At 57.5% G+C, this 112,946-nt stretch carries 112 protein-coding genes, 1 tRNA gene, 3 pseudogenes and 1 riboswitch (1 of these 117 running past the window's edge); of the genes and pseudogenes, 53 read left to right on the top strand and 63 right to left on the bottom strand.

Features of this window, described 5'->3' with window-relative positions; genetic code table 11:
- Positions 1-811, top strand: partial view of a poly-beta-1,6-N-acetyl-D-glucosamine synthase gene (pgaC, locus tag ACVCAM_RS13410; protein WP_248244901.1) — the 3' portion only. The gene continues 518 nt to the left of window position 1, outside the view; the window shows 811 of its 1,329 coding nt (coding positions 519-1,329); the start codon falls outside the window, past its left edge; the stop codon is at positions 809-811.
- A complete protein-coding gene (pgaD, locus tag ACVCAM_RS13405) occupies positions 811-1,242 on the top strand; it encodes a poly-beta-1,6-N-acetyl-D-glucosamine biosynthesis protein PgaD (RefSeq protein WP_023294542.1) in 432 nt (143 codons plus the stop codon). The genes pgaC and pgaD overlap by 1 nt, the downstream gene beginning before the upstream one ends.
- 52 nt (positions 1,243-1,294) lie before the next feature.
- On the opposite strand, the gene gss is transcribed toward pgaD, so the two are convergent.
- The 6 genes from gss to ACVCAM_RS13375 all read right to left on the bottom strand — a co-directional run bounded on the left by gss (position 1,295) and on the right by ACVCAM_RS13375 (position 8,724).
- Entirely contained in the window at positions 1,295-3,157 is a 1,863-nt protein-coding gene (gene gss / locus ACVCAM_RS13400) for a bifunctional glutathionylspermidine amidase/synthase (protein ID WP_039024624.1), read from the bottom strand.
- Between the two features lie 183 nt (positions 3,158-3,340).
- Positions 3,341-4,318 (bottom strand): ABC transporter ATP-binding protein, encoded by a 978-nt coding sequence (locus ACVCAM_RS13395; RefSeq protein WP_047748087.1) that lies wholly within the window; start codon positions 4,316-4,318, stop codon positions 3,341-3,343.
- Entirely contained in the window at positions 4,315-5,292 is a 978-nt protein-coding gene (locus tag ACVCAM_RS13390; RefSeq protein WP_023344912.1) for an ABC transporter ATP-binding protein, read from the bottom strand. The genes ACVCAM_RS13395 and ACVCAM_RS13390 overlap by 4 nt, the downstream gene beginning before the upstream one ends.
- Positions 5,285-6,130, bottom strand: coding sequence for an ABC transporter permease (locus tag ACVCAM_RS13385; RefSeq protein WP_407223644.1), 846 nt, complete (start codon positions 6,128-6,130; stop codon positions 5,285-5,287). Before ACVCAM_RS13385 ends, ACVCAM_RS13390 begins: the two co-directional genes overlap by 8 nt.
- Positions 6,131-6,135: 5 nt before the next feature.
- Entirely contained in the window at positions 6,136-7,089 is a 954-nt protein-coding gene (locus tag ACVCAM_RS13380) for an ABC transporter permease (protein WP_032664406.1), read from the bottom strand.
- 45 nt (positions 7,090-7,134) lie between these two features.
- Positions 7,135-8,724: an ABC transporter substrate-binding protein gene (locus tag ACVCAM_RS13375; protein ID WP_407223645.1), complete on the bottom strand. Its 1,590-nt coding sequence runs from the start codon at positions 8,722-8,724 to the stop codon at positions 7,135-7,137.
- Between the two features lie 245 nt (positions 8,725-8,969).
- Between ACVCAM_RS13375 and yghU the strand changes: the two genes are divergently transcribed.
- From yghU to ACVCAM_RS13355, 4 genes are all read left to right on the top strand, one after another.
- Positions 8,970-9,836 carry a glutathione-dependent disulfide-bond oxidoreductase gene (gene yghU / locus ACVCAM_RS13370; RefSeq protein ID WP_008499796.1) on the top strand — a complete coding sequence of 289 codons (867 nt, stop codon included), beginning with the start codon at positions 8,970-8,972 and terminating at the stop codon, positions 9,834-9,836.
- Positions 9,837-9,994: 158 nt separating this feature from the next.
- The gene (locus ACVCAM_RS13365) at positions 9,995-10,327 is read left to right on the top strand and encodes a glycine zipper domain-containing protein (protein ID WP_008499797.1); all 333 of its coding nucleotides are present in this window, start codon (positions 9,995-9,997) and stop codon (positions 10,325-10,327) included.
- 192 nt (positions 10,328-10,519) lie between these two features.
- A complete protein-coding gene (locus ACVCAM_RS13360; protein WP_008499798.1) occupies positions 10,520-10,852 on the top strand; it encodes a type II toxin-antitoxin system RelE/ParE family toxin in 333 nt (110 codons plus the stop codon).
- Positions 10,853-10,864: 12 nt separating this feature from the next.
- Positions 10,865-11,191: a helix-turn-helix domain-containing transcriptional regulator gene (locus ACVCAM_RS13355; RefSeq protein ID WP_032664412.1), complete on the top strand. Its 327-nt coding sequence runs from the start codon at positions 10,865-10,867 to the stop codon at positions 11,189-11,191.
- Positions 11,192-11,235: 44 nt separating this feature from the next.
- Here ACVCAM_RS13355 and ACVCAM_RS13350 read toward each other — a convergent pair whose 3' ends face one another.
- From ACVCAM_RS13350 to ACVCAM_RS13340, 3 genes are all read right to left on the bottom strand, one after another.
- Positions 11,236-11,508 (bottom strand): hypothetical protein, encoded by a 273-nt coding sequence (locus ACVCAM_RS13350; protein ID WP_023344918.1) that lies wholly within the window; start codon positions 11,506-11,508, stop codon positions 11,236-11,238.
- Positions 11,509-11,710: 202 nt separating this feature from the next.
- The gene (locus ACVCAM_RS13345) at positions 11,711-11,965 is read right to left on the bottom strand and encodes a hypothetical protein (RefSeq protein WP_023344919.1); all 255 of its coding nucleotides are present in this window, start codon (positions 11,963-11,965) and stop codon (positions 11,711-11,713) included.
- Positions 11,966-12,091: 126 nt separating this feature from the next.
- A complete protein-coding gene (locus tag ACVCAM_RS13340; RefSeq protein WP_025912490.1) occupies positions 12,092-13,639 on the bottom strand; it encodes a methyl-accepting chemotaxis protein in 1,548 nt (515 codons plus the stop codon).
- A gap of 550 nt (positions 13,640-14,189) precedes the next feature.
- Between ACVCAM_RS13340 and ACVCAM_RS13335 the strand changes: the two genes are divergently transcribed.
- Together ACVCAM_RS13335 and ACVCAM_RS13330 are read left to right on the top strand one after the other, a co-directional pair.
- Entirely contained in the window at positions 14,190-16,736 is a 2,547-nt protein-coding gene (locus ACVCAM_RS13335) for an autotransporter family protein (RefSeq protein ID WP_223825737.1), read from the top strand.
- A 181-nt stretch (positions 16,737-16,917) separates the two neighbouring features.
- The gene (locus tag ACVCAM_RS13330) at positions 16,918-17,958 is read left to right on the top strand and encodes an aldo/keto reductase (protein WP_320750844.1); all 1,041 of its coding nucleotides are present in this window, start codon (positions 16,918-16,920) and stop codon (positions 17,956-17,958) included.
- A 64-nt stretch (positions 17,959-18,022) separates the two neighbouring features.
- Here the strand turns inward: ACVCAM_RS13330 and ACVCAM_RS13325 are convergent, their stop codons facing one another.
- A complete protein-coding gene (locus ACVCAM_RS13325; RefSeq protein ID WP_008499805.1) occupies positions 18,023-18,511 on the bottom strand; it encodes a TIGR00645 family protein in 489 nt (162 codons plus the stop codon).
- Between the two features lie 82 nt (positions 18,512-18,593).
- A complete protein-coding gene (locus ACVCAM_RS13320) occupies positions 18,594-19,097 on the bottom strand; it encodes an ESA_00282 family adhesion-associated protein (protein ID WP_008499806.1) in 504 nt (167 codons plus the stop codon).
- Between the two features lie 103 nt (positions 19,098-19,200).
- Here ACVCAM_RS13320 and ACVCAM_RS13315 point away from each other — a divergent pair, with 103 nt between their 5' ends.
- Both ACVCAM_RS13315 and ACVCAM_RS13310 read left to right on the top strand, forming a co-directional pair.
- Positions 19,201-19,605, top strand: coding sequence for a hypothetical protein (locus tag ACVCAM_RS13315; RefSeq protein WP_407223646.1), 405 nt, complete (start codon positions 19,201-19,203; stop codon positions 19,603-19,605).
- Between the two features lies 1 nt (position 19,606).
- Positions 19,607-20,056 carry a hypothetical protein gene (locus ACVCAM_RS13310; protein WP_023294557.1) on the top strand — a complete coding sequence of 150 codons (450 nt, stop codon included), beginning with the start codon at positions 19,607-19,609 and terminating at the stop codon, positions 20,054-20,056.
- A gap of 43 nt (positions 20,057-20,099) precedes the next feature.
- Here the strand turns inward: ACVCAM_RS13310 and exbD are convergent, their stop codons facing one another.
- Complete coding sequence (exbD, locus tag ACVCAM_RS13305; protein ID WP_008499809.1) at positions 20,100-20,525, bottom strand: TonB system transport protein ExbD; 426 nt, start codon at positions 20,523-20,525, stop codon at positions 20,100-20,102.
- Positions 20,526-20,529: 4 nt separating this feature from the next.
- Positions 20,530-21,261 (bottom strand): tol-pal system-associated acyl-CoA thioesterase, encoded by a 732-nt coding sequence (gene exbB / locus ACVCAM_RS13300; RefSeq protein ID WP_021242115.1) that lies wholly within the window; start codon positions 21,259-21,261, stop codon positions 20,530-20,532.
- 251 nt (positions 21,262-21,512) lie between these two features.
- Between exbB and metC the strand changes: the two genes are divergently transcribed.
- Together metC and yghB are read left to right on the top strand one after the other, a co-directional pair.
- Entirely contained in the window at positions 21,513-22,700 is a 1,188-nt protein-coding gene (metC, locus tag ACVCAM_RS13295) for a cystathionine beta-lyase (protein WP_008499811.1), read from the top strand.
- A gap of 143 nt (positions 22,701-22,843) precedes the next feature.
- Positions 22,844-23,503, top strand: a complete 660-nt coding sequence (gene yghB / locus ACVCAM_RS13290; protein WP_008499812.1) for a DedA family general envelope maintenance protein YghB — start codon at positions 22,844-22,846, stop codon at positions 23,501-23,503.
- Positions 23,504-23,551: 48 nt separating this feature from the next.
- Here yghB and ACVCAM_RS13285 read toward each other — a convergent pair whose 3' ends face one another.
- Positions 23,552-24,451, bottom strand: a complete 900-nt coding sequence (locus tag ACVCAM_RS13285) for an AraC family transcriptional regulator (protein WP_008502996.1) — start codon at positions 24,449-24,451, stop codon at positions 23,552-23,554.
- A 194-nt stretch (positions 24,452-24,645) separates the two neighbouring features.
- Here ACVCAM_RS13285 and yqhD point away from each other — a divergent pair, with 194 nt between their 5' ends.
- Together yqhD and dkgA are read left to right on the top strand one after the other, a co-directional pair.
- Positions 24,646-25,809, top strand: a complete 1,164-nt coding sequence (gene yqhD / locus ACVCAM_RS13280) for an alcohol dehydrogenase (protein ID WP_407223647.1) — start codon at positions 24,646-24,648, stop codon at positions 25,807-25,809.
- A gap of 105 nt (positions 25,810-25,914) precedes the next feature.
- Positions 25,915-26,742, top strand: a complete 828-nt coding sequence (dkgA, locus tag ACVCAM_RS13275; protein ID WP_021242117.1) for a 2,5-didehydrogluconate reductase DkgA — start codon at positions 25,915-25,917, stop codon at positions 26,740-26,742.
- A 41-nt stretch (positions 26,743-26,783) separates the two neighbouring features.
- On the opposite strand, the gene ACVCAM_RS13270 is transcribed toward dkgA, so the two are convergent.
- Complete coding sequence (locus ACVCAM_RS13270) at positions 26,784-27,185, bottom strand: carboxypeptidase-like regulatory domain-containing protein (RefSeq protein ID WP_025912494.1); 402 nt, start codon at positions 27,183-27,185, stop codon at positions 26,784-26,786.
- A 115-nt stretch (positions 27,186-27,300) separates the two neighbouring features.
- Positions 27,301-29,475: a YgiQ family radical SAM protein gene (locus ACVCAM_RS13265; protein ID WP_023344923.1), complete on the bottom strand. Its 2,175-nt coding sequence runs from the start codon at positions 29,473-29,475 to the stop codon at positions 27,301-27,303.
- 199 nt (positions 29,476-29,674) lie between these two features.
- Between ACVCAM_RS13265 and ACVCAM_RS13260 the strand changes: the two genes are divergently transcribed.
- On the top strand, positions 29,675-31,150 hold the full coding sequence (locus ACVCAM_RS13260) for a TrkH family potassium uptake protein (RefSeq protein WP_407223648.1): 1,476 nt from the start codon (positions 29,675-29,677) through the stop codon (positions 31,148-31,150).
- Between the two features lie 31 nt (positions 31,151-31,181).
- Here ACVCAM_RS13260 and ftsP read toward each other — a convergent pair whose 3' ends face one another.
- From ftsP to ACVCAM_RS13240, 4 genes are all read right to left on the bottom strand, one after another.
- Positions 31,182-32,594, bottom strand: coding sequence for a cell division protein FtsP (ftsP, locus tag ACVCAM_RS13255; protein ID WP_008502991.1), 1,413 nt, complete (start codon positions 32,592-32,594; stop codon positions 31,182-31,184).
- A 58-nt stretch (positions 32,595-32,652) separates the two neighbouring features.
- Positions 32,653-33,390, bottom strand: coding sequence for a 1-acylglycerol-3-phosphate O-acyltransferase (gene plsC / locus ACVCAM_RS13250; RefSeq protein ID WP_008502990.1), 738 nt, complete (start codon positions 33,388-33,390; stop codon positions 32,653-32,655).
- 163 nt (positions 33,391-33,553) lie between these two features.
- A complete protein-coding gene (parC, locus tag ACVCAM_RS13245; RefSeq protein ID WP_008502989.1) occupies positions 33,554-35,812 on the bottom strand; it encodes a DNA topoisomerase IV subunit A in 2,259 nt (752 codons plus the stop codon).
- 118 nt (positions 35,813-35,930) lie between these two features.
- Positions 35,931-36,332, bottom strand: a complete 402-nt coding sequence (locus ACVCAM_RS13240; RefSeq protein ID WP_025912495.1) for a YgiW/YdeI family stress tolerance OB fold protein — start codon at positions 36,330-36,332, stop codon at positions 35,931-35,933.
- A gap of 138 nt (positions 36,333-36,470) precedes the next feature.
- On the opposite strand from ACVCAM_RS13240, the gene qseB reads away from it, so the two are divergent.
- From qseB to ACVCAM_RS13220, 4 genes are all read left to right on the top strand, one after another.
- Positions 36,471-37,130 (top strand): quorum sensing response regulator transcription factor QseB, encoded by a 660-nt coding sequence (gene qseB, locus ACVCAM_RS13235; protein ID WP_025912496.1) that lies wholly within the window; start codon positions 36,471-36,473, stop codon positions 37,128-37,130.
- On the top strand, positions 37,127-38,476 hold the full coding sequence (gene qseC, locus ACVCAM_RS13230) for a quorum sensing histidine kinase QseC (RefSeq protein ID WP_025912497.1): 1,350 nt from the start codon (positions 37,127-37,129) through the stop codon (positions 38,474-38,476). The genes qseB and qseC overlap by 4 nt, the downstream gene beginning before the upstream one ends.
- 105 nt (positions 38,477-38,581) lie before the next feature.
- On the top strand, positions 38,582-39,163 hold the full coding sequence (locus tag ACVCAM_RS13225; RefSeq protein ID WP_025912498.1) for an NAD(P)H-dependent oxidoreductase: 582 nt from the start codon (positions 38,582-38,584) through the stop codon (positions 39,161-39,163).
- A 31-nt stretch (positions 39,164-39,194) separates the two neighbouring features.
- Entirely contained in the window at positions 39,195-39,509 is a 315-nt protein-coding gene (locus ACVCAM_RS13220; RefSeq protein ID WP_008502984.1) for a putative quinol monooxygenase, read from the top strand.
- Between the two features lie 96 nt (positions 39,510-39,605).
- Here the strand turns inward: ACVCAM_RS13220 and ACVCAM_RS13215 are convergent, their stop codons facing one another.
- Genes ACVCAM_RS13215 through ACVCAM_RS13195 form a run of 5 tightly spaced genes read right to left on the bottom strand, consistent with a single transcriptional unit; the run spans position 39,606 to position 44,279 of the window.
- Positions 39,606-40,493 carry a MurR/RpiR family transcriptional regulator gene (locus ACVCAM_RS13215; RefSeq protein ID WP_025912499.1) on the bottom strand — a complete coding sequence of 296 codons (888 nt, stop codon included), beginning with the start codon at positions 40,491-40,493 and terminating at the stop codon, positions 39,606-39,608.
- Positions 40,490-41,440, bottom strand: coding sequence for an iron-siderophore ABC transporter substrate-binding protein (locus ACVCAM_RS13210; RefSeq protein WP_407223814.1), 951 nt, complete (start codon positions 41,438-41,440; stop codon positions 40,490-40,492). Before ACVCAM_RS13210 ends, ACVCAM_RS13215 begins: the two co-directional genes overlap by 4 nt.
- 9 nt (positions 41,441-41,449) lie before the next feature.
- Complete coding sequence (locus ACVCAM_RS13205; RefSeq protein WP_025912501.1) at positions 41,450-42,490, bottom strand: FecCD family ABC transporter permease; 1,041 nt, start codon at positions 42,488-42,490, stop codon at positions 41,450-41,452.
- Positions 42,487-43,470 (bottom strand): FecCD family ABC transporter permease, encoded by a 984-nt coding sequence (locus ACVCAM_RS13200; RefSeq protein ID WP_407223649.1) that lies wholly within the window; start codon positions 43,468-43,470, stop codon positions 42,487-42,489. Before ACVCAM_RS13200 ends, ACVCAM_RS13205 begins: the two co-directional genes overlap by 4 nt.
- Positions 43,467-44,279: an ABC transporter ATP-binding protein gene (locus ACVCAM_RS13195; RefSeq protein ID WP_025912503.1), complete on the bottom strand. Its 813-nt coding sequence runs from the start codon at positions 44,277-44,279 to the stop codon at positions 43,467-43,469. Before ACVCAM_RS13195 ends, ACVCAM_RS13200 begins: the two co-directional genes overlap by 4 nt.
- Before the next feature lie 385 nt (positions 44,280-44,664).
- On the opposite strand from ACVCAM_RS13195, the gene ACVCAM_RS13190 reads away from it, so the two are divergent.
- On the top strand, positions 44,665-46,806 hold the full coding sequence (locus ACVCAM_RS13190) for a TonB-dependent siderophore receptor (protein ID WP_407223650.1): 2,142 nt from the start codon (positions 44,665-44,667) through the stop codon (positions 46,804-46,806).
- Positions 46,807-46,889: 83 nt separating this feature from the next.
- On the opposite strand, the gene parE is transcribed toward ACVCAM_RS13190, so the two are convergent.
- The 5 genes from parE to nudF are packed head-to-tail and all read right to left on the bottom strand — an operon-like array spanning position 46,890 to position 51,298.
- Positions 46,890-48,782 carry a DNA topoisomerase IV subunit B gene (gene parE, locus ACVCAM_RS13185; protein ID WP_008502977.1) on the bottom strand — a complete coding sequence of 631 codons (1,893 nt, stop codon included), beginning with the start codon at positions 48,780-48,782 and terminating at the stop codon, positions 46,890-46,892.
- Positions 48,783-48,810: 28 nt separating this feature from the next.
- A complete protein-coding gene (yqiA, locus tag ACVCAM_RS13180; protein WP_008502976.1) occupies positions 48,811-49,392 on the bottom strand; it encodes an esterase YqiA in 582 nt (193 codons plus the stop codon).
- Positions 49,392-50,219, bottom strand: a complete 828-nt coding sequence (cpdA, locus tag ACVCAM_RS13175; RefSeq protein WP_008502975.1) for a 3',5'-cyclic-AMP phosphodiesterase — start codon at positions 50,217-50,219, stop codon at positions 49,392-49,394. The genes yqiA and cpdA overlap by 1 nt, the downstream gene beginning before the upstream one ends.
- 27 nt (positions 50,220-50,246) lie before the next feature.
- Positions 50,247-50,669, bottom strand: coding sequence for a DUF1249 family protein (locus ACVCAM_RS13170; protein ID WP_003862516.1), 423 nt, complete (start codon positions 50,667-50,669; stop codon positions 50,247-50,249).
- Entirely contained in the window at positions 50,666-51,298 is a 633-nt protein-coding gene (gene nudF, locus ACVCAM_RS13165; protein WP_008502974.1) for an ADP-ribose diphosphatase, read from the bottom strand. Before nudF ends, ACVCAM_RS13170 begins: the two co-directional genes overlap by 4 nt.
- A gap of 204 nt (positions 51,299-51,502) precedes the next feature.
- Here nudF and tolC point away from each other — a divergent pair, with 204 nt between their 5' ends.
- The 3 genes from tolC to ACVCAM_RS13150 all read left to right on the top strand — a co-directional run bounded on the left by tolC (position 51,503) and on the right by ACVCAM_RS13150 (position 55,004).
- A complete protein-coding gene (tolC, locus tag ACVCAM_RS13160) occupies positions 51,503-52,981 on the top strand; it encodes an outer membrane channel protein TolC (RefSeq protein WP_045334477.1) in 1,479 nt (492 codons plus the stop codon).
- A gap of 194 nt (positions 52,982-53,175) precedes the next feature.
- Positions 53,176-53,841: a DUF1190 family protein gene (locus ACVCAM_RS13155; protein ID WP_008502972.1), complete on the top strand. Its 666-nt coding sequence runs from the start codon at positions 53,176-53,178 to the stop codon at positions 53,839-53,841.
- A 2-nt stretch (positions 53,842-53,843) separates the two neighbouring features.
- The gene (locus ACVCAM_RS13150; RefSeq protein ID WP_021242309.1) at positions 53,844-55,004 is read left to right on the top strand and encodes a glutathionylspermidine synthase family protein; all 1,161 of its coding nucleotides are present in this window, start codon (positions 53,844-53,846) and stop codon (positions 55,002-55,004) included.
- A gap of 79 nt (positions 55,005-55,083) precedes the next feature.
- Here the strand turns inward: ACVCAM_RS13150 and ygiD are convergent, their stop codons facing one another.
- Positions 55,084-55,872: a 4,5-DOPA-extradiol-dioxygenase gene (gene ygiD / locus ACVCAM_RS13145; protein WP_063616160.1), complete on the bottom strand. Its 789-nt coding sequence runs from the start codon at positions 55,870-55,872 to the stop codon at positions 55,084-55,086.
- 196 nt (positions 55,873-56,068) lie between these two features.
- Here ygiD and zupT point away from each other — a divergent pair, with 196 nt between their 5' ends.
- The 5 genes and pseudogenes from zupT to ACVCAM_RS13120 all read left to right on the top strand — a co-directional run bounded on the left by zupT (position 56,069) and on the right by ACVCAM_RS13120 (position 62,074).
- Positions 56,069-56,842 (top strand): zinc transporter ZupT, encoded by a 774-nt coding sequence (gene zupT / locus ACVCAM_RS13140; protein WP_025912508.1) that lies wholly within the window; start codon positions 56,069-56,071, stop codon positions 56,840-56,842.
- A 332-nt stretch (positions 56,843-57,174) separates the two neighbouring features.
- Positions 57,175-57,735: pseudogene (locus ACVCAM_RS13135) on the top strand (fimbrial protein).
- A gap of 78 nt (positions 57,736-57,813) precedes the next feature.
- Positions 57,814-60,258 carry a fimbria/pilus outer membrane usher protein gene (locus ACVCAM_RS13130; RefSeq protein WP_407223651.1) on the top strand — a complete coding sequence of 815 codons (2,445 nt, stop codon included), beginning with the start codon at positions 57,814-57,816 and terminating at the stop codon, positions 60,256-60,258.
- Positions 60,259-60,267: 9 nt separating this feature from the next.
- Positions 60,268-61,029: a fimbrial biogenesis chaperone gene (locus ACVCAM_RS13125; RefSeq protein ID WP_032635379.1), complete on the top strand. Its 762-nt coding sequence runs from the start codon at positions 60,268-60,270 to the stop codon at positions 61,027-61,029.
- Positions 61,013-62,074: a type 1 fimbrial protein gene (locus ACVCAM_RS13120; RefSeq protein WP_021242314.1), complete on the top strand. Its 1,062-nt coding sequence runs from the start codon at positions 61,013-61,015 to the stop codon at positions 62,072-62,074. Before ACVCAM_RS13125 ends, ACVCAM_RS13120 begins: the two co-directional genes overlap by 17 nt.
- A gap of 44 nt (positions 62,075-62,118) precedes the next feature.
- On the opposite strand, the gene ribB is transcribed toward ACVCAM_RS13120, so the two are convergent.
- Complete coding sequence (gene ribB, locus ACVCAM_RS13115) at positions 62,119-62,772, bottom strand: 3,4-dihydroxy-2-butanone-4-phosphate synthase (RefSeq protein WP_008502964.1); 654 nt, start codon at positions 62,770-62,772, stop codon at positions 62,119-62,121.
- Positions 62,773-62,878: 106 nt separating this feature from the next.
- Positions 62,879-63,029, bottom strand: a riboswitch (FMN riboswitch).
- 119 nt (positions 63,030-63,148) lie between these two features.
- On the opposite strand from ribB, the gene ubiK reads away from it, so the two are divergent.
- Entirely contained in the window at positions 63,149-63,445 is a 297-nt protein-coding gene (gene ubiK, locus ACVCAM_RS13110; RefSeq protein WP_008502963.1) for a ubiquinone biosynthesis accessory factor UbiK, read from the top strand.
- A gap of 115 nt (positions 63,446-63,560) precedes the next feature.
- On the opposite strand, the gene hldE is transcribed toward ubiK, so the two are convergent.
- Genes hldE through ACVCAM_RS13095 form a run of 3 tightly spaced genes read right to left on the bottom strand, consistent with a single transcriptional unit; the run spans position 63,561 to position 69,210 of the window.
- Positions 63,561-64,991: a bifunctional D-glycero-beta-D-manno-heptose-7-phosphate kinase/D-glycero-beta-D-manno-heptose 1-phosphate adenylyltransferase HldE gene (gene hldE, locus ACVCAM_RS13105; protein ID WP_008502962.1), complete on the bottom strand. Its 1,431-nt coding sequence runs from the start codon at positions 64,989-64,991 to the stop codon at positions 63,561-63,563.
- A 40-nt stretch (positions 64,992-65,031) separates the two neighbouring features.
- Positions 65,032-67,887 (bottom strand): bifunctional [glutamate--ammonia ligase]-adenylyl-L-tyrosine phosphorylase/[glutamate--ammonia-ligase] adenylyltransferase, encoded by a 2,856-nt coding sequence (gene glnE / locus ACVCAM_RS13100; RefSeq protein ID WP_407223652.1) that lies wholly within the window; start codon positions 67,885-67,887, stop codon positions 65,032-65,034.
- Positions 67,888-67,908: 21 nt separating this feature from the next.
- Entirely contained in the window at positions 67,909-69,210 is a 1,302-nt protein-coding gene (locus tag ACVCAM_RS13095; RefSeq protein ID WP_063435592.1) for a CYTH domain-containing protein, read from the bottom strand.
- Between the two features lie 229 nt (positions 69,211-69,439).
- Here ACVCAM_RS13095 and ACVCAM_RS13090 point away from each other — a divergent pair, with 229 nt between their 5' ends.
- Entirely contained in the window at positions 69,440-70,060 is a 621-nt protein-coding gene (locus ACVCAM_RS13090; RefSeq protein ID WP_025912514.1) for a TIGR04211 family SH3 domain-containing protein, read from the top strand.
- 60 nt (positions 70,061-70,120) lie between these two features.
- Positions 70,121-71,362, top strand: a complete 1,242-nt coding sequence (locus ACVCAM_RS13085; RefSeq protein WP_407223653.1) for a multifunctional CCA addition/repair protein — start codon at positions 70,121-70,123, stop codon at positions 71,360-71,362.
- Positions 71,363-71,372: 10 nt separating this feature from the next.
- Here ACVCAM_RS13085 and bacA read toward each other — a convergent pair whose 3' ends face one another.
- The gene (bacA, locus tag ACVCAM_RS13080) at positions 71,373-72,194 is read right to left on the bottom strand and encodes an undecaprenyl-diphosphate phosphatase (protein WP_008502957.1); all 822 of its coding nucleotides are present in this window, start codon (positions 72,192-72,194) and stop codon (positions 71,373-71,375) included.
- A 106-nt stretch (positions 72,195-72,300) separates the two neighbouring features.
- A complete protein-coding gene (gene folB, locus ACVCAM_RS13075; RefSeq protein ID WP_008502956.1) occupies positions 72,301-72,669 on the bottom strand; it encodes a bifunctional dihydroneopterin aldolase/7,8-dihydroneopterin epimerase in 369 nt (122 codons plus the stop codon).
- A 107-nt stretch (positions 72,670-72,776) separates the two neighbouring features.
- On the opposite strand from folB, the gene plsY reads away from it, so the two are divergent.
- The 10 genes from plsY (at position 72,777) to ureG (ending at position 80,637) form a co-directional block, all read left to right on the top strand.
- Entirely contained in the window at positions 72,777-73,391 is a 615-nt protein-coding gene (gene plsY, locus ACVCAM_RS13070; RefSeq protein ID WP_008502955.1) for a glycerol-3-phosphate 1-O-acyltransferase PlsY, read from the top strand.
- Positions 73,392-73,481: 90 nt separating this feature from the next.
- The gene (locus ACVCAM_RS13065; RefSeq protein ID WP_025912516.1) at positions 73,482-74,948 is read left to right on the top strand and encodes an MFS transporter; all 1,467 of its coding nucleotides are present in this window, start codon (positions 73,482-73,484) and stop codon (positions 74,946-74,948) included.
- A 209-nt stretch (positions 74,949-75,157) separates the two neighbouring features.
- A complete protein-coding gene (locus tag ACVCAM_RS13060; protein ID WP_025912517.1) occupies positions 75,158-75,985 on the top strand; it encodes an urease accessory protein UreD in 828 nt (275 codons plus the stop codon).
- Positions 75,986-75,995: 10 nt separating this feature from the next.
- Complete coding sequence (locus ACVCAM_RS13055; RefSeq protein WP_003862556.1) at positions 75,996-76,298, top strand: urease subunit gamma; 303 nt, start codon at positions 75,996-75,998, stop codon at positions 76,296-76,298.
- A gap of 10 nt (positions 76,299-76,308) precedes the next feature.
- The gene (locus ACVCAM_RS13050) at positions 76,309-76,623 is read left to right on the top strand and encodes an urease subunit beta (protein WP_023326093.1); all 315 of its coding nucleotides are present in this window, start codon (positions 76,309-76,311) and stop codon (positions 76,621-76,623) included.
- A complete protein-coding gene (gene ureC / locus ACVCAM_RS13045) occupies positions 76,616-78,319 on the top strand; it encodes an urease subunit alpha (protein ID WP_407223654.1) in 1,704 nt (567 codons plus the stop codon). The genes ACVCAM_RS13050 and ureC overlap by 8 nt, the downstream gene beginning before the upstream one ends.
- Before the next feature lie 9 nt (positions 78,320-78,328).
- Complete coding sequence (gene ureE, locus ACVCAM_RS13040) at positions 78,329-78,787, top strand: urease accessory protein UreE (RefSeq protein ID WP_032664478.1); 459 nt, start codon at positions 78,329-78,331, stop codon at positions 78,785-78,787.
- Between the two features lie 9 nt (positions 78,788-78,796).
- Positions 78,797-79,336, top strand: a complete 540-nt coding sequence (locus ACVCAM_RS13035) for a HupE/UreJ family protein (protein WP_021242324.1) — start codon at positions 78,797-78,799, stop codon at positions 79,334-79,336.
- Positions 79,336-80,010, top strand: coding sequence for an urease accessory protein UreF (locus tag ACVCAM_RS13030; protein ID WP_045371376.1), 675 nt, complete (start codon positions 79,336-79,338; stop codon positions 80,008-80,010). Before ACVCAM_RS13035 ends, ACVCAM_RS13030 begins: the two co-directional genes overlap by 1 nt.
- A 9-nt stretch (positions 80,011-80,019) precedes the next feature.
- On the top strand, positions 80,020-80,637 hold the full coding sequence (gene ureG / locus ACVCAM_RS13025; protein WP_008503187.1) for an urease accessory protein UreG: 618 nt from the start codon (positions 80,020-80,022) through the stop codon (positions 80,635-80,637).
- 87 nt (positions 80,638-80,724) lie between these two features.
- On the opposite strand, the gene tsaD is transcribed toward ureG, so the two are convergent.
- Positions 80,725-81,738, bottom strand: coding sequence for a tRNA (adenosine(37)-N6)-threonylcarbamoyltransferase complex transferase subunit TsaD (tsaD, locus tag ACVCAM_RS13020; RefSeq protein ID WP_008503186.1), 1,014 nt, complete (start codon positions 81,736-81,738; stop codon positions 80,725-80,727).
- A 236-nt stretch (positions 81,739-81,974) separates the two neighbouring features.
- On the opposite strand from tsaD, the gene rpsU reads away from it, so the two are divergent.
- The 3 genes from rpsU (at position 81,975) to rpoD (ending at position 86,052) form a co-directional block, all read left to right on the top strand.
- Positions 81,975-82,190 (top strand): 30S ribosomal protein S21, encoded by a 216-nt coding sequence (rpsU, locus tag ACVCAM_RS13015; protein ID WP_001144069.1) that lies wholly within the window; start codon positions 81,975-81,977, stop codon positions 82,188-82,190.
- Between the two features lie 114 nt (positions 82,191-82,304).
- Positions 82,305-84,050, top strand: a complete 1,746-nt coding sequence (gene dnaG, locus ACVCAM_RS13010; protein WP_023294585.1) for a DNA primase — start codon at positions 82,305-82,307, stop codon at positions 84,048-84,050.
- Between the two features lie 154 nt (positions 84,051-84,204).
- Entirely contained in the window at positions 84,205-86,052 is a 1,848-nt protein-coding gene (gene rpoD, locus ACVCAM_RS13005; RefSeq protein ID WP_008503184.1) for an RNA polymerase sigma factor RpoD, read from the top strand.
- A gap of 97 nt (positions 86,053-86,149) precedes the next feature.
- Here rpoD and mug read toward each other — a convergent pair whose 3' ends face one another.
- Complete coding sequence (gene mug, locus ACVCAM_RS13000) at positions 86,150-86,656, bottom strand: G/U mismatch-specific DNA glycosylase (protein WP_032675517.1); 507 nt, start codon at positions 86,654-86,656, stop codon at positions 86,150-86,152.
- A gap of 124 nt (positions 86,657-86,780) precedes the next feature.
- Here mug and ACVCAM_RS12995 point away from each other — a divergent pair.
- Positions 86,781-86,856: transfer RNA gene (locus ACVCAM_RS12995), tRNA-Ile, on the top strand.
- Between the two features lie 161 nt (positions 86,857-87,017).
- On the opposite strand, the gene ACVCAM_RS12990 is transcribed toward ACVCAM_RS12995, so the two are convergent.
- From ACVCAM_RS12990 to ACVCAM_RS12920, 15 genes and pseudogenes are all read right to left on the bottom strand, one after another.
- Complete coding sequence (locus ACVCAM_RS12990) at positions 87,018-87,359, bottom strand: TA system toxin CbtA family protein (protein WP_045268641.1); 342 nt, start codon at positions 87,357-87,359, stop codon at positions 87,018-87,020.
- 20 nt (positions 87,360-87,379) lie between these two features.
- A complete protein-coding gene (locus ACVCAM_RS12985; protein ID WP_045268640.1) occupies positions 87,380-87,697 on the bottom strand; it encodes a type IV toxin-antitoxin system YeeU family antitoxin in 318 nt (105 codons plus the stop codon).
- 19 nt (positions 87,698-87,716) lie between these two features.
- Complete coding sequence (locus ACVCAM_RS12980) at positions 87,717-87,938, bottom strand: DUF987 domain-containing protein (protein WP_106929599.1); 222 nt, start codon at positions 87,936-87,938, stop codon at positions 87,717-87,719.
- Between the two features lie 8 nt (positions 87,939-87,946).
- Positions 87,947-88,423: a JAB domain-containing protein gene (locus tag ACVCAM_RS12975; protein ID WP_023336794.1), complete on the bottom strand. Its 477-nt coding sequence runs from the start codon at positions 88,421-88,423 to the stop codon at positions 87,947-87,949.
- A gap of 15 nt (positions 88,424-88,438) precedes the next feature.
- Positions 88,439-88,897, bottom strand: coding sequence for an antirestriction protein (locus tag ACVCAM_RS12970; protein ID WP_000211838.1), 459 nt, complete (start codon positions 88,895-88,897; stop codon positions 88,439-88,441).
- A gap of 97 nt (positions 88,898-88,994) precedes the next feature.
- Complete coding sequence (locus ACVCAM_RS12965) at positions 88,995-89,234, bottom strand: DUF905 domain-containing protein (protein WP_000194654.1); 240 nt, start codon at positions 89,232-89,234, stop codon at positions 88,995-88,997.
- A 76-nt stretch (positions 89,235-89,310) separates the two neighbouring features.
- Entirely contained in the window at positions 89,311-89,778 is a 468-nt protein-coding gene (gene ykfB / locus ACVCAM_RS12960; protein WP_001581459.1) for a protein YkfB, read from the bottom strand.
- Between the two features lie 23 nt (positions 89,779-89,801).
- Positions 89,802-90,245 carry a YfjS/YafY family lipoprotein gene (locus ACVCAM_RS12955; RefSeq protein ID WP_000824223.1) on the bottom strand — a complete coding sequence of 148 codons (444 nt, stop codon included), beginning with the start codon at positions 90,243-90,245 and terminating at the stop codon, positions 89,802-89,804.
- Positions 90,245-90,481 carry a protein YpjK gene (gene ypjK, locus ACVCAM_RS12950; RefSeq protein WP_001144031.1) on the bottom strand — a complete coding sequence of 79 codons (237 nt, stop codon included), beginning with the start codon at positions 90,479-90,481 and terminating at the stop codon, positions 90,245-90,247. The genes ACVCAM_RS12955 and ypjK overlap by 1 nt, the downstream gene beginning before the upstream one ends.
- A 40-nt stretch (positions 90,482-90,521) precedes the next feature.
- Positions 90,522-91,223 carry a DeoR family transcriptional regulator gene (locus ACVCAM_RS12945; protein WP_006812588.1) on the bottom strand — a complete coding sequence of 234 codons (702 nt, stop codon included), beginning with the start codon at positions 91,221-91,223 and terminating at the stop codon, positions 90,522-90,524.
- 216 nt (positions 91,224-91,439) lie between these two features.
- Positions 91,440-92,261, bottom strand: coding sequence for a DUF932 domain-containing protein (locus tag ACVCAM_RS12940; protein ID WP_000197389.1), 822 nt, complete (start codon positions 92,259-92,261; stop codon positions 91,440-91,442).
- Between the two features lie 91 nt (positions 92,262-92,352).
- A complete protein-coding gene (locus ACVCAM_RS12935; protein ID WP_001065553.1) occupies positions 92,353-93,216 on the bottom strand; it encodes a GTPase family protein in 864 nt (287 codons plus the stop codon).
- Between the two features lie 154 nt (positions 93,217-93,370).
- Positions 93,371-93,952: pseudogene (locus ACVCAM_RS12930) on the bottom strand (IS3 family transposase); the annotation flags it as partial.
- Positions 93,910-94,338, bottom strand: coding sequence for a hypothetical protein (locus ACVCAM_RS12925; RefSeq protein WP_032638336.1), 429 nt, complete (start codon positions 94,336-94,338; stop codon positions 93,910-93,912). The gene ACVCAM_RS12925 and the pseudogene ACVCAM_RS12930, both read right to left, overlap by 43 nt.
- A gap of 48 nt (positions 94,339-94,386) precedes the next feature.
- A pseudogene (locus ACVCAM_RS12920) lies at positions 94,387-94,604 on the bottom strand (PadR family transcriptional regulator); the annotation flags it as partial.
- A gap of 239 nt (positions 94,605-94,843) precedes the next feature.
- On the opposite strand from ACVCAM_RS12920, the gene ACVCAM_RS12915 reads away from it, so the two are divergent.
- Positions 94,844-95,614: a siderophore-interacting protein gene (locus ACVCAM_RS12915; protein ID WP_007372176.1), complete on the top strand. Its 771-nt coding sequence runs from the start codon at positions 94,844-94,846 to the stop codon at positions 95,612-95,614.
- 103 nt (positions 95,615-95,717) lie between these two features.
- Here ACVCAM_RS12915 and ACVCAM_RS12910 read toward each other — a convergent pair whose 3' ends face one another.
- The 4 genes from ACVCAM_RS12910 to dhaK form a co-directional block, all read right to left on the bottom strand.
- Positions 95,718-97,367 carry a glycerone kinase gene (locus ACVCAM_RS12910; protein ID WP_111986677.1) on the bottom strand — a complete coding sequence of 550 codons (1,650 nt, stop codon included), beginning with the start codon at positions 97,365-97,367 and terminating at the stop codon, positions 95,718-95,720.
- A 74-nt stretch (positions 97,368-97,441) separates the two neighbouring features.
- The gene (dhaM, locus tag ACVCAM_RS12905) at positions 97,442-98,860 is read right to left on the bottom strand and encodes a dihydroxyacetone kinase phosphoryl donor subunit DhaM (RefSeq protein WP_023336797.1); all 1,419 of its coding nucleotides are present in this window, start codon (positions 98,858-98,860) and stop codon (positions 97,442-97,444) included.
- A gap of 10 nt (positions 98,861-98,870) precedes the next feature.
- A complete protein-coding gene (dhaL, locus tag ACVCAM_RS12900; protein WP_023336798.1) occupies positions 98,871-99,503 on the bottom strand; it encodes a dihydroxyacetone kinase subunit DhaL in 633 nt (210 codons plus the stop codon).
- 10 nt (positions 99,504-99,513) lie between these two features.
- The gene (gene dhaK / locus ACVCAM_RS12895) at positions 99,514-100,584 is read right to left on the bottom strand and encodes a dihydroxyacetone kinase subunit DhaK (RefSeq protein WP_020077889.1); all 1,071 of its coding nucleotides are present in this window, start codon (positions 100,582-100,584) and stop codon (positions 99,514-99,516) included.
- Between the two features lie 555 nt (positions 100,585-101,139).
- On the opposite strand from dhaK, the gene ACVCAM_RS12890 reads away from it, so the two are divergent.
- Both ACVCAM_RS12890 and dhaR read left to right on the top strand, forming a co-directional pair.
- On the top strand, positions 101,140-102,237 hold the full coding sequence (locus ACVCAM_RS12890; protein WP_023336799.1) for a glycerol dehydrogenase: 1,098 nt from the start codon (positions 101,140-101,142) through the stop codon (positions 102,235-102,237).
- 101 nt (positions 102,238-102,338) lie between these two features.
- On the top strand, positions 102,339-104,264 hold the full coding sequence (gene dhaR / locus ACVCAM_RS12885) for a dihydroxyacetone kinase operon transcriptional regulator DhaR (RefSeq protein ID WP_023336800.1): 1,926 nt from the start codon (positions 102,339-102,341) through the stop codon (positions 104,262-104,264).
- Here the strand turns inward: dhaR and ACVCAM_RS12880 are convergent.
- The 4 genes from ACVCAM_RS12880 to ACVCAM_RS12865 are packed head-to-tail and all read right to left on the bottom strand — an operon-like array spanning position 104,242 to position 106,760.
- Positions 104,242-104,772, bottom strand: a complete 531-nt coding sequence (locus ACVCAM_RS12880) for a cob(I)yrinic acid a,c-diamide adenosyltransferase (RefSeq protein WP_004210508.1) — start codon at positions 104,770-104,772, stop codon at positions 104,242-104,244. The two genes, dhaR and ACVCAM_RS12880, sit on opposite strands and share 23 nt — an antisense overlap.
- Positions 104,773-105,126 (bottom strand): glycerol dehydratase reactivase beta/small subunit family protein, encoded by a 354-nt coding sequence (locus tag ACVCAM_RS12875; protein WP_002917678.1) that lies wholly within the window; start codon positions 105,124-105,126, stop codon positions 104,773-104,775.
- A gap of 20 nt (positions 105,127-105,146) precedes the next feature.
- Complete coding sequence (gene dhaT, locus ACVCAM_RS12870) at positions 105,147-106,310, bottom strand: 1,3-propanediol dehydrogenase (RefSeq protein WP_023336801.1); 1,164 nt, start codon at positions 106,308-106,310, stop codon at positions 105,147-105,149.
- Positions 106,311-106,331: 21 nt separating this feature from the next.
- Positions 106,332-106,760, bottom strand: coding sequence for a GlcG/HbpS family heme-binding protein (locus ACVCAM_RS12865; protein WP_014599267.1), 429 nt, complete (start codon positions 106,758-106,760; stop codon positions 106,332-106,334).
- A 413-nt stretch (positions 106,761-107,173) separates the two neighbouring features.
- On the opposite strand from ACVCAM_RS12865, the gene ACVCAM_RS12860 reads away from it, so the two are divergent.
- From ACVCAM_RS12860 to ACVCAM_RS12840, 5 genes are read left to right on the top strand one after another with little or no spacing between them, the layout of a single operon-like run.
- The gene (locus tag ACVCAM_RS12860; RefSeq protein ID WP_002917676.1) at positions 107,174-108,841 is read left to right on the top strand and encodes a propanediol/glycerol family dehydratase large subunit; all 1,668 of its coding nucleotides are present in this window, start codon (positions 107,174-107,176) and stop codon (positions 108,839-108,841) included.
- A 12-nt stretch (positions 108,842-108,853) separates the two neighbouring features.
- The gene (locus ACVCAM_RS12855) at positions 108,854-109,438 is read left to right on the top strand and encodes a propanediol/glycerol family dehydratase medium subunit (RefSeq protein ID WP_407223656.1); all 585 of its coding nucleotides are present in this window, start codon (positions 108,854-108,856) and stop codon (positions 109,436-109,438) included.
- A gap of 2 nt (positions 109,439-109,440) precedes the next feature.
- The gene (locus tag ACVCAM_RS12850; RefSeq protein WP_002917670.1) at positions 109,441-109,866 is read left to right on the top strand and encodes a glycerol dehydratase small subunit DhaB3; all 426 of its coding nucleotides are present in this window, start codon (positions 109,441-109,443) and stop codon (positions 109,864-109,866) included.
- 12 nt (positions 109,867-109,878) lie between these two features.
- The gene (locus tag ACVCAM_RS12845) at positions 109,879-111,702 is read left to right on the top strand and encodes a diol dehydratase reactivase subunit alpha (protein ID WP_111986680.1); all 1,824 of its coding nucleotides are present in this window, start codon (positions 109,879-109,881) and stop codon (positions 111,700-111,702) included.
- A 53-nt stretch (positions 111,703-111,755) separates the two neighbouring features.
- A complete protein-coding gene (locus ACVCAM_RS12840) occupies positions 111,756-112,559 on the top strand; it encodes an MIP/aquaporin family protein (protein ID WP_032669189.1) in 804 nt (267 codons plus the stop codon).
- A 51-nt stretch (positions 112,560-112,610) separates the two neighbouring features.
- Here the strand turns inward: ACVCAM_RS12840 and hdeB are convergent, their stop codons facing one another.
- Entirely contained in the window at positions 112,611-112,940 is a 330-nt protein-coding gene (gene hdeB, locus ACVCAM_RS12835; protein WP_032642469.1) for an acid-activated periplasmic chaperone HdeB, read from the bottom strand.
- Positions 112,941-112,946: the final 6 nt, after the last annotated feature.

Here is a 112,946-nt window from a genome sequence, read left to right as displayed (position 1 = left end):
AGCGTATCTGGTGGCCCCGCTGATTCAGTATCCCCACGTCGGTGCGGTCACCGGGAATCCGCGTATCCGCACGCGCTCCACGCTGATTGGCCGCATTCAGGTGGGCGAGTTCTCATCGATTATCGGGCTCATCAAGCGGACGCAGCGGATCTATGGCCGGGTCTTTACCGTCTCGGGCGTCATCGCCGCCTTTCGCCGACAGGCGCTGGCGGACGTCGGGTACTGGAGCCCGGACATGATCACCGAAGACATCGACATCAGCTGGAAGCTCCAGCTGCGCCACTGGGATATCTTTTTCGAGCCGCGGGCGCTGTGCTGGATCCTGATGCCGGAGACGCTGAAGGGCCTGTGGAAACAGCGTCTGCGCTGGGCCCAGGGCGGTGCGGAGGTGTTTCTTGTCAACCTTCGCAGGATTGTGCGCTGGGAGCATCACCGCATGTGGCCCCTGTTTCTTGAGTATGCCCTGTCAACGCTGTGGGCCTTCGCCTACGCCATGACGGTGCTGTTATTTATCCTCAGCCATATCACGCCGATTCCCGCCAGGCTGACCGTGGAGAGCCTCTTTCCACCGGCGTTTACCGGGCTGCTGCTGGGCGTGATGTGCCTGCTGCAGTTCCTGGTCAGCCTGTTCATCGAGCGGCGCTATGAACGGCAGGTGGCCAGCTCGCTTTTCTGGGTGATCTGGTTCCCGATGGTGTACTGGATGATCGGCCTGTTCACCACCCTCGTCGCATTTCCAAAAGTCATGCTTAAACGCCAGCGCGCCCGCGCGCGCTGGATCAGTCCGGACCGGGGAAAAGGACGCATTTAATGAACGAAAATACCTTAATTCTGACCGAACATCGGCTGTTGCCACGTCTTTTCGATGCCGCGTTAACGCTGGTGGCGTGGGGAGGCTTTCTGTTTTTCCTGTATGCCCGGCTCTGGATGCAGCTCACCGAGGAGAGCGACCACCGCTGGAGCGTGATTATTGCGTCCTTTAATACGGTGTTGCTCTACCTGCTGTTCGCCGCGCTCAACGGCTGGCTGCTGATTTTGTGGTATCAGTACAATCGCCGTCGGGCCCACGCGAGGCGGCGTCAGCCGGGCTATATTCACCAGGAAGAGCTGGCCCGCAGCTTTAATGTTTCACCGCAGATCATCTCTGAGATGAGCCAGTACAACCTGCTGACGGTCTATCATGACCAAATTGGCCGCATCATCGATCTGAAGATCAACGGGCAGGAAGAGGAAGAACAGTAACGAAAAGCCCCCGCAGGATGTCCTGCGGGGGCGTTTTTATTGCAGGTAAGAGCTACTTATCTTTAACCACGATTAGCGGCTCAATATCGCTCTCTTTCTTCACCACCAGCGAGTCATCGCCGCGCAGGCAGGTCCCACCGTAGTTCCCGCCCACGGTAAAAGTACAGACCTGTATGTACTTGCCGTCGACCTTCGGCAGGCACCACAGCTGCTGGTAGATGTTTTTGCGGTCAACAAACTTGCCGCTGGATTTATCCAGCAGCTCGTCCTGGGCGCTGATCAGATCGATATTGCTGCCGCAGCGTCCGGCAATCGGCTTAACGGCGTATCCGGTCTGCTTCAGCAGATCGTTGACCTCAAAATCGGTGTCGAGCAGGTAGCGGTGGTTCGGGAACAGTTGCCACAGCACCGGGAGAATCGCCTTGTTGCCGGGAATAACGGTCCACAGGGGTTCAAAGACCAGCACCTCCGGGCGCAGCAGGACGTCAATCAGGCGCACTTCGCCTTCAGGATGTCCGGTGCGGATCGGCACCGCAGCGTATTCGGTTTCGCTGACCTCGCGGATCTGCTCAATCGCCGTCTCCCACGCCCAGGTTTTCCACACGCAGTTGACGTGGCGGCCTTCGTCGTCAATTAGCTGTCCGGCGGCATCCCAGCTGAGCGCCCCCAGCCCGTGGAGGATTTTGGTCTCGAACCCGGCCTGCAGCAGAGAACGCTGGATAAAGAGCGCGTGATAGTCCTCTTCGACATCGTTGTCCTGCATGATGTGGACGAACGGCCGGGCGTGGCTGTGCTTCCAGGCGCCGGTCAGCTCTTCCAGCAGGCCTTCTGCCGGGTTATGCCCGTTGCCGCGATAGCCATTTTTCACCCACTCTTCGAGAATCAGCCCGCCCTCGGTATGGCAGGAGGCGGAGTCGGCATTGTACTCGTAGACCTTGATGCCGCGCTCATCCATGCAGAAATCCATACGACCGGTGATCATATGGTGACGACGCCACTGCCAGGAGAGGCGCAGGCGCGGCCAGAGGATTTTTGGGATGTCGAAAAGCGCCAGCAGGCTGTCGTCTTTCAGCACCTTGTCCGTGGCGTGCAGGTACATCAGGTGCAGCTCGTTGGTGGCTTTGATCAGCTCCTGCTCGGCGCTTTCGGTAATGGTGAAGTACTGGCAGGGATCTTTGTTGATCACGTGACCGTTGGCGCGAATATACGCCTGCTGCAGCGCGTCATTTTCGTTGAGCCATTTCCCGTCGAACTGACGTGTGTTTTTCAGCCGCGCGCCGCTGATTTTCAGCAGTTCGCCGTCGATTTCCGGCTGCGGAATGCTGTGTTCTGTGTCGTCGGTCTGGATCATCCAGCCGAGAATTTCCGTGTCGCTGAAGGTGTCGTGGAGGGTATAACGCCCGTTCTCCACGCTCAGGCGCAGCTCGCGCGTCCACTGCTGCCCGAGCGGCAGCGGAGAGTGAATGACGTTCTGCTCGGCGATACGCACCTTATCGTCCAGAAGCTGGGTGATCACCGCCACGTGGCCGGTCTCGTGAAACTCGCCGCCCTTTTGCCAGATCAGCAGCGCCCCGGCGCGCGGCGCGCGTTTTGAGCCGTTGGCAAACGCCTGAAGGGGCAGAATGTTATCGTTCACCACCTGACGCAAAAAGCGCAGAGAGAAAATTTCCCACGCCATACCTACGTCGGTAAACACGAAGCCATAGTTGAGGAACAGGAAACGGCGGGCAAACTCAACGCATTGCCACTTGTGGCCCATGTATTCGTTGCCGATGTAGCTGCGGAAATCCGCATCTTCCGGATAGTTTCGCGGGTCCAGACTGCCGTAATTTGAAGAGTAAATCGCCACGCCACCGGGCGCATAGCCTAACAACGTCCCGAATGGCGCATCACTGCTTAACGTTCCTTTACGCATGTATCCAACCTAAAACAGGCAGGCGGCAATTTTTATGGGTTGTTGTCGTCTGCACGTTGTAATTAACCTGACAGAGGAGCGTTTATCATACACCTGCGTGGTAAATAATTCGCCTTACCCGGCCGACAAAACGCAAAACCCTGTAGGTCGGGTAAGCGAAGCGCCACCCGACACGTTTAAGGCTCACATCTTAAACAGCCAGCACGCCGCGAAATGCCCTGGCGCGATCTCCTGCATCGCTGGCTCCTGCGTCTGGCAAACCGGCACGGCGTGCGGGCAGCGGCTGCAGAACTTACAGCCCGGCAGCGCGGACGTAGGGCCGGGCATTTCGCCGCGCAGAGTGGCGTCTTCGAGGTTGCGAATGCGCGGGTCGGGCTGGGGAACCGCCGCCAGCAGCGCGCGGGTATAAGGGTGCGCCGGACGCTGATACAGCTCATTCGCCGGGGCCACCTCCACCAGTTTGCCGAGATACATCACCCCAATGCGGCTAGAGATATGACGCACCATCGAGAGATCGTGGGCGATGAACAGATAGGTCAGCCCCAGCTCCTGCTGCAGGTCCTGCAGAATATTCACCACCTGCGCCTGCACCGAGACGTCCAGCGCCGAGAGCGGCTCATCGCACAGCACAAATTCAGGACGCACGGACAACGCGCGGGCAATACTGATGCGCTGGCGCTGCCCGCCGCTGAACTCATGCGGGAACCGCTCAAGGTGCTCCTGCTTCAGCCCCACTTTGTAGAGCAGCGTTTCCGTCCGTTCGCGCTGTTCTTCACGGCTGTAGCCGTGGATCTGCATCGGCTCGGCCACCAGCTGTCGCACCGTCATGCCGGGGTTGAGCGAGGAGTAAGGATCCTGAAAAATCGCCTGCATCCGCTTACGCAGCGGCTTGAGCTCTTTTTCGCGGGCATGGGCAATCGCCTGTCCGGCAAAGTGGATCTCGCCCGCGGTGATATCGAAAAGGCGCAGGATGGCGCGCCCAAGGGTGGATTTCCCGCAGCCGGACTCGCCCACCAGGCCAAACGTCTCGCCGGGCTGGATATCAAAGCTCACGCCATCAACCGCCTTCACCGCCGCGCCTTTACGCAGCAAACCGCCGTTAAGCGGATAGTGTTTGCGCAGATCTCGCACGCTTACTAAAGGGGCCTGTTGTTCACTCATGCCTGAATCTCCTTATCGGCCCATAGCCAGCAGGCGGCGCGATGGCCTTCACCCATGGCGTAAAAAGCGGGCTGCCGTTCACACTGGGGCATGCGTTTCGGGCAGCGTTCGGCGAACGGACAGCCCGGCGGCGGGTTAAGCAGACCAGGCGGCGCGCCTTCAATGGGTGATAAACGTTGATTGACCTCATCCGGGCGCGGCAGCGAGGCCAGCAGCCCCTGGGTATAAGGATGCGCAGGGCGATAAAAAATGTCCTCCACGCTCCCCTCCTCCATCACCAGCCCGCCGTACATCACCACCACGCGGCTGCAGACCTGCGCCACCACGCCGAGATCGTGGGTGATCAGCAGAATCGCGGTTTGGGTCTGCTGTTGCAGGCTTTTCAGCAGACGCAGGATCTGCGCCTGAATGGTAACGTCCAGCGCGGTGGTCGGCTCATCGGCAATAAGCAGCTTCGGGTTGCAGGAGAGCGCAATGGCGATCATCACCCGCTGGCGCATCCCGCCGCTGAACTCGTGGGGATACTGGTCGTATCGGCGTTCCGCCTCGGCAATCCCCACCTGTTCCAGCATGGCGATCGCCGCCGCTTTGGCCGCTCTTTTGGTGAGCCCTTTATTGCGCATCAGGATCTCTGCCATCTGTTTGCCGATGGTCAGCACCGGGTTCAGGGCGGTCATCGGATCCTGGAAAATCATCGCGATCTCGTTGCCGCGAATGGCGCGCATCTGCGCAGGGGTTTTTTGCGCCAGATCGTCATTCTGGAAGCGAACGCTGCCGCCGGTTATCCGTCCGTTGCTCCCCAGAAGCTGAATGATCGACTTACAGGTGACGCTTTTCCCGCAGCCCGACTCGCCGACGATGCCGACAAGCTCCCCCGGCTGAACCTGAAAGCTCACGCCGCGCACCGCGTGAACCTCGCCCTCGCGGGTGCGGAAGGTGGTTTGCAGGTTCTCAAGCGCTAATAAGCTACTCATCGCGATTCGCTCCTGGCTCAAAGGCGGTACGGAACACATCGCCCAGCACGTTAAAGCTGAACACCGTCAGCAGGATAAGAATGCCGGGGAACATCGCCAGCCACGACGCTTCGCCAATATAAGACTGGGCGTTGTTGAGCATGCTTCCCCACGACGCCGCCGGTGCCTGCACGCCGAGCCCTAAGAAGCTGAGCGTCGACTCCATCAGAATGGCCGAGGCGATATTGAGCGTGGCGGCCACGATAATGGTCGGCAGCACGCCGGGAATAATGTGGCGCACGATAATGCGCAGCGGGTGCTCCCCCGATGCGCGGGCATAAAGCACATACTCGCGCTCTTTCACCGACAGGGTTTCTGCGCGCACCAGCCGCGACATGTTCATCCACGTCAGCAGGCTGATGATCAGAATGATGTTATCCACGCCCGGCTTGAGGTACGCATTCACCACCAGCAGCAGGAAGAAGGCCGGAATGGCCATCAGGATATCCACGGCGCGCATCATCAGGTTGTCCAGCCAGCCGCCAAAGTAGCCGCTCACCGTTCCCACCACCGTGCCGATAAGCGTGGAAAAGAGCATGGCGAGAAAACCGACCATCAGGGAGATCTGCCCGCCATACAGCGCGCGGGTGAAGTAGTCGCGCCCGTACTCGTCGGTGCCGAACCAGTGTGCGGCATCCGGCGGCAGCGTACGTGCGCCGAGCGCCATCCGATCCGGATCGTACGGACTCAAGCCCGCACAGAGCGCGGCAACAACGAAAATAAAAAGCACAAACAGGGAGAACTGCGCCGGACGGTTGCGGCGCAGCTGGTAACGAACCTGCTTCCAGCGTCTGCTCATGCGGGTTACCTCAGCGTACGAATGCGGGGATCGGCGAAGCGATAAAGCAGATCGGCGATCAGGTTACCGACTATCAGCATCATCGACGAGAGCATGATGATCGCCATGATCAGCGGGTAGTCCAGCGAAGCGATCGACTGGATCCCGAGCAGCCCCATCCCCGGCCAGGAGAAGACGCTTTCCGTCACGTAGGCCCCCACAATCAGCTCACCGAACGACAAACCGAACAGGGTGATCACCGGCAGCAGCACGTTTTTCAGCACGTGGCGGAACAGAATGCTGGAACGCGTGGCGCCGTAGGCCAGCTGGGTCTGCACATAGTCGGCAGAGAGCTGCGAGATGGTGTTGGAGCGGATGTAGCGCACGTAGCTGGAGAGGTTGTAGAACGTGAGGGCAATGCACGGCAGCACGCCGTGGCGCAGCACGTCCAGCACATTATCCTCCATGCCGATGGTGCGCATTCCCATGCTGGGGAACCAGTTAAGCTGCACGGCAAAGACCGTAATGAGCAAAATGCCGAACCAGAAAATCGGCACCGAGATGCCGATATAGGCGAACAGGTTCAGCAGGTGATCCAGCCAGCGGTGCTTAAATGCCCCCGCCAGCAGGCCCAGCGGGATCGCCAGCACGATCGCCAGCAGCAGCGACGCGCCCATCAGCCCCAGCGTGGCCGGAATGCGTTCGCCGATCATCTCCAGCACCGGGCGGTGGTAAATCAGCGAATAGCCGAGATCGCCCCGCAGGACGTTCTTCAGCCACAGAACGTACTGCGTGACCAGCGGCTTATCCAGCCCCAGGCTCTGGCGAATACGTTCGATATCTTCCGGAGCCATGCGCGGTGTGATGTACGCCGCCACCGGATCGCCGGGCGCGAGCTTGACCAGCAAAAACGCCACCAGCGAAATAAAGAACAGCATCGGCAGCAGCTGCAGCAGCCGACGCGTGAGAAGTGTGTTCACGACATGCCCTTACCAAGGCCCCGACCCGACGGCCGGGGCAATCGCTTATTTCTGATAGATTTTTGACAGATCCTGGAACAGATAGACCGGTTTCGGCTCCGCTTCCTGGGTGCCGCCGAAACGCTTGTCTACCGCGACGGTCGCATTGGTATAGGCGATCGGGTAGTACGTCATGTCGTTCGCCACGATCTGCTGAATTTGCTTGTAGATATCGGCACGTTTCGCGGCGTCGGTTTCCACGGCGCCTTTATCCCACAGGGCATCAAACTGCGGATTTTTGTAGTGCGCGTAGTTATAGGCTTCGTTGCTCATGAACAGCGATTTGTAGCCGTCCGGCTCTGAGCCCATGATGTAGCCGCCCAGGTTCAGCTCCCACGCGGTGTTGTTCATATCGAGGCTGCGCTGGGACATGGCGTTGGAGTCCAGCGGCATCAGCTCCACGTTCACCCCAATGCCCTTCAGCGCCTGCTGAATGTAGAGCGCCATGCTCTCCTGGGTTTTGTTGGTATTCACATACGCCAGGCGCAGCTTGAGGTTGTCCGGCGCGCCGGACGCTTTAAGCCGCTCTTTAGCTTTTTGCAGGTCGAAATTGTATTGCTCGACGTCATCCGTCTTGTAAAGCGTATCGGGCGTCAGGAAGGACGTCGCGGGTTTGGCGTAGTCCAGCGAGGTAAAGGCGGTCTGGGTCAGCTCGTCTTTGTTGATGGCGTAAGCAATGGCCTGACGCAATTCTTTGCTCTTCATTACCGGCACGTTCTGGTTGAACGTCATATAGGCCAGACGGCCTTCCGGATAGACCACGAAGTCAAACTTACCGGTATTTTTCAGGCGGTTCACATCCTGCGGGTCAACCATCTTGAGGTTGATTTCACCGTTTTGCAGCGCAAGGTTGGCGGCGTTACTGTCTTTGGCGAAACGGTAGGTCACCGAATCTAGCTTCGCTTTGCCGTTCCAGTAATCGTCAAAACGGGTCAGGGCATAATATTGTCCGGCGCGGTACTCTTTAAATTTGAACGGCCCGGAGCCGACCGGTGCATCGTTTTTGCTGCTCTTTTCCAGGTCGCCTTCGCTGGCGAACACGTGCTGCGGGATCGGGTAGATCTGTACCAGCGTGCCGGTAAAGGCCGCGCTGACCTGCGGTAAGGTGAACTTAACGGTGCGGTCGTCAACCTTGCTTACCTGTACCGGCTTATCGCCGTAGGTGAACATGCTGCGGAAGAAGCTGTGCTGTTTGGCATCCAGCAGCTTATTGAAGGTGAAGACCACGTCGTCCGCCGTCAGCGGTTGTCCATCCTGCCATTTCAGGTTCGGTTTTAACGTCAGGGTGTAGCTGAGGTTGTCGGCAGAGGGCGTCAGGCTTTCCGCCAGGCCCCATTCGATCTTACCGTTGTTGAAGCTATAGAGCGGGGCATAGAGCGCCTGCATGATCGTCAACGTGGTACGGTCGCTGGCGTAGAGCGGATTTACAGCTAACGGGTCGCCGGAGGTAATACCGATAATCAGCGAACCGCCCGCTTTTGGCGCATCGCTTTTTGCCGCTGAGGGCGTATTTGTCTCTTTATTTTTCGCATCATCACAGCCCGCCAGGCCTAACGCGAGCGAAACAACCACTGCCGATAACAGAAGCTTGCGCATCTCACTAACTCCTTGCCTTATAAAGTGTTTATGACTGCATCTTTTATTTATGTTGAAGCATCATATGCAGCTTTATCCGTTTACGCATTAATTATGAAAATGCGATTTTCGATTAAGCTTATGCCGGATTTGATATATATAAGCGCCGGAAGGAATAGCGGCAGATCGATTACGCTCAGTTCGTTAAACGCTTCACAAATCTCCTGCTACACTGCCTCAACACATCACTCAAAAGGCAGGCCAACATGTCAGACAACACGTATCAGCCACCCAAAGTGTGGGAATGGAAAAAGAACAACGGCGGCGCGTTCGCCAACATCAACCGCCCCATTTCGGGCGCGACCCATGAGAAAGATCTTCCTGTCGGTTCGCACCCGCTGCAGCTTTACTCGCTGGGCACACCGAACGGCCAGAAGGTGACGATCATGCTCGAAGAGCTGCTGGCGCTGGGCGTAACGGGCGCGGAGTACGACGCGTGGTTGATCCGCATCGGCGAGGGCGATCAGTTCTCCAGCGGCTTCGTGGAGGTGAACCCGAACTCGAAAATACCGGCGCTGCGTGACCACTCCACGAACCCGCCAACGCGCGTCTTTGAATCCGGCAATATCCTGCTCTATCTGGCGGAGAAATTCGGCCACTTCCTGCCGAAAGATCCGGCGGGACGCACCGAGACGCTGAACTGGCTGTTCTGGCTGCAGGGCGCGGCGCCGTTCCTCGGCGGCGGTTTTGGCCACTTCTATAACTATGCCCCGGTGAAAATTGAGTACGCGATTGACCGCTTTACCATGGAAGCCAAACGCCTGTTCGACGTGCTGGATAAACAGCTGGCGCGCGGTCGCTACGTGGCGGGTGAGGAGTACACCATTGCCGATATCGCCATCTGGCCATGGTTCGGCTGCGTGGCGCTGGGCAGCGTGTACAACGCCGCTGAGTTCCTCGACGCAGAAAAGTACACCAACGTGCAGCGCTGGGCGAAAGACGTGGCGAACCGCCATGCCGTTAAGCGCGGACGCATCGTTAACCGCACCAGCGGCGAGCTGAACGAGCAGCTTCACGAACGCCACGCGGCGAGCGACTTCGAGACCAATACGGAAGATAAGCGTCAGGCGTAATGTTCTGCCGGGCGGATCGCCGCCCGGCAACCGAGATCCTTTCGCAGGGCATGATTGGCCTAAAGGTTGAGCCGGTATTGCTGGCACTATCTGTGCGTTTTTCTCACCTCAGAGTGAGAAGCGACGTATCAACCGACAGCAGTCACAAAGGATCTGTTATGAAACTGATTAAAACAACGCTGGTTATCAGCGCCCTCATTTTTTCCACCTCGGGAATGGCCATCGATAAAACCGCCGCTGGCGCGGTAGCAGGCGCTGCCATTGGCGCGGCCACGGGCAAAGATCTGAAATCCACCGTTGGCGGTGCCGTTGTTGGCGCAGGCACGGGTGCCATGTTCAAAAACGGCGACAAAGGTAAAGCCGCGCGTAAAGGCGGCGCCGTAGGGGCTGCCGTGGGCGCAGGCGCCGCGGCGGTTACCGGCAAGAGCGTGCTGAAAGGTGCAGCCGTTGGCGCGGGAACGGGCGCGCTGATTGGTGAAGCGACGCACTGATAAACTTCGCCGGGCGTCGCAGCGCGTGCCCGGCCTCATGGCTGTTCAGTAATAACCCCGCACCCAATCTCACATTTTTGCGAGCCGCTTTCCGAAATAGCATTTCCCCTCTGTCGCAGCGATGTTAACAATTGCCAGTCGTAGCCTGAAGATTACAATGCATTTGCTTATCGTAAACTACAGGCTACAATAATGGCTAAGGTTAAACACTACATCACAGCTGACGGGTATGACCCTTTTGATGCATATCTAAGAAGTGTGAAAGATCCCATAGCAAAAGCCATGATTGCCACGCGTGTCGCCAGAATGTCAACGGGTAACTATGGTGATTGTAAACCATGCAGAGAGAGCGTTTCAGAGCTCAGAATTAACCAGGGGCCGGGTTACCGTGTCTATTTCAGCGAAGTCTCCGATCCGGCAGATGGCGCAGTGAGTCTGGTGCTACTGACTGGAACGAAAAAAAAGCAAAGTGCAGATATTGAAAGAGCCGTTGAGTACCTCAACGACTACAAGCGCAGGATATAAAAGGAAATCGCAATGGCTAAATCAGTACTCCATGATGACGCAATGGTACAACTCCTGAAAGATTCTCCGGATTTCGCGCCCGTATATCTTCATCAGGCTTTCATTGAAATTGACGAGCCCGGAGGCTATGAGGCATTCATGCTGGCTTTACGACATGTTATAGAAGCCTCCGGCGGGATGACTGTCATTGCAAAACGCGCAGGCATTTCTCGCGAATCACTCTACAAATCACTTTCACCAAACGGTAATCCCTCATTTAAGCGTATCGCCGAAGTGGCATCTGCAACGGGCTACCCAATATCCCGAATTGCAACAGCAGGATTAAACACACCAGCGTGAGAGCCACTCCAAAATAGGCCCGGATATGCGACCCGGGCAATACATCAATGGTGATCGTCATACTGATGCTCAATCACCATTCCTTCCGCCACGCTCGCCACATGGCGTGCACGCGGATGATAGACCGGTGCAGGGGCGGCATACGTTGTTTGTACAGGTGCAGGCGCAACGCTTACCGCCTCGGGAACCGTGGCTGACTGAGGAACAATCACGACCTTATACCCGGTGGGGACATCGACCGTGACGCTCTGGGCCATCGCTGTATTGACCACGGCAAAACCTGCCAGGGCTGCTAATAAAATAATACGGTTTTTCATAAATTGAATTATTTCCGGCTTCAAGAAGATAATTCATTATGTCGGCGAATTCTTAAGACAATATTAATTTTCATGTTCTGGAATGTGCAGAAAGTGCCAAATATATTGTCACAAGCGAATATTTTAATTTTTGAAATATATTGACTTACGCTTTTTAAAAAGGCGGCAAGAAACATGTTCGCATGCCGCCTCGCCTGTTATGTTAATACTTTATATCCCGCGCTTTTTGCCGCCCGGCCTGTTTCATCTGACGTTTATCCTGGCGGCAGTCGTGATTACTCTGGTTATTGTTCGCCACGCAGGTCTGTTTCACCTGCCGTGACGCGTCGCGGGTTTCCTGCCTGACATCACGCGCCACGCGCCGCGCCTGCGCCTGCTGGGTCGCGCTGGTGGAAACCGAGAAAAGCGTCAGAAAAATGAGAGAAAGGACAGGGATAAAAGATAACGATCTGTTCATAGCAACACCTCGTAGAAGAGAGTCCAGAACGTCAGGGGTTAGCAAAAGAATAGCAGTTTCAGAGCACGCGGAATGGGGAAGGCGTTAATAATGTAAGGCCGCTCAAGGCGGCCTTATCACGTTGCGTTATGCCGTCAGGCGGAACTTCTGCACCGAGCGCTGAAGATCTTCGGTCTGACGCTCCAGCGCCGAAGCCGCCGCGGAAACCTCCTCCACCAGCGAGGCGTTTTGCTGGGTGACGCCGTCCATCTGCGTAATGGCGATACCGACCTGCGAAATGCCTTTACTCTGCTCCTCAGAGGCAGAGGCGATTTGCTTCATAATGGTCGTCACTTCCGTCACGTCCCGCAAAATCGCATCCATGGTCGTACCCGTGTCGCTTACCAGCTTTGCACCCTGCTCGACGCGGGAAACGGAATCGGTAATCAGCCCCTCAATCTCTTTCGCCGCGTTGGCGCTGCGGCTTGCCAGGTTGCGGACTTCGCCCGCGACGACGGCGAAGCCGCGCCCCTGTTCGCCCGCGCGTGCTGCTTCAACCGCCGCGTTAAGTGCCAGAATATTGGTCTGGAAGGCAATGCTGTTAATGACGTTGGTGATTTCAGCAATTTTCTTCGAGCTTTCCGAAATACCGCTCATGGTGCTTACCACCTCTTCCACCAGCGAACCGCCGCGGCTGGCGGTGGTTGAGGCCACATCGGCCAGCTGGCTTGCCTGACGGGCGCTCTCCGCGTTCAGTTTCACCGTAGCGGTCAGCTGTTCCATGCTGGCTGCCGTCTCTTCCAGTGCCGCCGCCTGCTCTTCGGTACGGGAGGAGAGATCGTTGTTACCGCTGGAAATCTCCGTCGCCCCGCGCCAGATATTTTCACTGCCGGAGCGGATCGTGCTGACCGCCTCGCGCAGGCTGTCCTGCATGGCGCTCAGCAGCGGCACCAGCTGTCCCACGCAGTTGCGGCCGAACGGCTCAATGGGCTGGCTGAGATCGCCCTGAGCAATCTGGCGGAACTGCTGGCGAATGCGGTCCAGCGGTTTGACCAGCATCGCGACCAGGTAACGGTCGGTGAAGAGCAGGATCAGCAGACCGACGATCGTGGCGACGATAATCACCGTACGGGTCATGCTGGTCAGGCCGTCCACCACCACGCGGGTGCTGTCGAGCGACTTTGCGGCAGCACTGTTGAACTCTTCAGCCGCCGCGCCGAACGCGCGGCTCAGCGTTGGCGTTACGTTATTGGCCTGCTGACGATAGCCGTCCAGCGCGCCCAGTTTCGCCTGCTGCATTTGCGGCGTCACGCCCTGTTCGAGCAGCGCCTGCCAGGCACCGATCACCCGGGAAGAGACCTGGGGGTCCATTGGGCCTGGGGAGATCGCTTTCATCTCGGCCAGCTTCTTGCCCATGTTATCCAGCGCCTGCTGGGCAGACGCCAGATCCGGCGTGCCGCCTGCGGCTTTGACTTCCATTGCGCGGCTCAGACGGGTCACAAAGCGGAAATACTGATCGTTGCCCTGGCTGAGCACCGTCATCTGCTTGACCAGCTGGCGGTCCACCTCGTTGCCATCTGAAACGCGAGACAGAGACCAGGTGCTGTAGAGCCCAACACCCGCCCACATTAAACAAAAGATCCCGAGAATCGCCAGCATGACGAAACGGATCGTGAAATTACGGAGCATATTCATAAGTCTTCCTTGCCGTGAGGGTGAATTCGCCCAGAGGCGAGTCTTACCCTCGTTATCGGCAGAAACTGACGAAGTTATACTATTTCGCGCGTAATTTTATAAAAATCTTCGCTACCCTGACGTTCGCCGGAAAAGGATAATCACTGCGGGGAAAATCTTACTGCTCAATACATGTTTTCATATTTCAGCAGCCGTCGAAATGTAAAACAGACAAACAGTTAATTAACCTCACAACCCGAAAGGATGAATACCCTGATGAATGAGACGGTCAAAGAACCGCACGACCGGTCAAGAAACCCTTTAATTTGTATGCAAATCATTCCAAAGCATTTAGCTCATGAATTAAATTAAATTTATTAATCAGATTTAATTATTTAAACACTAATTATTGTGCAGGATATTTTTTTAGATTTCATTACATCCTTACCTGCTGAGGAAGTTCTTATTTTAAATAAATTCATTTAAAAAGAGCCGGACAATTTTCGACTCATCCAGAGAACTTCAAATGCGCAAATTAATGAATCGTACATTGCTTTCGCAATGTGTATTAGTGGCTTTAACGTCATTTGGCGCCCAGGCTAACGTAACACCCGCTACGCCCTGCCAGCCGGGCGTGACATCGCAGACCTGCGGCTTAACGAAATATGTAGATAATAGTTTCTATGAAGATCCCGGCGTGACTAATGCCATTATGGCCGACACCACCGCAAATAATATCTTTATGGATGGAAGCCGTGAATCAGGGGATACCCAGTCATTAACCGTTTCTGGTACCGACATGTCCGGCCATTATATTCAGGGCAGCAACGGGGGGACGGCTAATATTACGGTGAATAACGGCGCCACCGTCGATATGATCGAAGTGGGCAATACCGGTGCAACCACCAATACGACGGTGACCATCGATGACGCCACGCTGAATGGCGAAAATGACGCCGGAAGCTACGAGGGCAAGAAAGCCTATATGATGGGTTCCGCCATTTATCTCGACCCCATGGATAAAGGTTACCACACCGTCAACGTTGAGGACGGCAGCATGCTGCACGGCAGTATTCTCAGTGCGGGAGCCGGTGCACAAAATATTGCCATCAGCAACAGCACGATGGATAAAGGCGGTATTTACGCGGGTAGCGATAAATCTGATACCAATATTACGCTGACTAACGCTTCCGTGGATGCCTCGCAGAGCGAAATCGCGCAGAACATCGACACGCTGGCGGTAAAACTGAGCGGATACAAGCCCTTCAGCGACATCAACCTGGATGCCTTTGGCGATGTCGCTATCGCGATGTACGGAACGAAGGCTGATTCGCTGGCGCTGGATAACAGTACGGTCACCGGCGACATTGGGGCCTTTAACGAAAACGGCACCACGCTGATTTCATTGACCAATAACAGCGTGGTAAATGGCAATGTGACCGTCGATGGTAACGCCGCAAATTCCGTTCTGGTGGATAACAGCACCGTGAATGGCGAGATAAATACCAGCCAGAGTACGGGCAATAGCACAATTACGCTGCAGAACAACGCGACCGTCAACGGTGATATTACAACGGGTGCAGGTGATGATACGGTCGTGCTGACCAATGATTCACATGTCAATGGCAATGTTAACGGTGGTGACGGCAGCGATACTCTGTCAATGGATGCGGGCAGTTCTATATCCGGACAAATAAGCCAGTTTGAAACGGTAAATACCACCAGCGATAACAGCATTGCCATTGATAAAATTAACGATGCAACCAGCTGGAGTTTGCAAAACGGTTCAACCCTGATTGCCAACACCACCGGCAGCAATGCGCTGGTTACCATGAGCACCGACAGCTACGTGAATTTCGGTAATATTACCGGCGCCAATAACGCCGTGGTGGTGAACAGCATTACGCCGTCAGCGCAAAATCAGCAGGGAATAGTCCTGGGGACCTTCACCACGTCGGGCAGCAGTGCGCCGCAGAATTATGCAGCAGCCACGTTTACCAACGGCGACCAGACCGTGGAGAACCGTAGCGGCGCCTATAACTACAACAACAGTCTGAATATTGTTGCGGCCGACAGCGCGCCTCAGGCTCAGCTGACTGCAGATAATAGCCAGAGCTGGAATATTGAATTTAACAGCCAGAAGGGCAACCTTGCGAGCGACGTTCAGGGGCTGGTAGCCGGCCTGGATGCAGCGGAACAGGCCGGGCATCAGGTAGCGGATGACATCAGCAACCACATGAACCAGGTGCATCTGGCAAACCTGCTGGGAGAACAGCAGGACGGTGCGCAGGTCTGGGGCGATTTCCTTTATCAGAACGGTAATTTCAGCAACGACGTCGACTATAAAAGCATCACTCAGGGTGCGCAGGGCGGCGTAGACTGGACGGCGCATCTGGACAACGGCGACAGCGTCACCGGCGGTATCGCGCTGGCGTGGACGCGCAGCCGCGTGCAGGACACCAGCGACGGCGCGGATAGCTTCAAAGACAGCGTTTACGGTAACTACTACAGCCTGTATGGCGGCTGGCAGCAGGCGCTGAACGGCCGAACCTGGGGTCTGTTTGCTGACGGCAGCTTCAGCTACGGCGATATGCGTTACTCGCTGTCTGCCAACAACGTGACGGGCGATACCAGCGGCATGACGGAAGCGCTGCACGGCTCCACCGATGGCAGTCTGTATCTGGCGCAGGCCCGCACCGGGGTGAACGTGTTGCTGCCAGGCGAAACGCTGCTGCAACCCTACGCCACTCTTGGCTGGGATCAGACCAAAGCGAACGGCTTCTCTGACAGCGAAGTCACCTTTGCCGACAGCCAGGTCTCTTCCTGGAACGGCGGCGCGGGCGTGAGGCTCACCACCACCCTTCGCGATTTGAACAAAAACGTGAAGGTGATGCCGTGGATCGACGCGCGCTTCCAGAAAGAGTTCAGCGATGACACCGACATTCAGGCGGCGGATTATCACAATACCTCCGGTCACAACAACACCATGGGCATCTTTGGGGCAGGTATCAACGCCACCATCGCCCATAACTTCACCCTGACTACCGGCGTCTATGTCGGTACTGGCGATGTGGATAACGATGCCAGCGTACAGGCGGGGATGAGCTACAGCTTCTGATTGTCGTCTGATTGCCCGGTGACCTGCGTGTACCGGGCAGTGCGGGACTCAACGTCTGACGCATCCCGGGGAAAATTGCTGGCAGGGAGTTCTGCCATCGCTTCTCCCCGGGATTTGTGTTTTGATAAGGACAGAATGAAAACGCCGTTTCAAAAATTCATCGATAAGAAAAGGAGACATCATGTCCTGGTACCCTGCCCCTGACCGCTACGAGAACATGCAGTACCGCCACTGTGGCAAAAGCGGCCTTCGCCTGCCCGCGCTGTCGCTTGGCCTGTGGCATAGCTTCGGCCATATTCAGCCTCTTGATGCCCAGCGGGCGCTGCTGCGTAAAGCCTTTGACCTCGGCATTACCCATTTCGACCTTGCCAACAACTACGGCCCGCCAGCAGGCAGCGCGGAAGAGAATTTTGGCCGTCTGCTGCGGGAGGACTTTGCCGCGTATCGCGACGAGCTGGTTATCTCCACCAAGGCGGGTTACGACATGTGGCCCGGGCCATACGGCTCAGGCGGATCGCGCAAATATCTGCTCGCCAGCCTCGATCAGAGCCTGAAACGCCTGGGCGTCGACTACGTGGATATTTTCTATTCCCACCGCGTGGATGAAACCACGCCGATGGAAGAGACGGCCTCTGCACTTGCCCACGCCGTGCAGAGCGGCAAAGCGCTGTATGTAGGCATTTCCTCCTATTCAACCGAGCGCACGCAAAAAATGGCCGAGCTGCTGCGCGAGTGGAAGATCCCCCTGCTGATCCACCAGCCGTCCTATAACCTGCTCAACCGCTGGGTCGATAAGACCGGTTTGCTGGATGCGCTGGCGGCAAACGGTACCGGGTGCATCGCCTTTACCCCGCTGGCGCAGGGGCTGCTGACCGGAAAATACCTGAACGGTATTCCTGAAGATTCACGCATGCAGCGTGAAGGCAAGAAAGTCCGCGGTCTGAACGAAAAAATGCTGACCGAAGCCAACCTGAACAGCCTGCGTCTGCTGAGTGAAATGGCGCAGGCGCGCGGTCAGACCATGGCGCAGATGGCGTTGAGCTGGCTGCTGAAAGATGCGCGCGTGACGTCAGTGCTGATTGGCGCAAGCCGCCCGGAACAGATTGAGGAGAACGTTCGGGCGCTGGATAACCTGCGCTTTACTGAGGACGAACTCAAGCGGATTGACCAGCATGTTGCGGATGGGGAGTTGAACCTGTGGCAGGCGTCGTCTGATAAATAATACCGCACCGAGCAGTCCCCTCTCCCCTTTGGGGAGAGGGTTAGGGTGAGGGGTAAGGCGTACTTTACTTCTTACTGATCTTATCCAGATACCCCATCACAAACGCAGACAGCACAAACGTCAGATGGATAATGACGTACCACATCAGTTTGTTATCCGGCACGTTCTTCGCGTCCATAAACACGCGTAGCAGGTGGATAGAAGAGATCGCCACAATCGACGCGGCCACTTTATTCTTCAGCGACGAGGCATCCATTTTGCCCAACCAGCTGAGCTTCTCTTTGCGCTCGTCGATATCCAGCTGAGAGACGAAATTCTCGTAGCCGGAGAACATCACCATTACCAGCAGCCCGCCCACCAGGGTCATATCCACCAGCGACAGCAGAACCAGAATCAAATCCGCCTCGGCAATGGAAAAGATATTCGGCAGAACGTGCAGGATTTCCTGAAAGAACTTAATCGTCAGCGCGATAAGCGCCAGCGAAAGGCCAAAATAGACGGGAGCCAGTATCCAGCGAGAGGCGTACATGGCATTTTCAAAAAAGCGTTCCATAAAGTCCTGTTTGCAAGAGAAACCAGCGCCCAGTATATCCCAATGGCGCTGACTGTTTGCAATAGCTCACCAGTATGGTCACTCAGACGTTGTCGGGGTTAACCTCTGGACGGGCGTATTCCGGCCAGACCAGCACCACCAGCTCCGGGTAAGCTTCCAGGCTGAACTCACGAAAACACTGACGCAAATTTAATACGTCCAGATCGGAATAAGAGACCTTCTCGCCGTTAAGGCAGCGTTTTTTGATATTGTCATAATATTTATACACGGCTGAATTGAGATCGCTACAGCGACGCTGTGCTTCAAACAGTCCGGGCGTGTCATTAATTTCCGACATTTTCATGCGTTTAATTGTCGCGTGTAAAAAGTCGATATATTCATGGTTCACCCGCCAGTACCAGACAGGCGTAACGGAGTTCATCAATACAGAGAAATGGTCTTCCCCTTCCTCTTTTGTCATGAGTTCCGGTTGCGGCGGTTCACTGGTGTCTTTCGACACTTTCGTTTTATTGAACTCCTGCATCAATAAAAGCACACCAGCGGTCAGTAATAGTAATGTGATGACCGTAAAAAAGATGCTGTTCATGGGTAGGCTCCATTTTTTTTGATTTTAAATTTGCCTCATGATATTGTCAACGAATCTCACGCCTTTACCAACCCCACCCTGTTGAAATTAAAGGAAATTAAAAATGCTGCCCGACTATCTCGTCCCGGCTAAGTACCACATTACGCCTGTGGAACAGCAACCGACGGAAGCAGAAAAAGAGGTCAGTTTCACTCAGGGGAAAAGAAAGCTCTCTGATTTCGAGCCTGATATATTAATTGGTGTTTCCCGTACCGGCAAATCCCGTAATATGTTGCTGGAAGAGCACGATCGTCATATAAAAGACCGCTTATTTCGCGCTATAAAAATTGAAGCCTTTGTCCACCTGCTGAATGATCTGCAGGCCGAAGGTGAAACAGATGCCCAGAAACTAAGTCAAATATTGGCCGAAAAAACCAAAGAAATTAACGAAGCGGGCAATGAAATTTGGCTTAACTTAATTACGCGCGAAAAAAACAACCCAATTTTTTATAGCCTGGGGGAGGATTAACGTGAAGGAAGTTAAAAATAACGACGTTTATTTGACTTTGGATGATAAAAAAAGTGATGAATTTATCTTAAAGCAAAATCTCGACGCGCTGCGAAACACAAAAAATGACGAGATGACGCGCATTACACAGGACCTGGTATCGATCCCGGCGACGCTGGTGCGGCTGAAATGGCAGAATCGCCGTGAGATTTATCCGCTGCAGGTCAAAGAAGAAATTTACGGTGCCGTGATGAACGCCATCATGGAACAGCGGCCAGAGCTAAAAGAGAAGCTTCTGGGACGCCTTGAGGCCAACTACCAGTATCTGCTTGCCAGAGAGATCGCCACCCTGCGTCTGACGCGCAAACTGTCAGACGGCGAGTACCGTACCTCAAACGTCACCTGCGTTGCGCTTGATGAGGACGCGCTGGCAACCCCCTCTACCGCACCGACGGAAAATAAAAACGCATAAACCCAACAGGCATAAAAAAAGCCGGCTTTCGCCAGCTTCTTTATCACTTCGCGGCCGCTTTCTCTTCGCCGACCAGCCCAATCTTCAGATAACCCGCCTGATGCAGCGTGTCCATTACCTTCATCATGGTTTCATAATCCACGGTTTTATCCGCACGGAAGAAGACCGTGGTGTCTTTTTTACCGCCGGTAAGCTGATCCAGCGCCGGGATAACAGAGTCGGCCGTTACCGGGTCGTTACCGAGGAACATCGATTTATCGGCCTTCACGGACAGATAGACAGGCTTTTCCGGGCGCGGCTGCGGCTGGCTGGACGAGGCTGGCAGATTCACCTTCACGTCCACCGTCGCCAGCGGCGCGGCCACCATGAAGATGATCAGCAGAACCAGCATGACGTCGATAAACGGCGTCACGTTGATCTCATGCATTTCGCCGTTATCGTCCAGATTTTCGTTTAGACGCATCGCCATAATATCAACCCACGCGCAGTTTGGACGCCGCGTGCACCGGCTTAACGGCGCTGGCATTCAGGTCGAGATCGCGGCTCTGCAGCAGCAGAACCTGCGCGGCAACGTCACCGAGGGTGGCTTTGTAGCTGCCAATCATCCGCGCGAAGATGTTGTAGATAACCACCGCCGGAATCGCCGCGACCAGACCAATCGCCGTCGCCAGCAGCGCTTCTGCGATACCCGGCGCAACGACCGCCAGGTTGGTGGTTTGGGTCTGCGCGATACCGATAAAGCTGTTCATGATGCCCCAGACCGTACCGAAAAGACCGATGAACGGCGAAATCGCGCCGATGGTGGCCAGATAACCATTGCCGCGCCCCATGTGTCGGCCAACTGCCGCCACGCGACGTTCCAGACGGAAACCGGTACGCTCTTTTATGCCTTCGTTATCTTCACTGCCCGCGGAGAGTTCCAGCTCGTTCTGTGCTTCATTCACGAGCAGGGTAGTCAGGCTTTTCGCGTGGAAGGATGAGGTCATATCTGAAGCCTGATCCAGAGAGCGGGCTTCTGCCAGCTGTTGCTGTTCCCGCTTGAGGCGACGCTTCTGCGAAAGCAGCTCGGCGCTCTTGCTGAAGAAGATAGCCCAGGTGACAACGGACGCCAGAATCAGGCCGATCATCACAATCTTAACCACGATGTCAGCATGCTGATACATGCCCCAAACGGAGAGATCCGCCTGCATCAAATTATTACCCACTCTGTATCTCCAGGACGCAAATCACAAAATCTGAACGTAATAATATCAAAACATCGTCGAATTGATAGTAGTTCTCATTAGTATTTGCATAGTGCCGCAATTTTCGTTCACTTTCCTTGCGCTTACGCAGTAAAAATTTCTTATGCGCTTTTTTGCTAATATTTTCTGCTTATTCGATAAGCCTGCGGGTGCAGTTTTTTCCAATCGTGGTAGTCTGGACGTCCAGACGTATAAAAACAGGGTTAGCGAACATGACAACGAAGCATCTTGATACCACGCTGGTACAGGCAGGACGCAGCAAAAAATATACTCAGGGATCGGTCAACAGCGTGATTCAACGCGCCTCCTCGCTGGTGTTTGACACCGTTGAGGAGAAAAAAAACGCCACGCGCAACCGCGCAAAAGGCGGGCTGTTTTATGGCCGTCGCGGCACGCTAACCCACTTTTCTCTGCAGGAAGCGATGTGCGAACTGGAAGGCGGCGCAGGCTGCGCGCTGTTCCCGTGCGGCGCGGCGGCGGTCGCCAACACCATTCTGGCGTTTGTGGAACAGGGCGACCATATCCTGATGACCAACACCGCCTATGAACCCAGCCAGGACTTCTGTACCAAAATCCTCAGCAAGCTCGGCGTGACGACCGGCTGGTTCGACCCGCTGATTGGTGAAGGCATTGCCGAACTTATTCAGCCAAACACGCGCATTGTGTTCCTGGAATCGCCGGGGTCACTCACCATGGAAGTTCACGACGTGCCGGCTATCGTCAAGGCCGTGCGCAGCAAAGCGCCAGAGGCGATCATTATGATCGACAACACCTGGGCGGCAGGCGTGCTGTTCAAAGCGCTGGAATTCGACATTGATATTTCCATCCAGGCGGCGACGAAATACCTGATTGGCCACTCTGACGGCATGATTGGTACTGCGGTTTCCAACGCGCGCTGCTGGGATCAGCTGCGTGAAAACGCCTATCTGATGGGCCAGATGGTGGATGCCGACACGGCGTACATGACCAGCCGCGGACTCCGCACGCTGGGCGTTCGCCTGCGTCAGCACCACGAAAGCAGCCTGAAGGTGGCCGAATGGCTGGCGCAGCATCCGCAGGTTGAGCGCGTAAACCATCCGGCGCTGCCGGGCAGTAAGGGGCATGAATTCTGGCAACGTGACTTTACGGGCAGCAGCGGTTTGTTCTCGTTTGTGCTGAAAAAACGGCTGAATAATGACGAGCTGGCAAGCTATCTGGATAATTTTAGCCTCTTCAGCATGGCCTATTCTTGGGGCGGTTTTGAATCCCTGATCCTGGCTAACCAGCCGGAGCAGATCGCGGCCCTGCGCCCAGGTGGTGAAGTGGACTTCAGCGGTACCCTGATTCGACTGCATATCGGTTTAGAAAATGTTGACGATCTGATTGCGGATTTAGCAGCAGGGTTCGAGCGTATCGTGTAGAGTGCTGGCTGACAATGTACTCTCTGGACGCTTTTGTGGACACCGCAAGCAGAAAAGTCTGCATGAGTTGCGCCCGGAATCAAACCCGACGGGCGAATTAGGGAGTACAATAGCGCTATATCTGCTGTTCCACAGGAAAGTCCATGGCTGTTATTCAAGATATTATCGCGGCGCTCTGGCAACATGATTTTGCCGCCCTGGCGGATCCTCACGTCATAGGCGTCGTCTATTTCGTGATGTTCGCAACGCTGTTTCTGGAAAATGGATTACTGCCAGCTTCGTTTTTACCCGGTGACAGTCTGCTTTTGCTTGCCGGGGCGTTGATCGGCAAAGGCGTCATGGACTTTACGCCCACGATGGTTATCCTCACTTCCGCAGCCAGCCTGGGCTGCTGGCTGAGCTATCTGCAGGGCCGCTGGCTCGGCAACACGCGCGTGGTCAAAAGCTGGCTGGCGCAGTTACCCCATAAATACCATCAGCGTGCAACCTGCATGTTTGACCGACACGGCCTGCTTGCGCTGCTGGCCGGACGTTTTCTGGCGTTCGTTCGCACCCTTCTGCCGACGATGGCGGGCATTTCCGGTTTGTCGAACCGCCGCTTCCAGTTCTTCAACTGGCTGAGCGCCCTGCTTTGGGTTGGCGTGGTGACGACATTCGGCTATGCGCTGAATATGATCCCCTTCGTGAAACACCACGAAGATCAGGTGATGACCTTCCTGATGGTGCTGCCGATGTTCCTGCTGGTGGCGGGTCTGGTGGGTACCATCGCGGTAGTGATTAAGAAGAAGTACTGCAGCGCATAATTCAACAAAGCCGGGTGGCGCTATCGCTTACCCGGCCTACGTTTTTCGTCAGGCTCCCTGCATCGTTCTTATACGTGACGCATCCTCTCCCGGCGTGACGCCGAAATAGCGCTTAAACTCCCGACTGAACTGCGACGCACTTTCATAGCCCACCCGCATCGCCGCCGCGCTGGCCTTCATGCCGTCGTGGATCATCAGCATTCGCGCCTTATGCAGCCGGTAGGTTTTGAGGTACTGCAGCGGCGAGGTGCTGGTCACCGATTTAAAGTTATGGTGAAACGCCGAGACGCTCATATTGGCTTCTGCCGCCAACTGGTCGACGCTGAGGTTTTCGGTGTACTGGCTTTCGATACGCTTGAGCACGCGGCTTATCAGGCTGAAGTGGGTCTGTCGGCTCACCAGGGCAAGTAACGCGCCGCCGCCCGGGCCCAGCAGCACGTGGTACAGAATTTCTCGGATAATCTGCTTGCCCAGTATGCGCGCGTCCAGCGGCCTCTCCATGACGTCCAGCAAACGTTCAATGGCGCAAAGGATCTCTTCCGACAGCGTCGCCGAATTGATCCCGCTTGAGGCCATCGAAGGCTGGAAGAGTTCGTCTTCGCCAATCTCCATCAGCAGCTCCTGCAGCTGGAGGATATCAACATTGACGCGGATCCCTGCCAGCGGAACCGCCTCTGTCGCGAAGGTTTCACATTCGAAGGGTAAAGGTACTGTCAGCAGCAGATATTCATTGGTGTCGTAGCGGAACACGCGCTCGTTGATATAGCCAATTTTATGGCCTGAAAAGAGAAAAACGATGCCCGGCTGGTACATGACCGGCGTGCGCGTTCCGGGCTGCGTGCCGTAGAGCAGGCGAATGTCCGGCAGCAGATCGCTGGCACGATTTTCATTATCTATCAATCTCTTAATCTGCGCAGTGAGCTGCTGGCAGATAGCCTCACGGTTCATCTTGCGTCACTCCGGGTGCGGTTTTCGACGTTGACAGTGTGCGTTGTTTTCCGCGCTTTCTCCAGCGCTCTGTAGAAATGGGCAAGACATCGGCAGGAATGTGCATTGAGGGCGTAGCCCCGGACGGCCACAATGTGCAGCATCAGGTCGCCCTCTGCGCACCACGGTTTTTCACCCACTAAAGGGAACGAGCAATGAACAACTTTAATCTTCACACCCCAACCCGCATTCTGTTTGGTAAAGACGCTATCGCTGACCTCCGCGCACAGATCCCTGCTGACGCCCGCGTGCTGATCACCTACGGTGGCGGCAGCGTGAAAAAAACCGGCGTGCTGGATCAGGTTTACAGCGCGCTGGACGGTCTGGACGTGCGTGAGTTTGGCGGCATTGAGCCAAACCCGTCCTACGAAACGCTGATGAACGCGGTGAAAATCGCCCGCGAAGAAAACATCACCTTCCTGCTGGCGGTCGGCGGCGGCTCCGTGCTGGACGGCACCAAATTCATCGCGGCGGCAGCGCACTATGCTGACGGCATCGATCCGTGGCACATTCTGGAAACCCGCGGGAGCGACATCAAAAGCGCTATCCCGATGGGCTCCGTGCTGACCCTCCCGGCCACCGGTTCTGAATCCAACAAGGGCGCGGTCATCTCCCGTAAAACTACCGGTGATAAGCAGGCCTTCATGAACGAACACGTTCAGCCTGTCTTCGCCATTCTGGATCCGGTCTACACCTACACCCTGCCTGCGCGTCAGGTCGCGAACGGCGTGGTCGATGCCTTTGTTCATACCGTTGAGCAGTACGTCACGTATCCGGTGAATGCCAAAATCCAGGATCGTTTTGCGGAAGGCATTCTGCTGACGCTGATTGAAGAAGGTCCGAAAGCGCTGAAAGAGCCGGAAAACTATGACGTTCGCGCCAACGTGATGTGGGCCGCCACCCAGGCGCTGAATGGCCTGATCGGTGCTGGCGTGCCGCAGGACTGGGCGACCCACATGCTGGGCCACGAGCTGACGGCGATGCACGGTCTGGATCATGCGCAGACGCTGGCCGTTGTGCTGCCTGCGCTGTGGAATGAAAAACGTGATACCAAACGCGCCAAACTGCTGCAGTACGCTGAGCGCGTGTGGAACATCACCGAGGGTTCTGACAATGCGCGTATTGATGCCGCCATCGAAGCGACCCGCAGCTTCTTTGAAGGTCTGGGCGTGCCAACGCGTCTGTCTGGCTACGGTCTGGACGGCAGCTCCATCCCAGCCCTGCTGGCGAAACTCGAAGAGCATGGCATGACCCATCTGGGCGAGCACGGCGACATTACCCTGGACGTCAGCCGCCGTATTTACGAGGCGGCACGCTAAGCGTTTTTGTCCCCCCGACTTTCGTTTTTTGACATTTCGTCCAGACTTAATGCACACCCCATCGCCGGAGTCTCCCTCCGGCGATGCGCACCTGAAGGAGGAAAAATGGCAAACCAAACCGTAATCAAGCTGCAGGACGGCAACGTGATGCCCCAGCTGGGGCTAGGTGTATGGAAAGCCGGTAACGACGAGGTCGTCTCCGCCATTCATAAAGCCCTGGAAGTCGGCTACCGGTCGATTGACACCGCCGCCGCGTACAAAAACGAGGACGGCGTGGGGACCGCACTGGCCAGCGCCGGTGTCCCCCGCGATGAGTTATTCATCACCACGAAACTGTGGAATGACGATCAAAAACGTCCCCGCGAAGCCCTGCAGGAGAGTCTGGAGAAGCTCCAGCTCGATTTCGTCGACCTGTATCTCATGCACTGGCCGGTTCCGGCCATCGACCATTACGTTGATGCCTGGAAAGGGATGATTGAACTGCAAAAAGAGGGGCTGGTGAAAAGCATCGGCGTCTGTAACTTCCAGGTTCATCACCTGCAGCGGCTGATTGACGAGACGGGCGTCGCGCCTGTGATTAACCAGATCGAACTGCACCCGCTGTTGCAGCAGCGCCAGCTTCACGCCTGGAACGCCACGCATAAGATTCAGACCGAATCCTGGAGCCCGCTGGCTCAGGGCGGTGAAGGGGTATTCGATCAGAAAATTATCCGCGACCTGGCGGATAAATACGGCAAAACCCCGGCGCAGATCGTCATTCGCTGGCATCTGGACAACGGCCTGGTGGTGATCCCGAAATCGGTCACGCCATCGCGCATCGCCGAGAACTTCGACGTCTGGGATTTCCGTCTGGACAAAGATGAGCTGGGGGAAATTGCGAAGCTGGATAAGGGCAAGCGGCTTGGGCCAGACCCGGATCAGTTTGGCGGATAATACTTAAAACGAGCCCGGTCTTCCGCCGGGCTCGTTTTAATTTATAAACCGGACTGACATCTCGCTTCTCCGGGAAGATCAGGTAATGTGCAAATAACGTTGTACGCTTTCCCTTCCAGTTTATGTGGCCCACCGAGACCGCCGCCTACTTCTGCACCATATTCCTTTCCGTTGACGCTTATCTGGAGCGGGGTGTGATAAATCCAGTCCATCGGACCTATTGGCAGAAAAAAGATCCACTCATGCTGGCTCTGAAAAGCAAAACGACCGTTGTCGTCAGAAAGCGTTTGCTCCCTCTCTAATGTTATTTTAGCGCCCGGGACTGGCTTACCTGCGCTGTCGATTAGACGTCCTTCCACTTCTGGCTGTGTCTGGCGGTGCATTACACAACCGCATAACGTAAGGCCAATCAGCATCGCTCCTGTTAACTTCCTAATTTTCATTTTGGGCCTCCTACCCTTATGCAGAAAAAAGCCGGGTGGCGGCTGCGCCTTACCCGGCCTACGCGCTGGCCTGTAGGCCCGGTAAGCGCTAGCGCCACCGGGCTTTGTTACAGGTTTAACCGATCTTACGTTTTACGGTCTTCTTCGTTCCCGCTCCACCGTTCGAACGCTGATGCACAATCGGCGTGTGCTTCGTCAGCGCCGGGCGCGTATTGCGGTTCTGGCGACGCGCTTCGCGCATCTCCTCCAGCGTCGGGGCCGGTACCAGACAGTCGCGGCGCGAGCCGATCAGATGCTTTTTGCCCATCTCTTCCAGCGCCTGGCGGATCAGCGGCCAGTTGGCCGGATCGTGGTAGCGCAGCAGCGCTTTGTGCAGACGACGCTGTTTATCCCCTTTCGGCACCACCACGTCTTCACTCTTATAGCCAATCTTACTCAGCGGGTTCTTGCCGGTGTAGTACATGGTCGTCGAGTTGGCGAGCGGTGACGGATAGAAGTTCTGCACCTGATCCAGGCGGAAGCGGCGCTGCTTCAGCCACAGCGCCAGGTTCACCATGTCCTCATCACGCGTGCCCGGGTGGGCGGAGATGAAGTACGGGATCAGATACTGCTCTTTGCCCGCCTGCTTCGAGTAGGTGTCGAACAGCTGCTTAAAGCGATCGTAGCTGCCCATGCCCGGCTTCATCATCTTCGACAGCGGGCCTTCTTCGGTGTGCTCCGGCGCAATCTTCAGATAGCCACCCACGTGGTGCGTCGCCAGCTCTTTGATGTAGCGCGGATCTTCCACGGCGATGTCATAACGCACCCCGGACGCGATGAGGATCTTCTTGATGCCCTTCAGATCGCGCGCGCGGCGGTAGAGGTTGATCGTCGGCTCGTGGTTGGTGTCCATGTGCTCACAAATGCTCGGATAGACGCAGGAGAGGCGACGACAGGTTTGTTCCGCGCGCGGTGATTTGCAGCGCAGCATATACATGTTGGCGGTTGGGCCGCCAAGATCGGAAATCACGCCGGTAAAGCCCGGCACGGAGTCGCGAATGGCTTCGATCTCATTGATGATCGAATCTTCAGAGCGGCTCTGAATAATGCGCCCTTCGTGCTCGGTAATGGAGCAGAAGGAACAGCCACCGAAGCAGCCGCGCATGATGTTGATCGAGAAGCGGATCATCTCATACGCCGGGATGCGGGCGTTGCCGTACGCCGGGTGCGGCACGCGCTTGTACGGCAGCGCAAAGACGCTGTCCATCTCTTCGGTGGAGAGCGGGATCGCCGGCGGGTTGATCCAGATAAAGCGCTCGCCGTGCTTCTGCATCAGCGCGCGGGCGCAGCCCGGGTTGGTTTCATGGTGCAGAATACGGGACGCGTGCGCGTAGAGCACCTTGTCGGCTTTCACCTTCTCGTAGGACGGTAGCAGTACGTAGGTCTTTTCCCACGGCTTCGGGCGCGGCGGCTGCACGACGATCGCCTTCGCTTCCGCCTTCTTTGGCTCTACCGGTTTGTTATCGGCACACGGCAGATCGTCGCCGTACGGATGTGGGATCGGGTCGATTTTGCCCGGCATATCGATGATGCGGGAATCTACCCCGCGCCAGCCCGGCAGCGCCTCTTTCACCATAATGGCGGTATTGCGCACGTCGCGGATGCTGCTCACCGGCTCGCCCTGCGACAGGCGGTGCGCCACTTCCACCAGCGGACGCTCGCCGTTTCCGTAAATCAGCATGTCGGCCTTGGAATCCACCAGCACCGAGCGGCGCACGGTATCTGACCAGTAGTCGTAGTGTGCGGTACGGCGCAGGCTCGCCTCGATGCCGCCCAGGATCACCGGCACGTCTTTCCAGGCTTCTTTGCAGCGCTGGGTATAGACGAGGGTTGCGCGGTCCGGACGTTTGCCCGCCACGTTATCCGGCGTGTAGGCGTCGTCATGGCGCAGCTTACGGTCGGCGGTATAACGGTTGATCATCGAGTCCATGTTGCCCGCGGTCACGCCGAAGAACAGGTTCGGTTTACCCAGACGCATAAAGTCGTCTTTGCTGTTCCAGTCAGGCTGGGAGATGATCCCCACGCGGAAGCCCTGCGCCTCAAGCATACGGCCACAGATGGCCATGCCGAAGCTCGGGTGGTCAACGTAGGCATCGCCCGTGACCAGAATGATATCGCAGCTGTCCCAGCCCAGTTGGTCCATCTCTTCCCGGGACATCGGCAGGAACGGCGCCGGTCCAAAGCAGGCCGCCCAGTACTGGGGCCAGGAGAAGAGGTCACGATCCGGCTGGATCAGGGAAATTGCGCTCATAATGCTTCCGAAGAAAAAATAAACAAAAGGAGCGGGATTATACGCTGTTCATCTGCCAGATTTGAAGAAAAGGATGCAGGAAGCAGGCAGATATTCACGGAAGTCGTTAAAATACGCCGCCCTGATAATTTTGGATCATAATATTCACTCTATTTTCCGGTGATTTGCCCCGGAATGCGTGTTTGTGCGGAGCTCAGTTGTGAAGCCCAACGATTCGTTACATGTCTCCCAGCTGCGGGTTGTCCTGCACCTCTGCGGTTTCCTTGTGCTGCTGTACAGCCTTTCCATGCTTCCGCCGATGGTTATCGCCCTGCTGAACAAAGAGCGGACCTACTTTGCCTTCCTGACCACTTTTTTAACCTTTTTTAGTCTCGGAGGCTTAACCTGGCGGGCAACCCGCCACGCCGGCATCCAGCTGCGCACCCGCGACGGTTTCGTGATTATCGTGCTGTTCTGGCTGCTGTTTTCGTTGATTAGCGCCATGCCGCTCTGGATGGATGACGGGCTTCAGCTCTCCTTTGCTGACGCGCTCTTTGAGGGGGTTTCCGGGATCACCACTACCGGAGCGACGGTGATCGGGGACGTCAGCGCCCTGCCTAAGTCGTACCTGTATTACCGCGCTCAGCTGAATTTCATTGGCGGGTTAGGCGTCATCGTGCTGGCCGTCGCGGTCCTGCCGCTGCTGGGCATTGGCGGCATGAAGCTTTATCAGTCAGAGATGCCGGGGCCGTTCAAGGAGGAGCGTCTGACGCCCCGCCTTGCCGATACCGCGCGCACGCTGTGGGTGACCTACTTCGCGCTGGGCGTGGCCTGCACTCTGGCCTACTGGCTGGCGGGAATGTCCTTTTTTGACGCCGTCTGTCACGGGCTTTCGACCGTGTCACTGGGCGGCTTCTCCACCCGCAGCGAGAGCATTGGTTTTTATGACAGCCACGCAATCGAGCTGGTTGCCGGGGCGTTTTCGCTGCTCTCCGCGTTTAACTTCACCCTCTGGTACGTCGCCATTGTCCGACGCACCCTGAAGCCGATTCGTCGCAGCCCGGAGGTTAAATTCTTCCTGAGCGCCGCTGCGGCGATTATCCTCATCACCGCCTGGCAGGTCTGGCATGCAGGCATGTACAGCCCCACGGATAGCCTGGTGCACGCCTTCTTCCTTGCCAGTTCGATGATGACCGATAACGGCCTGTCGACCGCCGACTACGCCCAATGGCCCACGCACACCATCTTCCTGTTGTTGAGCGCCAGCTTTTTTGGCGGCTGCGTAGGCTCGACCTGCGGCGGGATCAAAGCCCTGCGTTTTTTGATTATGTTCAAGCAGAGTATTCAGGAGATGAACCAGCTGGCGCATCCGCGCGCGCTGCTGAGCATTAAGGTGGGCAAAAGCGTGGTGAATGAACGCGTCCTGCGCTCGGTCTGGAGCTTCTTCTTTCTCTACGTGATGATCACGGGCTTTTTTGTCTGGGCGCTTAATCTGATGGGCTACGATCTGTTTACGTCATTCGCGACGGTCGCCGCCTGTATCAACAACATGGGGCTGGGATTTGGCGAGACGGCGTCGACGTTCGGCACGTTAACAGAAGGGGCTAAGCTGTTGATGTGCTCGGCGATGATCTTAGGGCGTCTGGAAATTTACCCGGTGCTGATTCTGTTCTCGCGCTTTTTCTGGCGGGCATAAACCATTCCCGGCGGACCGGGAATGTCAGAGATTATGGCGCGGGGTTGATCAGCATTTGCCCTACCGAGCCCCTGTCCATCATCTCCAGCGTCTGGCTGTGGAACAGGAACGGGAAGTGCGGCCACGAAGGCTGGCCGTAGTAGACGAGCAGTTCAACCTGACCGTCCACCCAGACGGTATCTTTCCAGCCGCGATCTTCCGGGAACGGCATCGCGCCGTTAACGTTGCGGATCAGGAAGCTTACCCCTTCAATATGGAACGACTGCGGCATATCTGAACGCACCGTCCAGCGCTCCCAGGTGCCCTGCTGCGCGGTGATGTCGATACGGTTGACGTCCCACAGCGCACCGTTGATGCCCGGATCGTCGCCCAGGCTGATATCACGGCTGCGCACCGGCGAGCCGCTCATGATCTCCTGCGGCAGCAGGCGCATGGGCAGGCTATCGGTCACCAGCGGCAGCAGGCCGGTTGGACGCAGGGTCAGCACCAGGGTCGAGACAAGAATGCTCGACGGTTCAAAGAACCCGCGAATACGGTCAACAATGCTTGCCGCTTCGCCGCAGGTCACAGAGACTTCATCCCCGTTGGTCATATCAATGAGAATTTCGCGACGCTCACCCGGCGCGAGCGCCAGCTGTTTGACGGACACCGGTGCCGGTAAAAAACCCTGATCGCCGGAGATGACGTGCAGCGGACGGCCATCGCTCATTTGCAGCTGATAGCGGCGCGAGTTAGACGCGTTGAGCAGGCGCAGGCGCACCCAGCCACGGGACACTTCGACATACGGGCTCTGCGCGCCGTTAACCAGCAGCGTATCGCCAACGAAGCCACCGCTCCCCGGTTCGCTGTATTCCGGCGTACCGAAATTATCCAGACGTTTGTCCTGGATGATAATCGGGAAGTCATCCACGCCGTAGTGGTTCGGGATCGGCAGGGATTTGCTGACTTCATCTTCCACCAGCCACATGCCGGCCAGGCCGTTATAGACCTGCTGCGCCGTGCGGTTAGGGGTGTTGGCGTGATACCACAGGGTTGCCGCGCTCTGGCGAATCGGCAGAACGGGCGCCCAGTCGGCGCTGGGTGACATCATGCGCGCCGCGCCGCCAATCAGCGGGCCAGGCACCTGCAGGCCGCTGATGGTCATGGCGACATTTTCAGGGGTACGGTTACTGTAGATGAGCTTTACGTCATCGCCATTCCACACGCGTATGGTCGGCCCAAGGTAACGTCCGTTAATGCCCCAGACCGGCGCACGCGTCCCCTGGGTAAAGGACCAGTGGCTGCGCTGCAGCGTCAGGAAAAGCGGCTGGCCGCGACGGGATTCAATGAGTGGCGGAATAGGCAGCGGCTGTTGCTGCCCGGCGGCGCTGGCTGTCAGCGGCATCGCACCCGCACAAAGGGCGATCCCCGAAGCCTGAATAAACTGACGCCGACTGAGTGACATATAAGCTCCATCTGAAACGACTAACAACGCGGGAATTCGTTTTCCCTTCAACGCCGGGTTAGATCTTACCGGCGGCTTCTCTCTCTGCGACTTCTTTGTCGAGCAGCGCAATATGCTCAGCCATCAGATCACGGCAGTGCGCTGCCAGCTCGCGCACCTGATCTTTACCGTATTTGCTGGTATCGACGGGTGGCAGCATTTCGACAATCACCAGCCCGTTATTCAGGCGGTTAAGATTAATCTTATTCGAAGTATTGGAAACGCACACAGGAATAATTGGAACACCTGCCGCAATTGCGGCATGAAACGCACCGGTTTTAAACGGCAGCAGGCCGCGGCCGCGGCTGCGCGTCCCTTCCGGGAACATCCAGATTGAGATCCTGCGCTTTTTAAAATGATTCACCACTTCTGCAATGGTGCCGTGCGCTTTTGCACGGTTATTACGGTCAATCAGCAGGTTACCGGTAAGCCAGTACAGCTGACCAAAAAACGGGATCCACAGCAGGCTTTTTTTGCCCACCGTCACGGTCGGTGGAAGCACGATATTGGAGGCCGTCACCATATCGTAGTTGTTCTGATGGTTGGCGATATAGATGGCGTTACCGAAATTCTCCGCTCCTTCCGGCAGGCGTTTTTCCACTTTCAGACCAAACAGCGGCGCAAGACGACCGAACATATGGCCAAAAGTGGCGACATGCTTCGGATTACGCGGGCTGAACAGGCAATAAATAGAGCCGAAAATACAGACCAGAATGCAGTAGATAACGGTAAGAATAAGACGAACAATATATAGCATAGCGACCTCTGAAGCCCCAACAGCTGACAATTATACTTCACCTGTGGCCAGGTAAGGACTTTATTACGAGCGCGTATTGTTAATCGCAACGCACGAATTAACAACGATTTTACGGGAAATTTTATTGAAATTCCCCCTCCGGACAGAGGGGGATATCACGACATTACTCTTCGCTGTCACCCGCCGCGCTGCGTGCAGGAGAGTCAATCTCCACGCGGTCGATACGCTGCAGGCCGCGCATCAGCGAGCCGCGGCGACCGCGCTCGCCCACCACCTTCTGCAGCTCTTCCGGACGAAGCTTGATTTTGCGCTTGCCGACGTGAATGGTCAGCGTGCTCTGCGGCGGCAGCAGGAAGAGGTGCGCCAGGCCATCTTCGCCTTTCGCGGCCTCCGCCGACGGGATGTTGATGATCTTGTTGCCCTTGCCTTTTGACAGCTCCGGCAGATCGCTGACCGGGAACATCAGCATACGCCCGGCGGTGGTGATCGCCAGCAGCATGTCGCTTTCGTTCTCGATCACCAGCGGTGCCATTACGTGAGCGTTGTCCGGCAGGCTAATCAGCGCCTTACCGGCACGGTTGCGGGAAACCAGATCGTTGAAGGTACAGATAAAACCGTAGCCCGCGTCAGACGCCAGCAGCAGCTTCTGGTCATCGGCTTCCATCAGCATATGGTCAACCGTCGCGCCCGGCGGCAGCGTCAGCTTGCCGGTCAGCGGTTCACCCTGCCCGCGCGCGGAAGGCAGCGTGATCGGGTCAATGGCATAGCTGCGACCGGTGGAGTCGATAAACGCCACCGGCTGGTTGCTCTTGCCTTTCACCGCCGCTTTGAAGCTGTCGCCCGCTTTGTAGCTGAGCCCCGGCGCGTCGATATCGTGGCCTTTGGCGCTGCGCACCCAGCCGCTCTGCGACAGGACAATGGTCACCGGCTCGGACGGCTGCATGTCGTGCTCGTTCATCGCCTTCGCTTCTTCGCGCTCGTGCAGCGGAGAACGACGGTCGTCACCAAACGCGTCGGCATCAGCCTGCAGCTCTTTCTTTAGCAGGGTGTTCATCTTGCGTTCGGACGCGAGGATCGCCTGCAGCTGATCGCGCTCTTTTTCCAGCTCGTTCTGCTCGCCGCGGATCTTCATCTCTTCCAGTTTGGCGAGATGGCGCAGCTTCAGCTCGAGGATCGCTTCGGCCTGGGTTTCGCTGATGCCAAAGCGCGACATCAGGGCGGGCTTCGGCTCGTCCTCGGTACGGATGATCTCAATCACCTCGTCGATATTGAGGAACGCCACCAGCAAACCTTCGAGGATATGCAGGCGCTTAAGCACTTTCTCGAGACGATGGTTCAGACGACGGCGTACCGTATCGCGGCGGAACGTCAGCCATTCGGTGAGGATCTCCAGCAGGTTTTTCACCGCCGGGCGTCCGTCGAGGCCGATCATGTTCAGGTTAATGCGGTAGCTTTTTTCCAGATCGGTGGTGGCGAACAGGTGGTTCATCACCTGCTCCATGTCCACGCGGTTAGAACGCGGCACGATCACCAGACGGGTCGGGTTCTCGTGGTCAGATTCGTCACGCAGGTCGTCCACCATCGGCAGCTTTTTATTGCGCATCTGGGAGGCGATCTGCTCCAGCACTTTGGCACCGGATACCTGATGCGGCAGCGCGGTGATCACCACGGCGCCGTCTTCTTTATTCCACACCGCGCGCATGCGCACGGAGCCGCGACCGTTCTGGTAGATTTTGCGGATTTCCGCACGAGAAGTGATGATCTCAGCTTCGGTCGGGAAGTCCGGGCCCTGCACGATATCCAGCAGATCGTCGAGCGAGGTTTTCGGCTGCTCAATCAGGGTGATGGCGGCTTTCGCCACTTCACGCAGGTTGTGCGGCGGAATGTCCGTCGCCATACCGACCGCAATCCCGGTGGTGCCGTTCAGCAGGATGTTCGGCAGACGCGCGGGCAGCATCTTCGGCTCCTGCAGCGTACCGTCGAAGTTCGGTACCCAGTCAACGGTCCCCTGACCCAGCTCGCCCAGCAGCACTTCGGCATATTTAGAGAGGCGGGACTCGGTATAACGCATTGCCGCGAAGGATTTCGGGTCGTCCGGTGCCCCCCAGTTCCCCTGACCATCCACCAGCGGGTAACGGTAAGAGAACGGCTGCGCCATCAGCACCATCGCTTCATAACAGGCGCTGTCGCCGTGCGGATGGTATTTACCCAGCACGTCACCGACGGTACGGGCGGATTTCTTGAACTTGGCGGTGGCGTTCAGCCCCAGTTCGGACATCGCATACACGATGCGGCGCTGAACGGGCTTCAGGCCATCCCCGATAAACGGCAACGCCCTGTCCATGATGACGTACATGGAGTAGTTCAGGTAGGCGTTTTCCGTGAATTCATGTAGCGCGAGGCGCTCTGCCATATCGCTCATTACGTGTGATTCCTCAACTCAGAAACCGAAGGGTTTCAGGCAATATTGCCGCAGATACTACCCTATCTGACGAGTTGAGTCACAAAGAAAAAGGGCCGCTTATGCGGCCCTTTTCGGGTTATTTGTTCAGCTTAATGACCTGCTTCACGTCGATTTCAAAATCGTTCCACTCTTTATCGACCTTGCCCTGGATTTCCACTTTATCCTGCGGGGTGACGGTCACGCCGTTCCAGCGCTTGTGGTCAATTTCCACGTTCACCGTGCCGGTCTCATCGCGGAAGGTGTAGCGGTCATCGGACAGGCGCTGGGTGATGTTCCCGCGCAGCTTCACCCAGCTGTCGTCCTTCATCTCTTTTACCTTCACCGCGGTGGTGAGGTTGGCTTCGTTATCGACAAAACCGCCTGCCTGCGTCTGGGTCTGGGTTTGCGTGGCCGACGGACCGTTAAATCCGCCCTGCGCGGCAAAAACGGGGGCAGTGGCCATCATCATGATGGCGGCAATGGCAGCGAATTTTTTCATATTAACTCTCCCTTTAATCTGGTTTCGCAGTCCATTAAACAGGGTAATCCTTAACAACTTCTTAAGGGAAAAATTTATTTATTATTGCTGTACAGCAGGCGCTTACAGAGGGTTTACTGACGGCATCAAGGAGGGAATATGCGCATTTTACTGGTAGAAGACGACACGTTAATCGGCGACGGTATCAGGGCGGGTTTAAGCAAAATGGGCTTTAGCGTGGACTGGTTTACCGACGGTAAAACCGGTCAGGCCGCGCTCGCGTCTGCGCCCTATGATGCCGTGGTGCTGGATCTGACGCTGCCGGAAATCGACGGTCTGGACATCCTGCGCGCGTGGCGCGAAAGCGGGCGCAGCGAGCCGGTATTGATCCTGACCGCGCGGGATGCGCTTAACCAGCGCGTGGAAGGGCTGCGTCTTGGCGCGGATGATTATCTCTGCAAGCCGTTCGCGCTGATTGAAGTGGGTGCCCGCCTCGAGGCGCTGGTCCGCCGCAGCCACGGCCAGACGCATAGCGAGCTACGCCACGGCAAGGTCACGCTCGATCCGACCCGTCTCGTCGCCACGCAGGACGGTGAACCGCTGACGCTGAAGCCGAAAGAGTTCGCGCTGCTGGAACTGCTGATGCGCAATGCAGGCCGCGTGCTCCCTCGCAAGACGATTGAGGAAAAACTGTATACCTGGGACGACGACGTCTCCAGCAACGCGGTAGAAGTCCACGTTCATCATCTGCGCCGCAAGCTTGGCAGCGAGTTTATCCGCACCGTGCACGGCATCGGCTATACCCTGGGTGACGCATGAAGCTGACGCAACGCCTGAGCCTGAAGCTGCGCCTGACGCTCCTCTTTTTAGCGCTCTCCCTGACGGCATGGTTTGCCGCCAGCCTGGTGGCCTGGCAGCAGACCACCCACAAGCTGGATAAGCTCTTTGACACGCAGCAGATGCTGTTTGCCAAACGGCTGCTGACGATGGAGCTGGACGAGATCCGCGCCCCCGAGCGGATGCGCGAGATCCCGAAAAAAGTGAAGCATGGCCGTCTCGATGACGACGCGCTGGCTTTCGCCATTTACAGCGTCGAGGGCAAAATGCTCCTGAACGACGGCGAGAACGGGCGCGATATTCCGTACCACTATCGCCGCGACGGGTTTGCTAACGGACAGCTCCAGGACGACAACGACGAATGGCGTTTCCTGTGGCTGACCTCACCCGACGGGAAATACCGCGTGGTGGTCGGTCAGGAGTGGGAGTACCGCCAGGATATGGCGCTGGACGTGGTCAGCTCGCAGCTCACGCCCTGGCTGGTGGCGCTGCCGGTGATGCTGCTTTTGCTGGTTCTCCTCCTGAGCCGGGAGCTGAGGCCGCTCAAAAAGCTGGCGCAGACCCTGCGCTCCCGCTCGCCGGATGCGACCGATGCGCTTGTGCTTCAGGGTGTGCCCACGGAAGTGCGCCCCCTGCTCGACGCGCTGAATCACCTCTTCGCACGTACCCAGGAGATGATGACCCGCGAGCGCCGCTTTACGTCCGATGCCGCCCACGAGCTGCGCAGCCCGCTGGCGGCCCTGAAGGTGCAAACTGACGTGGCGCAGCTCTCGCAGGACGATCCGCAGGCGCGGGAAAAAGCGCTGGCACAGCTGCATGCGGGAATCGACCGCGCTTCGCGGCTGGTGGATCAGCTCCTCACCCTGTCGCGTCTGGACTCGCTGGATAACCTTGACGATGTCGAACCGATCACGCTTGCCGATTTACTGCAGTCGGCGGTGCTGGATATCTGGCATCCGGCGCAGCAGGCAGGGATTGATATTCGCCTCATCAACCATGCCCCGCAGGTCAAACGTCAGGGGCAGCCCCTGCTGCTCAGCCTGCTGGTGCGCAACCTGTTGGACAACGCCATCCGCTACAGCCCACGCGGCAGCGTGGTGGACGTGACGCTGGACGCGCGTAGCTTTAGCGTGCGCGACAACGGTCCCGGCGTTGACCCCGAGGTGCTGGCGCGCATCGGCGAGCGTTTTTATCGTCCACCGGGCCAGAACGCCACGGGCAGCGGGCTGGGGCTTTCTATCGTCAGGCGCATTGCCGCGCTGCACGGGATGCACGTCTCGCTGAGCAATGCGGCGGAAGGCGGCTTTGAGGTGAAGGTCAGCTGGTAGCGGATTATTGCATCTCCAGCAAAAGACTTTGCACATTTTGCTCATTTTTCCGCTCCGTCCTCGCGCGTAGAATACCCGGCATACTCTCATCGTCGAGGACAAAAAATGAGCAACATTCTGATTATTAACGGTGCAAAAGAATTTGCGCACTCTAAAGGCCAGCTGAATGACACCCTGACCGAGGTCGCGGACGGTTTCCTGCGCGACGCCGGGCATGATGTTAAGGTCGTGCGCGCGGACAGCGACTACGACGTGAAGGCCGAAGTACAGAACTTCCTGTGGGCTGACGTGGTGATCTGGCAGATGCCAGGCTGGTGGATGGGCGCGCCGTGGACCGTGAAAAAATACATGGACGACGTGTTCACGGAAGGTCATGGCTCGCTGTATGCCAGCGATGGCCGCACCCGCTCTGACGCGTCCAAAAAATACGGTTCAGGCGGCCTGATTCAGGGCAAAAAATATATGCTGTCACTGACCTGGAACGCCCCGCTGGAAGCCTTCACCGAGAAAGATCAGTTCTTCGAAGGCGTGGGCGTGGACGGCGCGTACCTGCCGTTCCACAAGGCTAATCAGTTCCTGGGCATGGATCCGCTGCCGACCTTTATCGTCAACGACGTGATTAAAATGCCTGATGTCCCGAGCTATATCGCAGAATATCGCAAGCATCTCGCGAAAATTTTTGCTTAACTGGTAGCCTGGAATTAAAGGAGTAGTAAACATGCTTACCGTTATCGCAGAAATCCGTACTCGTCCAGGTCAACATCACCGCCAGGCGGTGCTGGATCAGTTCGCTAAAATTATCCCGACCGTACTGAAAGAAGAAGGCTGCCACGGCTACGCGCCGATGGTGGATGCCGCCACTGATGCCAGCTTCCAGGCTACCGCGCCGGACTCGATCATCATGGTTGAGCAGTGGGAAACCGTCGCGCATCTTGAAGCGCATCTGCAGACCGCGCACATGAAAGCGTGGAGCGACGCGGTGAAGGGCGACGTGCTGGAAACCCACATCCGCATCCTGGAGCAAGGGGTTTAAGTTCGTGGAATTTGCCGGGTGGCACTGCGTTTACCCGGCCTACAAAACCTGAACCGTAGGCCCGGTAAGCGCTAGCGCCACCGGGCTTTGTTGTTTTTAGCTGCTTTTCTTCCCCGGCTTTAACCCGCGATGGAGTTCGTTGATGCGCTTCATTGACTTGATGGTGCGCTGCGGTTCGGTGGCGGCGACGGACAAAATGATCATCTCCAGACAGAGCAGCACCGTGCCGTGGAGCGGGATTTTACCCTTTTCACCGCCGCGCGGAACGTGGATCACCACGCTGGCCTCCTTACTGAAACGCGAATCAAGGGCGTTGGTCAGCAGGATGGTGGGAATGCCCAGACGTTTTGCTTCACGCAGGGTGGTTTGCCCTTCCCGGTGCGCGGATTTCTGCGCCATCATCACCAGCACGTCACCGCGCTGAAGCGCAATCAGCTGTTCGGCAAGCCCGATCCCGGTACGGTTGAGCGGCGTGGCGGGTAACCCCATACGGCTGAACAGCCTGGCAGTGTACTCGGCCAGAATGCCGGAGGCGCCAATGCCAAATATGGCAACCTGCCTTGCCTGCGCCAGCAGTGAGACCGCCTGCGCCATCGCGTAGCGGTTGTGGGGCTCGGATAACACCTCGCAGGTGTGCTGATGTCCCTCCAGCACGAAATCAATGCTCGCGTTGACGTCGCTGGCGAGCGTGTTCACCGTGGTGGACATCTTTTCGCTGGAGGTGACCACCGGGCCAAACCACTGCTCCAGCGTCTGCTTGAGATCGCGCAGCCCGGCGAACCCCAGCGCCTGTATGGCGCGGACCACCGTGGCATCCGAGGTTTTCACTACGGCGGCAATCTCCATGGCGGTCTGCTCCATCACCGCTTCGCGGTTGTCATGGATATAGCGTGCGACCTGCAGCAGACGCGGCGTCAGCTGATGCGCCCGCGCGCGAAAGCGGTCGCCATAGACATCCATGCGCCCCTTCTCTTTGCGGATCACCGTGAGGCCTCCGGCAGCGGACGCCCGGCAATCTGCGACTGCACCTGCGCGGCCATCAGCCCTAAAGACGCGAACGAATTCGAGATCGCCTCTTCACGCGAGATCAGCACATAATGCCCGGTTCGGCAGGCAGTCAGGAACTGACACCAGCCCGGCATCACCGCCTCCATCGCGGCCAGCTCGTCCTGCGGTTTACCGCCCGTATCCCCGCGCCAGGTAGCAAAGACGAAATCGGCATCCAGCTCCGGCAGGCGCTCGGCGCTGACGTCGATGCGCCCCCCTTCCGGGATGGACTCAATCAGCGGCGGGAATTTGAATCCGGCGTCGCGCAGAACGCGGCCCAGCGAGTGGTAGCTGTGCATGGCGTTGATTTTCCCCTGATTGGCCTGAATCACCGATACGGTGATTTTGCGCGTGTCGATGGTCGCCTTCAGCGCCTTGATTTGCTCCTGATATCGCCGCTCCAGAACCTTGAGCCGCGCCTGCGTTCCTGTCAGCTGAGCCAGCTTGCGGTAGATTTCCGGCGCGCCGCCGTCGAGATGCTCGATGCTCACCGTCGGGGCAATTTTCGCTAATTGTTCCACCGGCGTGTTGCGGGTCGGCTCGGTAACGATCAGGTCAGGTTTGGCGGCGGCGATGGCTTCGATGTCAATATCCGCCGTGCCGATAAATTTGATATCGGAATTATCGAAGTCGACGCCGGTTAACATGCCGCTGGAGCGCAGAAAATGGCTGCCGTCCGGCCGCGTGCGGCCATGGCTCGCCACCGGCGGCACGCCAAGCTCAATCAGCGGAATGGTGATGTCCAGATCGTGTAAGGAGACAATCCGTTTCGGGTGCACCGGCACCACCACCTTGCGGTTCAGATCGTCGGTAAAGACCTGCGTCGGCTCCGCCGCGCTCACCGCGAACCCCACCAGCAACAGCATCGAAAACAGTACGCGCATCATAATCCCCTAAAATCTGTCCCGGCGCTGCCAGAGCAGCAGCAGGAAAAACGGTCCGCCAATCAATGAAATGACAATTCCCGCCGGCAGCTGCAGCGGGAGGAATGCCAGACGTCCGACGTTATCCGCCAGCAGCACCAGCAGCGCGCCCAGCACGGCGCTTCCCGTCAGGAGCGCGGTCTGACCACCGCGCAGCAGCAGGCGCGCCATATGTGGGGCAATCAGCCCCACGAAGCCAATGCTGCCCACGCAGGAGACGCAGGCCGCCGTCAGCACTACCGGGGCGAGAACCCGCAGCAGTGCCAGCCGGGTTGTGCGCACGCCAAGGCCCGCGGCGGCCTGATTGCCGAGCAGCGCCACGTCCGCTGCCCGCGCGGTAAAGAGCAGCAGCGCAAACGCGGGGGCAGCCCAGAGCGCGGCCAGCCCCACCAGCGTCCAGTTTGCCGCGTGCAGGCTGCCCGCCAGCCACAGCATCGCCGTCTGCACGTCGCGCACGTCGGCGGTGGTGATAAAAACGCCCATCGCCGCGGCAAACGCCCACGACACGCCGATGCCGATCAGAATGAACCGCGGGCGCGAGATATCGCGCGCGAGGACGATCACCAGCAGCGCGGTGAGCAGCCCACCGGCCATGCCAACCAGCGGACGCCAGGCCAGGCTCAGCGCCGGGAACTGAAAAATCAGCAGCAGTACCGCCGCGCTACAGCCCTCCTTCACGCCGATAAGCCCCGGGTCAGCCAGACCGTTGCGGGTGATGGACTGCATCGCCGCCCCCGCCATCCCGAGCATCGCGCCGCACAGCACCGCCATCAGCAGGCGCGGCAGGCGGATATCCATCACGACGTAGCGCGTCTCCGCCGTCAAAGTTTCAGGCGAAAACAGCGCCCGCCCGATGGCAGAGGCGGGAATGGGTAGAGAACCGTGCGTCAGGCCAAAGCCCAGCAGGCCTAGCGCCATCAGCGCGAAAAGCGACAGGTACGCCAGCGCCTTCGGGCGAACCAGCGCCGACAGGCGACCAACACGGATCGCGCGGAGCCCGGCCCGGTTCATTTGAACATCCTCGAGGCCATAAGGATGAACACGGGCGCGCCGACCAGGGCCGTCATGATGCCGGTTGCCAGCTCCCAGGGGGTAAACAGCGTGCGGGCAGCGATATCCGCCAGCAGCAACACCAGCGCACCGCAGAGGGCCGACAGCGGCACCATCACGCGTAAATCGACCGACACCAGACGGCGAATGAGCTGCGGCACCACAAGGCCGATAAAGCCAATCGGTCCGGCGATGGAGACGGCCGCGCCGCAGAGCAGCGCAATGGCCAGCAGGGCAAGGAGGCGGGTTTTCAGCAGCGACACGCCAAGCCCCTGCGCCATTCTGTCGCCCAGCGCCAGCATGTTGAGCGAGGGCGACAGCCCGATAGCAAGAACAAAACCAGCGGCTGCAGCCCACAGGGCGCTCTGGAGCATCTGCGCGTTGATCCCGGCGATATCACCCGCCAGCCAGGTACGCAGAGAGAGTAGCGTCTGTTCATCCAGGATTAACACCGCGGCGGTAATCGACGAGGCAAACGCCGACATCGCCACGCCGCACAGGGTGACCTTCATCGGCGTGAGCCCGGTGCGACCGGTCGAGGAGAACATCAGCACCAGCAGAAACAGCGCGGCGGCACCGGCGGCGGCAATCAGCGGGCGACCAAACGGCAGCGAAAGCCCAAGCGCGCTGGCGATCACCACCGCGAGCGCTGCCCCGGCGTTGAGCCCCAGAATATGCGGCTCGCCGAGCGGGTTGCGGATCACGGACTGCAGCAGCACGCCCGCCACGCCGAGCGCGGCGCCTGTCACCATTGCGGCGCAGAGGCGCAGCAGCCGTAGTCTGATGATGATGTTATGGTCGAAATTGCGCGGTTCGAAGTGAAAGAATGCCTCCACTACCGTTCGGGGAGGGATAAACCGCGCCCCGATACCGAGATGCACAATCGCGCCCAGCGCCAGCAGCAATGTAAACATCAGGAAGGCGAGAGAAGCGCGCATCATGGCTGTTCAAGGCTCCGGCGAAACGGCATAAAGAACGGTTTGCCGGTCAAGGGGTTGATGGACATATGCACGTCCACATCAAACACCGTTTTGATCAGCTCCGGCGTGCAGGCGTCGCCTTCATGTAACACCCCCTCGACTTTTCCCTGGCGTAAAAAGACCAGGGAATCACCGTAGTTCACGGCAAAGTTAAGATCGTGCAGCACCACCACCACGGTACGCCCGTGCTGGCGGGTCAGGGCGTGCAGCAGTTCCAGGATCTCCACCTGGTAGCGAAGATCGAGGAACGTGGTGGGTTCATCCAGCAGGATATACGGCGTTTGCTGCGCCAGCGCCATGGCGATCCAGCAGCGCTGACGCTGGCCGCCGGATAAGCTTTCCACCGGCATATGGGCAAACGCTGCCGTGCCGGTCAGGCGCAGGGCCTCTTCCACCGCCAGTTCGTCCTCGTCGCTCCACTGGCGCATAACGTTTTGCCAGGGAAAGCGCCCGCGCGAGACCAGCTCAAAAACGGTTAACCCTTCCGGGAGCAGCGGGGACTGCGGGAGAATACCAAGCTGGCGGGCGACGGCTTTGGTCGGCTGCTCGTGGATCGCCTTGCCGTCGAGAACCGCCGCGCCGCCAAGCGGCTGGAGCAGCCGCGCAATGGTGCTCAACAGCGTGGATTTCCCGCAGCCGTTTGCGCCCACCAGAACGGTTATTTTCTGCTGGGGGATCGCAAGAGAGATATCATCAACGATGATTTTTTTCTGATAGCCCGCAGAGAGGTTCTCCAGAACCAGTCCCGGTTGTTTTGAGTTGTGAGCCACGTGAACGCCAACGTAATAAAAAAGCGCAACAAATATAAATAAAAATCATTCTCTTTTGAGAGTTTGACGCCACGCCATGTAGTAGTCAAGAGAAGAAACACCCTGAAAAAACCAGGGGTAACGGAGCGTTACCGTGCAGACCACAAAATTAACAAATCATTATTTTTCAATTAAATAATTCATTACCCTTGTACTTTCCCGTTGCGTTTCATGCATGTAGCCGATTTTTATCATTTTTCATTTACTACTACATTCCCGCATGATTGAATGATTCTCAATTACATGTTCGATGCCGGTTCTGGCTAACGAGCAGAGCATAAAAGGGCAATGACTCACACATTCTTCCGTGAAGGTGATTCACGGATATTTTGGGATAACAGATGTAATGGCTACGTTCACACCTTCACTCTCTGGGGTAAAAGGGCGCGCGCTCTTTTCACTGCTGTTTATGGCGCCGCTGGCCCAGGCGGCGGACACCACCGCGGCTAAAGACGGCGAAACGCTTACCGTCACTGCCGATCCAAATACGCCGGCGGAAGCCACCAACGGCTACCAGCCGCTGAACACCTCCACCGCAACGCTGACCAACATGCCGATGCTGGATATCCCGCAGGTGGTGAATACCGTCAGCGATAAAGTGCTGGAGGATCAGCACGCCACCACGCTGGATGAGGCGCTCTACAACGTTAGCAACGTGGTCCAGACGAATACCCTCGGCGGTACGCAGGATGCCTTCGTGCGCCGCGGGTTTGGCGCGAACCGGGACGGCTCGATCATGACCAACGGCCTGCGCACCGTCCTGCCGCGCAGCTTTAACGCCGCCACCGAGCGCGTGGAGGTGCTTAAAGGCCCGGCCTCAACGCTGTATGGCATTCTCGATCCGGGCGGCCTGATTAACGTCGTCACCAAACGCCCGGAGAGAACCTTCGGTGGTTCTCTGTCCGCCACCTCCTCCAGCTTTGGCGGCGGCACCGGACAGGTCGATGTGACCGGCCCGATCGACGGCACGCGTCTGGCGTATCGCCTCACGGGTGAGTATCAGGACGAGGATTACTGGCGTAATTTTGGCAACGAACGCAGCACCTTTATCGCCCCGTCGCTCACCTGGTTCGGCGATGATGCCACCGTGACCGTGCTCTATTCGCATCGCGACTATAAAACGCCGTTCGATCGCGGAACGATCTTCGATCTCAACACTAAAAAAGCCGTTGATGTCGATCGCAAAACCCGCTTTGACGAGCCGTTTAACGTGACCGATGGTCAGTCCGATCTGGCGCAGCTGAACGCGGAATACCGTCTTAACAGCCAGTGGACCGCGAAGTTCGACTACAGCTACAGCCAGGACAAATACAGCGATAACCAGGCCCGCGTGATGGCCTACGATGCAAAAACCGGCAACCTGACCCGCCGCGTGGATGCGACCCAGGGCTCGACCCAGCGCATGCACAGCACCCGCGCGGATCTGCAGGGGAATGTGGATATTGCAGGCTTTTACAATGAGATCCTAACCGGCGTGTCGTATGAGAATTACGATTTGCTGCGTACGGACATGATGCGCTGTAAGAACGTCAAAGGTTTCAACATCTACCATCCGGTTTACGGCAAACTCAACAAGTGTACAACCGTCTCCGCCGCAGACAGCGACCAGACGCTCAAACAGGAGAGTTATTCGGCCTACGCGCAGGATGCCCTGTACCTGACGGATAAGTGGATCGCCGTCGCCGGGATGCGCTATCAGTATTACACCCAGTACGCGGGTAAAGGTCGTCCGTTCAACGTCAACACCAACAGCCGCGACGAACAGTGGACGCCGAAGCTGGGGCTGGTCTATAAGCTCACGCCAGCGGTCTCGCTGTTTGCCAACTACTCGCAAACGTTTATTCCGCAGTCGTCCATTGCGAGCTACATCGGCGATCTGCCTCCGGAAACGTCGAATGCTTACGAAGTGGGCGCCAAGTTTGACCTGTTTAACGGCATTACCGCCAATATCGCGCTGTTTGATATTCACAAGCGCAACGTGCTGTACAACGAAAGCGTGGGAGGTGAAACCATCGCCAAAACGGCGGGCCGCGTGCGATCCCAGGGCGTGGAGGTGGATCTTGCCGGGTCACTGACCGAGAACACCAATATTATCGCCAGCTACGGCTATACCGACGCGAAGGTGCTGGAAGACCCGGACTACGCGGGCAAACCGCTGCCGAATGTGCCGCGCCACACCGGCTCCCTGTTCCTGACGTACGACATTCATAATGCGTTTGCCGGGAATACCCTGACGTTGGGCGGCGGCGGACACGGCGTGAGCCGTCGTTCAGCAACCAACGGCGCGGATTATTATCTGCCGGGCTATTTTGTGGCGGATGCCTTTGCGGCCTATAAGATGAAGCTGCAGTATCCGGTGACGCTGCAGGTCAACGTGAAGAACCTGTTTGATAAGACCTACTACACCTCGTCCATTGCGACCAACAACCTGGGCAACCAGATTGGCGACCCTCGCGAAGTGCAGTTTACGGTGAAGATGGAGTTTTGATGTAAAAAAGCCCGGTGGCGCTAGCGCTTACCGGGCCTACGATCCATTCCCTCTCCCTGTGGGAGAGGGTTAGGGTGAGGGCATCAAGCCTCAATATCCGCCATATCGCCTTTCTCCTGCAGCCAGTTACGACGGTCTTCCGAACGTTTTTTGGCAAGGAGCATATCCATCATGGCGTTGGTCTGCTGTTCGTCTTCATCGCTGATCGTCAGCTGCACCAGACGGCGCGTGTTCGGATCCAGCGTCGTTTCGCGCAGCTGCATCGGGTTCATCTCGCCCAGCCCTTTAAAGCGCTGCACGTTCGGCTTGCCCTTCTTGCGCTTCAGCTGTTCCAGCACGCCCGCTTTCTCTTCTTCCGTCAGGGCGTAGTAAACCTCTTTGCCGAGGTCGATACGGTACAGCGGCGGCAGCGCCACGTAGACGTGACCGTTTTTCACCAGCGTGCGGAAGTGCTTCACAAACAGCGCGCACAGCAGCGTGGCGATGTGCAGACCATCGGAGTCCGCATCCGCGAGAATGCAGATCTTGCCGTAGCGCAGCTGGCTCAGATCGTCGCTGTCCGGATCGATGCCGATCGCGACCGAGATATCGTGGACTTCCTGCGAGGCCAGCACTTCATCAGACGAGACTTCCCAGGTGTTCAGGATCTTACCCTTGAGCGGCATGATCGCCTGATATTCACGATCGCGCGCCTGCTTGGCCGACCCGCCCGCCGAGTCCCCTTCCACGAGGAACAGCTCGGTGCGGTTGAGATCCTGCGCGGTACAGTCTGCCAGCTTGCCCGGCAGCGCAGGGCCGCTGGTCAACTTTTTACGCACCACTTTTTTCGCCGCACGCAGACGACGCTGGGCGCTGGAGATGGCCATTTCAGCCAGCATTTCTGCCGCCTGAACGTTCTGGTTCAGCCACAGGGTAAACGCATCTTTCACCACGCCGGAAACGAACGCCGCACACTGGCGTGACGACAGACGTTCTTTGGTCTGACCGGCAAACTGCGGATCCTGCATCTTCACGGAGAGCACGTAGGCGCAGCGGTCCCAGATATCTTCCGCCGACAGCTTCACGCCGCGCGGCAGGATATTACGGTATTCGCAGAATTCGCGCATCGCGTCCAGCAGCCCCTGACGCAGGCCGTTGACGTGGGTCCCGCCGAGCATAGTGGGGATCAGGTTAACGTAGCTTTCGGTCAGCAGCTCGCCGCCTTCCGGCAGCCACAGCAGCGCCCAGTCCACCGCTTCGGTATCGCCGCTAAAGTTGCCGACGAACGGTTTTTCCGGCAGCGTTGGCAGGCCGTTTACCGCTTCGCACAGGTAGTCGTTCAGGCCATCGGCGTAGCACCAGGTCTGCTCGGTATTGTTAACGTGATCTTTAAAGGTGATTTCCACGCCCGGGCAAAGCACCGCTTTGGCTTTCAGCAGGTGCGTCAGGCGGGATACGGAAAAGCGCGGGCTGTCGAAGAAACTCTCGTCAGGCCAGAAGTGGACGCTTGTGCCGGTGTTGCGTTTGCCGCACGTGCCGACAACCTGCAGATCCTGCACCTTCTCGCCGTTTTCAAACGCGATGTTGTAGACCTGACCATCGCGACGGACGTTCACTTCCACGCGTTTGGACAGGGCGTTGACGACGGAAATCCCCACGCCGTGCAGGCCACCGGAGAACTGGTAGTTTTTGTTGGAGAACTTACCGCCCGCATGCAGACGACAGAGGATCAGCTCAACGGCCGGGACGCCCTCTTCCGGGTGGATATCCACCGGCATGCCGCGCCCGTCGTCAATGACTTCCAGCGACTGATCGGCATGCAGAATGACGTCAACGCGTTTGGCATGGCCCGCCAGCGCTTCGTCCACACTGTTATCAATAACTTCCTGGCCCAGATGGTTTGGGCGCGTCGTATCGGTGTACATCCCCGGGCGGCGGCGAACCGGCTCAAGCCCGGTGAGGACCTCAATGGCATCAGCGTTATAGGTTTGCGTCATGATTTAAACTAGCAATTCGCATTGATTGTCAGTGGCTGTGCAGTCCAAGAAAATCGACAATCTGGGTGAAATGATTCTCAAAGCCCGTGAAAGCATGGTTTCCGCCCTCTTCTATAGTCTGGCGGCAGGAGGCGTAATACGCCACTGCCTGGCGGTAATCCAGCACTTCATCACCCGTCTGCTGCAGCAGCCAGATGAGATCCGGCGCCTCGAGCGGGTCGACCTGCATAACTTTGAGATCGTAAATATGGCGTGACTCTAGCACATATTGCTGGCCGGTGTAGGGGTTCTCGTTTTCGCCAAGAAAGTCCCGCAGCAGCTCAAATGGCCGTACCGCCGGATTAACCACCACGGCGGGCAGCATAAAGCATTGCGAGAGCCAGGTAGCGTAATATCCCCCCAGCGATGAACCGACCACACCAAAGGTTTCGCCGCCGTGCGCAAGCACGATGGATTCCAGCATTTCCGCGGCTTCTGCCGGGTAAGGCGGCAGCTGTGGGATAATCATCTCAACGTCAGGGTGATGCTCGCTCAGCCACTGGCGAAACTGTGTCGCTTTTGCGGAGCGCGGCGAACTGTTGAATCCGTGCAGATAAAGGAGCGTAGACATCAATAGCCTTCTGAAGCGGTGTCCGGGCGGAACTGTGCGCCGGTCAAACGGCAGACTTCCGTGGTCAGCGTGCCGTCGGGATGCAGTTCCAGCCAGCGCCAGCCTGGCGCGATGGTATCCAGCGTAAAGTTGGCGCAGTGCGGCTTAAACTGAACGCAGGTCGACGGCGTCGCCAGCATGCGGCGTCCGTTCCAGTCGAGATCCTGCTCCTGGTGAATATGCCCACACAGCAGATTTTTCACCCGTGGGAACTTCGCCAGCACGCGATCCAGCGCCGCGGAGTTGCGCAGGCTGTGCTGATCGAGCCAGCTGCAGCCCGCCGGCAGAGGATGATGATGAAGCAACAGCAGCGTGTGACGTTCAGGTTCAGCGGCCAGTTTGGTCTCCAGCCAGTCGAGCTGAAACTCACTGAGTTCACCGTGCGGGACGCCGAACACCTGGCTGTCCAGCAGCAGGATCTGCCACTGTTCACCCGCAAAAACACATTTCGCCGGAGAAATCCCCGCATCCTGGAGAGAACTGTACATTGCGGGCTGAAAATCGTGGTTACCCGGCAGCCAGACGCAGGGCGCGCTAAAGCTCGCGATGCCTTCAGCAAAATGCTGGTAGGCCGCGGAAGATTGGTCCTGCGCCAGATCGCCCGTTGCGACAATCAGATCGCATGCACGGTTTTCAGCGTGAATGGCGCTCAGTACCGCCTGATAACTCTCCCAGGTATTCACCCCCAGCAGCGTTTCATGCTTTTCGGCAAAAAGGTGGGTATCGGTGATTTGTAATATCCTGACTGGCGCCCCACCAGCAACAGTCAGGTTCAACAGGCTTTCCAAATGGTGTCCTTAGGTAGGTTTATGACGCTAACAAACCGGAATCGCCATTGCTCCATGTGCTAAACAATACCTTAGCCAGTCGGCTAAAAACTGGTTAATTTGATGCTTTTCGTCGCGTTGATGCAACTTTTTATTCGGGTAATCATACCGCGCCTTGAAGCGAAAGATCTGCTGGCTTGAACACACTTCAGCGACCATCGCGTCGTGATAGAGGCGTACCGTCATCGACGGCAGGCTCCAGTAGCTAATGCTGGGTGCCGTTTGCTCAATCTCCACCAGCGTAGTGTAGCGCGTTGATTCTGTTATCGTTAATCGATACTGCGCGTTGCTCACCTGATAGCTTACCGTTTCGCCGGGTGCGTCGTTTCTCGGCAGCAGGCGGCGCAATTGTGCAAAATTGGTTTCGCACAGGCGCATCATTTCTGGGAAGTCAGGCGTATAGCGCTTCATTTTTTCCACTCGTTTCGTAATGTCTGATAATGCAGCTGCAGCCATTGCAGGGCGATGACAGACGCTGCGTTGTCGATTTTCCCCTCTTCTACCCACTGATAAGCCTGTTCCCGGCTCACCACATGAACCCGAATATCTTCGTTTTCATCAGCCAGACCGTGAATGCCTTCTGCGGTCGTGGCGTCCACTTCGCCCACCATAATGGATAAGCGTTCGCTGGTGCCACCCGGACTCGCCAGATAGCTCAACACCGGTTTGGTGCGGCCCACCACCAGCCCCGCCTCTTCCAGCGCCTCGCGCCGGGCGACGTCTTCAACCGTCTCGCCTTCTTCGATCATCCCGGCCACCATCTCCAGCAGCCACGGGCTCTCACTGACGTCATAAGCGGCGATGCGGATCTGCTCCACCAGCACGACTTCGTCACGCACTGGGTCAAAGGGTAGCAAGACTGCCGCATGCCCGCGCTCAAAAATTTCGCGTCTGATTTCGCCGCTCATTTCACCGTTAAACAGGCGATGCCTGAAACGGTAAAGATCCATTGAAAAAAAACCGCTATAAAGCGTTTCTCGTGCAATAATTTCTACATCGTTTTTGGCGAATGTCACGGGCAACTTTTCTGGTTTTTGCATGAGTCGAGTCCTGGTAGCAATGGTGATGAAATTGTGAATTTCAAGGCTGTTTGGCTGCCGTTTGTAAGGCTATATGATAGATTGGTGCAAATTACCGCCAGATGGCACGTAACGCCAACCTTTTGGTGTGGATGATTCTGTTAGAATCGGCAATTATTTTTTAATTAGATCAGCGCTAATACTGCTTCACAACAAGGAATGCAAATGAAGAAATTGCTCCCCATCCTTATCGGCCTGAGCCTGACGGGCTTCAGTGCAATGAGCCAGGCGGAAAACCTGTTACAGGTCTACCAGCAGGCACGTCTGGGCAACCCTGATTTACGTAAATCAGCGGCCGATCGTGATGCTGCGTTTGAAAAGATTAACGAAGCGCGTAGCCCCTTGCTGCCACAGTTAGGGTTAGGTGCAGATTATACCTACAGCAACGGTTTCCGCGACGCTAACGGCGTAAACTCCAATGCTACCAGTGCCTCACTGCAATTAACACAGACGCTGTTTGATATGTCCAAATGGCGTGCCCTGACCCTGCAGGAAAAGAGCGCGGGCATCCAGGATGTGACCTATCAGACCGACCAGCAGACGCTGATCCTGAATACAGCTACGGCGTACTTCAACGTGCTGAGCGCCATTGACGCGCTCTCCTACACCGAAGCGCAGAAACAGGCCATTTACCGTCAGTTAGATCAAACCACCCAGCGCTTCAACGTGGGTCTGGTGGCGATCACCGACGTGCAGAACGCCCGTTCACAGTACGACACCGTGCTGGCCAACGAAGTGACCGCGCGTAATAACCTCGACAACGCGCTGGAATCCCTGCGTCAGGTCACCGGGAACTACTATCCTGAGCTGGCCTCCCTGAACGTCGACAGCTTCAAAACGGATAAGCCGCAGGCCGTTAACGCCCTGCTGAAAGAGGCGGAAAACCGCAACCTGACGTTGCTGCAGGCGCGTCTGAGCCAGGACCTGGCCCGCGAGCAGATTCGTCAGGCGCAGGACGGCCATCTGCCAACCCTGAGCCTGAGCGCCTCTACCGGCGTTTCTGACACCACCTACAGTGGCTCTAAAACCAATTCTGCCCAGTATGACGACAGCAATATGGGTCAGAACAAAGTGGGCCTGAGCTTCTCCCTGCCGCTGTATCAGGGCGGTCAGGTTAACTCCCAGGTGAAACAGGCGCAGTACAACTTTGTTGGCGCGAGCGAGCAGCTGGAAAGCGCCCATCGTAACGTGGTGCAGACCGTACGTTCATCCTTCAACAACGTGAACGCCTCAATCAGCAGCATCAACGCCTATAAACAGGCCGTTGTGTCTGCACAGAGCTCCCTGGACGCGATGGAAGCGGGTTACTCCGTCGGTACACGTACTATCGTTGACGTGCTCGACGCCACCACCACGCTGTACAACGCGAAACAGCAGCTCTCCAGCGCGCGTTATCAGTACCTGATTAACCAGCTGAACATTAAGCAGGCTCTGGGTACGCTGAACGAGCAAGACCTGCAGATGCTGAACAGCGCACTGGGCAAACCGGTCTCTACCTCTCCGGACAGCGTTGCGCCGGAGAACCCGGAGCAGGTTGCCGCGGTTGATAACTTCAACGCTAACAACACTACCCCTGCTGCACAGCCTGCTGCCGCGCGCACCACAGCGCCTGCCAGCAAGGGCAACAATCCGTTCCGTAACTAAGCATTGCCCGATGGCGCTTCGCTTATCGGGCCTACTGAATCGTAGGCCGGGTAAGCGCAGCGCCACCCGGCGCAAAATCCCCCTCGAACGTAAGCCAACGTAAAGATCCCCCTGATTCCGCCCCTCTTCGCTTCATTTTCAACCACTCATCCTCTATCCTGAGCGTTATTACCACTGGGTCCTGGAAGACAAACATGAAACGGACAAAAACGATCAATCACGCGTCGTTCCGCAAGAGCTGGAATGCACGTCACCTCACCCCTGTTGCGCTGGCGGTTACCGCTGTCTTTATGCTGGCAGGCTGTGAGAAAAACGATGAAACGGTTTCGCTGTATCAAAACGCGGACGACTGCTCCGCCGCAACCGGCAAAGCGGCCGAATGTAAAACGGCCTACACCAACGCGCTGAAAGAAGCAGAACGCACCGCGCCGAAATATGCCTCACGCGAAGACTGCGTAGCGGAATTTGGTGAAGGTCAGTGCCAGCAGGCACCGGCTCAGGCAGGCACGGCACCTGAAAATCAGGCACAGGCGCAGTCCAGCGGCAGCTTCTGGATGCCGCTGATGGCAGGCTACATGATGGGCCGTCTGATGGGCGGCGGTGCGGGCTACCAGCAGCAGCCGCTGTTTAGCTCGAAAAACCCGGCCAGCCCGGCTTACGGTCAATATACCGATGCCAGCGGTAAAGGCTACGGCGCAGCGACTCCGGGCCGCACCGTAACCGTACCGAAAACCGCGATGGCGCCGAAGCCTGCGACCACCAGCACCATCACCCGCGGCGGGTTCGGTGAGTCTGTGGCGAAACAGACCAGCATGCAGCGCAGTGCATCAGGCACCTCTACTCGCTCAATGGGCGGCTAATCATGGAACGAGTCAGTATTACCGAGCGCCCAGACTGGCGCGAAAAAGCCACCGAGTACGGCTTTAACTTCCACACCATGTACGGCGAGCCGTACTGGTGTGAAGACGCTTACTACAAGCTCACCCTGGCCCAGGTTGAGAAGCTGGAAGAGGTCACGGCTGAGCTGCACCAGATGTGCCTCAAGGTGGTGGAAAAAGTCATCGACAGCGACGAGCTGATGGCCAAGTTCCGCATTCCAAAGCACACCTGGAGCTTTGTCCGCCAGTCGTGGAAAACGAATCAGCCTTCGCTTTACTCTCGCCTGGATCTGGCGTGGGACGGCGTGGGTGAACCGAAGCTTTTAGAAAACAACGCCGATACGCCAACCTCCCTCTATGAAGCGGCATTCTTCCAGTGGATCTGGCTGGAAGACCAGATGAACGCCGGAAACCTGCCGGAAGGCAGCGACCAGTTCAACAGCCTGCAGGAGAAGCTGATCGAGCGCTTTGCCGAGCTGCGCGAGCAGTTTGGCTTCAACCTGCTGCATCTCGCCTGCTGCCGCGACACGGAAGAAGATCGTGGCACGGTTCAGTATCTGCAGGATTGCGCCGCCGAAGCGGAAGTGGCGACCGAGTTCCTCTATATCGAGGATATCGGCCTGGGTGAAAAAGGTCAGTTTACGGACATGCAGGATCAGGTCATCAGCAACCTGTTCAAGCTCTACCCGTGGGAGTATATGCTGCGCGAGATGTTCTCCACCAAGCTGGAAGACGCGGGCGTGCGCTGGCTGGAACCGGCCTGGAAGAGCATTATCTCCAACAAGGCCCTGCTGCCGATGCTGTGGGAGATGTTCCCGAATCACCCTAACCTGCTGCCAGCGTACTTTGCGGAAGATGATTACCCGCAGATGGAGAAATACGTCGTTAAGCCGATCTTCTCCCGCGAAGGCGCTAACGTGTCGATCATCGAAAACGGTAAAACGCTGGAAGCGGTTGAAGGGCCTTACGGCGAGGAAGGGATGATCGTCCAGGCGTTCTATCAACTGCCGAAATTTGGCGACAGCTATACGCTAATTGGCAGCTGGCTCATTAACGATCAACCTGCCGGAATTGGCATTCGCGAAGATCGCGCGCTGATCACGCAGGATCTGTCGCGGTTCTACCCGCATATTTTTGTGGAGTAAGATCTGCCGGGTGGCGGCTTCGCCTGACCCGGCCTACGGTTTTGTAGGCCCGGTAAGCGTAGCGCCACCGGGCATATTTTCACCCTACCTGCACCGACAGCATACTCAGACTTCCCATCTCTATTCCATCGACCGGGATCGTAACCGGCTCCTGACCGTCCCACGCGCCAAGCACGTACAGCAGCGGCAGGAAGTGCTCTGGGGTCGGGTTAGAGAGCGAACCGCCTTCGTGATCCAGATAGTTCACCAGCGGATGCGCCTCAGCCGGGCCTTGCCAGGTCAGGTTCGCTTTGACGTAGTCGTTAAAAGCGGTCGCCCACGGGTATGGCGTGTTTTCGCCATGCCAGCGCGCCGTGCGCAGGTTGTGCACCACGTTGCCGCTTGCCACCAGCATGATGCCTTCATCACGAAGCGTCGCCAGCTTGCGCCCCATCTCCAGATGCCAGGCAGCCGGTTTGGTGCTGTCGATGCTCAGCTGCACCATCGGGATATCCGCATCAGGATACATTTTGATCAGCACGCCCCATGAGCCATGGTCAAAGCCCCAGGCTTCTTTATCCAGCGCAACCGGAACAGGCGCCAGCAGTTCCACCAGCCTTTGTGCCAGCTCAGGCGAGCCGGGGGCCGGATAATGCGTGTCATACAGCGCCTGCGGGAAGCCGCCAAAATCGTGAATGGTCTTTGGCGCTTCCATGGCGGTCACGCCCGTGCCGCGGGTGAACCAGTGCGCAGATACCACCACAATCGCTTTTGGACGCGGCAGCGTCTCGCCCAGATGACGCCATGCGCGGGTATAGACGTTATCTTCCAGAACGTTCATTGGGCTGCCGTGGCCTAAAAACAGGGCTGGCATACGGGAAGAAGTCATGATGATATCCTTACAGAAGGTGTCAATTTAATGGTGCTACATTACGCGCAATCGGACAAAGATGAACGCTGATAAGCGTGAAGATCATCATCAGGAATTTTGAATGTAAGGAATGTGTAAAGCCGGGGGTCGCCCCTCGCTTTGCCAGAAATGAATCATTTATATTAATGATAATCATTATCATAAGGAGCAATCCATGTCAGTCCCTCTGATCCTGACCATACTGGCGGGCGCCGCGACCTTTATCGGCGCAATCCTCGGCGTGCTTGGTCAGAAGCCGTCAAACCGCGTGCTGGCCTTCTCGCTGGGCTTTGCTGCCGGGATCATGCTGCTTATCTCCCTGATGGAGATGCTCCCTGCTGCGCTGGGCACCGACGGGATGTCTCCCCTGCTGGGCTACGGCATGTTTGTCGTTGGCCTGCTGGGTTACTTTGCCCTCGACCGGATGCTACCCCACGCGCATCCGCAGGATTTAATGCAGAAAAACGTAACGCCTGTGCCGCGGAATATTAAGCGAACGGCGGTTCTGCTCACGCTGGGGATTAGCCTGCATAACTTCCCGGAAGGGGTCGCGACCTACGTGACGGCCAGCAGCAATCTGGAAATGGGCTTTGGCATCGCGCTGGCGGTGGCCTTACACAATATTCCTGAAGGACTGGCGGTCGCCGGACCGGTGTATGCCGCCACGGGCTCGAAACGTACCGCGGTATTCTGGGCAGGAATTTCCGGGATGGCTGAAATCCTCGGCGGTGTCCTGGCCTGGTTGATTCTCGGAAGCCTGGTCTCCCCTGTCGTGATGGCCGCCATTATGGCCGCTGTTGCCGGGATTATGGTGGCGCTTTCCGTCGATGAATTAATGCCGCTGGCGAAAGAGATCGATCCCAATAACAACCCCAGCTATGGCGTGCTGTGTGGAATGTCGGTCATGGGCTTAAGCCTGGTGTTATTGCAATCTGCAGGTATCGGTTAGGATTAGTCTGCCTCCGTATAATACGGAGGCAGACTTTCGAAACGTTAAGATATAGATAGAAATGATACGTTATTTTGTTGCCAACAAAGCCCTTGCGAAATATATAGCTTATAGAAATAGAATGATGAAACTTTATCAGTCTATTATCTGAGTTACTGCATATATTATGAATGTTAGCCGATGCTTACAATCAACATTAATTATATATTAATATAATCTTAAAATAGCTTTAAGATGCAGTAATCGCATCTCCCCTTCGTCCTCCCATATACTCCATTTGCGTTTTGAAACTTATATTCAGAGTATGAATTCGTTTGAAAAATGATATTTTCATGTATATGGGTAAAAAAATTCTATTAGCTGTAACTATCGCTGCCGCAGTATCGGGTTCCGCCTTTGCTGCCGAGCAGGGGTCGGGAAAAATCAAATTCAAAGGCGTTGTTATTGATGCGCCTTGCAGCATTGCACCAGACAGCGTTGATAAAGAAGTCGATCTCGGCGAAGTGACCACAGCCGTGATCAATGCCAACAAGAAGTCTTCCGCAGTTCCGGTTGATATCAATCTGGAAAACTGCCAGCTTGACGATCCGGCCGACTAGACTGATACACCAGTGACCAAAGTCGATGTCACGTTTACCAGCTCAGCGACAGACGCGACCGACACCAGTCTGATGACCAATACCTATGCAAGTGGTGCACAGAACGTGGGCGTTCGTCTTCTGAATAACGCCGAAGCCAACATCACGCTGGGTGCTGCTAATGAGGTTGCTCTGCTGGCAGGCTCAACGACTCAAACGCTGCACTTCAAAGCATTAATGGAAGTGGTAACGGGTAAAACGGCGACTGCTGGCCAGGTGGAAGCTACAGCCAACTATATTCTGGCGTATAAATAACTACGCCATGTTTCAAATTAAACCGGCTGGCATTTAATGTCAGCCGGCGTTGAATGTATTTATTTGAGTAACAGGGCAATGACATATAAATTACAATGCATAATTATTATGACGTCCCTGTTTATGGCGGAACTTGCCTCCGCTACCGAATTTAACATCAATGCCATCGATAAAGATCAGCGTGGCAGCGTTGATTTATCTCTTTTTAAAGATCAAATATCGATCACACCAGGCGACTATTTTGTTACCGTTTCAATTGGTGATATCCCGCTGGCAAATGGCTGGCAGCTCCGCTGGCAGGAGATAGACAAGAGCGTACAAGTCTGTATTCCACCTGAACTGGCCGATACATTTGCTCTGCAGGACAATATCCGTAGCGCATTGGCGGAAAAAGACGGGTGCGTCGACTTTGCATCAAAACCGGATATTAAATTTAATTTTGAGCAATCCAGCCAGACGCTGAAGGTCACGATACCTCAGGCCTGGTTACAGTACCGTGCCGCAGACTGGATGCCCCCTTCAACCTGGGACAACGGCGTGCCGGGCGTACTACTGGATTACAATCTTTTTGCCAGTCATTACCAGCCGAACGATGGCAGCAGCACGGATAACGTCAACACTTATGGCACTGCCGGCGCGAATATGGGCGCGTGGCGACTGCGCGGTGATTATCAGTATACACAAACCCATACCGACGCAGGTTCAGAGAATGACGGGCGCTTTTCACGCCTCTATATGTTCCGTCCTCTCCCCTCGCTCGGAGCCAAACTCACACTGGGTGAAACGGATTTCCAGTCCGCTATTTTTGATGCCTTCACCTATACCGGTGCCTCCCTGATTAGCGATGAGCGCATGCTGCCATGGTCGCTGCGCGGCTACGCGCCACAAATTACCGGCATCGCGCAAACTAACGCCACGGTAACGGTTAGCCTGGCTGACCGTGTCATTTACCAAAGCAACGTTCCGCCAGGGCCGTTTGTTATTCAGGATCTAAACCAGTCTGTACAGGGTACGCTGGACGTCAAAGTGACAGAAGAAGATGGGCGCGTAAGCACCTTCCAGGTTTCTGCGGAATCGGTGCCTTTTTTAACCCGCAAAGGTCAGGTTCGCTATAAGCTGGCGGCAGGAAAAGCGCGCAAAGACGCCTCGCATGACGTTGAAGATAACGCGTTTATGAGCGGCGAATTCTCCTGGGGGATGCTGTCACAAACCTCCCTCTACGGCGGTACGCTCGCCGATGGCGATCGCTACCGGTCCGTTGCCGCCGGAATAGGTCAAAACATGGAGTACCTGGGCGCGCTCTCTTTTGACGTGACGCAGGCAACCAGCCAGTTGCCCAATCAGAATAGCCAGACAGGTTACAGCTACCGTTTCAACTACAGTAAGCGTTTCGATACCACCGGCAGCCAGCTTACGCTCGCCAGTTATCGCTATTCCGACCCGCAGTTTCTCAGCTACGCCCGTTTTCTGGATGATGACAATAACGATCGGCAGTCAGAAAAACAGACGCTCAGCGTGACGGCAAGCCAGTACATTTCGGCGCTATCGCTCAACCTCTATGTGAACATGCTGCGTCAAACCTGGTGGAACGATTCCTCCTCCACGACGGGCAGCGTGACCGCAGGCTATAACTTTGATATCGGTCGCTGGAAAAATCTGGGCGTCACCGTGTCGTGGAGTAAAACCCACTATGAAGACGAAGACGAAGACGACGATACGCAGTTCTATCTCTCACTGAGCGTACCGCTCGATCCCGATCATCGTCTGAATTACGACCTGCGCAACAGCGACAGTCTGAGTCAGAACGTATCGTGGTATGACACATCAGACCGCAACAACACCTGGGGCGTTTCGGCAGGTACCGAAAGCGAGAAGTCAGATGCCGGCGCGCAGGTGAGCGGCAACTATCAACATTATTCTCCTTATGGCGACCTGAATCTCTCCGGGAGCGTTAAGGCTAACGAATACAATTCCCTGAGTGCCAGTTGGACCGGTTCATTCACCTCTACGGCTAAAGGCGCTGCGCTGCACCGCCGCAGCTACGGTAACGAGCCGCGCGTGATGGTCAGTACCGATGGCGTAGGCAACATCCCGCTGAACATGTCGCGGGATGAAACCAATCGCTTCGGGATTGGCGTTTTACCGTCCATCTCCAGCTATTCGCCTTCCAGCGTGCAGGTCAATATGAACAACCTGCCCGATGGCGTAGACGTTGACACCCGCGTCGTCACCTCAACCTGGACGGAAGGTGCCATCGGGTACCGTCAGATCGCGACGCGTGCAGGCAATGATATCGCAGGCATCTTACGTACTTCATCTGGCACGCCGCCGCTGGGCGCCGTTGTTCGCCAGCGGGAAGACGATCGGCAGATTGCCATGGTCGCCGATGACGGCCACGTCTGGCTCGGCGCCGTAGAGCCACAACAACAGTTTCGCGTGACGTGGGGAGACAATCAGCAGTGTCGCTTCACGTTACCTTCACACCTTGAAAACAGTATGCAGTTGATACTGCCATGTCAGTAAGAAAACATGATGAAATTAACCTTACTCAAAAGCCTGTGCCTGATGCTGGTCGGCACAGCATTCACCACTCACGCGGCCGTAAACCTGGACCGCACGCGCATTGTCTTTCCGGAAAGCGACAAGGCCAGCAGCCTGAAGATTGAAAACCAGAGTAAAGCGCTGCCCTATCTGGCGCTCTCCTGGATTGAAGATGAGAAAGGCCGTAAAGAAGACAGGCATTTCATGGCGCTGCCTCCGATTCAACGCATTGAAGCGGGTTCCGCATCGCAGGTCAGGATCGTTAAGCAAGCGGCCACCAGTCAGTTACCGAAAGACAGAGAATCCCTGTTTTATTTCAACCTGCGCGAAGTGCCGCCGAAAAGCACCAGCGCCAGCGATGAACGCAGCGTCATGCAGGTGGCGATGCAGAGCAGGATCAAGCTGTTCTGGCGCCCTAAAGCGATTACCAAAAAACCCGGCGAGCAGGCGGAAATGCGGATGGAAATTTCAGCTACTGCGAAAGGGCTGACCATACATAACCCGACGCCGTACTACATCACGCTGGCGTGGCTCAGTAAGAATGCCAGAACCATGCTGCCGGGCTTCGACAGCCTGATGCTTGCGCCTTTCGCGACAGCAACAACCTCTACCGGTGACTACCACGGTAACTATTACAGCATCGGTTATATCGACGATTACGGCGCGCTGAAAAAGGTCGACGTACAGTGCGCGGGAACGGCACAGTGCTCGCTCACCGAACGGAAGATCGAAAAAGATGCGCAATCTCGCTAACGTATTGTTCATAGTGCTGCTCTCAGTGCTGCCTTTAAGAGAAGCGCTGGCGCTCGACTGCTACCTGGGCGGTTCGGGCGGCCCCGTAGAAGAAACTAAAACGATCTCGCCGTTTGCTATCCCCAGTAATGCACAGGCAGGTGAGAAAATTTGGGAATCGGATGACATCAAAATCCCGGTGACATGCAACCACAATGTCACAAGCAGCTTTCAACCGGAGGATATTTTTGGCTGGGTGAATCCTTATCCTTCAACCTCCGATCCCTATTATGAACTGGGCGTAACCTATGAAGGGATAGACTACGATGCAAAAGGCCAGCCTAACGGCGTCGATACCCGACAGTGTCTGGACAACCAAAACATCACGATTTATACCCCCGAGCAGATCCGACAAATGGGATGGGAAAATCGTATCTGTTCCGGTAACCCGGATGATATCCACACTTCACGAACCTTCATTGCTCGTCTGCGCTTATACGTAAAAATTAAAGCCATGCCGCCTCACGGCTACGTCAGCTCGCTGAGCGATTACATCGTTGTCCAGTTTGACGGAAAAGGCGGCGTGAACCAGATGTCGGATGCGAAAAACCTCAAATATCACATCAACGGGCTGCAAAATATTACCGTTCTGGACTGCGGGGCAACGTTCAGTATTTACCCTGAGAACCAGGAGATTGATTTCGGCACCTTTAGCGCACGCGATATTGTGAATCAACAGACGCGTAAACGGACCTTTTCGGTGAAGACGACGAAAGTGCAGGATGCCCAATGTTCAGATGGCTTCAAAATGGACTCGTCGTTCTATACAAATGAAGCGCTTACGGCCAACGATACCGCACTGCTGATAGGCAATGGCCTGAAGCTGAGGATCCTTAACGGAACCGAGCCCTACACCTTTAACCACTACAACGAATACGTGGATTTTACGGGCAGCACGCTTGAGCATGAGCAGCAATACACCGCAGAGCTGTCGCCGGTCGAAGGAAAAGCGATCCAGTCCGGCCCGTTCGAAACGGTGGTGCTGTTCAAAATTAACTACCACTAGAGACAAAAAAGCCGGGTTTCCCCGGCTTTTTCACATCAGCCATTTCAGCTGGCTTTGCGCTCGTGCGCCTGGCGATACTCGATCAGATCTTCAATCGTTACCACCGGCATGTTGTGCAGACGCGCGAAGGTGATGCACTCTGGCGCACGCGCCATGGTGCCGTCGTCGTTGGTCAGTTCACACAGCACGCCCGCAGGTTTGAAGCCTGCCAGCGTCACCAGGTCGATCGTCGCTTCGGTGTGACCGCCGCGGGTCAGCACGCCACCCGCCTGCGCGCGCAGTGGGAAGACGTGGCCTGGACGATGCAGATCGGATGGCTTCGCATCATCAGCAATCGCGGCACGTACGGTGGTCAGACGGTCAGCCGCAGACACACCGGTGGTCACGCCATGCGCCGCTTCAATGGTCACGGTAAATCCGGTACCAAAGGCGCTGGTGTTGTTTTCGACCATCATCGGCAGCTCGAGCTGCTTACGACGATCTTCGGTAATACACAGGCATACGATGCCGCTGCCGTGACGGATGGTCAGCGCCATCTGTTCAACGGTCATGTTTTCGGCGGCGAAAATCATGTCGCCTTCGTTTTCACGGTTTTCATCGTCAAGCACCATTACACCGCGGCCTTCGCGCAGTGCATCCAGTGCATGTTCAACACGTTGAGTTGAAGTGCCAAAAGAGGAAAGTAGCGTCTGATTCATGGTAAAAAAACCTCATTAACATTATGGTTACCAGAATCAGGGCAGTCTTAGGAGCGCCGTATAAGCGGCAAAAAGATAACGTGAGCGGGCCCATGCCCGACTGGATCGTTACTCTCTCCCATCCGGACTCTAACCGTCGGCCCCGGAATTACACCGGATCTGCTGACCTTTGAGAATTCACCCAAAGCGCTCGCGGGCTTTCAGCGTTAAGCTGATTTACCGCCGGTGGGGAATTTCGCCCCGCCCTGAGAATAAGCGAGATAACTATAACGCTATTGATTATCCTGGGCAATGCATAAGCATCAAACAATTTTGTTTACCCCGGGCATGACGCGCTACAATGGACACTAACACCTTTTCATCAAGGGAAACGACAATGATTGACCCGAAGAAAATTGAGCAAATTGCGCGTCAGGTTCACGAGTCTATGCCAAAAGGCATTCGTGAATTTGGTGATGACGTTGAGAAGAAAATCCGCCAGACGCTGCAGGCGCAGTTGGTTCGCCTTGATCTCGTCAGCCGCGAAGAGTTTGACGTGCAGACCCAGGTTCTTCTGCGCACCCGCGAGAAGCTGGCACTGCTGGAACAGCGTCTGACCGAGCTGGAAAACCGCAATGCGCCGGAAGAAGTGAAGCCAGCGCCAGCCATTCCGCCGGTGGATAACCAGGAGTAAGTGCGGCCTGTTGAGCCCGGTGGCGGCTACGCCTTACCGGGCCTGAATGAACGCGTAGGTCGGGTAAGGCGCAGCCGCCACCCGACATAAAAAAACGGGCCAATAGGCCCGTTTTTTACTGACTGTCTTTCTGGATCTTCTTGATGATGTTGGTGGTGGAACACCCATCCTCGAAGTTGAGCACCATCACCTCACCGCCGTTGGCCCAGACCTCTTCGCTACCCGCGATTTGCTCCGGCTTGTAATCCCCGCCCTTCACCAGCAGGTCCGGCAGAATACCGGCAATCAGGCGCTGCGGCGTGTCTTCTTCAAACGACACCACCCAGTCCACGGCTTCCAGCGCGCCGAGCACGATCATACGCTGCTCAAGCGGGTTCACCGGACGCGTTTCACCCTTCAGGCGCTTCGTGGACGCATCGCTGTTCACCGCCACAATCAGGCGATCGCCCAGCTTTCGCGCATTCGCCAGATAAGAGACATGGCCCGCGTGCAGGATGTCGAACACGCCGTTAGTCATCACCACTTTTTCACCGCGCTTGCGCGCGGCAGCAACGGCCACTTTCAGTTCCTCTTCGGTCATGACGCCAAAGCCGGTATCCGCACGGCCGCGCACCGCGTTTTCCAGCTCGATTGGGGACACGGTTGAGGTACCGAGTTTACCGACGACCACACCTGCCGCGGCGTTGGCGAAGTAGCACGCCTCTTCCAGGGAGTTCCCCGCCGCCAGCGTCGCTGCCAGCACGCCGATCACCGTATCACCGGCACCGGTCACGTCATACACTTCCTGCGCCTGGGTTGGCATATGCAGCGGCGCCTTGCCCGGCTGCAGCAGCGTCATCCCCTGCTCGGAGCGGGTCACCAGCAGCGCAGATAATTCGAAGTCAGCAATGATCTTCATGCCGCGCTCAACCAGCTCTTCCTCGGTTTTGCATTTGCCCGCCACCGCTTCAAACTCGGAGAGGTTTGGCGTCAGGAGAGTTGCGCCGCGATAGCGCTCAAAGTCGGTGCCCTTAGGGTCGATCAGCACCGGTACGCTGGCCTTACGCGCCAGCTGGATCATCGTCTGCACGCTGGCCAGCGCGCCTTTCGCGTAGTCGGACAGCACCAGCGCGCCGATATTGCCTAACGCCTGGTTAATGCGCTCGTGCAGCGGCTCGGGATCAACGCCTTCGAACCCTTCTTCAAAGTCAAGGCGGATCAGCTGCTGGTTACGTGACAGCACGCGCAGCTTGGTGATGGTCGGGTGGGTCGGAACAGAAACGAAGTCACACTTCACGTTCACGTCCGCCAGCGACTTGCTCAGCGCGCGCGCCGCATCGTCGATACCGGTCAGGCCAACCAGACGCGAGTGCGCGCCCAGAGAGGCTATGTTCATCGCCACGTTTGCCGCGCCGCCGGGACGCTCTTCAATGGTGTCGACCTTAACCACCGGTACCGGTGCTTCCGGAGAGATGCGGCTGGTCGGCCCATACCAGTAGCGATCCAGCATCACATCCCCAACAACCATTACTCCAGCACGTTCAAACTCTGGCAGTGTTACTTTCATTCCTGACTCCAGAAAGATTCACAATTTGCGCGCGATAATATCACACTTGATTTGTTACGCACGGTTCCACCAGCCACTTCTGCCAGCTGGCCGTTACCTGAGCGCGCTCTGCGACAAAACAGTCCAGCGCCACGTGCCCCGGCTGCTCCTGTAGCGCCAGGTGATGCAGCTCGTCGCGCAGCGTGGTGTAGGCGCGGGTTAAGGCCTGCGCCTCCTGCTCGTCCATAATGTCGTTTTGCGCCAGCAGCTCCAGAATGCGCACGTTATCCGACCAGCGGGTCAGCTTCGGCTTGTCGTGTGCGTGGAGCAGCACCAGATACTGGGTAATGAACTCAATATCGGTAATCCCGCCCTCGTCGGCTTTGATATCAAAGCGATCGCGGTGTTTATTACCCAGGTGCGCGCGCATTTTCTCGCGCATCTCGCGCACTTCCGTCTGCAGCGTACTGCCCTCGCGCGGGGTGGTCATCACATCCTTACGGACGGCATCGAACTGCGTTTTGAGCTGCGGATCGCCATACACCACGCGGGCGCGCACCAGCGCCTGATGCTCCCAGGTCCAGGCTTCATTCTTCTGATAATCGGCGAAGGACTCCGTTGAGGTGACCAGCATACCCGCCGCGCCGGACGGACGCAGGCGGGCATCCACTTCATACAAAATGCCCGACGAAGTGCGGGTGCTGAACAGGTGCATGATGCGCTGGGCCAGGCGCAGATAGAACTGACGCCCGTCAATCTCGCGCTCGCCGTCAGTCATCACGTCGACCGGGCAGTCATGCAGGAAAATTAAATCCAGATCGGAGCTGTATCCCAGCTCCCAGCCGCCGAGCTTGCCATAACCGACCACGGCAAAGCCCCGCCCCTCACGGTCAGCAAGGTGCTTCGGCTGGCCGTAGCGGGCCACCATCTGCACCCACGCCTGCTGCACGACCGCGTCGATGATCGCTTCCGCGAGCCATGTTAAGTGATCGCTCACTTTCATTACCGGCAGCGTTCCGGCGATATCCGCCGCCGCCACGCGCAGCATCTGGGCCTGCTTAAACTGACGCAGCGCCTCCAGCTGCTGCTCTTCGTCCTCTTCCGGCACGCGCAGCAGATACTGACGCAGCTCGTCACGGTAGGCATCCGTCGCCGTGGGTTGATACAGGGTGTTTGGGTCGAGCAGTTCATCCAGCAGCAGAGGGTAGCGCGCCAGCTTGTTGGCCACCATCGGGGAGGCGGCGCAGAGGGAAATCAGGTGCTTCAGCGCCCCCGGAAACTCGCTCAAAAGCTCAAGGTACGTGGTGCGCGTGATGATCCCGCTCAGCAGCGGCATCATGCGCGACAGCGGCACCGGCGCATCCGCCCGCGAGCAGACCTCGCTCAGCAGGTGCGGCATCAGGTGATCCAGCACCTGACGGCCGCGCGGGCCAATGGCGCGCTTGTTCAGCTCAAGACGGAAATCGGCAATCAGCGCCACCACGCGATGGCGCGCGTCGTCGGTTAGGTGCGACAGCACCGGCGTGGTGTCATCTTCCTGGAGCGCGTCCTGCCACAGCTCGCGCCAGTGCTCGGAAAGGGCATCGTCCTGCGATTCGCTTTCGTCATCACCGATTAGCTCGTTGAAGATGCGGCGCACGCCTGCCATATGGGCATCGAGCCGTTCGGTCAGCGTTGACCAGTCAGCCACGCGCATCCCCCAGGCCAGACGCGCCCGGTTAAGGTCATCCGCCGGCAGGGTCTGGGTCTGTTCGTCGTTGATGCTTTGCAGCAGGTTTTCCAGACGGCGCAGGAAAAGATAGGCCTCGCGCAGGGTTTGCGCGTCGCCGTCCGGCAGCAGGTGAAGCTGCTCAATGGCGCTCAGCGTCGGCAGCAGCGAGCGGGACTGTAGCGATGGCTCGCGCCCGCCGCGAATCAGCTGGAAGACCTGGACGATAAATTCGATTTCGCGAATGCCGCCCGCGCCGAGCTTGATGTTGTCCTTCAGACCGCGACGGCGCACCTCACGGGCGATCATCCCTTTCATATTGCGCAGGGACTGGATGACGCTGAAGTCGATGTAGCGACGGAACACGAACGGGCGCAGCATGGCGCGCAGCTCGTTGGCGTAGGCGTCATCGCTGTCGCCCATGATCCGTGCCTTGACCATCGCGTAACGCTCCCAGTCGCGCCCCTGCTCCTGGTAGTAGTCTTCCAGCGCGGCAAAGCTCAGCACCAGCGGCCCGCTATCGCCGAACGGACGCAGGCGCATGTCCACGCGGTAAACAAAGCCGTCCTGCGTCGGCTGATCCAGCGCCTTAATCAGACGCTGACCGAGGCGGGTAAAGAACTGGGCGTTGTCCAGCTCGCGACGGCCGCCGCGCGTGGAGCCGTTCTCAGGCCAGGCGAAAATCAGGTCGATATCGGAGGAAAAGTTCAGCTCGCAGCCGCCCAGCTTGCCCATCCCCAGAATCAACAGCGGCTGAGGAACCCCTTCCTCGCTGCACGGCGTGCCCCACTCTTTACAGCAGGCGGCGTAGAGCCAGTCGCGCGCGGCGACAATCAGCGTCTGCGCCAGCTCGCTTAACTGCTGCAACGTACTCTCTTCACTCACCAGTTCCAGCGCCTGCACCCAGGCAATGCGCACCATCACACGACGGCGGAACTGACGCAGGACGCGCATCAGCGTCGCCTCATCCGCGACGTCTTCAAGCGCGGCCTGCAGCCAGCCGGCATAGTGCCGCCACTCGTCCGCCTGCGGCGGTGCGTTCTCAAGCTCCGCCAGCCAGTCCGGGTAGACGGCGATGCTTTCCTGCACAAAATCACTGAAGACGAGCACGCTTTTCGCCTGTTCGCTTAACGATGACGCCGGTAATGACTCAGGCAGACGTTCGCAAACGGTCTGCCACTGCTGCTGTAACGGTGAAGAAAGCGGCATTCTAAGGGTTCCTTGCCAGAGTTAACGTTTTCCGCTGTGCAGCCAGTACGGCTCCTGCGAAATGGCCTCGTTACGGAAATGCTCTATCTCAATATGCTGACGGGTTTCGATGGCATGCTTCAGCCCCTGCCAGTTTTCCAGCCACGCCTGCGCCTGTGGCCCGTCGTAGGCACCGGAAAGGAGCAGCATGCTGTCGATGTTGCGCGAAAGACGGGGAAGCTGATCGCCATACTTATCGCCGAGCGGATACGCAAAGGTGCTCTTCAGTTCAGCGGCATGGCGGGAAAGATGAATGTCCGCGAAACGCTTAAAGTTTTCCGCGATTTTGGCCTCGGCTTTCGCATCAAGGAAGGCGCGCCAGCCGCGCGTCACCAGAAACTCGGTCAGCGCCAGTTTTGCCGAAGCGGCTTGCGGACTGTAGATCGCCGTTTGCGCAGATACGTCCGAGAGCATCAGCGTTTCGGTTTGCGTCAGCAGATCACGTAAGTGAGCGCTCGCTTTGCGAGGAACAATACCGCCGAAGAGCGTCAGGGTATGGCGCACCAGGGCAATGGCCGCCAGCACGTGGGATTTGGCGTTTTTCACATTTCGTACCCACAGCTCTTCATGGTACTGCCACTGAGAAAGCGCCAGCTCCAGCGCGGCTTCCAGCCCCTGCTCAACGCTGGCTTTCGGCGCAACGCGCAAAATGGTCGTCTCTTTCAGCACGCGCGGCACATTTCCGGCGGCCAGATGGTAACCCCGCGCGGCTTTGCTCAGGCTCCCCTGGCGCAATCCGGACTGGTTCACCAGCCTGCGCGCCAGCTTCAGCACGTCATTTGCATCCCCTTCCAGCAGCTCAAGCTCCAGTTCGCAGATCGGCTCCTGGTACTCACCCGCCTTCACCTCACCCAGATCGAGGGCGATTTCGATGCGGCTTTTACCTTCCGTCACCAGCCATTTCTCGCGCCAGAAATCGGTGCTGAACAGCGGCTGCACCTGCTCCGCCAGCGTGGCAGGCAGCTCGCCTTCCGGCCACACTTCCGCCGGAAAACGTTCCAGCTCAAGTTCTGGCTGACTGATGTCGATATTGTATTCCGGACGCTGATGTAACCCGCCGACCACGCGGCCGGCAATTTTCATCGTCATCTCGTAGCGCCCACTCGCGCCACGGATGCGCAGCCCCATATCGTGGCGGCGTAGCCAGTTATCCGGCGTTTCGTAATAGATATTAAGCAGTTGTACTGGTGCATGGTGTTCGCCGGAGAGCGTATGCAGATGCTGGCGGAGTGCGTCAACGCTGTCTTTTTCGACGATAAATTTTAATTCGATTTCCTGAGCCATAGCCTTGTACTTTTGCGGGCGTCACAGACGCGTCAATGAGGGCGAACTTCCTCGCCATTTGTTTGTCAGTACATAGTATTTTGCGCCAAATTGCCATGCAATGAGCAATTTGACGGGCGTAAATGTGTAGAGTCGTGACACAGATGATTCTGATTGCTGATGAATGCTTTGCGTAGAGACACTGTTGCCACTACTATCGTTCCACTATTTATGAAAATAACGACTAATGATGCTTAAATTACGCCTGATTGGACTTACTTTACTCGCTTTTAGCGCCGCAACCGCAGTGCACGCTGAAGAGAAGCGTTACGTTTCTGACGAACTGAACACCTGGGTACGCAGTGGCCCCGGAGATAATTATCGCCTCGTGGGTACGGTGAATGCCGGCGAGGAAGTCACCCTGTTACAGACCAACGCGGACACCAACTACGGTCAGGTTCGCGACAGTTCTGGCCGCACGTCCTGGATCCCACTGAAAGAGCTGAGCACCGTGCCAAGCCTGCGCACCCGCGTACCAGATCTGGAAAATCAGGTGAAAACCCTGACCGACAAGCTGAACAATATCGACGGAACCTGGAACCAGCGTACCGCCGAGATGCAGCAGAAAGTGGCGCAGAGCGACGGCGTGATTAACGGCCTGAAAGAAGAGAACCAGAAGCTGAAAAACGAGCTGATTGTCGCGCAGAAGAAAGTGAATGCCGCCAACCTGCAGCTCGATGACAAACAGCGCACCATCATCATGCAGTGGTTTATGTATGGCGGCGGCGTGCTGGGCGTCGGTCTGGTGCTGGGTCTGGTTCTGCCGCACCTGATCCCAAGCCGTAAACGTAAAGATCGCTGGATGAACTAATTCGTCTTCTCTGCCAGACTTACGTATCATTCTGGAAAAGAGAAAACGGGAGTGTCAGGCGTGAAGAGTTATCTGGTCGGTGGTGCGGTACGTGATGCGTTGTTAGGTCTGCCGGTCAAAGATAAAGACTGGGTGGTGGTTGGCGCCACCCCGGAAGAGATGCTCGACGCGGGCTACCAGCAGGTAGGCCGCGATTTTCCCGTCTTTTTACACCCGAAAAGCCGCGAAGAGTATGCCCTGGCGCGTACCGAGCGGAAGTCAGGTTCGGGCTATACGGGCTTCACCTGCTATGCCGCGCCGGACGTCACGCTGGAGGACGATCTCCTGCGTCGCGATCTGACCATTAACGCGCTGGCGCAGGACGAGCACGGCCAGATTTTTGACGCTTATGGCGGCCAGGACGATCTGCGCAACCGTCTCTTACGTCACGTCTCCCCGGCGTTTTCTGAAGATCCGCTCCGCGTGCTGCGCGTGGCGCGTTTTGCCGCGCGTTACGCCCATCTCAGCTTCCGAATTGCCGATGAGACCATGGCGCTGATGACCGCCATGACCGAGGCGGGCGAGCTTGAACACCTGACGCCAGAGCGCGTCTGGAAAGAGACCGAGAATGCGCTCACCACGCGTAACCCGCAGGTCTTTTTCCAGGTGCTGCGCGACTGCGGCGCCCTGAAGGTGCTGTTCCCGGAAATAGACGCGCTGTTTGGCGTACCGGCTCCGGCGAAATGGCATCCGGAGATTGACACCGGCGTGCACACGCTGATGACCCTGAGCATGGCGGCCATGCTCAGCCCTGACGTGGACGTGCGCTTTTCCACCCTGTGCCACGATCTCGGCAAAGGCTTAACGCCAAAAGAGCTCTGGCCTCGGCACCACGGGCACGGTCCGGCAGGGGTGAAGCTCGTCGAAGGGCTGTGCCAGCGCCTGCGAGTGCCGAACGAAATCCGCGATCTGGCGAAACTGGTGGCCGAATTCCACGACCTGATCCACACCTTCCCGATCCTGAAACCGGCCACCATCGTTAAGCTGTTCGATAACATCGACGCCTGGCGCAAACCCCAGCGCGTGGAGCAGATCGCGCTCACCAGCGAGGCTGACGTGCGCGGGCGTACCGGGTTTGAAGCCTGTGACTACCCGCAGGGACGTTTACTGCGTAAAGCCTGGGAGGTAGCCAAAGCGGTGCCGACGAAGGACGTTGTCGAGGCGGGATTCAAAGGCCCGGACATTCGCGAAGAGCTGACGAAACGGCGGATTCAGGCGGTATCAGAGTGGAAGGAAAAGCATTGCCCTCAGCCAAAAGACTGAGGGCAGTCGGTCAGAAGAAGACCACGTAAACCGCAGCGGCAACGATAAAGCGGTAGATCGCGAACGGAATGAACGAGATACGCTTAATCAGCTGCAGGAAGGTTTTGATGGCAATCAGCGCCACGATAAACGCGGTGATGAAGCCGACGGCGAACATCGGAATGTCGCCCGTGGTGAGGAAACCGATGCTTTTATAGAGGTCAAGCGCGGTGGCCCCCATCATCATCGGCACCGCCAGCAGGAACGAGAACTCTGACGCGGCGTAACGGCTTACGCCCATCAGCATCCCACCGGAGATGGTTGCGCCTGAACGGGAAAAGCCCGGCCACAGCGCCAGACACTGGAAGCAGCCAATGATAAACGCCTGACGATACGTCATATCGTCCAGCCCTTCCGCGCGCGGCGTTTTTGGCTTCAGCACTTCCGCGGCGATCAGCAGGAAGCCGCCCACCACCAGCGCGTACATCACGTTAATCGGGTTAAACAGCGATTTGATGGCGTCGTGGAAAACCAGCCCCAGCACCACCGCCGGGATCATCCCGAGCAGAATATGGATCAGCGACAGGCGGCCTTTACTCATCCCTTCGTGCTGCGGCGGACGGCCAAAATGGATACCGATCAGGCCAAACAGACGGCGCCAGAACATCACCACCACCGCCAGAATCGAACCCAGCTGGATCACCACTTCAAACGTTTTTGCAGTATCGCCTTCAAAGCCCAGCAGATGACCAACAATGATCATATGGCCGGTACTGGAAACCGGTAAAAACTCCGTCAATCCTTCGACCACACCCAGTATTGCCGCCACCAGCAGCGAGTGCATATCGCTCATCTATAAACCCCTAAAAAAATATAAAAAAAACGGTCGCCCCAACGGCTACCGTGAAAGATACAGCTTTAAGACCGGTATAACCTAAAATGGTTTAGCTATTATGACGTTAAATCTTCCCTTTCAGATTTGTGCCACGCTCGATAATGACGCCCACGTTGGCCGCGCGCGCCACCGCGCCCGGTTTGCTCAGCTTGATGCGCACCCACGGTGAGTTGAATTTTTTCAGCAGCAATTCTGCGACCTCTTCCGCCACCCGTTCGACCAGCGCAAAACGTTGCCCTTCCACGTGGCCGATGACCGTTTCACTGATGTCGGCGTAGCTAAGACAGTCGTTCACGTCATCGCTTTTTGCCGACTTGCGGTTATCCCAGCCCATTTCGATATCGAACACCAGCTTCTGCTCGATGGTCTGTTCCCAGTCGTAAACACCAATAGTGGTGATTACCGAAAGTTGCTCTATAAATACAATATCCATCACGACCTGCCTGCTTTTTGGCTAAACCGGATACCACTTCCGGCGAATTATGCGTATTATCCACAGATGCTGAGAATACAGATACATTTTCAAAACGGAACAGCGTTATGAGTGCAATCGCGCCTGGAATGATCCTCCTCGCCTATCTTTGCGGCTCAATCTCCAGCGCCATTCTGGTCTGCCGCATCGCCGGGTTACCTGACCCGCGTGAAAGTGGTTCCGGGAATCCGGGAGCGACCAACGTACTACGAATTGGCGGCAAGGGAGCAGCCGTAGCGGTTTTGATTTTTGATGTTCTGAAAGGGATGCTACCCGTATGGGGCGCGTATGCGCTGGGCGTCACGCCGTTCTGGCTGGGCCTCATTGCCATTGCTGCCTGTGTCGGCCACATCTGGCCCGTATTCTTCGGTTTTAAAGGCGGTAAAGGCGTGGCAACCGCCTTTGGTGCCATTGCGCCTATCGGCTGGGATTTAACCGGCGTGATGGCTGGCACCTGGCTGCTCACCATTCTGCTGAGCGGCTATTCGTCGCTGGGCGCGATCGTCAGCGCGCTGATTGCCCCGTTCTACGTCTGGTGGTTCAAACCTCAGTTCACCTTCCCGGTATCAATGCTCTCCTGCCTTATCCTGCTGCGTCATCACGACAATATTCAGCGCCTGTGGCGTCGTCAGGAGACCAAAATCTGGACGAAGCTCAAGAGGAAGAAAAAAGACGCTCCGTAAGGTTAGTTATGCCTTATAGCCAAATGTGATTTTGGTCACCTTCTGCCTGTGGTAACTGTTAATGACACAATACAACCATATAAGAAGAAAATGGCAGAAATCACAGAAACAACTCCCCTTTCAACGGCAGGAAAACGTTCCGATGGCGACATCCAGTGGGTGCGCAGCGCATCGGATGTTTCACGCCTCGTTAATGATGGTTCTCAGGGCCGGGCCAATGCTCGCATCGTGATCGGTATCGCGCTGGGCGGGATTTTCCTCGATGCCTACGATCTGGGCGCGCTGGCCTTCGGCATAAAAGATATCACCCGCGAATTTAACCTGACGCCCGCCGGTACCGGCATGGTGGCGTCCGCCATTACGTTTGGCGCGATTGTCGGGGCGCTGCTAGGGGGTTATCTCACGGATAAAATCGGGCGCTATCGCGTCTTTATGGCCGACATGCTCTTCTTCGTGGTGGCCGCCATCGCCTGTGCGCTGGCCCCGAACGAATATGTGCTGGCGGGTGCCCGCTTTGTCATGGGGCTTGGCGTCGGGATCGACCTTCCCGTAGCGATGGCATTTTTAAGCGAGTTCGCCAGGCTAAAAGGCCCCGGCAATAAGGCCTCCAGCGTCGCCATGTGGTGCCCCACCTGGTATGCCGCCATCAGTATCTCCTACCTGCTGGTGCTCTTCTTCTACGCCGTGCTGCCGGAAAGCCACAGCGACTGGCTGTGGCGCCTGATCCTTGGCTTCGGCGCGGTACCCGCGCTGGTGATTATCGCCATCCGCAGCCGCTATATGAGCGAATCGCCGGTCTGGGCGGCAAATCAGGGCAACCTGAAGGAGGCGGCGTCCATTTTACGTCAGTCGTATAACATCAATGCCCACGTGCCGCAGGATGCGCTCAGCCAGCCAGCTCCCGTCGTGAATAAAACGAAATGGTCCAACTATCTGAACCTGTTCCGCGGCGTCTACTTACGCCGCACGACGCTCGCCACGCTGCTGTCCGTCGTCTCTTCGTTCGCCTATAACGCGGTGGCGTTTGGTCTGCCGGTGATCATCTCCAGCTTCTTTGTCCAGTCGATGCTGACCACCATCCTGATTTCTCTGGTGCTTAACCTGCTGTTTGCCTTCGTCGGCGGACTGCTGGCGGTACGCTACGTGCCGCGCTTCGGCGCCTGGCGGATGTCGCTGGCGGGTTACGCCTGCCAGCTGGTCGCGCTGCTGGGCCTGGGGCTGATTGGTCGTCCGGAAGGCGCCACCGAAGGCGTGCTTGCCGTGGCGATGCTGGCGCTATTCCTGTTCGGCCAGGGCTTCGGCCCGGGCGCGCATACCATGACGTTTGCCTCGCTGAGCTACCCGACCTCGCTGCGCGGCGTTGGCGTCGGCCTTAACCAGACGCTGATGCGCAGCAGCTCGACGCTGTCGCTGTTCCTGTTCCCGCTGCTGGTCGCCTCGCTGGATACCGCCGTGTTCTGGGTGATTGCGCTGGCGCCATTTATCGGCCTGGCCTCGCTGCTGGCGATCCGCTGGGAGCCGTCGGGGTATGATGTGGATGCGGAGGATTACCGCTAGCCTTTCCTGCCGGGTGGCGCTGCGCTTACCCGGCCTACATTGCGCATTCTCTTGTAGGCCCGTGCAAGCGTAGCGCCGCCGGGCGATTATCAAAAGTTTGAAACCGGCTCATATGAGCCGTTTTTTTATCCATAAGCGACTCATATGACAGCCTTCAATTCTGCCAGGGCATACTGAAACGACCCCGATGATGAGCAGATGGATGCAGCATGTTAGCAGCTCAGGTCACTGATAATTCGTACAAAGGCTGGCAGGCGTCGCTTGCCCTGCAGTTTTGTCACACCCCTGAGAAAACCCTCCTGCACTCCGCTCATCACGTCGGGCCGCTTACCGTTCAGCGTCCGTTTTACCCTGAAGGCGTGACCTGCCACCTTTACCTGCTGCACCCGCCGGGCGGGGTTGTGGGCGGCGATACGCTGGACATTTCCGTTCGGCTGGACGCCAAAAGCCACACGCTTATCACCATGCCCGGCGCCAGCAAGTTCTATCGCAGCAGCGGCCCGCAGGCTCGCCTGCATCAGCACTTTTATCTCGATGAGGGATCCACGCTGGAGTGGCTACCGCAGGACACCATTATCTTCCCTGGGGCGAATGCCGCGCTGCGCTCCGTCTTCCACCTGAAGGCCTCCAGCACGCTGCTGGCGTGGGAGCTGTACTGCCTGGGACAACCGGTAATCAATGAGACCTTCAGCCACGGCACGCTGGAGAGCCGCCTTGAGGTGTGGGTGGATGACGAACCGCGCCTGATTGAGCGTCAGCACCTCGGCGACGGCGATCTCACGCCCGTTGCCGGACACCCGTGGATCGGCACGCTGCTGTTCTATCCGGCCAATGAAGAACATCTCGACGCGGTTCGCGCGCTGCTCGCGCCTCTGGGCCATTTTGCGGGGGCAACGCTCACCGACGAGCTGCTGTCGGTGCGTTTTCTCTCCCACGATAACCTGATTTGCCAGCGGGCGATGCGCGACATCTGGCAGTCGCTTCGCCCGCTCCTCACCACCAAAACCGCCTGTTCGCCGCGTATCTGGCAGACATAAGAGAAACGTTATGGAACTGACCCCCAGAGAAAAAGACAAGCTGTTGCTGTTTACCGCCGCGCTGGTTGCCGAACGCCGCCTTGCGCGCGGGGTAAAGCTCAATTATCCGGAATCGGTCGCGCTGATCAGCGCCTTCATCATGGAAGGCGCGCGCGATGGCGAAACCGTCGCCTCGCTGATGGAGGCGGGCCGCCACGTCCTGACGCGCGACCAGGTGATGGAGGGCGTGCCGGAGATGATCCCGGACATTCAGGTGGAAGCCACCTTCCCGGACGGATCCAAGCTCGTCACCGTCCACAACCCGATCGTCTAAGGAGCGCGTGATGATCCCAGGCGAATACCAGATCCTGCCCGGCACGATTGCGATCAACGTCGGGCGCGAAACCCAAACCGTGATTGTCGAAAACCACGGCGACAGACCGATCCAGGTCGGATCGCACTATCACTTTTACGAAGTCAACCCGGCGCTGAAGTTTGACCGTGAGGCGACCCGAGGCTACCGGTTAAACATCCCGGCAGGCACCGCCGTGCGCTTTGAGCCCGGCCAGAAGCGGGAAGTGACGCTGGTTCAGGTCTCGGGTGCGCAGCGCATTGTCGGCTTTCGCGGCGAGGTAATGGGCGAGGTGAAACATGGCTGAGATTTCGCGCCAGGCTTACGCCGATATGTTCGGCCCCACCACCGGGGATAAAGTGCGGCTGGCCGACAGCGAGCTGTGGATTGAAGTAGAAGACGATCTCACGATCTACGGCGAAGAGGTCAAGTTCGGCGGCGGGAAGGTGATCCGCGACGGCATGGGTCAGGGGCAGATGACCGCAGACGACTGCGTGGATCTGGTGCTGACCAACGCGCTGATCGTCGATCACTGGGGGATCGTGAAAGCCGATATCGGCGTCAAGAACGGGCGGATCTTTGCCGTCGGTAAAGCCGGGAACCCGGACATCCAGCCCGGTGTGACGATCCCGATTGGCGCGGCGACGGAAGTGATTGCCGCCGAAGGGAAGATCGTCACCGCAGGCGGGATCGACACCCACATCCACTGGATCTGCCCGCAGCAGGCGGAAGAGGCGCTGGTCTCCGGCGTCACCACCATGATCGGCGGCGGCACCGGTCCGGCGGCGGGCACCAACGCCACCACCTGTACGCCGGGGCCGTGGTATATCGCCCGCATGCTGCAGGCTGCCGATACGCTTCCGGTGAATATCGGCCTGCTCGGCAAGGGGAACGGCTCCAACCCGGCGGCCCTGCGCGAGCAGATTGCCGCGGGCGCCATCGGGCTGAAGATCCACGAAGACTGGGGCGCGACGCCTGCGGCGATCAACTGCTCGCTGGAGGTAGCCGAAGAGATGGATATTCAGGTGGCGCTGCACAGCGACACGCTGAACGAGTCCGGGTTTGTCGAAGACACGCTGGCGGCGATCGCCGGGCGCACCATCCACACCTTCCACACCGAAGGGGCGGGCGGTGGCCACGCGCCGGATATCATCACCGCCTGCGCGCACCCGAATATTCTGCCCTCCTCCACCAACCCGACGCTGCCCTACACGGTCAATACCATCGACGAGCATCTCGACATGCTGATGGTTTGTCATCATCTCGACCCGGATATCGCCGAGGACGTGGCGTTTGCCGAATCCCGCATTCGTCGGGAGACCATTGCCGCGGAAGACGTGCTGCACGACATCGGCGCGTTCTCGCTCACCTCGTCAGACTCCCAGGCCATGGGCCGCGTCGGGGAAGTGATTATCCGCACCTGGCAGGTCGCGCACCGCATGAAGGTCCAGCGCGGCGCGCTGCCGGAAGAGACCGGCGAAAACGACAACTTCCGCGTGAAGCGCTATGTCGCCAAGTACACCATTAACCCAGCGCTGACCCACGGTATCGCCCATGAAGTGGGTTCGATTGAGGCGGGCAAGCTGGCAGATCTGGTGGTCTGGTCCCCGGCGTTCTTCGGCGTCAAGCCCGCCACCATCGTCAAGGGCGGGATGATCGCCTGCGCGCCGATGGGCGACATCAACGCCTCGATCCCTACGCCGCAGCCGGTGCATTACCGTCCGATGTTTGGATCGCTGGGCGCCGCGCGCCACGCCACACGGCTGACGTTTATCTCGCAGGCCGCCAGTGCGAACGGCATCCCGCAGCAGCTCAACCTGCAGAGCGCCACCGCGGTGGTGAAAGGCTGCCGGACGGTGAAAAAGGCGGACATGATCCACAACGCCCTGCAGCCGAACATCACCGTCGACTCGCAAACCTACGAGGTGCGCGTCGACGGCGAACTGATTACCAGCGAACCGGCTGACGTTCTGCCGATGGCGCAACGCTATTTCCTGTTTTGAGGAGTGATGATGATTTATCTGACCCAACGCCTGGACCATGCACATCCGACTACCGCCAGCGTCACGCTGCCGATTGACGTACGGGTGAAAAGCCGCGCCCGCGTAGCGCTGAACGACGGGCGCGAAGCCGGGCTGATGCTGCCGCGCGGCCTGCTGCTGCGCGGGGGGGACCTGCTGACCACCGACGACGGCAGTGAGGTGATCGAAGTGATCGCAGCGGCTGAGTCCGTCTCCGTGGTGCGCTGCGCCGACCCGTTCCTGCTGGCCCGCGCCTGCTACCACCTGGGCAACCGCCACGTGCCGCTGCAGGTGATGCCCGGCGAGCTGCGCTATCACCACGATCACGTTCTCGACGATATGCTGCGCCAGTTTGGGCTGGAGGTGACCTACGCCAGCCTGCCGTTTGAACCGGAAGCGGGCGCGTATGCCAGCGATGCCCATAGCCATTCTCACGCCCATTCACATTAAGGACTCATCATGCGCAAGTTACTCCCCCTGTTACTGCTGGCTTTTTCCGTTCCCGCGCTCGCGCATCCCGGCCACGGTGCCGACAGCTTTCAGGCCGGTTTTTTCCATCCGCTGACCGGGCTCGATCACCTGCTGATGCTAGCGGGCGCAGGCGTGCTCTCGGCGCTGAGCGGCCGCAAGCTCCTGCTGCCGTTTGCCACCCTCGGGATGATGCTTGTCGGCGCCATCGCAGGCAGCCTGCTCGGCGGCTTTAGCGGCATGGAGATGCTGATTATCGCCTCGCTGGCGGTCAGCGGCGTGATGATGTTTAAGACTGAAAACCGTCTGCTGCTCGCGGTGCCTGCCCTGGCGATGTTCCACGGCTGGGCGCACGGCGTGGAGATGTCCGGCCATAGCTTCTGGCTGTTCACCAGCGGGTTTATGTTCGCCAGCGCCACGGTGCTGTGCGCCAGTTTCGCCGCAGGCTTGCTGCTGCGCCGTCACGACGGGCTGCGTAAAACCTTCGGCGGCGGGCTGATCGTCTCCGCCCTGCTGGCGCTGATGAGCTGATGGAGCACGCCCGCCAGTGGCTGCGCCTGATGCAGCTCTCCAGCAGCAGCCTGCCGGTCGGATCGTTTACCTGGTCGCAGGGGCTGGAGTGGGCCGTGGAGGCGGGCTGGGTCGCGAACGTCGACGCCTTTAAACGCTGGCAGATCCAGCAGATGGAGCAGAGTTTTTTCTGCGTCGATCTGCCGCTGTTTCACCGCCTCTGCCAGGCCTGCGATCGGCACGATCTGGCAACGGCCAAACGCTGGACGGCATACCTGCTCGCCTGTCGGGAAACGCGCGAACTGCGCGAAGAAGAACGCAACCGCGGAGCGGCCTTTACGCGTCTCATCAAAAGCTGGGAGCCGGACTGCCCGGCAGAATGGCTGGCGCTGTGCAGGCAAAGCCAGCTCTGCGGCATGGCGTGGCTCGGCGTGCGCTGGGGCATTGACGTGCGCGAGCTGGCGCTGAGCCTCGGCTACAGCTGGATTGAGAGCGCGGTCATGGCGGGCGTCAAGCTGGTGCCGTTTGGGCAGCAGGCGGCGCAGCAGCTGATTATCGAGCTGAGCGACCATTTTGCCGCCGGGCTTGAACAGGCCTTTTTACGTCGCGACGACGCGCTGGGGGCAGCAACGCCGCTGTCCGCCATCGCCTCCGCGCGCCACGAAACCCAATATTCACGACTATTCCGTTCCTGAGGAGTCAACATGGCTGATTACAAACATCCCCTGCGCGTGGGCGTGGGTGGCCCGGTAGGGTCGGGCAAAACCGCGCTGCTGGAAGCGCTCTGCAAGGCAATGCGCGACACATATCACCTGGCAGTGGTGACCAACGACATCTACACCAAAGAGGATCAGCGCATCCTGACCGAGGCGGGCGCGCTGGCGCCGGAGCGCATCGTGGGCGTGGAGACCGGCGGCTGCCCGCATACCGCGATCCGCGAGGACGCCTCGATGAACCTGGCGGCGGTGGAAGCGCTCAGCGAGAAGTTTGGCAATCTGGATCTGATCTTCGTGGAAAGCGGCGGGGACAACCTGAGCGCGACCTTCAGCCCGGAGCTGGCGGATCTGACCATTTACGTGATCGACGTGGCCGAAGGGGAAAAAATCCCGCGCAAGGGCGGGCCGGGGATCACCAAGTCCGATTTTTTGGTGATTAACAAAACCGATCTCGCGCCGTACGTGGGGGCGTCGCTGGAGGTGATGGAGCGCGACACCAACCGCATGCGTGGCGAGCGTCCATGGACCTTTACCAATCTGAAAGCGGGAGACGGTCTGGGGACGATTATTGCGTTTCTGGAAGAGAAAGGGATGCTGCGGGTGTAGTGCGGGTTATTGCCGGGTGGCGGCTTCGCCTGACCCGGCCTACGGTTTTGTAGGCCCGGTAAGCGCAGCGCCACCGGGCAAAAAAACTCACGCCTCAGGCAGTTCCGCCAGCGGCCAGCGCGGACGCACGGACACGCTCAGGTCAGACGTTGCGCCAGCGTTCAGGCGCACCATACCGGCGTAGGCAATCATCGCCCCGTTATCGGTACAGAATTCGGGACGGGCGTAGAACACTTCCCCACGACGCTTTTGCATCATCTCGGCGAGCTTCGCGCGCAGCGTGCGGTTGGCACTGACGCCGCCCGCCATCACCAGACGCTTGAAGCCGGTCTGATCCAGCGCGCGCTTGCACTTGATCATCAGCGTATCCACCACCGCATCTTCAAACGCGCGGGCGATATCGGCGCGGGTCTGCTCGCTGTCGTCGTTATTGCGGATCGTGTTGGCCGCGAAGGTTTTCAGCCCGGAGAAGCTGAAGTCCAGCCCCGGACGGTCGGTCATCGGACGCGGGAAGACAAAGCGCCCTTCCGTTCCCTGCGCCGCCATTTTGGACAGCATCGGGCCGCCTGGGTAATCCAGCCCCAGCAGCTTGGCGGTTTTGTCGAACGCTTCACCGGCAGCGTCGTCGATTGACTCGCCCAGCAGCTCGTACTTGCCAATGCCCGTGACGCTAATCAGCTGCGTATGGCCGCCGGAGACCAGCAGCGCCACAAACGGGAATTCAGGCGGATTCTCTTCCAGCATCGGTGCCAGAAGGTGCCCTTCCATATGGTGAACCGGGATGGCCGGCACATCCCACGCGAAGGCCAGCGAACGACCAACGGTCGCACCGACCAGCAGCGCGCCGACCAGACCCGGCCCCGCAGTGTAGGCTACGGCATCAATATCGGTTGAACTTAACCCGGCCTCTTTCAGCGCCGCCTGAATCAGGGGAACCGTTTTACGCACGTGGTCACGAGAGGCCAGTTCAGGCACGACGCCGCCGTAGTCAGCGTGCAATTTCACCTGACTATACAGTTGGTTGGCCAGAAGCCCTTTTTCGTCGTCGTAAATGGCGATGCCGGTTTCATCGCAGGATGTTTCAATACCCAGTACACGCATGACTTGTTTTACCTCGTTTCAATACCGCGCAGTGTAGAGCCTGGGCGGGTTGATGTAAAACTTTGTTCGCCCCAGGAAGAAGGCTCGTGTATACTCCTCACCCTTATTAAAGTCCCTTTCAAAATCGCATCGGTGCTTTACAAAGCAGCAGCATTTGCAGTAAAATTCCGCACCATTTTGAAATAAGCTGGCGTTGATGCCAGCGGCAAACCGAATTTATTAAAGGTGAGAGTTACATGCCGGTAATTAAAGTACGTGAAAACGAGCCGTTCGACGTAGCACTGCGTCGCTTCAAACGTTCATGCGAGAAAGCAGGTGTTCTGGCTGAAGTTCGTCGTCGTGAGTTTTATGAAAAACCAACGACCGAACGTAAGCGCGCTAAAGCTTCCGCTGTGAAACGTCACGCGAAGAAACTGGCTCGCGAAAACGCACGCCGTACTCGTCTGTACTAATTGGTTGAGGGCCTCAGCCCTCAATTGACAGACAGAGTAGTAGTCGTAAGGCCGTGCTTCCGGAAGGAATGCGCGGCTTGTTTTCGTTTATAAGTCGCTTAAATTTTGGGGCATATGGCCGGAAGAATCCCACGCGTTTTCATCAATGACCTGCTCGCCAGAACCGACATCGTCGATCTCATCGACGCGCGGGTAAAGCTGAAGAAGCAGGGCAAGAATTACCATGCGTGCTGTCCGTTCCATAACGAAAAAACCCCCTCCTTCACCGTAAACGGTGAAAAGCAGTTTTACCATTGCTTCGGCTGTGGTGCTCACGGTAATGCCGTCGATTTTTTAATGAACTACGACAAGCTCGAGTTCGTTGAAACCGTCGAAGAGCTGGCGGCAATGCATAACCTTGAAGTGCCGTATGAAGCTGGCAGTGGGCCAAGTCAGATCGAGCGCCATCAACGGCAAACGCTGTATCAACTGATGGATGGCCTGAATTCGTTTTACCAACAGTCTCTTAAGCACTCTGCGGCTGAACCTGCGCGTCAGTATCTGAACAAGCGCGGACTGAGCGACGATGTCATTGCGCGTTTCGCTATTGGCTACGCCCCGCCCGGCTGGGACAACGTGTTAAAACGTTTTGGCGGCAATAGCGAAGATCGTAAGTCTCTCATCGATGCAGGCATGCTGGTCACCAACGACCAGGGACGAAGCTACGACCGCTTCCGCGAACGGGTAATGTTCCCAATCCGCGACAAGCGAGGCCGGGTAATTGGTTTTGGTGGTCGCGTGCTGGGTGATGCCCTGCCGAAGTACCTCAACTCCCCGGAAACCGATATTTTCCATAAGGGCCGCCAGCTTTACGGCCTTTATGAGGCGCAGCAGGATAACGCGGAACCTCCGCGTCTTCTGGTCGTCGAAGGCTATATGGACGTCGTTGCGCTGGCGCAGTACGACATTAACTACGCGGTTGCGTCGTTAGGAACGTCCACGACGGCGGATCACATCCAGCTGCTGTTCCGCGTGACCAACAACGTGATTTGTTGTTACGACGGAGACCGCGCCGGACGCGATGCCGCCTGGCGCGCGCTGGAAACCGCGCTACCCTATATGACCGACGGGCGTCAGTTGCGCTTTATGTTCCTGCCCGACGGTGAAGACCCGGATACGCTGGTGCGTAAAGAGGGCAAAGCGGCGTTTGAAGCGCGGATGGAGCAGGCACAGCCGCTCTCCACGTTTTTGTTTAACAGCCTGATGCCGCAGGTCGATTTGAGTACTCCTGACGGGCGCGCGCAGCTCAGCACGCTGGCGCTGCCGTTAATCAGTCAGGTGCCCGGCGAAACGCTGCGCATCTACCTACGTCAGGAGTTAGGCAACAAGCTCGGCATTCTGGATGACAGCCAGCTTGAACGTTTAATGCCTAAACAGGCTGAAAACGGTGCGGTTCGCCCCGCGCCTCAGCTAAAACGCACAACCATGCGTATACTGATAGGGTTACTGGTACAAAACCCCGAGCTGGCGCCACAGGTGCCGTCGCTGGCGGGTTTGAACCACGAAAAATTGCCCGGGCTTGGCTTATTTTCAGAACTGGTCAACACCTGTTTGTCTCAGCCAGGTCTGACCACCGGACAACTTTTAGAGCATTATCGCGGCACAAAAGAGGCCGCTACCCTTGAAAAATTGTCGATGTGGGACGATATAGCAGATAAGGACATTGCAGAAAAAACGTTCACTGACTCACTCAACCATATGTTTGATTCGATGCTTGAGCTGCGCCAGGAAGAGTTGATAGCTCGCGAGCGCACACACGGTTTGAGCAGCGAAGAACGCCGGGAGCTCTGGATGATTAACCAGGAACTGGCGAAGAAATAAATAAATTTAACGGCTTAAGTGCCGAATATCGATCGGGAAGCCCCCGGCAGCCGCACTGAGAGGCAGCGGCAAAAATATAAGTACGCCCTCGCTTTAAAGGTTGGCAGCCCCATCGCCGACACCAATCAAACGAATTAAGTGTGGATACCGTCTTATGGAGCAAAACCCGCAGTCACAGCTGAAACTTCTTGTCCAACGTGGTAAGGAGCAAGGCTATCTGACCTATGCCGAGGTCAATGACCATCTGCCGGAAGATATCGTCGATTCAGATCAAATCGAAGACATCATCCAAATGATCAATGACATGGGCATTCAGGTGATGGAAGAAGCACCGGATGCCGATGATCTGTTGCTGGCTGAAACCTCCAACAACACTGACGAAGATGCGGAAGAAGCTGCTGCACAGGTACTGTCCAGCGTGGAATCTGAAATCGGGCGTACCACTGACCCGGTCCGCATGTACATGCGCGAAATGGGTACCGTTGAACTGTTGACCCGCGAAGGCGAAATTGACATCGCAAAACGCATCGAAGATGGGATCAACCAGGTTCAGTGCTCTGTTGCCGAGTACCCGGAAGCGATCACCTATCTGCTGGAGCAGTACGATCGCGTTGAAGCGGAAGAAGCGCGCCTGTCTGACCTGATCACCGGTTTTGTCGACCCGAACGCTGAAGAAGATATGGCACCTACCGCCACTCACGTCGGTTCTGAACTGTCTCAGGAAGAGATGGATGATGACGAAGACGAAGATGAGGAAGAGAGCGACGACGACAGCGCCGATGATGACAACAGCATCGACCCGGAACTGGCGCGCGAGAAGTTTGCCGAGCTGCGTACCCAGTACGAAGTGACGCGTGACACTATCAAAGCGAAAGGCCGCAGCCACGCAGCCGCTCAGGAAGAGATCCTGAAACTGTCTGAAGTGTTCAAACAGTTCCGCCTGGTGCCAAAACAGTTCGACTACCTGGTGAACAGCATGCGCGTGATGATGGATCGCGTACGTACCCAGGAACGCATCATCATGAAGCTGTGCGTTGAGCAGTGCAAAATGCCGAAGAAGAACTTCATCACCCTCTTCACCGGCAACGAAACCAGCGAAACCTGGTTCAACGCGGCTATCGCGATGAACAAGCCGTGGTCTGAAAAACTGCACGACGTGAAAGAAGACGTGTATCGCGGCCTGCAGAAGCTGCAGCAGATTGAAGAAGAGACCGGCCTGACCATCGAGCAGGTTAAAGATATCAACCGTCGCATGTCCATCGGTGAAGCGAAAGCCCGCCGTGCGAAGAAAGAGATGGTTGAAGCGAACTTGCGTCTGGTTATCTCTATCGCCAAGAAATACACCAACCGCGGTCTGCAGTTCCTGGATCTGATTCAGGAAGGCAACATCGGTCTGATGAAAGCGGTAGACAAGTTTGAATACCGTCGTGGTTACAAGTTCTCCACCTACGCAACCTGGTGGATCCGTCAGGCTATCACCCGCTCTATCGCGGATCAGGCGCGCACCATCCGTATTCCGGTGCATATGATTGAGACCATCAACAAGCTCAACCGTATTTCCCGCCAGATGCTGCAGGAGATGGGTCGCGAGCCGACGCCGGAAGAGCTGGCCGAGCGCATGTTGATGCCGGAAGACAAGATCCGTAAAGTGCTGAAGATCGCCAAAGAGCCAATCTCCATGGAAACACCAATTGGTGATGATGAAGATTCGCATCTGGGTGATTTCATCGAGGATACCACCCTCGAGCTGCCGCTTGACTCTGCCACCACCGAGAGCCTGCGTGCCGCAACGCACGACGTTCTGGCTGGCCTGACCGCCCGTGAAGCGAAAGTGCTGCGTATGCGTTTCGGTATCGATATGAACACCGACCACACGCTGGAAGAAGTGGGTAAACAGTTCGACGTTACCCGCGAACGTATCCGTCAGATCGAAGCGAAGGCGCTGCGTAAGCTGCGTCACCCAAGCCGCTCTGAAGTGCTGCGTAGCTTCCTGGACGACTAATCTGTTCTGACAGTGAAAAAGCTCCCCTCGGGGAGCTTTTTTTATTGCCTCGACCTGTGGGAAAGGGTCAGGGTGAGGGCATCAGGCCGTAGAAGCCCTAAAGCCCCCGCACCATCAGCGCCTCATCCAGCTCTCTGTAGGCCTCCACCAGCTTGTCCAGCGTCGCCCTGTTGAGCCCGCTCGGGTTCGGCAACACCCACACCTGCGTAACGCCAATCATGATGCTCTGCTTACCCCACTTAGCCCCGCGCTGGCTGAATGCCTGCTCGTAGGCCTGCTTGCCGAGGATCGCCAGTGCGGCCGGCTGGTAGTCTTCAATCTTCTTCACCAGCTCCCGCCCGCCGCTGCGCAGTTCATGCAGGTTGACCTCGCTTGCCTGTACCGTCGGCCGCTCGACCAGCATGGTAATTCCGCAGCGCGTATCCAGCAGGTGCAGCTCCTCTTCGGGCTTGAGTAACCTGTCGGTAAATCCGGCCTGATAGATCACCTTCCAGAAGCGATTGCCCGGATGGGCAAAGTGAAAACCGGTGTGCGCCGAGGACTTGCCCGGGTTGATTCCGCAGAACACCACCCGCAGGCCAGGGGCCAGAATGTCGTTGATCATCTTTACTCCCGCTGATACATCGTTATGGAAGTATAAAGGATTGATTATGCGTTGTTTATAAAAACAGCAGGCAGGTGTGAATGGCTGGATTGCTGCGGGGAGTTACTTTATAATTCACCGCCACGGCCCCTTAGCTCAGTGGTTAGAGCAGGCGACTCATAATCGCTTGGTCGTTGGTTCAAACCCAACAGGGGCCACCAGATAAAACAAGGAGTTAGATGAGAAATCGTCTAACTCCTTTTTCTTTGGATGCAATTTGGGTCAGGTAATGGGTCAGGTAAGGAATTGCTACCCTGCCCTCTTCATCTCGCTGCCAGCATCCCCGGATAGTGATGAAAGCCAGTAGCACTGCCTGTAATATTCACCGTACCAAATTTTTACGGCTTTGCCGCAACAAGCCAGTTGCCTGCCGTGCTCGCAGAATGTCTACAGCCCGGAGATAAGGGGATTGTTCCTGCCAGCTAAACCCCTTCCTGTCGATACGCACCAGTTCGTATTTTTCCACCAGAAAATTCACGGCATCAGCCAGCGAGATCCCGGCATCGATATGTTCCTGTATAACACGTTCCTTACTGAACGGTGTGTCGTTGAGGGTGAGACCATAGTGCTGTTCCAGCAGGCGTGTCAGTAACATTTTCCAGATAGCCACGGGTGACAGGCAGGGCTTCACCACCCGCAGAGTTGTTGCAGGTAAAGTTTTCATGTTTGCTCTCGTGAAGGTAATTAACGCTGAGTGGGGTAAATGGCGATGTATACGTAGCCGCAACTGCCAAGGGTGTCGGCTTCACAGGTAAAACCGTTGTGGTACAGGGTGACGCAGTGGGCATGTTGGGGGCTGAGTTCACCGGTGGTCAGCATCGATTCCATCTGGCGGATAAAGTGCTGGAATGTGTCATCCAGCTTCAGGCATTCGACGTCACTGAACATACCGGTGATGCTGGCCCGGTCAGCCAGGTAGTGCAGTCGGTTGCCCTCCTGTACCAGACGGGCTCCCAGGCGCGGCGTGATATTCCGCTGCAGGCCCCAGATGATGTGGGTCATGGCGGCTCTCCTTTTATTGTCAGTTCAGGGTGATGCTCATCAGGCAGGTATAGGGCCCGTTACGGTCCTGGCGGCGTTCGGCGTATACCGCGAGGACTCCGGTGATATCCGGAACGTCCCTGCCGGTGTAATGACAGACGCTACCGTGCCACTGGTATTTGCCGGTGCAGTAGCGAAAGATTCGGGACTCAGGATGCTGGCGGTATATCGTCATTGCCCTGCGTTTACTGATAATTTTCATGTAATACCTCAAAGCAGACCGTGTTCTGCGAACGAATAGATTTGCCTGCCACCGACAATCAGATGGTCAGGGACACGGATATCCACCAGCTGAAGCACCTGAAACAGTCGCTGCGTGAGGGTTTTGTCGGCCTGGCTAGGTGTCGTCTCGCCGGAAGGATGGTTATGCGCGAGTATCACCGCCGCCGCGTTGAAGTGCAGAGCACGTTTGACCACCTCCCGGGGATGCACCTCGGTGCGGTTAATCGTGCCGGTGAAGAGCGTTTCATGGGCAATCAACTGATTCTGGTTGTCCAGATACAACACCCGGAACTCTTCCCGCTCAAGCGCGGCCATATGCAGTCGCAGCCATTCACGTACGGCGTGGGTAGAGGTGAAGGCTACGCCGGGCTCATGCAGGTGGCGGTCCAGAGCCCTGAGCGCCCGCTGAATGAGACGCCGGTCCTGTGGCGTCATCTCGCCGGGTAAAAAGGAAAGCTGTTTCATCTGTTGCTCCTTCGGTCAGTCGATAATACGCAGAATGGCGTGAGCCTCTGGATGTTGCATGGCATACTCCCGCAGGCGGTAATAGTGTGCGGTCATCGCGTCACATTCTGTACGGCAGGCATGGTGGCTATACGCAATCAGGCAGACAGCAATACCTGCTGCTTCTGCACTCATTTGGGCATCGTTACCGTTCAGGCAGTTAAACAGACGCCATGTCTCATCGTTGTCAGGCTCGGGGGACATAAATGCGCCGCCATTGCTGAGGGTGTAGAACGACCAGATACCACCGCTGTAGCCCTCACAGAAGCGGTCCATCCAGGCGAAGATATGCGGCTCCAGGAGTAGCCACTGCGGGATAGCGCCAAAGTACTGTGGCCAGAAATCGATACGCTGTTCATCGGGGACCGGCGTGACGGTCAGTTCAAATTCGGGTTGGTTAGCGGGTGCGAGGTCGTGCTGCGTCTGTGTTGTCATGGGTATGTCTCCGTCAATAAAAACGCCAGCGGCGATGGCTGGCGTATGGGGATATAAAGTGTGTTCGGGGAGGTGAATGCGGGTAAATGCTTCGCGATCAGCGGGTGGCCGTGTCTGTACGGATGCCTGAGGTGCGGATATAGCGGTTAAGACCTTCACCGGCATCCGGCTCAAAGTTCCATGCCCGCCAGACCATCCGGCCTTCAGTATCACGAACCACCAGACGGAAGTGACTGCCCTGGTCGTCTTCGAGTGTGATATTGCTGTACGTGGTAGTGACCGCTTGCGCTTGTCTCCGGGTGAAAGGCCCCGGTGGCAGCAACACGGATTGGGTCATTTTCGGGCTCCTGATAAAAGAAAACCCCGGCAGCCTGCTAGCTGTCGGGGTGGATTTGCTGGGGAAGATACTACTATCAGTCGTTGCTGCAGTCTCCGAGAGTGGACAGAACTTTCTCAGCGTTCTTCCGGTCCGCAGTGAAGGTCCCTGCTTTGTGGTCATTGACGTAGACGTCGAACTGCCCGGCCTCAGAGATATTGCTGATGAAGTCAAACCAGGCGTTATCGCCGTTACGCCAGCCCAGGCTGGACGGAATAATGTACTGCTGGTGATCCATCACTACGGTGATAGTAGTGTCGTCATCGTGCGAACTGACCATCTTGTCATCGGCAAGGGTAAGAAAGACTGAATGCTGATAAAAACCATTCTGGTCCGGGTTACCTGTGCAGTTGATGGTAAACGTCTTCCCGCTGGCTTCGGTCACACTGTATTCCGTATTGCCCTGACCGTAACCCTGCTGCCAGAACCCCGGGATAGCAGAGGCATTAAAGCTCGCGAGCAGTACACCCACCAGCACAAACCGACTTAGTGAACGTATTGTCATTTCTGTTTCCTTTATCGTTGTTTTTATTCCTGATTGTCAGGGTTCGAGGGTATCAGTAGCTGCCCCATCAGTTTGCCGTCATGGGCGTACTCAAAGTATTTTTCTTTGGTATACGGGTCCGTCACCTCCTGGTATTCCAGTTTGATGTTATCGGCAATACACAGCGCATTCATCAGTGGCTGGACGGTTTTTTCCTGCATATCCACGAGGTAGTAGTAACTGCCATCCTCGCAGCCATCGGGCGACTGGCGGGTACGTAAAACCTGCAAGGTGGGACCGGATAAGTAGTCAACCTGTGACCATTCTTCGCTGACATCATCCTGGTGGCTGACCACATCACTGAAACGCGGTGGGGTGAGGTCCTTAAATTTACTGATGGCCTTCAGGTCATCACTTCTGTCATCGCATGCGATGAGAAACAGAGTGGTGGCAACCAGCGCCAGCAGAGGCAGTGTTTTACGTTTCATTATTTTTTTCCTGAAATCAGACGAACCACTTTGGCAAAGACATAAATGCCCACGAAAATACCCACCGGCACGCCGACGAACGGTGTTAGCGCGACACTGGCAGCACCGGCTGCGCCACCTCCCGTCAGCAGTGCGGCAACAGTGGCAAGGGTCAGGGCCGCGAGACTGTCGGACACCCCGGTTTTGTTCAGAATGATGACGATGACAACAATGGCGATAATGGCAATAACGGGCATAGGGCTCCTCCCTGTTGCCGGGTTGATAACAACGCTTGCGCTATTCTGGTGAGCTGTTGGCCGGAACAAACGTAAGCAGTGACTGCTGGATAAAGCGAAAATGGGGTAAGGACTGAATAAAGCCCGGGTCTTCAACAAGACGACACAGACTGTCGTTACGCCGGAAAGTCTCCTGCAGGGGCTGAACCAGATGGATTTCATCCAGGGAGAATACGGCGATATGTCCGTCGTGCTCTGCCACCAGATACCAGGCCTGCTGGTGGATAAGTAACCGGCAGGGAGCCAGCCGCTCACAGCGCTGCCCCTCGGCAATCAGCGTCACCCGCCTGCGCCCGGTAATGGCCTGAATCAGTCGCCAGAAAGACAATGCGCCTGATGGCGAAGGAGCCGGACTGGCGGGTGCGATTACGCAGGGAGACTCATCGCACATCAGCAGTGCGTTTACCAGACGACGGTCAAAGCCAGGGAAAAGACCGGCCATCCCGCTGCGGTGGGCAAAGATAAGCACGTCGGGCACCATCTGCGTCTCACTGCCCGCAGTGCGTAAGCGGCAATATCCGGACTGATACTCCAGGTCCAGATACATCAGCCGCTCACGAAAATCACGCCGCAGCGTGCGCACCGACACACCAAACTCAGCGGCAAGCTTACGCACACTCAGCGTTTCCCCTGCCACCAGACGGCTGATTATCAGTGACAGCCTGACAGCCAGCCGGTCATGGCGGCGTTCTGCCTGTGTCATGAGACGTTCTCCGTGAAAGTTAACTGACTGAAAATGATGTGATTACTTTAAAGAGGGGGTCGGACAGGGTATGGACACCACAGAAACTATTTTTCATTTCTGCAAAAGCCAGAGGCAGCGGGGGTTACAGGCCTTCCCTCGGTGAGTGAGGACCGTCAGCACGGTGCGATGCGGACAGGTGGTGTCCGATATTAACAAAGCAGCAACATTAAACGGTCACTGCAGTTGCGTGAGCAGGGCTTCCGCCATCACCCACAGTGCCCGGTTAAGTTTCACGTCCCCGTCGATACCGCGAACGGCACGGGTATGTGACCGTCCTCCTTTGGCATTACGGCCACTGAGCCCGCCCTTAATCAGGTTCTCCTGAATACGCTGGTACGTGGTCCACAGGTCATTGCTCTCATCCTGCCAGCGGCGAGGGGAGAGGATCTGCGATTCAGTCACCGGCTGGTGGTCTTCACCAAAGCGGTATGTGAGGGCGGCTTTTGCCAGTGCCTGCTGTGCCGGGGGTGGCAACAGCAACGACTGCATGGCATCCCGTTTCTCCTCCACCCGGTCAAAAATCCCCAGCACCTCATACGCGCCTTCAATCACCTGACTCACCACGTCCCCCTTGTGTGGCACCCGCACCTCGCCAAACGACTCACCGCAGACGAGCCCGTTCTGACAAACCGCACGAAATAGTCCCGGCAACATCTGATACGAACTGGTTCCATCGTGAGAGTTGAGTAGAATAATTTCCGGCACCTGTTTACCGGTGATCTGCCCTTCCCGCCGCAGACGCAGCATATGCTTTGTATGTTCACGACGACCCGGGTCACGCACTCGGGTCTGACAGGCAAAGAATGGCTGGAAGCCTTCTCGCTGTAGGCTGTCGAGCAGGGAGATGGTGGGTATATAGGTATAACGCTCACTACGGGACTCGTGTTTGTCCTCACTGAATACACTGGGCACTACGCGAAACAGCTCTTCACGGGTTAACGGACGGTCGCGACGGATAAGGTTTGCTGCGCCAAAGCGCGAAGCCAGACGGGTCATAAGCAGACTCCTCATAACGGGAAAACAAATAAAAGGGATCCCCGTCGCATCGGCGACAGGGGCAGGGAAGTAACAGGGATGGGTTAAATACTCAGAAGAAGAAATCCCAGACGGCGCGGGCCACTGACACCACCGTGGTGCGCACGGCCTGAATGACGGCCCGCACCGGGGCGGGTATCAGGGGAAAGGCACTGATGCTATCGAGTACGGCCCCGACGGTTTCACCAAAATCGCTACGAGCCTGTTCCCGGACTACCGTCGTGCGAAAGGAAGGATGGAGTTGCGACACCACCGGGCTGGTGGCCTCACGTGGCAGGCACTTAATCATCCGCTCGGCCATCACCTTAAGCCCCCATTGTAGACGGACCGACACAGCACACACCGGATGGACGGGCTGGAACAGCTCATGCAGCAGGCAGATTTTGCGGCTGATATTCTGCTTCTGCGCCGTGGACAACTGTCCCCCACCGCTGGTAGGTTCGGCCTTATCCGACTGGCTGATAACAAACAGCACCTTATGCCGGTATACCTCTCCAATCACCTGATGATAAAAATGTTCATCCACCGTCAGCGCCCGGTCATCGGCCTTAATCAGCCACAGTACCAGGTCGAGGCGAGGAAGCTGTTCGCGGTACAGCGCAGCATACTCGGTATCGCGAGCGCCACTTTCGCCCACGCCGGGCAGATCCATCAGCGTTATATAGCGGTCGCCGACTTGCAGGCGAAAGCGCAGTGGCTCACGTGTACAGGCCGCCACATCGCTGACCGGTGATATATCTCCGGCAAACAGGGCATTGCACAGACTGCTCTTCCCAACACCGGTTTTACCCATAATGCCGATCACTGGCTCGTAGTTAGTTAACTGGTTAATTTGCTGCAGAAGCCGCTCTGATACCCATTGCGGCAGATCAGCAAGCGATTGCTGAAACGACTTCAAACCTTCAGAATTATTCATCACTACTCCTCTGAAAAATAATAAAAAACGGTAGAATCGTGAGATTCCGCCGTTAATTGCGTATGTTCAGAGTGATGATATATATCTGAAGATTTTTTCAATCCTCTGCGCTTGAGGCAGCTGCGCGACTGCTGGCTGAATCGCCACGGATAATTTAGACACTTCCGAGCCGTTGATAATACTGGTTTTCATATTCTGTCGGTGACATCTGATCGCTGGAACCATGCCGACGCTTACTGTTATAAAACATTTCGATGTAATCAAAAATATCGCTGCGGGCTTCTTCCCGCGTTCCGTAGATCTTTTTCTTTATCCGTTCGCGTTTCAACAACTGGAAAAAGCTTTCTGCAACCGCATTATCATGGCAATTACCGCGACGGCTCATACTGCCCTCCAGCCCGTGTGATTTCAGGAACGACTGCCACTCATAGCTTGTGTACTGACTGCCTTGATCAGAATGAACCAGCACCTGCTTTTGAGGATTACGTCGCCACACGGCCATCAGAAGTGCATTCAGGACAATATCCTTTGTCATCCGGGGCTGCATTGACCAGCCAATAACTTTGCGCGAGAACAGGTCAACAACAACAGTCAGATACAGCCAGCCTTCGTGAGTCCGGATGTAGGTGATGTCCGTTACCCAACGCTCATCCGGTGCTTCCGGGTTGAACTGCCGCTGGAGCCTGTTGGGCGTCACGATGCTGGTTTCACCCTTACGTGCCCGTGGGCTACGGTATCAATGGCTTCAATGAATGGGGTTGCTTGGTCTACATCTAGCAGTAGACCGTACGCATCGGTCACTTCCCATCCTTTAGTAGGTATTTTTTCAATACGTTCGCCGCGCGCACCCGCGCGTAGCCATAGCAACGGCGCAATGCGAACAAAGGCCAAGTTGTGGCTAACCGACTTCTCAGCTTCGTAGGTCAGAGTGAAAAACTCGGCATTTTCCTCAAAACCGTCAGACATTGGGAACTCGTCTGTAAACCTATAATTGCCCTTAATCGGTTGTTCATTCGGCGTTTTGCCTGTGATAGCAGCTTGTACACGTGGTTTGGTGATATAATCACAGATCCCCCACTTTTCCCAATCAGGATCTCCAGGCCTTAAGCCCTGTTCGCGCAATTTTTTCTGTTCGTCGGCAGCGACTTCGTTGTTAGTGACGGAGATGCACTGGCGACGACCACCACCTCCGCCGCGACCGTGGCGGCGTCCGCACCCTGTTCGTGGTGATGTTCCTGGTGACAGCCTGCGTGGCGATGCTCTTCACTTTTGCAGCAGCCTGCATGGTGCTCACTGTGGCGGCTTTCGTGGTGATGTCCTTCACCCTTGCAGCAGCCTTCGTGTTGGTGCTCTGTATGTTTACAGCAACCTTCATGATGGTTTTGCATCATCGTCTCCTGATGTTATTTAGATATATCTAATTTATATCTAAAGTTTATCGACTTGCAAGTCTATAAAATAATTTTTGTTTAATTTGATGATTATTAATGGTTTTTATGGATTGCTGATAGCTGTTTAATCTCAAGCTGACTATATCAAAAAAGTGCTTGCAATCTTTTTGATTAGCAATCATTATCATTTAAAAATAAATTTAGATATATCGTATTATCTTCACGAAGGCGAAAAAATGACAAAAAACACCTCACGCTACCCACAGCGCGTGCGTAACGAACTACGTTTTCGCGAATTAACCGTGCTGCGCGTTGAGCGTATCGGCCAGGCGTTCCAGCGGATCGTGCTGGGGGGCGAGGCGCTGGATGGCTTTGTTTCACAAGGTTTTGACGACCACACCAAACTGTTTTTCCCGCAGGCGGGCAGCGTATTTACGCCGCCGGAAGTGACCGACGAAGGCATTAACTGGGGCGAGGGCGTGCGCCCGGCGACCCGCGACTACACGCCGCTGTACGATGCCGAACGCCACGAGCTGGCTTACGATTTTTATATCCACGATGGCGGTATTGCCAGCCGCTGGGCGCTGGAAGCCAACATCGGCGATAAGCTGGTGATCGGCGGGCCGCGCGGCTCGCTGGTGGTGCCGGAAGATTACGCCTGGCAGCTTTATGTCTGTGACGAGTCGGGCATGCCGGCGCTGCGCCGTCGCCTGCTGGGATTACGTCAGCTGCCGGTGACGCCGCAGGTGACGGCCATCGTCACCGTCGCGGATGCTTCGTATAAAGATTATCTGGCGGATCTCGACGGCTTTAATATCGAATGGGTGGTAGGCCACAACCCGGCGTTCGTCGCCGAGCGGCTGGCTCAGGTCAAGGTGCCGTCAGAAGATTATTTTATCTGGCTGACCGGAGAAGGCGGCGTGGTGAAATCGCTGCTGGCGCGCTTTGAGGAGCCGAGTATCGATCAGCAACTGGTGCGTTCGCAGGCGTACTGGCATAGCAAATAATCGGCAGTGTGGTAAACCCGGATGGCGGCGCGTTGCGCCTTCTCCGGGCTACCTTTCAATGGTGTTATGTCGCCCCGGTAAGCGCAGCGCCACCGGGTGAGGCTTAGCGTTCCGCCAGCGCCTTAAACACCATCGCCACCGCGTGGGCGCCGGGGTCCATATTGCCGAGCAGGCTCTCGCTATTGAGATAGGAGGCGCGTCCGGCGCCGGCTTTGCTCGACTGGCAGGTGCGATCCGCGCCGGCCTGCGCCGCGGCGAAAGCGGCCTGCAGATTATCCGGTTCGGCCAGCAGCGCCGCCAGCGCCGGCTGTAGAGCGTCAATCATCGTCCGGTCGCCCTCATCGGCGCCGCCGTAAAATTTCATCTGCCCCAGACCGGCGTTCAGCGCTTCCGCCATGCTGGCGCCTTGCTCCAGCTTCTGCGCGGCGGCGGTGAAGAAAATCGACATCAATACGCCGCTGGAGCCGCCCATCACCACCGTCAGGCGTTCGCCAATTAGCGCGAACAGCGTGGGTAAATCATTGAGCGGCAGTTGCTGGCGTTGCAATAGAGCGGCAATCTCACGCGCGCCAGCGGCGAAAGTGGAGCCGGTATCGCCGTCGCCCACTTTGGCGTCAAGCGCGTTGAGATGGGTTTCGAGGCCGGAGAGGGTGCTGGTCACCTGCGCCACGTAATCGCCCACCTGCGGGTTGGCCGATGGCGTAAAGGCGACGCGTGCGCTGGCGAGCGCGGACGGCATGATATTAACAGCCCGCGGCTGCACCGGCTTCTGCCAACTGGCGGTTTCGACATCCGACAGCAGCGCCTTTTCAATGCTCTCTTCCAGCACGATAGTGGTCAGCGAGAAGCCTTTCATATCCAGCGCCGTTACCAGCGAAGCCGGGCCAATCAACCAGTCAACGCGCGCATGGAGTGGGGTGTTGGCCAGCTCGCGGGTCAGAATCGCCATCTCGGCCACCGACACGCCGCCGAGATTATTGAGCATCACCGCCAGGCGGCCGGTTTCAGGTAGGGCGGCGGTCAGCTTCTCTACCATAATCTGCATGATTTCCGCGCTGTTATGGGTCGCGATCGTCGAGGCTCCCGGTTCGCCGTGGATGCCCATCCCCAGCTCGGCGTGGCCGGGCTGATGGCGCGGCGCGCTTTCCGCTTCCTGCGGCAGGTGACAGCTGGCCAGCGCCACCCCGATGCTGGCGGTATGGTTGGCGGCGTATTGCGCTTCACGCAGGACGGTGGCGAGGTTGAAGCCGCGCTCGGCGAAATAGCCCGCCACCTTATGCACAAGAATAGTCCCGGCGATACCGCGCGGCTGTTTGTTATCCGGCAGCGAAATATCGTCGCCGACGATCAGCATCTCTACGTTATAGCCAAGACGGCGCGCTTTCTCCGCCGCGAGGCCGAAGTTAAGCCGATCGCCGGTGTAGTTTTTAACGATCAGCAGACAGCCCGCCTCGCCGGTCACCGCCTGAATCGCGGTGAGTACCGCATCGACGCTCGGCGAGGCGAACAGATCGCCGCAGACCGCGGCGGTCAGCATGCCTTTACCAATAAAGCCGACGTGCGCCGGTTCGTGTCCTGAACCGCCGCCGGAAATCACCGCCACGTTGTTTTTATTCAGATCGCGGCGTACCACTACACGGATCGCCGGGTCGCTCTCCAGGCGGGCGAGGTTGTTCCACGGGCTGGCAATAATGGTTCCCTCGATCACGTCGTTAACGAGGCTGGCGCGCTGGTTAAAAAAGAATTGAGACATAGTGGTTCCTGATCAGTAAGCGAAAACTCACCCTCCGGAGGCGGGCCCCCGGAGTGGTAACGGTCAAAGTGGATTTAGCGACGAATAAGACGTTGCAGACGCATATCGAGCGTGATGGCTTCGCCAGGCTGAATATCATTCAGCGCTTCGCCCTGCTGGCATAGCCAGGCGATCCCCGCCGCGCGGGCGATAATCGCGCCGTGGGCCTGTTCGCTGCCGTCGCGCAGGCACAGGCCGGTGACCTTGCTGGCATCCAGTTGGAGTACAGTCGAGGGATAAATATTGTCGGCGATAATAATCGTCGGCTCACTGGCGAATGGCAGCGTCTCCTTAATACCCTGCAGATGGCGCAGCGTGCGCTGCAGAATATCGTCGACATCGATATAACGGGCCTGCAGATAGGCGTCATCCAGCTGACGATACTGCTGGCTGAGCTCCATCAGCACTTGATGCCACGCCCATTCCGCCGAGCACTGTTCGGTGAGCAGGCGATCGTTGGCGGCATCAAACAGATCTTCATCGTCGAGCAAGGTGTGATGACCGGCGAAGATCGCCGCGATATCGGCGTTAAATTTGTGTTCCGCCAGCTCGGTGAGCGCATTGAGATCGGCCAGCGTCTGGTCGATCGCCTGGCGCAGGCGCTGCTGCTCGCGGGCGATGTCGGCGGCGGCGGGGAGCGCCGGTTGGATCGGCGCCTGCGGATAAAGCATCGCGGCGCCTTCAACACGCGCAGGTATGGCGGGTTCCGCTGTCGGCTGCGCCTCCGGCGACTCGCCGAAGTTATCGGCGGCCAGCGCCTGAAACGCCGCCAGCGCCGCATCGGCGTCCGGACCGCGGGCCAGCAGGCGCAGCTTATCGTGGCGGCGCACCTGTAGCAGAGCGATTTGATTCAGACTGTCCGGGGTGACGCATTTGCCGTTTTTCTCCAGCACCAGGTCGGCGTTAAAACCCGCCAGCGCGGCGACCAGCTTTGATGCCGGACGCACGTGCAGGCCGTTGTGATTGTTAATAATGACTGAAACCGATTTAGCATCGCCGTCGTCAGCAAGCGTTGGGGCGGCGGCGTCAGGCGTGTGCGAAGGTAAACCCAGCTGAACCCGCTTGGCTTCCAGGGCGTTCATGGCATCGGCGATAACTTTGTCGATCCCGGCGCCGGAGGCGGCGCTGACGGTGGCCGCCAGCGTCCCTTCGACCAGCGGCGCGGCGCACAGCCGCACCTTTGCCGCCATCGCCGGATCGAGCAGATCGAGGGCGGTTTCGGCGCTGAGCAGGGCGCTGCCGATATCCATCATCACCAGAACATGGTCGGTATCGGCGACGGATTCGATCGCCTCCATGACTTTAATCGGATCGGTGCCGATCGGGCTGTCGGGATCGTCGATCCCGGCGGCGATCGCCAGCTTACAGCCATCGTTCATTAACATCTGCCGGGCCAGTTCTCCGACACCTTCGCCCAGCCGGGCGCTATGAGAAACAATAACCAGGTTTACCATCGCGATTTCCTTACTCTTTGGCGGCGGCAGCCAGCATCTGAACCATAAACAGCACCGAGGTCGCGCCGGGATCCTGATGCCCGATGCTGCGCTCGCCGAGATAGCTGGCGCGGCCTTTACGCGCCTGCATGGTGATGGTGGCGTGGGCGGCGCGCTCGGCCACTTCGCAGGCGGCATCCAGCGCGGCAGGGATAGACAGATGTTGCTCGCTGGAATGACGCAGGGATTCCACCACCGGCAGCCAGACGTCGCACATCGTCTTATCGCCCGGCTCCGCTTTACCACGGTTGACGACGCCGTCCGCGCCTTCGCGGATCATCTGATAAAGCTCGTCGAGGGTCAGGCTCTGATGCGCCTGGGTGACCTGGGCGGCGCGGATAAAGAAGGTGCCGAACAGCGGGCCACTGGCGCCGCCGACGTTGGAAAGCAGCGCCATCCCGGTATTCTTGAGAATAAAACCGATGTCTTTATCGGCGATCGACGGCAGCTTTTCGACCACTTTGCTGAAGCCGCGATGCATATTGAGGCCGTGGTCGGCGTCGCCGATCTCTTTATCAAGGCCGGTGAGAAAATCGCTCTGTTTGGTGAAAATGTCGCCACAGCGGTACAGCCAGTCGACGATTTGCGTTCTGTTCAGTGACATGTCGTGCTCCTTATTTTCCCCAGTTCAGCGCTGGGGTATGGACCGGGGCGTCCCATAACGCCAGCGTGTCATCATCCGCTTTCAGCAGGGTGATGGAGAAACCCGCCATATCCAGCGAGGTGCAGTAGCTGCCGATGAGGTTGCGTTCAATCACAATGCCGGACGCTTCGCAGCGCTGGGCAAGGCGGTTGTAAACGCCGTACAGTTCGGAAAGCGGGGTGGCGCCGAGGTTATTGACCAGCGCGATAACCCGATCGCCGTTTTGCAGCGCGGTTTTGCTCTGTTTCACTTCCTGCCACGCTCCCTTGACGTTATCCCACTGGCGCAGCGTGCGGCTGTATGCGCCGTTTTCCAGCAGGGTATCGAACATCTCATCGACGGTTTGGTCGAGCGAGCTGAAGCGGCGGCGGTCGATACCCGGCTCGCCATGGATGCCGACGCCGAACTCCATCTCATCATCTTTCAGGGTAAAGGAGGGCTGTCCGGCGGCCGGTACGGTGCAGGCGCCCAGCGCGATGCCAATCGAGTGACCAAGGTTATTTAAACGGCGGCCCAGTTCAGCGCAGGCTTCCAGCGAGTCGCCGCGTTCGGCGGCGGCGCCGACCAGTTTTTCAATCAGCACGGTATTGGCGACGCCGCGGCGTCCGGCGGTATAGAGGCTGTCTTTTACCGCCACGTCGTCATCCACCACGACGGTGGTAACCTTAACGCCACTTTCGTGCAGCAGCTCGGTGGCGGTCTCAAAATTCAGGATGTCGCCGGTATAGTTTTTGATAATCAGCAGGACGCCTTCGCCGCCGTCAATCTGCATCGCGCATTCGAACATTTTGTCCGGCGTCGGCGAGGTGAAAATTTCCCCCGGACAGGCGCCGGAGAGCATGCCCTGGCCGATGTAGCCGCAGTGCATCGGTTCGTGTCCGCTGCCGCCGCCGGAGAGCAGCGCCACTTTGCCGGCGACCGGTGCATCAGCGCGGGTGACATAGACCGGGTCCTGGTGCAGCGTCAGTTCAGGATGCGCCTTCGCCAGGCCGATAAGCTGTTCACTCAGTACATCTTCCACACGGTTAATCAGTTTTTTCATTGTTTATGCTCCGTAGGGTAGGGGGAGGTCGCCTGTCTATAAGGGTAGCCCGGCGATGTAGTGATTCTGGCTGAGCGGGCGCAAAATAAAATGCCGTCAAAATTGATTCCATAACGGAACGTAGAAAAGAATTTTTGTTCCTTTATGGAACATTAATTGCCGATAAACAGGAGAAATGCGAGCCAGCGCTAATAATTTGTCCGTTTTTTTCTGCTATCAGAAATGGGGCAAGGATGATTTTTTTCGCCATTGTGCCGCATTGAGGCAATTTTCTGCGTTAAAGAGGGGAGACGATAGCGGCTTTTTTGCCAAAATGATCCGATCGCGATCGCAATCCCATCGCTTTCTCAGTCACATTGTTTCAATGTGAAACGCATTATTTTTTTATCTGTTTCAGAACAGAACAAAAAGGGAAAAATTTTTTTCGCCGCGGCTCGCCCTACAGTGGATGCATCGCTCCGGCAGCGTGGCTGTTAGCGCCATTGATATCAGGCGCCGCGGCATGACGGCCTGGGCTCACGTGTCAACATACGCACTTATTTGAGGGTGAAAGAAATGCTAAAAGTTATTCAATCTCCAGCCAAATATCTCCAGGGACCTGATGCCGCCATGCTGTTTGGCGAATACGCTAAAAACCTGGCCGACAGCTTTTTTGTTATCGCCGATGACTTCGTGATGAAGTTGGCGGGCGACAAAGTATTGAACGGCCTGCATAGCCACAATATTAGCTGCCATGCGGAACGGTTTAACGGCGAGTGCAGCCATGCGGAAATCAACCGCCTGATCGCCATTCTTAAGCAGCACGGCTGCCGCGGCGTGGTGGGTATCGGCGGCGGGAAAACCCTCGATACCGCGAAGGCGATCGGCTATTATCAGAAGCTGCCGGTGGTGGTGATCCCGACAATTGCCTCAACCGATGCGCCGACCAGCGCGCTGTCGGTTATCTACACCGAGGCGGGCGAGTTTGAAGAGTATCTGATCTACCCGAAAAACCCGGATATGGTGGTGATGGACACGGCGATTATCGCCAAAGCGCCGGTACGCTTGCTGGTGGCCGGGATGGGCGATGCGCTCTCCACCTGGTTTGAAGCCAAGGCCTGCTTCGATGCGCGAGCCACCAGCATGGCGGGCGGGCAGTCCACGGCGGCGGCCTTGAGCCTGGCGCGCCTGTGCTATGATACGCTGCTGGCTGAAGGCGAAAAAGCACGCCTGGCGGCTCAGGCTGGAGTGGTGACCGATGCGCTGGAGCGTATTGTCGAAGCCAACACCTATCTGAGCGGTATCGGTTTTGAGAGCAGCGGCCTGGCCGGCGCGCACGCGATTCACAACGGTTTCACCATCCTTGAAGAGTGCCACCATCTGTATCACGGTGAGAAAGTGGCCTTCGGTACCCTGGCGCAGCTGGTGCTACAGAACAGCCCGATGGACGAGATTGAAACGGTGCTGGGCTTCTGCCAGCGCGTCGGCCTGCCGGTGACGCTCGCGCAGATGGGCGTCAAAGAGGGGATCGACGAGAAAATCGCCGCGGTGGCGAAAGCCACCTGCGCGGAAGGGGAAACCATCCATAATATGCCGTTTGCGGTGACCCCGGAGAGCGTCCATGCCGCTATCCTCACCGCCGATCTGTTAGGCCAGCAGTGGCTGGCGCGTTAATTCGCGGTGGCTAAACCGCTGGCCCAGGTCAGCGGTTTTTCTTTCTCCCCTCCGGCAGTCGCTGCCGGAGGGGTTCTCTATGGTACAACGCGGAAAAGGATATGACTGTTCAGACTCAGGAAACCGGGAAGGTGGTCTCTTCCGTCATCGCCCAGTCATGGCACCGCTGCAGCAAGTTTATGCAGCGCGAAACCTGGCAAACGCCGCACCAGGCCCAGGGCCTGACCTTCGACTCCATCTGTCGGCGTAAAACCGCGCTGCTGACCATCGGCCAGGCGGCTCTGGAAGACGCCTGGGAGTTTATGGACGGCCGCCCCTGCGCGCTGTTTATTCTTGATGAGTCTGCCTGCATCCTGAGCCGTTGCGGCGAGCCGCAAACCCTGGCCCAGCTGGCTGCCCTGGGATTTCGCGACGGCAGCTATTGTGCGGAGAGCATTATCGGCACCTGCGCGCTGTCGCTGGCCGCGATGCAGGGCCAGCCGATCAACACCGCCGGCGATCGGCATTTTAAGCAGGCGCTACAGCCATGGAGTTTTTGCTCGACGCCGGTGTTTGATAACCACGGGCGGCTGTTCGGCTCTATCTCGCTTTGCTGTCTGGTCGAGCACCAGTCCAGCGCCGACCTCTCCCTGACGCTGGCCATCGCCCGCGAGGTGGGTAACTCCCTGCTTACCGACAGCCTGCTGGCGGAATCCAACCGTCACCTCAATCAGATGTACGGCCTGCTGGAGAGCATGGACGATGGGGTGATGGCGTGGAACGAACAGGGCGTGCTGCAGTTTCTCAATGTTCAGGCGGCGAGACTGCTGCATCTTGATGCTCAGGCCAGCCAGGGGAAAAATATCGCCGATCTGGTGACCCTCCCGGCGCTGCTGCGCCGCGCCATCAAACACGCCCGTGGCCTGAATCACGTCGAAGTCACCTTTGAAAGTCAGCATCAGTTTGTCGATGCGGTGATCACCTTAAAACCGATTGTCGAGGCGCAAGGCAACAGTTTTATTCTGCTGCTGCACCCGGTGGAGCAGATGCGGCAGCTGATGACCAGCCAGCTCGGTAAAGTGAGCCACACCTTTGAGCAGATGTCTGCCGACGATCCGGAAACCCGACGCCTGATCCACTTTGGCCGCCAGGCGGCGCGCGGTGGCTTCCCGGTGCTGCTGTGCGGCGAAGAGGGGGTTGGGAAAGAGCTGCTGAGCCAGGCTATCCACAATGAAAGCGAACGGGCGGGCGGCCCCTACATCGCCGTCAACTGCCAGCTATATGCCGACAGCGTGCTGGGCCAGGACTTTATGGGCAGCGCCCCTACCGACGATGAAAATGGTCGCCTGAGCCGCCTTGAGCTCGCCAACGGCGGCACCCTGTTTCTGGAAAAGATCGAGTATCTGGCGCCGGAGCTGCAGTCGGCCCTGCTGCAGGTGATTAAGCAGGGCGTGCTCACCCGCCTCGACGCCCGGCGCCTGATCCCGGTGGATGTGAAGGTGATTGCCACCACCACCGTCGATCTGGCCAATCTGGTGGAACAGAACCGCTTTAGCCGCCAGCTGTACTATGCGCTGCACTCCTTTGAGATCGTCATCCCGCCGCTGCGCGCCCGACGCAACAGTATTCCGTCGCTGGTGCATAACCGGTTGAAGAGCCTGGAGAAGCGTTTCTCTTCGCGACTGAAAGTGGACGATGACGCGCTGGCGCAGCTGGTGGCCTACTCATGGCCGGGGAATGATTTTGAGCTCAACAGCGTCATTGAGAATATCGCCATCAGCAGCGACAACGGCCACATTCGCCTGAGTAATCTGCCGGAATATCTCTTTTCCGAGCGGCCGGGCGGGGATAGCGCGTCATCGCTGCTGCCGGCCAGCCTGACCTTTAGCGCCATCGAAAAGGAAGCTATTATTCACGCCGCCCGGGTGACCAGCGGGCGGGTGCAGGAGATGTCGCAGCTGCTCAATATCGGCCGCACCACCCTGTGGCGCAAAATGAAGCAGTACGATATTGACGCCAGCCAATTCAAGCGCAAGCATCAGGCCTAGTCTCCTCGATACGCGCCATGGAGAACAGGGCATCCGACAGGCGATTGCTGTAGCGTTTGAGCGCGTCGCGCAGCGGATGCGCGCGGTCCATGGCCGTCAGCAGGCGTTCGAGCCGACGGGACTGGGTGCGCGCCACGTGCAGCTGGGCAGAGGCGAGATTCCTCCCCGGGATCACGAACTGTTTTAACGGGCCGCTCTCGGCCATATTGCGGTCGATAAGCCGCTCCAGGGCGGTGATCTCCTCTTCGCCGACCGTCTGGCTCAGGCGGGTCAGGCCCCGCGCATCGCTGGCCAGTTCAGCCCCCAGCACGAACAGCGTCTGCTGAATATGGTGCAGGCTTTCCCGGAGCCCGGCGTCGCGGGTCGTGGCGTAGCAGACGCCCAGTTGGGATATCAGTTCATCGACGGTGCCGTAGGCCTCGACGCGAATATGGTCTTTCTCGATGCGGCTGCCGCCGTACAGGGCGGTGGTGCCTTTATCCCCGGTGCGGGTATAGATACGATACATTCAGTTTCTCTCACTTAACGGCAGGACTTTAACCAGCTGCCCGGCGTTGGCGCCGAGCGTACGCAGATGATCGTCGCTATCGGTGACGTGTCCGGTAGCCAGCGGCGCGTCCGCCGGCAGCTGGGCATGAGTGAGGGCTATCTCGCCGGACGCGCTGAGCCCTATACCCACCCGCAGGGGCGAGCTTCTGGCCGCCAGGGCGCCCAGCGCAGCGGCGTCACCGCCTCCGTCATAGGTTATGGTCTGGCAGGGGACCCCCTGCTCCTCCAGCCCCCAGCACAGCTCATTGATGGCGCCGGCATGGTGCCCGCGCGGATCGTAAAACAGGCGTACGCCTGGCGGTGAAAGCGACATGACGGTCCCCTCGTTAACACTCAGAATGCCTGGCGGAAAATCGCGGCAATCTCCTGCTCGTTGCCTTTACGCGGGTTCGAGAACGCATTGCCGTCTTTCAGAGCCATCTCAGCCATGTAGGGGAAGTCGGCCTCTTTTACTCCCAGATCGCGCAGATGCTGCGGAATACCGATATCCATCGACAGACGCGTGATAGCGGCGATGGCTTTTTCCGCCGCGTCGAGAGTGGACAGTCCGGTGATATTTTCGCCCATCAGTTCAGCAATCTCGGCGAATTTCTCCGGGTTGGCGATCAGGTTGTAGCGGGCCACATGCGGCAGCAGGACAGCGTTGGCCACGCCGTGCGGCATGTCGTACAGGCCGCCCAGCTGGTGCGCCATGGCGTGCACGTAGCCGAGGTTGGCGTTATTGAAAGCCATCCCGGCCAGCAGAGAGGCATAGGCCATGTTTTCCCGCGCCTGCAGATTGCTGCCGAGGGCCACGGCCTGGCGCAGGTTGCGGGCGATGAGGCGGATCGCCTGCATGGCGGCGGCGTCCGTCACCGGGTTAGCGTCTTTGGAGATATAGGCCTCTACGGCGTGGGTCAGGGCATCCATCCCGGTCGCCGCGGTCAGGGCGGCCGGTTTACCGATCATCAGCAGCGGATCGTTGATAGAGACCGACGGCAGGTTGCGCCAGCTGACGATCACAAACTTCACTTTGGTTTCGGTGTTGGTCAGGACGCAGTGGCGGGTGACCTCGCTGGCGGTGCCGGCGGTGGTATTGACCGCGACGATAGGCGGCAGCGGGTTGGTCAGGGTCTCGATTCCGGCATACTGGTACAGATCGCCCTCATGGGTGGCGGCGATGCCGATGCCTTTGCCGCAATCGTGCGGGCTGCCGCCGCCCACGGTGACGATGATGTCGCACTGTTCGCGGCGAAACACGGCGAGGCCGTCGCGCACGTTGGTGTCTTTCGGGTTCGGCTCGACGCCGTCAAAGATCGCCACCTCGATCCCGGCCTCCCGCAGATAATGCAGGGTTTTGTCCACCGCGCCATCTTTAATTGCCCGCAGGCCTTTGTCGGTGACCAGCAGGGCTTTTTTCCCCCCCAGCAGCTGGCAGCGTTCGCCGACTACGGAAATGGCGTTGGGGCCAAAAAAGTTAACGTTTGGCACCAGATAATCAAACATACGATAGCTCATAATATACCTTCTCGCTTCAGGTTATAATGCGGAAAAACAATCCAGGGCGCACTGTGCTAATAATTGATCCTGCTCGACCGTACCGCCGCTAACGCCGACGGCGCCAATTACCTGCTCATTAAAAATAACTGGCAGGCCGCCGCCAAAAATAATAATTCGCTGTTGGTTGGTAAGCTGCAGACCGTACAGAGATTGTCCTGGCTGGACCGCTGGCGTAATTTCATGGGTACCTTGCTTCAGGCTGCAGGCGCTCCAGGCTTTATTCAGGGAAATATCGCAGCTGGAGACGAAGGCCTCGTCCATCCGCTGGATAAGCAGCGTGTTGCCTCCGCGGTCAACCACGGAAAACACCACCGCCACGTTGATCTCAGTGGCTTTTTTTTCCACCGCCGCCGCCATTTGCTGGGCGGCGGCCAGGGTGATTGTCTGAACTTGTTGGCTCTTGTTCATCATTCTCTCCCGCACCAGGATAACGCTGGCGCGAATAGTCAGTAGGGGGCGATAGTAAAAAACTATTACCATTCGGTTGGCTTGCTTTATTTTTGTCAGCGTTATTTTGTCGCCCGCCATGATTTAGTCAATAGGGTTAAAATAGCGTCGGCAAAACGTAATTAAGGGCGTTTTTTATTAATTGATTTATATCATTGCGGGCGATCACATTTTTTATTTTTGCCGCCGGAGTAAAGTTTCATAGTGAAACTGTCGGTAGATTTCGTGTGCCAAATTGAAACGAAATTAAATTTATTTTTTTCACCACTGGCTCATTTAAAGTTCCGCTATTGCCAGTAATGGCCGGGCGGCAACGACGCTGGCCCGGCGTATTCGCTACCGTCTGCGGATTTCACCTTTTGAGCCGATGAACAATGAAAAGATCAAAACGATTTGCAGTACTGGCCCAGCGCCCCGTCAATCAGGACGGGCTGATTGGCGAGTGGCCTGAAGAGGGGCTGATCGCCATGGACAGCCCCTTTGACCCGGTCTCTTCAGTAAAAGTGGACAACGGTCTGATCGTCGAACTGGACGGCAAACGCCGGGACCAGTTTGACATGATCGACCGATTTATCGCCGATTACGCGATCAACGTTGAGCGCACAGAGCAGGCAATGCGCCTGGAGGCGGTGGAAATAGCCCGCATGCTGGTGGATATTCACGTCAGCCGGGAGGAGATCATTGCCATCACTACCGCCATCACGCCGGCCAAAGCGGTCGAGGTGATGGCGCAGATGAACGTGGTGGAGATGATGATGGCGCTGCAGAAGATGCGTGCCCGCCGGACCCCCTCCAACCAGTGCCACGTCACCAATCTCAAAGATAATCCGGTGCAGATTGCCGCTGACGCCGCCGAGGCCGGGATCCGCGGCTTCTCAGAACAGGAGACCACGGTCGGTATCGCGCGCTATGCGCCGTTTAACGCCCTGGCGCTGTTGGTCGGTTCGCAGTGCGGCCGTCCCGGCGTGTTGACGCAGTGCTCGGTGGAAGAGGCCACCGAGCTGGAGCTGGGCATGCGTGGCTTAACCAGCTACGCCGAGACGGTGTCGGTCTACGGCACTGAAGCGGTATTTACCGACGGCGATGATACTCCGTGGTCAAAGGCGTTCCTCGCCTCGGCCTACGCCTCCCGCGGGTTGAAAATGCGCTACACCTCCGGCACCGGATCCGAAGCGCTGATGGGCTATTCGGAGAGCAAGTCGATGCTCTACCTCGAATCGCGCTGCATCTTCATTACCAAAGGCGCCGGGGTTCAGGGGCTGCAAAACGGCGCGGTGAGCTGTATCGGCATGACCGGCGCTGTGCCGTCGGGCATTCGGGCGGTGCTGGCGGAAAACCTGATCGCCTCTATGCTCGACCTCGAAGTGGCGTCCGCTAACGACCAGACTTTCTCCCACTCGGATATTCGCCGCACCGCGCGCACCCTGATGCAGATGCTGCCGGGCACCGACTTTATTTTCTCCGGCTACAGCGCGGTGCCGAACTACGACAACATGTTCGCCGGCTCGAACTTCGATGCGGAAGATTTTGATGATTACAACATCCTGCAGCGTGACCTGATGGTTGACGGCGGCCTGCGTCCGGTGACCGAGGCGGAAACCATTGCCATTCGCCAGAAAGCGGCGCGGGCGATCCAGGCGGTTTTCCGCGAGCTGGGGCTGCCGCCAATCGCCGACGAGGAGGTGGAGGCCGCCACCTACGCGCACGGTAGCAACGAGATGCCGCCGCGTAACGTGGTGGAGGATCTGAGTGCGGTGGAAGAGATGATGAAGCGCAACATCACCGGCCTCGATATTGTCGGCGCGCTGAGCCGCAGCGGCTTTGAGGATATCGCCAGCAATATTCTCAATATGCTGCGCCAGCGGGTCACCGGCGATTACCTGCAGACCTCGGCCATTCTCGATCGGCAGTTCGAGGTGGTGAGTGCGGTCAACGACATCAATGACTATCAGGGGCCGGGCACCGGCTATCGCATCTCTGCCGAACGCTGGGCGGAGATCAAAAATATTCCGGGCGTGGTTCAGCCCGACACCATTGAATAAGGCGGTATTCCTGTGCAACAGACAACCCAAATTCAGCCCTCTTTTACCCTGAAAACCCGCGAGGGCGGGGTAGCTTCTGCCGATGAACGCGCCGATGAAGTGGTGATCGGCGTCGGCCCTGCCTTCGATAAACACCAGCATCACACTCTGATCGATATGCCCCATGGCGCGATCCTCAAAGAGCTGATTGCCGGGGTGGAAGAAGAGGGGCTTCACGCCCGGGTGGTGCGCATTCTGCGCACGTCCGACGTCTCCTTTATGGCCTGGGATGCTGCCAACCTGAGCGGCTCGGGGATCGGCATCGGTATCCAGTCGAAGGGGACCACGGTCATCCATCAGCGCGATCTGCTGCCGCTCAGCAACCTGGAGCTGTTCTCCCAGGCGCCGCTGCTGACGCTGGAAACCTACCGGCAGATTGGCAAAAACGCCGCGCGCTATGCGCGCAAAGAGTCACCTTCGCCGGTGCCGGTGGTGAACGATCAGATGGTGCGGCCGAAATTTATGGCCAAAGCCGCGCTATTTCATATCAAAGAGACCAAACATGTGGTGCAGGACGCCGAGCCCGTCACCCTGCACGTCAACTTAGTAAGGGAGTGACCATGAGCGAGAAAACCATGCGCGTGCAGGATTATCCGTTAGCCACCCGCTGCCCGGAGCATATCCTGACGCCTACCGGCAAACCATTGACCGATATTACCCTCGAGAAGGTGCTCTCTGGCGAGGTGGGCCCGCAGGATGTGCGGATCTCCCGCCAGACCCTTGAGTACCAGGCGCAGATTGCTGAGCAGATGCAGCGCCATGCGGTGGCGCGCAATTTCCGCCGCGCGGCGGAGCTTATCGCCATTCCTGACGAGCGCATTCTGGCTATCTATAACGCGCTGCGCCCGTTCCGCTCCTCGCAGGCGGAGCTGCTGGCGATCGCCGACGAGCTGGAGCACACCTGGCATGCGACAGTGAATGCCGCCTTTGTCCGGGAGTCGGCGGAAGTGTATCAGCAGCGGCATAAGCTGCGTAAAGGAAGCTAAGCGGAGGTCAGCATGCCGTTAATAGCCGGGATTGATATCGGCAACGCCACCACCGAGGTGGCGCTGGCGTCCGACGACCCGCAGGCGAGGGCGTTTGTTGCCAGCGGGATCGTCGCGACGACGGGCATGAAAGGGACGCGGGACAATATCGCCGGGACCCTCGCCGCGCTGGAGCAGGCCCTGGCGAAAACACCGTGGTCGATGAGCGATGTCTCTCGCATCTATCTTAACGAAGCCGCGCCGGTGATTGGCGATGTGGCGATGGAGACCATCACCGAGACCATTATCACCGAATCGACCATGATCGGTCATAACCCGCAGACGCCGGGCGGGGTGGGCGTTGGCGTGGGGACGACTATCGCCCTCGGGCGGCTGGCGACGCTGCCGGCGGCGCAGTATGCCGAGGGGTGGATCGTACTGATTGACGACGCCGTCGATTTCCTTGACGCCGTGTGGTGGCTCAATGAGGCGCTCGACCGGGGGATCAACGTGGTGGCGGCGATCCTCAAAAAGGACGACGGCGTGCTGGTGAACAACCGCCTGCGTAAAACCCTGCCGGTGGTAGATGAAGTGACGCTCCTGGAGCAGGTCCCCGAGGGGGTGATGGCGGCGGTGGAAGTGGCCGCGCCGGGCCAGGTGGTGCGGATCCTGTCGAATCCCTACGGGATCGCCACCTTCTTCGGGCTAAGCCCGGAAGAGACCCAGGCCATCGTCCCCATCGCCCGCGCCCTGATTGGCAACCGTTCAGCGGTGGTGCTCAAGACCCCGCAGGGGGACGTGCAGTCGCGGGTGATCCCGGCGGGCAACCTCTACATTAGCGGCGAAAAGCGCCGCGGAGAGGCCGATGTCGCCGAGGGCGCGGAAGCCATCATGCAGGCGATGAGCGCCTGTGCTCCGGTACGCGACATCCGCGGCGAACCGGGCACTCACGCCGGCGGCATGCTTGAGCGGGTGCGCAAGGTAATGGCGTCCCTGACCGGCCATGAGATGAGCGCGATATACATCCAGGATCTGCTGGCGGTGGATACGTTTATTCCGCGCAAGGTGCAGGGCGGGATGGCCGGCGAGTGCGCCATGGAAAATGCCGTCGGGATGGCGGCGATGGTGAAAGCGGACCGTCTGCAAATGCAGGTTATCGCCCGCGAACTGAGCGCCCGACTGCAGACCGAGGTGGTGGTGGGCGGCGTGGAGGCCAACATGGCCATCGCCGGGGCGTTAACCACTCCCGGCTGTGCGGCGCCGCTGGCGATCCTCGATCTCGGCGCCGGCTCGACGGATGCGGCGATCGTCAACGCGGAGGGGCAGATAACGGCGGTCCATCTCGCCGGGGCGGGGAATATGGTCAGCCTGTTGATTAAAACCGAGCTGGGCCTCGAGGATCTTTCGCTGGCGGAAGCGATAAAAAAATACCCGCTGGCCAAAGTGGAAAGCCTGTTCAGTATTCGTCACGAGAATGGCGCGGTGGAGTTCTTTCGGGAAGCCCTCAGCCCGGCGGTGTTCGCCAAAGTGGTGTACATCAAGGAGGGCGAACTGGTGCCGATCGATAACGCCAGCCCGCTGGAAAAAATTAGTCTCGTGCGCCGGCAGGCGAAAGAGAAAGTGTTTGTCACCAACTGCCTGCGCGCGCTGCGCCAGGTCTCACCCGGCGGTTCCATTCGCGATATCGCCTTTGTGGTGCTGGTGGGCGGCTCATCGCTGGACTTTGAGATCCCGCAGCTTATCACGGAAGCCTTGTCGCACTATGGCGTAGTCGCCGGGCAGGGCAATATTCGGGGAACAGAAGGGCCGCGCAATGCGGTCGCCACCGGGCTGCTACTGGCCGGTCAGGCGAATTAAACGGGCGCTCGCGCCAGCCTCTCTCTTTAACGTGCTATTTCAGGATGCCGATAATGAACCAGACTTCTACCTTAACCGGGCAGTGCGTGGCCGAGTTTCTTGGCACCGGATTGCTCATTTTCTTCGGCGCGGGCTGCGTCGCTGCGCTGCGGGTCGCCGGGGCCAGCTTTGGTCAGTGGGAGATCAGTATTATCTGGGGCCTTGGCGTCGCCATGGCCATCTACCTGACGGCCGGTGTCTCCGGCGCGCACCTTAATCCGGCGGTGACCATTGCCCTGTGGCTGTTCGCCTGTTTTGAACGCCGCAAGGTGCTGCCGTTTATTGTTGCCCAGACGGCCGGGGCCTTCTGCGCCGCCGCGCTGGTGTATGGGCTCTATCGCCAGCTGTTTCTCGATCTTGAACAGAGTCAGCATATCGTGCGCGGCACTGCCGCCAGCCTTAACCTGGCCGGGGTCTTTTCCACGTACCCGCATCCACATATCACTTTTATACAAGCGTTTGCCGTTGAGACCACCATCACGGCAATCCTGATGGCGATGATCATGGCCCTGACCGACGACGGCAACGGAATTCCGCGCGGGCCGCTGGCGCCGTTGCTGATTGGCTTGCTGATCGCCGTGATCGGCGCGTCGATGGGGCCGCTAACCGGCTTTGCGCTGAATCCGGCGCGCGACTTCGGCCCAAAACTGTTTACCAGTCTGGCCGGGTGGGGCTCGATCGCCTTTACCGGTGGGCTGGCGATCCCTTACTTTCTGGTGCCGCTGCTGGCGCCGGTGGTGGGGGCGATTATCGGGGCGTTTTTGTATCGCAAGCTTATCGGCCGCCTTCTGCCGTGCGAATGCGGTATCGATGAGTAAAGCGGGACCCGCCGCAGCGCGGCGGGTTTCCCCGGCCTGATGCCGGGGGGGTTATTTTTTGATGACCGCGCTGAGATCGCCAAGTTTAGCGGCGGGGTTCTTGTGGCACTCCTGCAGCATTTTCGGTACCGAAACGGTCTCGACTTCATGCCAGTCAACATAGTCGCCGCCGCTAAAGTCGGTGTTGCGATTCACTACCCAGAAGGCCACCGGGGTCATGCTTTTTGGGTTCATATCCATAAATTCCTGACAGGTCATATTCTGCGGCGTGGTTTCCTCAACCGCGAACGCCGGGCTGGTCATCAGACAGAATGTGGTAGCCGCCACGGTCAATACGAGTGCTTTAGGGAAGGTGCGAACAAGTTCCTGATATGAGATCATCATATT

The organism is Enterobacter sp. CFEC122, assembly GCF_052983755.1.
This window is presented reverse-complemented; position numbering and strand designations above follow the sequence as displayed.

Coding starts and splice junctions, on each gene's coding strand:
- pgaD (WP_023294542.1), top strand. CDS start 811: ATGAACGAAAATACCTTAATTCTGACCGAACATCGGCTGTTGCCACGT.
- gss (WP_039024624.1), bottom strand. CDS start 3,157: ATGCGTAAAGGAACGTTAAGCAGTGATGCGCCATTCGGGACGTTGTTA.
- ACVCAM_RS13395 (WP_047748087.1), bottom strand. CDS start 4,318: ATGAGTGAACAACAGGCCCCTTTAGTAAGCGTGCGAGATCTGCGCAAA.
- ACVCAM_RS13390 (WP_023344912.1), bottom strand. CDS start 5,292: ATGAGTAGCTTATTAGCGCTTGAGAACCTGCAAACCACCTTCCGCACC.
- ACVCAM_RS13385 (WP_407223644.1), bottom strand. CDS start 6,130: ATGAGCAGACGCTGGAAGCAGGTTCGTTACCAGCTGCGCCGCAACCGT.
- ACVCAM_RS13375 (WP_407223645.1), bottom strand. CDS start 8,724: ATGCGCAAGCTTCTGTTATCGGCAGTGGTTGTTTCGCTCGCGTTAGGC.
- yghU (WP_008499796.1), top strand. CDS start 8,970: ATGTCAGACAACACGTATCAGCCACCCAAAGTGTGGGAATGGAAAAAG.
- ACVCAM_RS13365 (WP_008499797.1), top strand. CDS start 9,995: ATGAAACTGATTAAAACAACGCTGGTTATCAGCGCCCTCATTTTTTCC.
- ACVCAM_RS13360 (WP_008499798.1), top strand. CDS start 10,520: ATGGCTAAGGTTAAACACTACATCACAGCTGACGGGTATGACCCTTTT.
- ACVCAM_RS13355 (WP_032664412.1), top strand. CDS start 10,865: ATGGCTAAATCAGTACTCCATGATGACGCAATGGTACAACTCCTGAAA.
- ACVCAM_RS13350 (WP_023344918.1), bottom strand. CDS start 11,508: ATGAAAAACCGTATTATTTTATTAGCAGCCCTGGCAGGTTTTGCCGTG.
- ACVCAM_RS13345 (WP_023344919.1), bottom strand. CDS start 11,965: ATGAACAGATCGTTATCTTTTATCCCTGTCCTTTCTCTCATTTTTCTG.
- ACVCAM_RS13340 (WP_025912490.1), bottom strand. CDS start 13,639: ATGAATATGCTCCGTAATTTCACGATCCGTTTCGTCATGCTGGCGATT.
- ACVCAM_RS13330 (WP_320750844.1), top strand. CDS start 16,918: ATGTCCTGGTACCCTGCCCCTGACCGCTACGAGAACATGCAGTACCGC.
- ACVCAM_RS13325 (WP_008499805.1), bottom strand. CDS start 18,511: ATGGAACGCTTTTTTGAAAATGCCATGTACGCCTCTCGCTGGATACTG.
- ACVCAM_RS13320 (WP_008499806.1), bottom strand. CDS start 19,097: ATGAACAGCATCTTTTTTACGGTCATCACATTACTATTACTGACCGCT.
- ACVCAM_RS13315 (WP_407223646.1), top strand. CDS start 19,201: ATGCTGCCCGACTATCTCGTCCCGGCTAAGTACCACATTACGCCTGTG.
- exbD (WP_008499809.1), bottom strand. CDS start 20,525: ATGGCGATGCGTCTAAACGAAAATCTGGACGATAACGGCGAAATGCAT.
- metC (WP_008499811.1), top strand. CDS start 21,513: ATGACAACGAAGCATCTTGATACCACGCTGGTACAGGCAGGACGCAGC.
- yghB (WP_008499812.1), top strand. CDS start 22,844: ATGGCTGTTATTCAAGATATTATCGCGGCGCTCTGGCAACATGATTTT.
- ACVCAM_RS13285 (WP_008502996.1), bottom strand. CDS start 24,451: ATGAACCGTGAGGCTATCTGCCAGCAGCTCACTGCGCAGATTAAGAGA.
- yqhD (WP_407223647.1), top strand. CDS start 24,646: ATGAACAACTTTAATCTTCACACCCCAACCCGCATTCTGTTTGGTAAA.
- dkgA (WP_021242117.1), top strand. CDS start 25,915: ATGGCAAACCAAACCGTAATCAAGCTGCAGGACGGCAACGTGATGCCC.
- ACVCAM_RS13270 (WP_025912494.1), bottom strand. CDS start 27,185: ATGAAAATTAGGAAGTTAACAGGAGCGATGCTGATTGGCCTTACGTTA.
- ACVCAM_RS13265 (WP_023344923.1), bottom strand. CDS start 29,475: ATGAGCGCAATTTCCCTGATCCAGCCGGATCGTGACCTCTTCTCCTGG.
- ftsP (WP_008502991.1), bottom strand. CDS start 32,594: ATGTCACTCAGTCGGCGTCAGTTTATTCAGGCTTCGGGGATCGCCCTT.
- plsC (WP_008502990.1), bottom strand. CDS start 33,390: ATGCTATATATTGTTCGTCTTATTCTTACCGTTATCTACTGCATTCTG.
- parC (WP_008502989.1), bottom strand. CDS start 35,812: ATGAGCGATATGGCAGAGCGCCTCGCGCTACATGAATTCACGGAAAAC.
- ACVCAM_RS13240 (WP_025912495.1), bottom strand. CDS start 36,332: ATGAAAAAATTCGCTGCCATTGCCGCCATCATGATGATGGCCACTGCC.
- qseB (WP_025912496.1), top strand. CDS start 36,471: ATGCGCATTTTACTGGTAGAAGACGACACGTTAATCGGCGACGGTATC.
- qseC (WP_025912497.1), top strand. CDS start 37,127: ATGAAGCTGACGCAACGCCTGAGCCTGAAGCTGCGCCTGACGCTCCTC.
- ACVCAM_RS13225 (WP_025912498.1), top strand. CDS start 38,582: ATGAGCAACATTCTGATTATTAACGGTGCAAAAGAATTTGCGCACTCT.
- ACVCAM_RS13220 (WP_008502984.1), top strand. CDS start 39,195: ATGCTTACCGTTATCGCAGAAATCCGTACTCGTCCAGGTCAACATCAC.
- ACVCAM_RS13210 (WP_407223814.1), bottom strand. CDS start 41,440: ATGCGCGTACTGTTTTCGATGCTGTTGCTGGTGGGGTTCGCGGTGAGC.
- ACVCAM_RS13205 (WP_025912501.1), bottom strand. CDS start 42,490: ATGAACCGGGCCGGGCTCCGCGCGATCCGTGTTGGTCGCCTGTCGGCG.
- ACVCAM_RS13200 (WP_407223649.1), bottom strand. CDS start 43,470: ATGATGCGCGCTTCTCTCGCCTTCCTGATGTTTACATTGCTGCTGGCG.
- ACVCAM_RS13190 (WP_407223650.1), top strand. CDS start 44,665: ATGGCTACGTTCACACCTTCACTCTCTGGGGTAAAAGGGCGCGCGCTC.
- parE (WP_008502977.1), bottom strand. CDS start 48,782: ATGACGCAAACCTATAACGCTGATGCCATTGAGGTCCTCACCGGGCTT.
- yqiA (WP_008502976.1), bottom strand. CDS start 49,392: ATGTCTACGCTCCTTTATCTGCACGGATTCAACAGTTCGCCGCGCTCC.
- ACVCAM_RS13170 (WP_003862516.1), bottom strand. CDS start 50,669: ATGAAGCGCTATACGCCTGACTTCCCAGAAATGATGCGCCTGTGCGAA.
- nudF (WP_008502974.1), bottom strand. CDS start 51,298: ATGCAAAAACCAGAAAAGTTGCCCGTGACATTCGCCAAAAACGATGTA.
- tolC (WP_045334477.1), top strand. CDS start 51,503: ATGAAGAAATTGCTCCCCATCCTTATCGGCCTGAGCCTGACGGGCTTC.
- ACVCAM_RS13155 (WP_008502972.1), top strand. CDS start 53,176: ATGAAACGGACAAAAACGATCAATCACGCGTCGTTCCGCAAGAGCTGG.
- ACVCAM_RS13150 (WP_021242309.1), top strand. CDS start 53,844: ATGGAACGAGTCAGTATTACCGAGCGCCCAGACTGGCGCGAAAAAGCC.
- ygiD (WP_063616160.1), bottom strand. CDS start 55,872: ATGACTTCTTCCCGTATGCCAGCCCTGTTTTTAGGCCACGGCAGCCCA.
- zupT (WP_025912508.1), top strand. CDS start 56,069: ATGTCAGTCCCTCTGATCCTGACCATACTGGCGGGCGCCGCGACCTTT.
- ACVCAM_RS13130 (WP_407223651.1), top strand. CDS start 57,814: ATGACATATAAATTACAATGCATAATTATTATGACGTCCCTGTTTATG.
- ACVCAM_RS13125 (WP_032635379.1), top strand. CDS start 60,268: ATGAAATTAACCTTACTCAAAAGCCTGTGCCTGATGCTGGTCGGCACA.
- ACVCAM_RS13120 (WP_021242314.1), top strand. CDS start 61,013: ATGCGCAATCTCGCTAACGTATTGTTCATAGTGCTGCTCTCAGTGCTG.
- ribB (WP_008502964.1), bottom strand. CDS start 62,772: ATGAATCAGACGCTACTTTCCTCTTTTGGCACTTCAACTCAACGTGTT.
- ubiK (WP_008502963.1), top strand. CDS start 63,149: ATGATTGACCCGAAGAAAATTGAGCAAATTGCGCGTCAGGTTCACGAG.
- hldE (WP_008502962.1), bottom strand. CDS start 64,991: ATGAAAGTAACACTGCCAGAGTTTGAACGTGCTGGAGTAATGGTTGTT.
- glnE (WP_407223652.1), bottom strand. CDS start 67,887: ATGCCGCTTTCTTCACCGTTACAGCAGCAGTGGCAGACCGTTTGCGAA.
- ACVCAM_RS13095 (WP_063435592.1), bottom strand. CDS start 69,210: ATGGCTCAGGAAATCGAATTAAAATTTATCGTCGAAAAAGACAGCGTT.
- ACVCAM_RS13090 (WP_025912514.1), top strand. CDS start 69,440: ATGCTTAAATTACGCCTGATTGGACTTACTTTACTCGCTTTTAGCGCC.
- bacA (WP_008502957.1), bottom strand. CDS start 72,194: ATGAGCGATATGCACTCGCTGCTGGTGGCGGCAATACTGGGTGTGGTC.
- folB (WP_008502956.1), bottom strand. CDS start 72,669: ATGGATATTGTATTTATAGAGCAACTTTCGGTAATCACCACTATTGGT.
- plsY (WP_008502955.1), top strand. CDS start 72,777: ATGAGTGCAATCGCGCCTGGAATGATCCTCCTCGCCTATCTTTGCGGC.
- ACVCAM_RS13065 (WP_025912516.1), top strand. CDS start 73,482: ATGGCAGAAATCACAGAAACAACTCCCCTTTCAACGGCAGGAAAACGT.
- ACVCAM_RS13060 (WP_025912517.1), top strand. CDS start 75,158: ATGTTAGCAGCTCAGGTCACTGATAATTCGTACAAAGGCTGGCAGGCG.
- ACVCAM_RS13055 (WP_003862556.1), top strand. CDS start 75,996: ATGGAACTGACCCCCAGAGAAAAAGACAAGCTGTTGCTGTTTACCGCC.
- ACVCAM_RS13050 (WP_023326093.1), top strand. CDS start 76,309: ATGATCCCAGGCGAATACCAGATCCTGCCCGGCACGATTGCGATCAAC.
- ureC (WP_407223654.1), top strand. CDS start 76,616: ATGGCTGAGATTTCGCGCCAGGCTTACGCCGATATGTTCGGCCCCACC.
- ureE (WP_032664478.1), top strand. CDS start 78,329: ATGATTTATCTGACCCAACGCCTGGACCATGCACATCCGACTACCGCC.
- ACVCAM_RS13035 (WP_021242324.1), top strand. CDS start 78,797: ATGCGCAAGTTACTCCCCCTGTTACTGCTGGCTTTTTCCGTTCCCGCG.
- ACVCAM_RS13030 (WP_045371376.1), top strand. CDS start 79,336: ATGGAGCACGCCCGCCAGTGGCTGCGCCTGATGCAGCTCTCCAGCAGC.
- ureG (WP_008503187.1), top strand. CDS start 80,020: ATGGCTGATTACAAACATCCCCTGCGCGTGGGCGTGGGTGGCCCGGTA.
- tsaD (WP_008503186.1), bottom strand. CDS start 81,738: ATGCGTGTACTGGGTATTGAAACATCCTGCGATGAAACCGGCATCGCC.
- rpsU (WP_001144069.1), top strand. CDS start 81,975: ATGCCGGTAATTAAAGTACGTGAAAACGAGCCGTTCGACGTAGCACTG.
- dnaG (WP_023294585.1), top strand. CDS start 82,305: ATGGCCGGAAGAATCCCACGCGTTTTCATCAATGACCTGCTCGCCAGA.
- rpoD (WP_008503184.1), top strand. CDS start 84,205: ATGGAGCAAAACCCGCAGTCACAGCTGAAACTTCTTGTCCAACGTGGT.
- mug (WP_032675517.1), bottom strand. CDS start 86,656: ATGATCAACGACATTCTGGCCCCTGGCCTGCGGGTGGTGTTCTGCGGA.
- ACVCAM_RS12990 (WP_045268641.1), bottom strand. CDS start 87,359: ATGAAAACTTTACCTGCAACAACTCTGCGGGTGGTGAAGCCCTGCCTG.
- ACVCAM_RS12985 (WP_045268640.1), bottom strand. CDS start 87,697: ATGACCCACATCATCTGGGGCCTGCAGCGGAATATCACGCCGCGCCTG.
- ACVCAM_RS12980 (WP_106929599.1), bottom strand. CDS start 87,938: ATGAAAATTATCAGTAAACGCAGGGCAATGACGATATACCGCCAGCAT.
- ACVCAM_RS12975 (WP_023336794.1), bottom strand. CDS start 88,423: ATGAAACAGCTTTCCTTTTTACCCGGCGAGATGACGCCACAGGACCGG.
- ACVCAM_RS12970 (WP_000211838.1), bottom strand. CDS start 88,897: ATGACAACACAGACGCAGCACGACCTCGCACCCGCTAACCAACCCGAA.
- ACVCAM_RS12965 (WP_000194654.1), bottom strand. CDS start 89,234: ATGACCCAATCCGTGTTGCTGCCACCGGGGCCTTTCACCCGGAGACAA.
- ykfB (WP_001581459.1), bottom strand. CDS start 89,778: ATGACAATACGTTCACTAAGTCGGTTTGTGCTGGTGGGTGTACTGCTC.
- ACVCAM_RS12955 (WP_000824223.1), bottom strand. CDS start 90,245: ATGAAACGTAAAACACTGCCTCTGCTGGCGCTGGTTGCCACCACTCTG.
- ypjK (WP_001144031.1), bottom strand. CDS start 90,481: ATGCCCGTTATTGCCATTATCGCCATTGTTGTCATCGTCATCATTCTG.
- ACVCAM_RS12945 (WP_006812588.1), bottom strand. CDS start 91,223: ATGACACAGGCAGAACGCCGCCATGACCGGCTGGCTGTCAGGCTGTCA.
- ACVCAM_RS12940 (WP_000197389.1), bottom strand. CDS start 92,261: ATGACCCGTCTGGCTTCGCGCTTTGGCGCAGCAAACCTTATCCGTCGC.
- ACVCAM_RS12935 (WP_001065553.1), bottom strand. CDS start 93,216: ATGAATAATTCTGAAGGTTTGAAGTCGTTTCAGCAATCGCTTGCTGAT.
- ACVCAM_RS12915 (WP_007372176.1), top strand. CDS start 94,844: ATGACAAAAAACACCTCACGCTACCCACAGCGCGTGCGTAACGAACTA.
- ACVCAM_RS12910 (WP_111986677.1), bottom strand. CDS start 97,367: ATGTCTCAATTCTTTTTTAACCAGCGCGCCAGCCTCGTTAACGACGTG.
- dhaM (WP_023336797.1), bottom strand. CDS start 98,860: ATGGTAAACCTGGTTATTGTTTCTCATAGCGCCCGGCTGGGCGAAGGT.
- dhaL (WP_023336798.1), bottom strand. CDS start 99,503: ATGTCACTGAACAGAACGCAAATCGTCGACTGGCTGTACCGCTGTGGC.
- dhaK (WP_020077889.1), bottom strand. CDS start 100,584: ATGAAAAAACTGATTAACCGTGTGGAAGATGTACTGAGTGAACAGCTT.
- ACVCAM_RS12890 (WP_023336799.1), top strand. CDS start 101,140: ATGCTAAAAGTTATTCAATCTCCAGCCAAATATCTCCAGGGACCTGAT.
- dhaR (WP_023336800.1), top strand. CDS start 102,339: ATGACTGTTCAGACTCAGGAAACCGGGAAGGTGGTCTCTTCCGTCATC.
- ACVCAM_RS12880 (WP_004210508.1), bottom strand. CDS start 104,772: ATGTATCGTATCTATACCCGCACCGGGGATAAAGGCACCACCGCCCTG.
- ACVCAM_RS12875 (WP_002917678.1), bottom strand. CDS start 105,126: ATGTCGCTTTCACCGCCAGGCGTACGCCTGTTTTACGATCCGCGCGGG.
- dhaT (WP_023336801.1), bottom strand. CDS start 106,310: ATGAGCTATCGTATGTTTGATTATCTGGTGCCAAACGTTAACTTTTTT.
- ACVCAM_RS12865 (WP_014599267.1), bottom strand. CDS start 106,760: ATGAACAAGAGCCAACAAGTTCAGACAATCACCCTGGCCGCCGCCCAG.
- ACVCAM_RS12860 (WP_002917676.1), top strand. CDS start 107,174: ATGAAAAGATCAAAACGATTTGCAGTACTGGCCCAGCGCCCCGTCAAT.
- ACVCAM_RS12850 (WP_002917670.1), top strand. CDS start 109,441: ATGAGCGAGAAAACCATGCGCGTGCAGGATTATCCGTTAGCCACCCGC.
- ACVCAM_RS12845 (WP_111986680.1), top strand. CDS start 109,879: ATGCCGTTAATAGCCGGGATTGATATCGGCAACGCCACCACCGAGGTG.
- ACVCAM_RS12840 (WP_032669189.1), top strand. CDS start 111,756: ATGAACCAGACTTCTACCTTAACCGGGCAGTGCGTGGCCGAGTTTCTT.
- hdeB (WP_032642469.1), bottom strand. CDS start 112,940: ATGATCTCATATCAGGAACTTGTTCGCACCTTCCCTAAAGCACTCGTA.